110 protein-coding genes, 3 tRNA genes and 2 riboswitches are annotated in these 94,143 nt (G+C 70.3%); of the genes, 70 read left to right on the top strand and 43 right to left on the bottom strand.

Features of this window, described 5'->3' with window-relative positions:
- The 19 genes from ACIBKY_RS52165 to ACIBKY_RS52075 form a co-directional block, all read left to right on the top strand.
- Positions 1–387 (top strand): hypothetical protein (locus tag ACIBKY_RS52165; RefSeq protein ID WP_397109662.1); only part of this gene is annotated, 387 nt, incomplete at its 5' end.
- Positions 388–490: 103 nt separating this feature from the next.
- Complete coding sequence (locus tag ACIBKY_RS52160) at positions 491–889, top strand: DUF6248 family natural product biosynthesis protein (protein WP_397109660.1); 399 nt, start codon at positions 491–493, stop codon at positions 887–889.
- Between the two features lie 21 nt (positions 890–910).
- Positions 911–1,633: a hypothetical protein gene (locus ACIBKY_RS52155; protein ID WP_397109658.1), complete on the top strand. Its 723-nt coding sequence runs from the start codon at positions 911–913 to the stop codon at positions 1,631–1,633.
- Positions 1,630–1,905 (top strand): DUF4873 domain-containing protein, encoded by a 276-nt coding sequence (locus ACIBKY_RS52150; RefSeq protein WP_397109657.1) that lies wholly within the window; start codon positions 1,630–1,632, stop codon positions 1,903–1,905. Before ACIBKY_RS52155 ends, ACIBKY_RS52150 begins: the two co-directional genes overlap by 4 nt.
- Before the next feature lie 114 nt (positions 1,906–2,019).
- Positions 2,020–2,529 carry a helix-turn-helix domain-containing protein gene (locus ACIBKY_RS52145; RefSeq protein WP_397109655.1) on the top strand — a complete coding sequence of 170 codons (510 nt, stop codon included), beginning with the start codon at positions 2,020–2,022 and terminating at the stop codon, positions 2,527–2,529.
- Entirely contained in the window at positions 2,526–3,788 is a 1,263-nt protein-coding gene (locus ACIBKY_RS52140) for a PBSX family phage terminase large subunit (RefSeq protein ID WP_397109653.1), read from the top strand. Before ACIBKY_RS52145 ends, ACIBKY_RS52140 begins: the two co-directional genes overlap by 4 nt.
- Positions 3,789–3,876: 88 nt before the next feature.
- On the top strand, positions 3,877–4,095 hold the full coding sequence (locus tag ACIBKY_RS52135) for a hypothetical protein (protein ID WP_397109651.1): 219 nt from the start codon (positions 3,877–3,879) through the stop codon (positions 4,093–4,095).
- Positions 4,092–4,556 carry a hypothetical protein gene (locus ACIBKY_RS52130; protein WP_397109649.1) on the top strand — a complete coding sequence of 155 codons (465 nt, stop codon included), beginning with the start codon at positions 4,092–4,094 and terminating at the stop codon, positions 4,554–4,556. Before ACIBKY_RS52135 ends, ACIBKY_RS52130 begins: the two co-directional genes overlap by 4 nt.
- 13 nt (positions 4,557–4,569) lie before the next feature.
- Positions 4,570–6,111, top strand: coding sequence for a hypothetical protein (locus tag ACIBKY_RS52125; RefSeq protein WP_397109647.1), 1,542 nt, complete (start codon positions 4,570–4,572; stop codon positions 6,109–6,111).
- 7 nt (positions 6,112–6,118) lie between these two features.
- Positions 6,119–6,433, top strand: a complete 315-nt coding sequence (locus tag ACIBKY_RS52120; protein WP_397109645.1) for a hypothetical protein — start codon at positions 6,119–6,121, stop codon at positions 6,431–6,433.
- Positions 6,434–6,451: 18 nt separating this feature from the next.
- Positions 6,452–7,564, top strand: coding sequence for a phage minor capsid protein (locus ACIBKY_RS52115; protein WP_397109643.1), 1,113 nt, complete (start codon positions 6,452–6,454; stop codon positions 7,562–7,564).
- A gap of 82 nt (positions 7,565–7,646) precedes the next feature.
- Entirely contained in the window at positions 7,647–8,192 is a 546-nt protein-coding gene (locus ACIBKY_RS52110; protein WP_397109641.1) for a hypothetical protein, read from the top strand.
- Between the two features lie 22 nt (positions 8,193–8,214).
- On the top strand, positions 8,215–9,228 hold the full coding sequence (locus ACIBKY_RS52105) for a major capsid protein (RefSeq protein WP_397109639.1): 1,014 nt from the start codon (positions 8,215–8,217) through the stop codon (positions 9,226–9,228).
- A 9-nt stretch (positions 9,229–9,237) separates the two neighbouring features.
- On the top strand, positions 9,238–9,570 hold the full coding sequence (locus ACIBKY_RS52100) for a hypothetical protein (protein ID WP_397109637.1): 333 nt from the start codon (positions 9,238–9,240) through the stop codon (positions 9,568–9,570).
- A gap of 2 nt (positions 9,571–9,572) precedes the next feature.
- A complete protein-coding gene (locus tag ACIBKY_RS52095; protein ID WP_397109635.1) occupies positions 9,573–10,160 on the top strand; it encodes a hypothetical protein in 588 nt (195 codons plus the stop codon).
- 12 nt (positions 10,161–10,172) lie between these two features.
- Positions 10,173–10,526: a hypothetical protein gene (locus tag ACIBKY_RS52090; RefSeq protein WP_397109633.1), complete on the top strand. Its 354-nt coding sequence runs from the start codon at positions 10,173–10,175 to the stop codon at positions 10,524–10,526.
- 65 nt (positions 10,527–10,591) lie between these two features.
- On the top strand, positions 10,592–11,023 hold the full coding sequence (locus ACIBKY_RS52085) for a hypothetical protein (protein ID WP_397109631.1): 432 nt from the start codon (positions 10,592–10,594) through the stop codon (positions 11,021–11,023).
- Entirely contained in the window at positions 11,016–11,330 is a 315-nt protein-coding gene (locus ACIBKY_RS52080; protein ID WP_397109629.1) for a hypothetical protein, read from the top strand. The genes ACIBKY_RS52085 and ACIBKY_RS52080 overlap by 8 nt, the downstream gene beginning before the upstream one ends.
- Positions 11,327–11,674, top strand: a complete 348-nt coding sequence (locus tag ACIBKY_RS52075; protein WP_397109627.1) for a hypothetical protein — start codon at positions 11,327–11,329, stop codon at positions 11,672–11,674. The genes ACIBKY_RS52080 and ACIBKY_RS52075 overlap by 4 nt, the downstream gene beginning before the upstream one ends.
- Here the strand turns inward: ACIBKY_RS52075 and ACIBKY_RS52070 are convergent.
- On the bottom strand, positions 11,671–11,922 hold the full coding sequence (locus ACIBKY_RS52070; RefSeq protein ID WP_397109625.1) for a hypothetical protein: 252 nt from the start codon (positions 11,920–11,922) through the stop codon (positions 11,671–11,673). The two genes, ACIBKY_RS52075 and ACIBKY_RS52070, sit on opposite strands and share 4 nt — an antisense overlap.
- Before the next feature lie 30 nt (positions 11,923–11,952).
- On the opposite strand from ACIBKY_RS52070, the gene ACIBKY_RS52065 reads away from it, so the two are divergent.
- The 16 genes from ACIBKY_RS52065 (at position 11,953) to ACIBKY_RS51990 (ending at position 25,311) form a co-directional block, all read left to right on the top strand.
- Positions 11,953–12,360 carry a minor capsid protein gene (locus ACIBKY_RS52065; protein ID WP_397109664.1) on the top strand — a complete coding sequence of 136 codons (408 nt, stop codon included), beginning with the start codon at positions 11,953–11,955 and terminating at the stop codon, positions 12,358–12,360.
- Positions 12,357–12,815 carry a phage tail tube protein gene (locus ACIBKY_RS52060; protein WP_397109623.1) on the top strand — a complete coding sequence of 153 codons (459 nt, stop codon included), beginning with the start codon at positions 12,357–12,359 and terminating at the stop codon, positions 12,813–12,815. The genes ACIBKY_RS52065 and ACIBKY_RS52060 overlap by 4 nt, the downstream gene beginning before the upstream one ends.
- Positions 12,816–12,817: 2 nt before the next feature.
- Positions 12,818–13,342, top strand: a complete 525-nt coding sequence (locus tag ACIBKY_RS52055) for a hypothetical protein (protein ID WP_397109621.1) — start codon at positions 12,818–12,820, stop codon at positions 13,340–13,342.
- A gap of 159 nt (positions 13,343–13,501) precedes the next feature.
- Positions 13,502–16,366, top strand: a complete 2,865-nt coding sequence (locus ACIBKY_RS52050; RefSeq protein ID WP_397109620.1) for a hypothetical protein — start codon at positions 13,502–13,504, stop codon at positions 16,364–16,366.
- A gap of 9 nt (positions 16,367–16,375) precedes the next feature.
- Positions 16,376–16,642: a hypothetical protein gene (locus ACIBKY_RS52045; RefSeq protein WP_397109618.1), complete on the top strand. Its 267-nt coding sequence runs from the start codon at positions 16,376–16,378 to the stop codon at positions 16,640–16,642.
- Positions 16,639–17,181, top strand: a complete 543-nt coding sequence (locus ACIBKY_RS52040; protein WP_397109616.1) for a hypothetical protein — start codon at positions 16,639–16,641, stop codon at positions 17,179–17,181. The genes ACIBKY_RS52045 and ACIBKY_RS52040 overlap by 4 nt, the downstream gene beginning before the upstream one ends.
- On the top strand, positions 17,181–17,621 hold the full coding sequence (locus tag ACIBKY_RS52035; protein WP_397109614.1) for a hypothetical protein: 441 nt from the start codon (positions 17,181–17,183) through the stop codon (positions 17,619–17,621). Before ACIBKY_RS52040 ends, ACIBKY_RS52035 begins: the two co-directional genes overlap by 1 nt.
- A 47-nt stretch (positions 17,622–17,668) precedes the next feature.
- Positions 17,669–19,525, top strand: coding sequence for a hypothetical protein (locus tag ACIBKY_RS52030; RefSeq protein ID WP_397109612.1), 1,857 nt, complete (start codon positions 17,669–17,671; stop codon positions 19,523–19,525).
- Positions 19,526–19,537: 12 nt separating this feature from the next.
- The gene (locus ACIBKY_RS52025; RefSeq protein ID WP_397109610.1) at positions 19,538–21,358 is read left to right on the top strand and encodes a hypothetical protein; all 1,821 of its coding nucleotides are present in this window, start codon (positions 19,538–19,540) and stop codon (positions 21,356–21,358) included.
- The gene (locus ACIBKY_RS52020) at positions 21,355–21,630 is read left to right on the top strand and encodes a hypothetical protein (protein WP_397109608.1); all 276 of its coding nucleotides are present in this window, start codon (positions 21,355–21,357) and stop codon (positions 21,628–21,630) included. Before ACIBKY_RS52025 ends, ACIBKY_RS52020 begins: the two co-directional genes overlap by 4 nt.
- Positions 21,631–21,642: 12 nt before the next feature.
- On the top strand, positions 21,643–23,148 hold the full coding sequence (locus ACIBKY_RS52015) for a hypothetical protein (RefSeq protein WP_397109606.1): 1,506 nt from the start codon (positions 21,643–21,645) through the stop codon (positions 23,146–23,148).
- A gap of 27 nt (positions 23,149–23,175) precedes the next feature.
- Positions 23,176–23,478 (top strand): hypothetical protein, encoded by a 303-nt coding sequence (locus tag ACIBKY_RS52010; protein ID WP_397109604.1) that lies wholly within the window; start codon positions 23,176–23,178, stop codon positions 23,476–23,478.
- Between the two features lie 2 nt (positions 23,479–23,480).
- Positions 23,481–24,221, top strand: a complete 741-nt coding sequence (locus ACIBKY_RS52005; RefSeq protein ID WP_397109602.1) for a peptidoglycan recognition family protein — start codon at positions 23,481–23,483, stop codon at positions 24,219–24,221.
- Between the two features lie 8 nt (positions 24,222–24,229).
- Positions 24,230–24,610, top strand: a complete 381-nt coding sequence (locus ACIBKY_RS52000; protein WP_397109600.1) for a hypothetical protein — start codon at positions 24,230–24,232, stop codon at positions 24,608–24,610.
- Between the two features lie 11 nt (positions 24,611–24,621).
- Complete coding sequence (locus tag ACIBKY_RS51995; protein WP_397109598.1) at positions 24,622–24,945, top strand: hypothetical protein; 324 nt, start codon at positions 24,622–24,624, stop codon at positions 24,943–24,945.
- A gap of 69 nt (positions 24,946–25,014) precedes the next feature.
- Positions 25,015–25,311 (top strand): hypothetical protein, encoded by a 297-nt coding sequence (locus ACIBKY_RS51990; protein ID WP_397109596.1) that lies wholly within the window; start codon positions 25,015–25,017, stop codon positions 25,309–25,311.
- Between the two features lie 238 nt (positions 25,312–25,549).
- Here ACIBKY_RS51990 and ACIBKY_RS51985 read toward each other — a convergent pair whose 3' ends face one another.
- The 7 genes from ACIBKY_RS51985 to ACIBKY_RS51955 all read right to left on the bottom strand — a co-directional run bounded on the left by ACIBKY_RS51985 (position 25,550) and on the right by ACIBKY_RS51955 (position 30,880).
- Positions 25,550–26,110 carry a DUF4352 domain-containing protein gene (locus tag ACIBKY_RS51985; RefSeq protein WP_397109595.1) on the bottom strand — a complete coding sequence of 187 codons (561 nt, stop codon included), beginning with the start codon at positions 26,108–26,110 and terminating at the stop codon, positions 25,550–25,552.
- 378 nt (positions 26,111–26,488) lie between these two features.
- Positions 26,489–28,492 carry a hypothetical protein gene (locus tag ACIBKY_RS51980; RefSeq protein WP_397109593.1) on the bottom strand — a complete coding sequence of 668 codons (2,004 nt, stop codon included), beginning with the start codon at positions 28,490–28,492 and terminating at the stop codon, positions 26,489–26,491.
- Positions 28,480–28,839 carry a hypothetical protein gene (locus ACIBKY_RS51975; RefSeq protein WP_397109591.1) on the bottom strand — a complete coding sequence of 120 codons (360 nt, stop codon included), beginning with the start codon at positions 28,837–28,839 and terminating at the stop codon, positions 28,480–28,482. The genes ACIBKY_RS51980 and ACIBKY_RS51975 overlap by 13 nt, the downstream gene beginning before the upstream one ends.
- Positions 28,839–29,075 (bottom strand): hypothetical protein, encoded by a 237-nt coding sequence (locus ACIBKY_RS51970; protein WP_397109589.1) that lies wholly within the window; start codon positions 29,073–29,075, stop codon positions 28,839–28,841. Before ACIBKY_RS51970 ends, ACIBKY_RS51975 begins: the two co-directional genes overlap by 1 nt.
- Complete coding sequence (locus ACIBKY_RS51965; protein ID WP_397109587.1) at positions 29,072–29,851, bottom strand: DUF2637 domain-containing protein; 780 nt, start codon at positions 29,849–29,851, stop codon at positions 29,072–29,074. Before ACIBKY_RS51965 ends, ACIBKY_RS51970 begins: the two co-directional genes overlap by 4 nt.
- A gap of 172 nt (positions 29,852–30,023) precedes the next feature.
- Positions 30,024–30,629, bottom strand: a complete 606-nt coding sequence (locus tag ACIBKY_RS51960) for a hypothetical protein (RefSeq protein ID WP_397109585.1) — start codon at positions 30,627–30,629, stop codon at positions 30,024–30,026.
- A complete protein-coding gene (locus ACIBKY_RS51955) occupies positions 30,626–30,880 on the bottom strand; it encodes a hypothetical protein (protein WP_397109583.1) in 255 nt (84 codons plus the stop codon). Before ACIBKY_RS51955 ends, ACIBKY_RS51960 begins: the two co-directional genes overlap by 4 nt.
- 190 nt (positions 30,881–31,070) lie before the next feature.
- Here ACIBKY_RS51955 and ACIBKY_RS51950 point away from each other — a divergent pair, with 190 nt between their 5' ends.
- Together ACIBKY_RS51950 and ACIBKY_RS51945 are read left to right on the top strand one after the other, a co-directional pair.
- Positions 31,071–31,325 (top strand): GntR family transcriptional regulator, encoded by a 255-nt coding sequence (locus ACIBKY_RS51950; protein WP_397109581.1) that lies wholly within the window; start codon positions 31,071–31,073, stop codon positions 31,323–31,325.
- Positions 31,326–31,450: 125 nt separating this feature from the next.
- Positions 31,451–31,717 (top strand): winged helix-turn-helix domain-containing protein, encoded by a 267-nt coding sequence (locus tag ACIBKY_RS51945; RefSeq protein ID WP_397109579.1) that lies wholly within the window; start codon positions 31,451–31,453, stop codon positions 31,715–31,717.
- Positions 31,718–32,278: 561 nt separating this feature from the next.
- Here the strand turns inward: ACIBKY_RS51945 and ACIBKY_RS51940 are convergent.
- Positions 32,279–33,433 carry an acyl-CoA dehydrogenase family protein gene (locus ACIBKY_RS51940; protein WP_397109577.1) on the bottom strand — a complete coding sequence of 385 codons (1,155 nt, stop codon included), beginning with the start codon at positions 33,431–33,433 and terminating at the stop codon, positions 32,279–32,281.
- Between the two features lie 89 nt (positions 33,434–33,522).
- Between ACIBKY_RS51940 and ACIBKY_RS51935 the strand changes: the two genes are divergently transcribed.
- On the top strand, positions 33,523–33,807 hold the full coding sequence (locus tag ACIBKY_RS51935; RefSeq protein WP_397109575.1) for a PspC domain-containing protein: 285 nt from the start codon (positions 33,523–33,525) through the stop codon (positions 33,805–33,807).
- Here ACIBKY_RS51935 and ACIBKY_RS51930 read toward each other — a convergent pair whose 3' ends face one another.
- The gene (locus ACIBKY_RS51930; protein WP_397109573.1) at positions 33,808–35,085 is read right to left on the bottom strand and encodes an MFS transporter; all 1,278 of its coding nucleotides are present in this window, start codon (positions 35,083–35,085) and stop codon (positions 33,808–33,810) included. It abuts the gene before it with no gap.
- Positions 35,086–35,202: 117 nt separating this feature from the next.
- On the bottom strand, positions 35,203–35,553 hold the full coding sequence (locus ACIBKY_RS51925) for a metallopeptidase family protein (protein WP_379609304.1): 351 nt from the start codon (positions 35,551–35,553) through the stop codon (positions 35,203–35,205).
- 33 nt (positions 35,554–35,586) lie between these two features.
- Between ACIBKY_RS51925 and ACIBKY_RS51920 the strand changes: the two genes are divergently transcribed.
- From ACIBKY_RS51920 to ACIBKY_RS51885, 8 genes are all read left to right on the top strand, one after another.
- The gene (locus tag ACIBKY_RS51920) at positions 35,587–37,161 is read left to right on the top strand and encodes a metallophosphoesterase (RefSeq protein ID WP_397109571.1); all 1,575 of its coding nucleotides are present in this window, start codon (positions 35,587–35,589) and stop codon (positions 37,159–37,161) included.
- Positions 37,139–37,211: transfer RNA gene (locus ACIBKY_RS51915), tRNA-Glu, on the top strand. Before ACIBKY_RS51920 ends, ACIBKY_RS51915 begins: the two co-directional genes overlap by 23 nt.
- Positions 37,212–37,290: 79 nt before the next feature.
- A tRNA-Asp gene (locus ACIBKY_RS51910) sits at positions 37,291–37,365 on the top strand.
- 5 nt (positions 37,366–37,370) lie between these two features.
- Positions 37,371–37,444, top strand: a tRNA-Phe gene (locus ACIBKY_RS51905).
- 133 nt (positions 37,445–37,577) lie between these two features.
- A complete protein-coding gene (pafA, locus tag ACIBKY_RS51900) occupies positions 37,578–38,936 on the top strand; it encodes a Pup--protein ligase (protein ID WP_397109569.1) in 1,359 nt (452 codons plus the stop codon).
- A gap of 123 nt (positions 38,937–39,059) precedes the next feature.
- Positions 39,060–40,130 (top strand): serine hydrolase domain-containing protein, encoded by a 1,071-nt coding sequence (locus ACIBKY_RS51895; protein WP_397109567.1) that lies wholly within the window; start codon positions 39,060–39,062, stop codon positions 40,128–40,130.
- Between the two features lie 152 nt (positions 40,131–40,282).
- Complete coding sequence (locus ACIBKY_RS51890) at positions 40,283–41,008, top strand: LuxR C-terminal-related transcriptional regulator (RefSeq protein ID WP_397109565.1); 726 nt, start codon at positions 40,283–40,285, stop codon at positions 41,006–41,008.
- A gap of 79 nt (positions 41,009–41,087) precedes the next feature.
- The gene (locus tag ACIBKY_RS51885; protein WP_397109563.1) at positions 41,088–41,639 is read left to right on the top strand and encodes a hypothetical protein; all 552 of its coding nucleotides are present in this window, start codon (positions 41,088–41,090) and stop codon (positions 41,637–41,639) included.
- Here ACIBKY_RS51885 and ACIBKY_RS51880 read toward each other — a convergent pair.
- On the bottom strand, positions 41,581–42,777 hold the full coding sequence (locus ACIBKY_RS51880; protein ID WP_397109561.1) for a cytochrome P450: 1,197 nt from the start codon (positions 42,775–42,777) through the stop codon (positions 41,581–41,583). The genes ACIBKY_RS51885 and ACIBKY_RS51880 overlap by 59 nt on opposite strands.
- Positions 42,778–42,806: 29 nt before the next feature.
- Positions 42,807–43,724, bottom strand: coding sequence for an AraC family transcriptional regulator (locus ACIBKY_RS51875; protein WP_397109559.1), 918 nt, complete (start codon positions 43,722–43,724; stop codon positions 42,807–42,809).
- Between the two features lie 82 nt (positions 43,725–43,806).
- Here ACIBKY_RS51875 and ACIBKY_RS51870 point away from each other — a divergent pair, with 82 nt between their 5' ends.
- Both ACIBKY_RS51870 and ACIBKY_RS51865 read left to right on the top strand, forming a co-directional pair.
- Entirely contained in the window at positions 43,807–44,628 is an 822-nt protein-coding gene (locus ACIBKY_RS51870) for an NAD(P)H-binding protein (protein WP_397109557.1), read from the top strand.
- An 82-nt stretch (positions 44,629–44,710) separates the two neighbouring features.
- Positions 44,711–45,112: a hypothetical protein gene (locus ACIBKY_RS51865; RefSeq protein ID WP_397109555.1), complete on the top strand. Its 402-nt coding sequence runs from the start codon at positions 44,711–44,713 to the stop codon at positions 45,110–45,112.
- On the opposite strand, the gene ACIBKY_RS51860 is transcribed toward ACIBKY_RS51865, so the two are convergent.
- From ACIBKY_RS51860 to ACIBKY_RS51850, 3 genes are read right to left on the bottom strand one after another with little or no spacing between them, the layout of a single operon-like run.
- The gene (locus ACIBKY_RS51860; RefSeq protein ID WP_397109553.1) at positions 45,043–47,799 is read right to left on the bottom strand and encodes an AAA family ATPase; all 2,757 of its coding nucleotides are present in this window, start codon (positions 47,797–47,799) and stop codon (positions 45,043–45,045) included. The two genes, ACIBKY_RS51865 and ACIBKY_RS51860, sit on opposite strands and share 70 nt — an antisense overlap.
- Positions 47,800–47,802: 3 nt before the next feature.
- A complete protein-coding gene (locus ACIBKY_RS51855; protein WP_397109551.1) occupies positions 47,803–48,108 on the bottom strand; it encodes a winged helix-turn-helix domain-containing protein in 306 nt (101 codons plus the stop codon).
- Complete coding sequence (locus ACIBKY_RS51850) at positions 48,108–48,572, bottom strand: hypothetical protein (RefSeq protein WP_397109549.1); 465 nt, start codon at positions 48,570–48,572, stop codon at positions 48,108–48,110. The genes ACIBKY_RS51855 and ACIBKY_RS51850 overlap by 1 nt, the downstream gene beginning before the upstream one ends.
- Positions 48,573–48,808: 236 nt before the next feature.
- On the opposite strand from ACIBKY_RS51850, the gene ACIBKY_RS51845 reads away from it, so the two are divergent.
- From ACIBKY_RS51845 to ACIBKY_RS51835, 3 genes are all read left to right on the top strand, one after another.
- Positions 48,809–50,356 carry a glycosyl hydrolase family 18 protein gene (locus ACIBKY_RS51845; RefSeq protein ID WP_397109547.1) on the top strand — a complete coding sequence of 516 codons (1,548 nt, stop codon included), beginning with the start codon at positions 48,809–48,811 and terminating at the stop codon, positions 50,354–50,356.
- A 42-nt stretch (positions 50,357–50,398) separates the two neighbouring features.
- Positions 50,399–50,971, top strand: coding sequence for a TetR/AcrR family transcriptional regulator (locus ACIBKY_RS51840; protein WP_397109545.1), 573 nt, complete (start codon positions 50,399–50,401; stop codon positions 50,969–50,971).
- Between the two features lie 91 nt (positions 50,972–51,062).
- Positions 51,063–51,251, top strand: a complete 189-nt coding sequence (locus ACIBKY_RS51835; RefSeq protein WP_397109543.1) for a DUF5708 family protein — start codon at positions 51,063–51,065, stop codon at positions 51,249–51,251.
- Here ACIBKY_RS51835 and ACIBKY_RS51830 read toward each other — a convergent pair.
- Both ACIBKY_RS51830 and ACIBKY_RS51825 read right to left on the bottom strand, forming a co-directional pair.
- On the bottom strand, positions 51,215–51,760 hold the full coding sequence (locus ACIBKY_RS51830) for a dihydrofolate reductase family protein (protein WP_397109541.1): 546 nt from the start codon (positions 51,758–51,760) through the stop codon (positions 51,215–51,217). The two genes, ACIBKY_RS51835 and ACIBKY_RS51830, sit on opposite strands and share 37 nt — an antisense overlap.
- Before the next feature lie 35 nt (positions 51,761–51,795).
- Positions 51,796–52,221, bottom strand: coding sequence for a winged helix-turn-helix domain-containing protein (locus ACIBKY_RS51825; RefSeq protein ID WP_397109539.1), 426 nt, complete (start codon positions 52,219–52,221; stop codon positions 51,796–51,798).
- A 100-nt stretch (positions 52,222–52,321) separates the two neighbouring features.
- Here ACIBKY_RS51825 and ACIBKY_RS51820 point away from each other — a divergent pair, with 100 nt between their 5' ends.
- Positions 52,322–52,705, top strand: coding sequence for an ACT domain-containing protein (locus ACIBKY_RS51820; RefSeq protein WP_397109537.1), 384 nt, complete (start codon positions 52,322–52,324; stop codon positions 52,703–52,705).
- Here ACIBKY_RS51820 and ACIBKY_RS51815 read toward each other — a convergent pair.
- From ACIBKY_RS51815 to ACIBKY_RS51805, 3 genes are read right to left on the bottom strand one after another with little or no spacing between them, the layout of a single operon-like run.
- Positions 52,702–53,511, bottom strand: coding sequence for a YybH family protein (locus ACIBKY_RS51815; RefSeq protein ID WP_397109535.1), 810 nt, complete (start codon positions 53,509–53,511; stop codon positions 52,702–52,704). The genes ACIBKY_RS51820 and ACIBKY_RS51815 overlap by 4 nt on opposite strands.
- Positions 53,512–53,541: 30 nt before the next feature.
- Positions 53,542–54,564, bottom strand: coding sequence for a sigma-70 family RNA polymerase sigma factor (locus ACIBKY_RS51810; protein WP_397109533.1), 1,023 nt, complete (start codon positions 54,562–54,564; stop codon positions 53,542–53,544).
- 10 nt (positions 54,565–54,574) lie between these two features.
- The gene (locus tag ACIBKY_RS51805; protein WP_397109531.1) at positions 54,575–54,961 is read right to left on the bottom strand and encodes a MerR family transcriptional regulator; all 387 of its coding nucleotides are present in this window, start codon (positions 54,959–54,961) and stop codon (positions 54,575–54,577) included.
- A 75-nt stretch (positions 54,962–55,036) separates the two neighbouring features.
- On the opposite strand from ACIBKY_RS51805, the gene ACIBKY_RS51800 reads away from it, so the two are divergent.
- Positions 55,037–55,810: an MBL fold metallo-hydrolase gene (locus ACIBKY_RS51800; protein WP_397109529.1), complete on the top strand. Its 774-nt coding sequence runs from the start codon at positions 55,037–55,039 to the stop codon at positions 55,808–55,810.
- Positions 55,811–55,884: 74 nt separating this feature from the next.
- On the opposite strand, the gene ACIBKY_RS51795 is transcribed toward ACIBKY_RS51800, so the two are convergent.
- The 4 genes from ACIBKY_RS51795 to ACIBKY_RS51780 all read right to left on the bottom strand — a co-directional run bounded on the left by ACIBKY_RS51795 (position 55,885) and on the right by ACIBKY_RS51780 (position 58,412).
- Positions 55,885–57,003: a S1 family peptidase gene (locus ACIBKY_RS51795; RefSeq protein ID WP_397109527.1), complete on the bottom strand. Its 1,119-nt coding sequence runs from the start codon at positions 57,001–57,003 to the stop codon at positions 55,885–55,887.
- A 74-nt stretch (positions 57,004–57,077) separates the two neighbouring features.
- Positions 57,078–57,317 carry a hypothetical protein gene (locus tag ACIBKY_RS51790; RefSeq protein ID WP_397109525.1) on the bottom strand — a complete coding sequence of 80 codons (240 nt, stop codon included), beginning with the start codon at positions 57,315–57,317 and terminating at the stop codon, positions 57,078–57,080.
- Between the two features lie 117 nt (positions 57,318–57,434).
- Complete coding sequence (locus ACIBKY_RS51785; protein WP_397109523.1) at positions 57,435–57,833, bottom strand: RidA family protein; 399 nt, start codon at positions 57,831–57,833, stop codon at positions 57,435–57,437.
- Positions 57,834–57,842: 9 nt separating this feature from the next.
- The gene (locus ACIBKY_RS51780; RefSeq protein ID WP_397109521.1) at positions 57,843–58,412 is read right to left on the bottom strand and encodes a TIGR03086 family metal-binding protein; all 570 of its coding nucleotides are present in this window, start codon (positions 58,410–58,412) and stop codon (positions 57,843–57,845) included.
- A 51-nt stretch (positions 58,413–58,463) separates the two neighbouring features.
- On the opposite strand from ACIBKY_RS51780, the gene ACIBKY_RS51775 reads away from it, so the two are divergent.
- Both ACIBKY_RS51775 and ACIBKY_RS51770 read left to right on the top strand, forming a co-directional pair.
- Positions 58,464–58,886 (top strand): MarR family winged helix-turn-helix transcriptional regulator, encoded by a 423-nt coding sequence (locus tag ACIBKY_RS51775; RefSeq protein ID WP_397109519.1) that lies wholly within the window; start codon positions 58,464–58,466, stop codon positions 58,884–58,886.
- Positions 58,883–59,383, top strand: coding sequence for a MarR family winged helix-turn-helix transcriptional regulator (locus ACIBKY_RS51770; RefSeq protein ID WP_397109517.1), 501 nt, complete (start codon positions 58,883–58,885; stop codon positions 59,381–59,383). The genes ACIBKY_RS51775 and ACIBKY_RS51770 overlap by 4 nt, the downstream gene beginning before the upstream one ends.
- Here ACIBKY_RS51770 and ACIBKY_RS51765 read toward each other — a convergent pair.
- Complete coding sequence (locus ACIBKY_RS51765) at positions 59,367–60,272, bottom strand: LysR family transcriptional regulator (protein WP_397109515.1); 906 nt, start codon at positions 60,270–60,272, stop codon at positions 59,367–59,369. The two genes, ACIBKY_RS51770 and ACIBKY_RS51765, sit on opposite strands and share 17 nt — an antisense overlap.
- A gap of 93 nt (positions 60,273–60,365) precedes the next feature.
- Between ACIBKY_RS51765 and ACIBKY_RS51760 the strand changes: the two genes are divergently transcribed.
- Complete coding sequence (locus ACIBKY_RS51760; protein WP_397109513.1) at positions 60,366–61,724, top strand: MFS transporter; 1,359 nt, start codon at positions 60,366–60,368, stop codon at positions 61,722–61,724.
- On the opposite strand, the gene ACIBKY_RS51755 is transcribed toward ACIBKY_RS51760, so the two are convergent.
- Together ACIBKY_RS51755 and cobF are read right to left on the bottom strand one after the other, a co-directional pair.
- Positions 61,712–62,980, bottom strand: a complete 1,269-nt coding sequence (locus tag ACIBKY_RS51755) for a right-handed parallel beta-helix repeat-containing protein (protein ID WP_397109511.1) — start codon at positions 62,978–62,980, stop codon at positions 61,712–61,714. The two genes, ACIBKY_RS51760 and ACIBKY_RS51755, sit on opposite strands and share 13 nt — an antisense overlap.
- Before the next feature lie 207 nt (positions 62,981–63,187).
- A complete protein-coding gene (cobF, locus tag ACIBKY_RS51750) occupies positions 63,188–63,934 on the bottom strand; it encodes a precorrin-6A synthase (deacetylating) (protein ID WP_397109509.1) in 747 nt (248 codons plus the stop codon).
- A 71-nt stretch (positions 63,935–64,005) separates the two neighbouring features.
- Here cobF and ACIBKY_RS51745 point away from each other — a divergent pair, with 71 nt between their 5' ends.
- The 4 genes from ACIBKY_RS51745 to ACIBKY_RS51730 all read left to right on the top strand — a co-directional run bounded on the left by ACIBKY_RS51745 (position 64,006) and on the right by ACIBKY_RS51730 (position 67,302).
- Complete coding sequence (locus ACIBKY_RS51745) at positions 64,006–64,389, top strand: PPOX class F420-dependent oxidoreductase (RefSeq protein ID WP_397109507.1); 384 nt, start codon at positions 64,006–64,008, stop codon at positions 64,387–64,389.
- Positions 64,386–65,603, top strand: coding sequence for a precorrin-6y C5,15-methyltransferase (decarboxylating) subunit CbiE (gene cbiE / locus ACIBKY_RS51740; protein ID WP_397109505.1), 1,218 nt, complete (start codon positions 64,386–64,388; stop codon positions 65,601–65,603). Before ACIBKY_RS51745 ends, cbiE begins: the two co-directional genes overlap by 4 nt.
- Positions 65,604–65,683: 80 nt before the next feature.
- The gene (gene cobM, locus ACIBKY_RS51735) at positions 65,684–66,427 is read left to right on the top strand and encodes a precorrin-4 C(11)-methyltransferase (protein ID WP_397109503.1); all 744 of its coding nucleotides are present in this window, start codon (positions 65,684–65,686) and stop codon (positions 66,425–66,427) included.
- A gap of 143 nt (positions 66,428–66,570) precedes the next feature.
- Entirely contained in the window at positions 66,571–67,302 is a 732-nt protein-coding gene (locus ACIBKY_RS51730; protein WP_397109501.1) for a cobalt-precorrin-6A reductase, read from the top strand.
- On the opposite strand, the gene ACIBKY_RS51725 is transcribed toward ACIBKY_RS51730, so the two are convergent.
- From ACIBKY_RS51725 to ACIBKY_RS51715, 3 genes are all read right to left on the bottom strand, one after another.
- Positions 67,290–68,777, bottom strand: coding sequence for a precorrin-2 C(20)-methyltransferase (locus ACIBKY_RS51725; protein ID WP_397109499.1), 1,488 nt, complete (start codon positions 68,775–68,777; stop codon positions 67,290–67,292). The two genes, ACIBKY_RS51730 and ACIBKY_RS51725, sit on opposite strands and share 13 nt — an antisense overlap.
- Positions 68,777–69,397, bottom strand: coding sequence for a precorrin-8X methylmutase (locus ACIBKY_RS51720; RefSeq protein ID WP_397109497.1), 621 nt, complete (start codon positions 69,395–69,397; stop codon positions 68,777–68,779). The genes ACIBKY_RS51725 and ACIBKY_RS51720 overlap by 1 nt, the downstream gene beginning before the upstream one ends.
- Positions 69,394–70,563, bottom strand: a complete 1,170-nt coding sequence (locus ACIBKY_RS51715; RefSeq protein ID WP_397109495.1) for a precorrin-3B synthase — start codon at positions 70,561–70,563, stop codon at positions 69,394–69,396. The genes ACIBKY_RS51720 and ACIBKY_RS51715 overlap by 4 nt, the downstream gene beginning before the upstream one ends.
- A riboswitch (cobalamin riboswitch) is annotated at positions 70,555–70,760 on the top strand. It overlaps the preceding gene by 9 nt.
- 30 nt (positions 70,761–70,790) lie before the next feature.
- Here ACIBKY_RS51715 and cobN point away from each other — a divergent pair.
- Positions 70,791–74,351, top strand: coding sequence for a cobaltochelatase subunit CobN (gene cobN / locus ACIBKY_RS51710; RefSeq protein WP_397109493.1), 3,561 nt, complete (start codon positions 70,791–70,793; stop codon positions 74,349–74,351).
- On the opposite strand, the gene ACIBKY_RS51705 is transcribed toward cobN, so the two are convergent.
- The 8 genes from ACIBKY_RS51705 to ACIBKY_RS51670 all read right to left on the bottom strand — a co-directional run bounded on the left by ACIBKY_RS51705 (position 74,306) and on the right by ACIBKY_RS51670 (position 81,823).
- The gene (locus ACIBKY_RS51705) at positions 74,306–75,640 is read right to left on the bottom strand and encodes a cobyrinate a,c-diamide synthase (RefSeq protein ID WP_397109491.1); all 1,335 of its coding nucleotides are present in this window, start codon (positions 75,638–75,640) and stop codon (positions 74,306–74,308) included. The genes cobN and ACIBKY_RS51705 overlap by 46 nt on opposite strands.
- Positions 75,634–76,236: a cob(I)yrinic acid a,c-diamide adenosyltransferase gene (cobO, locus tag ACIBKY_RS51700; protein ID WP_397109489.1), complete on the bottom strand. Its 603-nt coding sequence runs from the start codon at positions 76,234–76,236 to the stop codon at positions 75,634–75,636. The genes ACIBKY_RS51705 and cobO overlap by 7 nt, the downstream gene beginning before the upstream one ends.
- Position 76,237: 1 nt before the next feature.
- Positions 76,238–78,319 carry a putative cobaltochelatase gene (locus ACIBKY_RS51695; RefSeq protein ID WP_397109487.1) on the bottom strand — a complete coding sequence of 694 codons (2,082 nt, stop codon included), beginning with the start codon at positions 78,317–78,319 and terminating at the stop codon, positions 76,238–76,240.
- On the bottom strand, positions 78,316–78,996 hold the full coding sequence (locus ACIBKY_RS51690) for a histidine phosphatase family protein (RefSeq protein WP_397109485.1): 681 nt from the start codon (positions 78,994–78,996) through the stop codon (positions 78,316–78,318). Before ACIBKY_RS51690 ends, ACIBKY_RS51695 begins: the two co-directional genes overlap by 4 nt.
- A 38-nt stretch (positions 78,997–79,034) precedes the next feature.
- Positions 79,035–79,784: a CbtA family protein gene (locus tag ACIBKY_RS51685; protein WP_397109483.1), complete on the bottom strand. Its 750-nt coding sequence runs from the start codon at positions 79,782–79,784 to the stop codon at positions 79,035–79,037.
- 11 nt (positions 79,785–79,795) lie between these two features.
- Positions 79,796–79,915 carry a CbtB-domain containing protein gene (locus ACIBKY_RS51680; protein ID WP_246510127.1) on the bottom strand — a complete coding sequence of 40 codons (120 nt, stop codon included), beginning with the start codon at positions 79,913–79,915 and terminating at the stop codon, positions 79,796–79,798.
- Between the two features lie 98 nt (positions 79,916–80,013).
- A riboswitch (cobalamin riboswitch) is annotated at positions 80,014–80,151 on the bottom strand.
- A gap of 11 nt (positions 80,152–80,162) precedes the next feature.
- Positions 80,163–81,335: a TolB family protein gene (locus tag ACIBKY_RS51675; RefSeq protein WP_397109481.1), complete on the bottom strand. Its 1,173-nt coding sequence runs from the start codon at positions 81,333–81,335 to the stop codon at positions 80,163–80,165.
- Entirely contained in the window at positions 81,332–81,823 is a 492-nt protein-coding gene (locus ACIBKY_RS51670; protein ID WP_397109479.1) for a SigE family RNA polymerase sigma factor, read from the bottom strand. Before ACIBKY_RS51670 ends, ACIBKY_RS51675 begins: the two co-directional genes overlap by 4 nt.
- Positions 81,824–81,952: 129 nt before the next feature.
- Here ACIBKY_RS51670 and ACIBKY_RS51665 point away from each other — a divergent pair, with 129 nt between their 5' ends.
- The 3 genes from ACIBKY_RS51665 to ACIBKY_RS51655 are packed head-to-tail and all read left to right on the top strand — an operon-like array spanning position 81,953 to position 83,531.
- Positions 81,953–82,252: a YbaB/EbfC family nucleoid-associated protein gene (locus ACIBKY_RS51665; protein ID WP_397109477.1), complete on the top strand. Its 300-nt coding sequence runs from the start codon at positions 81,953–81,955 to the stop codon at positions 82,250–82,252.
- On the top strand, positions 82,249–83,154 hold the full coding sequence (locus tag ACIBKY_RS51660; RefSeq protein ID WP_397109475.1) for a hypothetical protein: 906 nt from the start codon (positions 82,249–82,251) through the stop codon (positions 83,152–83,154). The genes ACIBKY_RS51665 and ACIBKY_RS51660 overlap by 4 nt, the downstream gene beginning before the upstream one ends.
- 5 nt (positions 83,155–83,159) lie before the next feature.
- Complete coding sequence (locus ACIBKY_RS51655) at positions 83,160–83,531, top strand: hypothetical protein (RefSeq protein WP_397109473.1); 372 nt, start codon at positions 83,160–83,162, stop codon at positions 83,529–83,531.
- Here the strand turns inward: ACIBKY_RS51655 and ACIBKY_RS51650 are convergent.
- Entirely contained in the window at positions 83,511–84,230 is a 720-nt protein-coding gene (locus ACIBKY_RS51650; RefSeq protein WP_397109471.1) for a hypothetical protein, read from the bottom strand. The two genes, ACIBKY_RS51655 and ACIBKY_RS51650, sit on opposite strands and share 21 nt — an antisense overlap.
- Positions 84,231–84,331: 101 nt before the next feature.
- Here ACIBKY_RS51650 and ACIBKY_RS51645 point away from each other — a divergent pair, with 101 nt between their 5' ends.
- The 4 genes from ACIBKY_RS51645 to ACIBKY_RS51630 all read left to right on the top strand — a co-directional run bounded on the left by ACIBKY_RS51645 (position 84,332) and on the right by ACIBKY_RS51630 (position 87,636).
- Positions 84,332–85,069: a hypothetical protein gene (locus tag ACIBKY_RS51645; RefSeq protein WP_397109469.1), complete on the top strand. Its 738-nt coding sequence runs from the start codon at positions 84,332–84,334 to the stop codon at positions 85,067–85,069.
- Positions 85,070–85,136: 67 nt separating this feature from the next.
- Positions 85,137–86,060: a sigma-70 family RNA polymerase sigma factor gene (locus ACIBKY_RS51640; RefSeq protein WP_397109467.1), complete on the top strand. Its 924-nt coding sequence runs from the start codon at positions 85,137–85,139 to the stop codon at positions 86,058–86,060.
- Positions 86,061–86,210: 150 nt separating this feature from the next.
- Positions 86,211–86,747, top strand: coding sequence for an NUDIX hydrolase family protein (locus ACIBKY_RS51635; protein ID WP_184971135.1), 537 nt, complete (start codon positions 86,211–86,213; stop codon positions 86,745–86,747).
- Between the two features lie 64 nt (positions 86,748–86,811).
- Positions 86,812–87,636 carry a glycerophosphodiester phosphodiesterase gene (locus ACIBKY_RS51630; protein ID WP_397109465.1) on the top strand — a complete coding sequence of 275 codons (825 nt, stop codon included), beginning with the start codon at positions 86,812–86,814 and terminating at the stop codon, positions 87,634–87,636.
- Here ACIBKY_RS51630 and ACIBKY_RS51625 read toward each other — a convergent pair.
- Entirely contained in the window at positions 87,626–88,879 is a 1,254-nt protein-coding gene (locus ACIBKY_RS51625; protein WP_397109463.1) for a hypothetical protein, read from the bottom strand. The genes ACIBKY_RS51630 and ACIBKY_RS51625 overlap by 11 nt on opposite strands.
- A 144-nt stretch (positions 88,880–89,023) precedes the next feature.
- Between ACIBKY_RS51625 and ACIBKY_RS51620 the strand changes: the two genes are divergently transcribed.
- The gene (locus ACIBKY_RS51620; protein WP_397109461.1) at positions 89,024–89,776 is read left to right on the top strand and encodes an endonuclease/exonuclease/phosphatase family protein; all 753 of its coding nucleotides are present in this window, start codon (positions 89,024–89,026) and stop codon (positions 89,774–89,776) included.
- On the opposite strand, the gene ACIBKY_RS51615 is transcribed toward ACIBKY_RS51620, so the two are convergent.
- Positions 89,755–92,487 carry a KGGVGR-motif variant AAA ATPase gene (locus ACIBKY_RS51615; protein ID WP_397109459.1) on the bottom strand — a complete coding sequence of 911 codons (2,733 nt, stop codon included), beginning with the start codon at positions 92,485–92,487 and terminating at the stop codon, positions 89,755–89,757. The two genes, ACIBKY_RS51620 and ACIBKY_RS51615, sit on opposite strands and share 22 nt — an antisense overlap.
- Complete coding sequence (locus ACIBKY_RS51610) at positions 92,484–93,020, bottom strand: hypothetical protein (RefSeq protein ID WP_397109457.1); 537 nt, start codon at positions 93,018–93,020, stop codon at positions 92,484–92,486. The genes ACIBKY_RS51615 and ACIBKY_RS51610 overlap by 4 nt, the downstream gene beginning before the upstream one ends.
- Before the next feature lie 574 nt (positions 93,021–93,594).
- Here ACIBKY_RS51610 and ACIBKY_RS51605 point away from each other — a divergent pair.
- On the top strand, positions 93,595–93,900 hold the full coding sequence (locus ACIBKY_RS51605; RefSeq protein ID WP_397109455.1) for a hypothetical protein: 306 nt from the start codon (positions 93,595–93,597) through the stop codon (positions 93,898–93,900).
- The last annotated feature ends 243 nt before the right edge of the window (positions 93,901–94,143 follow it).

Genomic DNA, 94,143 nt, shown 5'->3' with positions numbered 1-94,143 from the left:
GTGGCTGACACCCTCCGCCAGCGCCTCCACGACGCCCTCGCCGCCGCCCTCGGCCGATGCACAGCCTGCGACACCCTCGCCGACCGCTGCATCTGCGGACCCTTCGGCACCGCCGGCGCCCTCAACCGGCTCGTCGACGCCGCCCTCGACGTACGCGACACCGAGCTGGAGACCGCGCAGCAGGACGTTCTCACGGCCACCGTGGAGGCCGTCCACGCGGAGGCGCAGGCCGCCGAGCAGCTCGCCGCAGCCCAGGCGCGCGCCGAGCGGGCCGAGGCCGCCAACGCCCGCGCTCGCGCCCGCCTCGATGAGCTGATCGAGATGGGGTTCGGCGCGACCACGGACACCCTCCGAACGCTCCGCGCCTCCCTGGGCAGGGAGCCGTGATGCGCCTCTTTCACCGTCACCACTGGGTCACCATCGACGCCGTCGGCCGCGTCCTCACCCAACGCTGCGACATCTGCCACAGAACCCGCGTCCGGATCGCGTCATGACCCCCGACGAGGCGGCATGGGTCCGCGAACACGCCTGGACCGAGCGGATGCGCCACGTCGAAACCACCGCATGGCCCGGCCACTACACCCAATGCGCATGCCAACGCCTCGACTGCCACCCCTGCACCCACAACCAGCACAACCGATGCACGCGCGGCCCCCGCCAATCGCGCGAGGGGATGATCGCCGACCGGACCGGCGTCCACCCCGCATGCTTCGCCCAGCCGTACCAGCACGTCACCATCGACGGCCCACCGCGGCCGACACCAGTCGCCCAGGTGTGGCTCGCGGACCGCGTATGCCGCTGGTCATGCCCCTGCCCCTGCGGCCGGCCCACCGCACCCAAGCCCGCTACGTACGAGCTCGTCCCGCTCTTCGACCTCGCCACCACCTGACCACCCTCTCGGAGCTGCCCCGTGACCAACGTCGTCGAGACCCTCGACTGGCTCATCGCCTACTGGCCCGACTTGCTGGACGCGAGGCTGCCCATGGCCACACCACGCCCCTGGCAGCAGAGCGAGGTGTCCGCCACCATGCGCGCCGAGCGTGACGCACAGGCCCGCGTGGAGCGGATCGAGCGCAGCACCTTCGGCCTCGGCCAATCACCCGCCCCCGTCGACGTCAGCGTCCTCCAGACCACCCTCGACGTCCTCGTACGCGCCGACGACCTCGCCGACGAACTCACCGAATGGTCCGTCTGCCCGCCGCCGGCCCCGCCCGCGCTCGGCGAACTGGACGCCCGGCCGTACCTCCACGCCATCCGCGGCGTGCTGCTGGCCGAGGAGGACGACCTCGACGAGCCTGGCCCGTGGGCAGCGCTCGCCGAACCCACGCTGACCCGCATGTACGAGCAGGTCGCCCGCTGCCTGGCCATGCTGTACACCGGCCAGACCGTGCGTGTGGTGTGCCCGTGGTGCGGAGGCGTCGACGTCGAGCACCCGGCCGGCGGCGCCTGGACATGGCGCGTCGTCGAGCTGCCCGGCGGACAGATCGCCATCGTGTGCATGGGCGTGTGCGAGCCTCCGCTACGCGACGTGGGCACATGGTGGGGTGGTCAGCCGTGCTGGCCGATCGCCCGTTGGGAGTGGCTGGCAAAGCACGTGCACGCCGCTGACCGGGGTGGAAGGATCGCTTCATGAGCTACGAAGGCCCCGCAATCATCATTGGCGAAGGCACGGAGATCGAGGCTGAGATCGAGCTACGCGCCAACCTGTCTGAGCCTCTGAAGTCCTGGGGAGGCTCCGGAACGGCGAGCCTCGCTGGGCCTCCGCCCCTGCTGCTGGACCAGGTCACGATCCGCCTGCCGAACGGCCGCGAGGGCACAGCGCGCGTCGATATGAGCTGGGGCACCGGCGACACTCATACACGCGTGGAGATTCACGGTTCTGGGATGCCGCCGTTCGACGTCTGACCTGGCTTGACACCACCCCTGTGGATAACCCATGATCGAGGCGTCTCCGGCATGCCCGAAGACATGACGAGCCCCGCCACCGCGCGGGGCTTTCGCACGTCCAGGGGGTGAACGATGCCCAACCCCCCGCCCCTCACCGACACCGAACGCCAGCAGATCCGCGACCTCCACCACCAAGGCCTCGGCTGCAACGCCATCGCACGAGAGCTCGGCCGCGACCGATCCACCATCAGCCGCGCCGCCGCCGACATGGGCATCACCTTCGACCGCAAGCAGACCCGGCAGGCCACCGCCGCCCGCGCCGCCGACAACGCCGCCACCCGCGCCCAGCTCGCCTCCGACCTCCTCGCCGACGCCGTACGACTCCGCAAGCAACTCTGGGAGCCGTGCACGATCCACTCCTTCGGCGGCCGGGACAACAGCTACAACTGCATGGACGTCGACGAGCCGCCGTTCCGGGACAAGCGCGACATCATGGGCACGGCAGGCATGGCCATTGACAAGGCGCTCCGCCTCACGGACTACGACGCCAACAGCGGCGCGTCCGAAGCCCGCAGCATGCTCTCCGCGATCGCCGAAGCGCTGGAAGTCGCCGCCCAGCACCTGCCGGACGACGAGGCGTGAACCTCGACGCCCTCGGCCGCGTACTCTCCCCCAAGCAGCTCCGTTCGATCGTGGGCGCGCTGGCCACGCCCCAGATCGCCCTGTGGGCCGGCGCGGTCTCCTCGGGCAAGACCATCGCCAGCCTGCTCGCGTTCCTCATCGCGGTCATCCGCGCACCCGACCACGGGCTGATCGTCATCGTCGGCCGCACCCTGCAGACGATCGAGCGCAACATCATCGACCCCCTCCAGTCCTCGACCCTCTTCGGGTTCCTGGCCGGGCAGATCCACCACACCAAGGGCTCCACCACCGCGGTCATCCTCGGCCGCACCGTCCACCTCGTCGGCGCCTCCGACGCCAAGGCCGAGGGCAGGATCCGCGGCGCCACCATCGCCCTTGCCTACGTCGACGAGGCGACGCTGGTGCCTCAGGGCTTCTGGATGATGCTGCTGTCCCGCCTGCGCGTACCCGGCGCGAAGCTGCTGGCCACGACGAACCCGGACGGGCCGGCGCACTGGCTCCGCACCGACTTCCTCCTGCGCGGCGCCTCGGTCGGTGTGAGGAGCTGGCACTTCACCCTCCGCGACAACCCGTCGTTGGAGCAGTCGTACATTGACCTGCTGATGGCCCAGTACGTCGGCCTGTGGCGGCGCCGGTTCATCGAGGGCGAATGGTGTCTGGCGGCCGGGGCGATCTACGACATGTGGGACCCAGCCCAGCACGTCGTGCGCGAGGTGCCGCCCATCACCCGGTGGATCAGTGCGGCGGCCGACTACGGGACGACGAACCCGTTCCATGCCGGGCGCCTGGGCCTGGGCGCCGATCAGCGACTGTATCTCACGCACGAGTGGCGCTATGACTCCAAGCGCGAGTATCGGCAGCTCACGGACGTCGAGTACAGCGCGCGGTTCCGCGACTTCCTCGATCGGACGGGCGGCCGGCCGCCGTACACCGTCATCGACCCGAGCGCGGCCAGCTTCCGGACACAGCTCCACGAGGACGGGCTGACGTCGACGTCCGGGGACAACGAGGTCGTGCCGGGCATCATGACCGTGGCCTCGCTGCTGGCCACGGACCGGCTGAAGATCGCAGGGTCCTGCCCGGAGATCGCCAACGAGTTCCCGGGCTACTCCTGGGACGAGGACAAGGCCGAGCAGGGCGATGACGTGCCGGTGAAGGTCGCCGATCACGGGCTGGACATGATCCGGTACGGCATCCACACGACGCGGGCGATCTGGCGGCACCAGCTGCGCGCGCCCGTGATCCCTCAGGCCGCGTGAGCGCTGCTCTACTTGTGAGTACCTTGCGGGAACATCTCGTTCCCGCAACCCAGAAAATCAAGATCAAACCGAGCCCTGGAGCACCCTCATGTCTCCCGACATCTTCAACCGTTTCACCTTCCACCCCGCCAAGACGCCCGAGAGGGCCAAGCAGCACGACGACATCCGCGACGCCTGCCGCGCCCTTGCCTCGGTGCTCGACTACGTCCTCCCGCCGGGCCGCGAAAAGGCGTGCGCGATCACCAAGCTGGAGGAGGCCATGTTCTGGGCCAACGCTGCCGTCGCGCGCCAGGGCGACCCGGCGTGACTCCGGAACAGGCGGCCGAGCGCGCTGCCGAGATCGGCATCTACCGCGAGCGCGCCCACCTCATCGCCCACCTCGCCACCCAATACCCGGCCTACTTCGCCTACAGCGACCCGGACGAGCCCGACTGGCCCGTCATCTACATCACCACCCCGCAGGGCCAGCTGTCCTGGCACATCGCGCCCGACGACCTCGACCTCTTCCCGCACGTCCCCAAGCTGGGCGTCGACGAGGCCCCACTCTGGGATGGGCACACGACGGCGGAGAAGTACGAGCGTCTGGCCGCGGTGGTGTGCGGTTGGACACCACCCGGCGTCCGCAGAGTCGTGCGCCTCATCCTCGAACCCACCACCGACGGCTGGTCAGCCTCGTCCCCCGACGTCACCCGCATAGCCGACTCCGCGCCCACTCTGGACGAGCTGAAGTCCAAGGTGAACGCCCGGCTTGACGAATGGCTCGCCTGAAAGGAGCGCCCTCATGCCGCTGCCGAGCGGCGGCGTCTGGCCGCCCCGACACCTCCAACCCATCTACAGCCACTACAGCCTCCTCGACACGTGGTATCGCGGCGTGCCCGAGGAACTGGCCGCGATGTACGGCGGCCAGCAGCCAGCCAACAGGCCGTCCCAGCTGCGTGGCGGTCTGGTCGGCTGGGCGGCGCGCATGTTCTGGGGCCAGCCCACGCCGCAGGGCGAGAAGCTGACCAAGCTGCACATCCCGGTCGCGTCGGATATCGCCACCATGAGCGCGGACCTGATGTTCAGCGAGCCGCCGTCGATCACGTGCGAGAACGAGCAGACCCAGGCCCACCTCGACGACATGCTCCCCCAACTCCAAGCCACCCTCCTGGAGGGCGCCGAGGTCGGGGCCGCGCTCGGCGGCTACTACCTGCGCGCGGTGTGGGACCCGGATGTCGCGCCCGCGCCGTGGCTGTCTGCGGTGCACGCTGACGCTGCCGTACCGGAGTGGCGGTTCGGCCGGCTGCACGCGTGCACGTTCTGGCGGATTCTGGAGTCCGACGACACCACCTGCTGGTGGCACCTGGAGCACCACCAGCCGGGCAGCATCCAGCACGCCCTCTTCAAGGGCGCGCCGGGCCAGCTGGGCGACCAGATGCCACTCACCGCCCACCCCGAGACGGAGAAGCTCAAGCCCGTCGTCACCACCGGCATCGACCGATGCACCGCCATCTACATCCCCAACATGAGGCCCAACCGGACGTGGCGGAACTACCCCGCCGGCGCCAACCTCGGCCGCAGCGACTTCGACGGCCCGGTGCTCGGCCTCATGGACGCCCTCGATGAAACCTGGACCAGCTGGATGCGAGACATCCGCCTCGCGAAGGCCCGGCTGATCGTGCCCTCGTCGTACCTGGAGAACGCCGGTCGAGGGAAGGGCTCCTACTTCGACCTCGATCGCGAGCTGTACGAAGCGGTGAACCCGCTCGTCAACAGCGAACGCCTGGAAATCTCGCCGCAGCAGTTCGCGATCCGGTTCGAGGAGCACCGCGAAACTCAGGCCGAGCAGCTGGCCGCGATCCTGCGCGCCACCGGCTACAGCTCGCAGAGCTTCGGCCTGGGCGACGACGGGGTGGCGATCACGGCGACCGAGGTGTCCGCGAAGGAGCGCAGGTCGCTCACCACGCGGGCGAAGAAGGGCCTCTACACCCTCCCGGCTCTGGGCGACGGCCTGGAGATGCTCCTCCAGCTCACCGCCGAGCAGTTCCCCGGTCTGGGCGTCGTCCCGGAGCGGCCGACCATCGTGCTCGCCGACTCCGTCAGCCCGGACATGCTGCAGCTGGCGCAGGTCGCCGAACTGTGGCGGCGCGCCGAAGCCGCGAGCGACGAGACCCTCGTCCAGATGTTGCATCCGGACTGGGACGACAAGCAGGTGAAGGACGAGGTCAAGCTCATCGGGGACGCGCGGCCGGACCCGCTCGCCGACCTCAGCGCGTTCGGGCAGCCGCCCGGGGTCGAGCCCGGTGAGGAAGGGCAGGACGGGCCGCCCGGCCGCGAGGAATGATGACGGTATGAGCTACGTCGGCCCGGCCATCCTCACCACCTCGCTTCAGAAGATCGACATCGACATCGCACTGGCCACCGATGAGGAACCCCTCCCGAATGGGGGTGTGATCCGGTCCTGGACGGCCGAGTTCACCACCACCGCCTCGCCCGTACCGCTCGCCGGGGAGTGCGCGATCGTGTTGCCGGATGGCCGCCAGGGGCGCGCAGTAATCACGGGATGGCAGGCCGATTCCGGAAGTGCCCACGTGGGCTTGCTGTCCGGGCAGGGTCCGCTCTCCGCTCATCCGGAGCACCGCGAGGAGTGGCGTCCCGCACAGTAGGAGATCGGCGGTGGTTTCGTGGCCGCCCCCACCGTTGACGACCTCGTCACCACGCTGCTCGATCTGTACACCGGGGTCGAGCGCAGGCTGGCCCGCGACATCGCCACCTCGCTGCGCGCGGATATCGACTCCCCGGACTGGGCGCAGGCCAAGCTGCGCGAGCTGACCGCGCTGCGCAGGCGGATCGAGGTCATCCTCGCCAAGCTCGGCCAGGACTCCGACGATCGAGTACGGCAGGCCATCGCGCTCGCGGCACAGCGCGGCGGCCAGCAGGCGCTCCGTGAGCTCCAGATCCAGGCCGACGCGCCGCTGCCCGACCTGGCCAGCGCGCTGGAGGCGCTCCCCGGGATCGGCGCCCTCATCAGGCTCGCACGGGAACTGGCGCTCACCCTCCGCTCGACGCACACCCAGATCCTCCGCTGGAGCCTCGACGTCTACCGCGAGGTGATCGCCCGCGCCGCGCTGCCGGACGTGCTCGTAGGGGTGCAGACCCGACGACAGGCCGCACAGCACGCCTGGGAAAGCTTCCTCGACAAGGGGATCACCGGGTTCACTGACACCGCGGGCCGCCGCTGGGAGCTCGCCTCCTACGTCGAGATGGCCGTGCGCACCGGCACCCACCAGGCCATGCGACAGGGCCACATGGACCGCCTGGTCGATGCCGGTGAGGACCTCGTTATCGTCAGCGACTCGCCACGCGAGTGCGAGCTCTGCAGGCCCTGGGAGCGGCGTGTCCTCTCCCTGTCCGGGCAGACCGGCCGGGTGCTGCGCGAGGACGAGATCGTCGACGACCGCATCATCGCCGTGAACGTCGTCCCCATCGCGGTCGCGCGCGCGGCCGGGCTCTTCCACCCGAACTGCACGCACTCCACGAGCCTCTACCTGCCCGGCGTCACGCGGGTGGACAACGCGGTCCACGACCCGGACGGCTACGAGGCCAAGCAGAGGCAGAGGGCGATCGAACGCCACATCCGGAAGTGGAAGCGCCGCTCCGCGGGCGCCCTCGACCCACTCGCCAAGCGCCGCGCTGACACAAAGGTCCGCGAGTGGCAGACCGCGCTGCGCGCCCACATCGACGAGCACGGCCTCAAGCGGCTCCGCTACCGCGAGCAGATCGGCCGCGCCCGCTAAAGCTCCGCCCTGGCGAGACGCCACGGCGGCACCGAGCACCAGGACGTGAGGTCCCGGCGCCCATCTGAAGGAGAACAGCCGCATGGCTGACGACGACACCACGACCGACGACACCACCCAGGACGACACGACGACCGGCGGCGGGACGTCCCAGTCGAACGACGACCTGGCTGGTCTGAAGTCGGCGCTCGCCGCCGAACGCGAGCAGCGCAAGACCCTGGAGAAGCAGGCCAAGGCCAACTCCAAGGCGGCCGAGGAGCTGGAGAAGCTCAAGGCCGCAGCCATGAGCGACCAGGAGAAGGCCGTCGCCGCGGCCAAGGCCGAAGGCGCGACGGAGGCGTCCAAGACGTTCGGCGCCAAGCTCGCGGCAACCGCGTTCCGGGCCGCGCTGGCCGAGGCCGGGCTCAAGCTCGGCGACGCCGCCGACCTGATCGACACCACGAAGTTCGTCACCGACGACGGCGACGTCGACGAGTCCGCGATCAAGAAGGCCGTGGATCGGCTGGCCAAGCTCGCCCCCAAGACCCCGCCCAGCTCGGGCGGTGATTTCGGCGGCGGCAACGGCTCCGCCGGCACCAGCGAGCGGCCGAAGAACCTACGCGAGGCATACGCCCGCACAAACAAGTAACCACCATCACGGAGTGTGAGTAATGGCCATCACCCTGGCGGACGCCATGCGCAACGCCAGCAGCGACGTCGATTACGCAGTGATCGACGAAACCCGGCGTACGTCGTGGCTGCTGGACCAGATCACGTTCGACGACACCGCGAACCCCACCGGTGGTGGCACGCTCGCCTACACCTACAGCCGCCTCACCCAGACCCGCGGCGGCGCCTTCCGCGCCTACAACACCGAGTACACGCCCGCGCAGGCCGGCCGCGTCCAGATCAGCAGCTCGCTCTACCCGTTCGGCGGCGCCTACAACCTGGACCGCGTCCTGGCCCACCTCGGCCAGGCCCGCACCGACGAGATGGCCTTCCAGACGTCGGAGCTGATCAAGGGCTGCCGTGTCACCTTCGCCGACCAGCTCGTCAACGGCGACCACGCCAGCAACGCGCTCGGGTTCGACGGCCTCGACGTCGCCCTCACCGGCTCGGTGACGGAGCACTTCCAGAACACGTCCACCTACTACGTGGACTGGTCCGCGGCCACCGTCGACACTGCCGAGAAGTCCATCACCGTCTCCGACCAGCTCGACGAGTTCTTGTCGTTGATGAACGACCAGCCGACCGCGCTGCTCGGCAACCGGGTCCTCATGACCCGCATCAAGGCCATCGCCAAGCGCGCAGGCCTCTACACGAAGGAGTCCGACGACCTCGGCCGCGTCATCGAGCGGTACGGCAACGCCGTCCTCGTCGACCTCGGCACGAAGAACGACGACTTCACCGGCAACAGCTACATCGTGCCGATCGAGACTCGGGACCCGGACGGCGGTGGAGGCGGCGGCAACATCACCAACCTGACCGACCTGTACGCGGTCCGGTTCGGGATGGACGCTCTGCACGGCGCCAGCGTGGCGGGCCGTCAGCTGATGCGGACCTGGGACCCGGACTGGGACACGGCCGGCGCGGTCAAGACGGGCGAACTCGAAATGGGTCCGGCGACGCTGGTGCTCAAGCACGCCCGCTCGTGCGGCGTCTTCCGCAACATCAAGGTCAAGTAGGAGGCCACCGTGAGGTACTTCGAGATCCACAGCCCGCGGCCGGACTTCACCGGCCGCGTCGGCGCCATCTCCTTCGCCGACGGCGTCGCCCGCGTGTCCTTCGACGACGCCCGCGACGAGTCCGGCGAGTGCGAGGCCGACTATCCGATGGTGCAGACCGGCCGGTCCGCCGTCCTGTTCGCTCAGCGTCGTCCTGGCTACCAGGTGGTCGAGGTGGACGCGTCCGGCCAGCCGCTGCCCGACCCAGCAGAGAAGCCGAAGTCGCGGCGAGCCCCGGCCAAGCAGACCCCCAAGGAGCCCGAGCAGAAGCAGGGCGACGACACCAAGAAGGAGGGCGAGTAGTCGTGACTGTGCTCGGCCGCTACTACGAGGGCGTCATCGCCGACGCCGCCGCGCTCGACCTGCCGTTCAACGCCCTCCCCGGACAGGACCAGTCCGCGTTCGTGCGTTCCAACATCCCCGCCTGGGCGTGCACGTCCGACCTGGCCGCGACCTCGTCGGGGGTGGCGATCGGCACCCGCATCTGGCTCCGCAAGGGCGACCTGATCACGAACATCGCGTTCGTCGCGGGCAACACCGCGGAGAACACCCCGACGCACAGGGCGCACGCCCTGTATGACCCGGACGGGGCGCTGCTCGCGCAAACCGCGGACACCCTCACCGCGGCGTGGGCGGTCAACACCGCCAAGAAGCTCGCCCTGGCCACGCCGCAGGTCATCAAGAAGGACGGCTTCTACATCGTCGCCACCACCACCACGGCGACCACCACCGTGAACACGCTGATCGGGTGCGCTCCGATCGTCACCGCAGCGGCTGCGGTCGGCGGTAAGTCGCCCGGATTCACCTTCGGCAGCGGGCTGGACGGCGTGTTCCCGGCAACCACCGGCAGCCAGACGGCCGTGGCCAAGTGCCCGATCGCGATCGTGAGCTAGGAGGACGGCGACATGGCACGGACTGCTCTCACCGCCACCAAGCTCACCGAGGCCGGCATCGACCCCGAGGCCGTCGACACCGCGGCCGAGCTGACCGACGGCAACTCGTTCCAGTGGGCGCCGCACCGGCTCTTCGTGGTCCTCAACGGCGACGACGCCGCGCTGACTCCCACGTTCGTCAACCCGAGCGTCGTGGGGCCGTCCTCGCTGGCCGTTGCCGACCTGCCGGGGAACGCGGTCGCCGCGGGCAAGTGGCGGCCGTACGGCCCGTTCGACGCGTCGTACCGGCAGCCGGACGGGTCGGTGTGGGTCAACTACGCCGGGACGACCCCGACCAACGTGACGGTCGCCGTCTTCGACGCCTGATGAGCCCGCGGGCGGGCGATGGCTGAGGGTGCTGCGACCCGCCCGCGACCACCTGGGAGGTGCCCATGGCGTATGCGACCAGCAGCGACTACCAGACGTACACCGGGCAGACGCCGCCCGAGGGTATCGCCCTCCTGCTGACCCGGGCCTCGCGTGAGGTGGACACCGTGCTCCTCAGCAGCGTCTATCCCGTCGACGAGGATGGCCTGCCGACCGAGGCCGCGCACATTACCGCCGTCATGGAGGCGACGTGCGAGCAGGTGGCCGCGTGGGTGGAGGAGGGCGAGACGGGCACCGGCACGTCAGGCAAATGGGACGACGTACGGATCGGCTCGGTACAACTCGCCAGCCGGGGGCGCGGCTCACAGGCCGGGGCGGGCGGTGGAGGCTCGGCCGCCGCCCGCCTCGCACCACAAGCGTGGGAGGTCCTGCAACTGGCCGGCCTGACTGGCCACTCGCCGCGCACGAACCGCTGCGCCGGGGTGGCGGATGGGTAGCATCCCGGCCTGGCTCCTCCGCCACACCGTCGAGGTCGAGCCGCACGAGGGCGAAGGCCCCTTCGGCCCCGAGTACGGCAACGCGGTCACGGTGAAGTGCTTCGTCGACGACAAGCTCCAGAAGATCCTCGACAACACCGGCGAGGAGATCGTGGCCCGCACCGTCATCTACATGCCCCTCGACACCACGTGCCCGGTCGGCTCCCGCGTCACCGTCAACGGCCGCAAGGCGCAGGTCCTCGCCGCGCTCCGCCGGGACGGTGGCGGTCTCCCGACGCCGGATCATCTGGAGGTGGCACTCCAATGACGCGCGCCCGACTCAAGCTCAACACCAAGCAGATCCGCGCACGCCAGCGTGCGGGCGCGGTGCGCGGCCTACACAAGGCCGTCAACCACCTCCACGAACGTTCAACAGCGGTGGCGCCAATCGAGGAGACCACGCTGATCAACAGCGCGGTCGCCAGCGTCGACGAGGGCGCACTCCGCGCCGCGGTGAGCTACGACACCGTCTACGCGGTCCGCCAGCATGAGGAGCTGACCTGGCGGCATGACCCGGGGCGGCAGGCCAAGTATCTGGAGGGCCCGCTCGTCGAGGAGTCCGCGATGATGCTGGAACTGATCCGCGCCCAGATCCGGCGGTCGCTCCGTTAACTCCGTTGGGCCGCGTCGAGCAGGGCGCGCACGTCAGCCACAACGTGCTGCAGGAACGTGGCCACTGCGTCCGCCTCGGCCGCATCTGCTGTTTCCACGTCGCCCACGGGCTGAAAGTCGGCCGGCACCAGCGCCGGGCCGATCTGCCAGAAGTCGCCGTAGCGCTCCTCCAGGAACAGCTTCTTCACGTTGTCCCAGTCGAGGCCTTCAACGGCCTCCAGACGGTGCGCGATCTCGCTCAGGTCCATGCATCCAGTGTCGCAGGGGCGGTGGTGCTGATGACGCTCCTGGAGGAGCTGCTCGCGCTGCTCGGCCAGCTCGACCTCGACCTCGGCCCGGCCTTCTCGCCGAAGATGCCCGCGACCCCGGATCGTTGCGTGGTCCTGGCCCGGTACGGCGGCGCCGAGTCGCGGCTGGCCGACAACTACGACGAGGTCAGGGTCCAGTTCCGGTGCCGCGGCCCGGCCGCCGACCCCCGGATCGCCGAACGCGACGCCGAGCTCATCTACGACCGGCTCAACGGCCTGGCCGGGATCACGCTCGCGGGCGGCACCTGGCTGTCCCAGCTCGTCGCCCTCAACGGCGGCCCCGTCTACATCGGCCAGGACGCCAACAAACGCGACGAGTACGTCATCAACTTCCGCGCCGAGATCTCTCGGCTCAGCACGCACAGGGAGAACCCGTGACCGCAGTCCAGATCCCCGCGCGGGACATCATCCTCGAAGTCGAGTCTCCGACGCCGGACACGTGGCTCCGCGTCGAGAACCTCAAGAACGTCACCATCAACCGGGCCGAGAACGAGGAGACCGCCGACCTCACCAACTACGACTCGGACGGCTCCTACGAGCAGTGGATCATGCAGCGTGGCGCCTCGATGGCCCTCGCCGGCGACGAGCTCAAGGACCACCTCACCGGCGCCCTCCAGCCAGGCCGCGGCCGCGTCGAGCAGATGGCCGGAGAAGACAAGGTCGGCTTCGACTCCATCGGCCGTGTCCGCTTCCGGCACCCGATGGACTCCCAGTGGAAGATCTGGAGCGCGACCTTCAGCGTGGGTGAGACCGGCGGCGAGACCAATCCGGTGTCCGCGTGGGCGGCCACGATCACGAAGTCGGGCAAGACCACCCTGGCGGCGGTGGCCTGACCATGTCGAACTCCGAGCCGATCGACCCCAACGCCGACCTGCATCAAGCCATTGACCAGGCGGTGGCCGAAGCGGACGAGCACCAGGCGTTCGACGACTTCTGGGCCGAGGTCCAACGCGAAGAAGCTGCCGAGCGCAAGGGCCCGCCAACCCAGGTCATCCGTGGCATCACCGTCACAGTGCCCTACGACCTGCCGTTGCTGTTCGAGCGCAAGACCGACCAGATGCGCGAATCCGGTTCCGAGGAGACGTTCAAAGAGCTCCTCGCCGAGTTGTTCGGCGCCGACGTGCTCGACGCGTGGATCGAGGCCGGGATGACCTCCCGGGAGTTCGAAGTCGTCCTCGCCTGGGGGATGGCGAACGGCAAGGGCCGTGAGATGACCTTCCGGGAAGCGTACGAGATGGTCAGGGACAAGCAGCAGGGAAAAGCGAAGAGCTCGACCCGGAAGAGCGGCGGATCCGGAAGTACTGGACGCTCATCGAAGCGGACTTCCGGCGCGAATACCACCTCACGCCGCGGCAGATAGGCCAGCTCACCCGCCGCGAGTTCGCCGCCCTCGTCGTCGGCCTCTCCAAGGACTCGATCTACCGCCTCGTCACCGCCAACGCGCCCCTGGAGCTCCGCGGTGAACAGGCCCAGGCCTACCTGAACACGCTCTGACCTGCGCGAGAGGCGGTGACCTCTCGTGAGCATGACCGTGGGCGAGCTCGTCGGCTACATCGACGTGGAGGACAGGCCATTCCACCGCAGCATCGACAGCGTCGAGCGGAAGTTCCACCGACTCGACTCCGCGGTCAGCTCGACCAGCGGCTCGATCGAGTCCACAGTCGCCTCAGCGTTCGCCCGGGTGGCCGACGCCATCGGCGACGGCATGGACCCAGACGAGGCCCTGGCCGATCTCGCCCAGCTCGTCGACGGCGTCGAGGACGCTCTCAAGGCGACGGAGAGGGAAGCCCGCAGGGGCGGCCGGCGCACTGGGATGGCGCTCACGGACGAGCTTGGCGACGCGCTGGCCGCAGCCGAGGACGTCGCAGGCGTTGCGGGCGAGCGGGCGGGTGACGCGTTCGTGCGCGGCGCGGATGGCAGGCTGCGTGACGGGCGCGGCAGGTTCGTGGCCGAGGGCAAGAACCTCTTCGACGGTCTCGGCGACGGGGCCGAGCGCAACGGCTCCAGGATCACGAGCTCGCTCGGCAGCGCGTTCGACGTAGCCCAAGCGGGGGTCGCCGGGGTGCTCGGCGTCTCCAAGTTCGCCACCGTCGCAGTCGTCGGGCTCGGCGTGGCGGCGCTGGCCACGGCTGCGGCTGTCGCCGCGATCGGCGGCGCTCTCACCCTCGGAGTGGTGGGGCTGGGCGCCTTCCTGGCCGCCAACAAGGAGGTCAAGAAAGAGCTCACCGACCTCGGCAAGTCGGCACTGGAAGTCTTCCAGAAGGCCGCAGCCCCGCTGCGCGGCCCAATCCTCGACGGGCTGGAGCGGCTCCAGGGCAAGATCCTCCCGCTCGGCGACATGCTCGCCGAGGTCTTCCGCAAGAGCGCCCCCCTGATCACGAAGGCTTTCGATGTCGCGCTCGACGTCATCGACAACCTGATCGACAAGTTGCCCGGCATCGTCGAGCGCGGCATGCCGGTCGCCGAGTTCTTCCTGAACACGCTGGGCGGCGCGGTCTCCGGATTCTTCAACTTCATCGCCTGGGGCCTCGTCAAGATCGAGGAGTTCAAGGCCGCGTGGAACGACTCCGGCACCACCCTGGGGGCCTGGGCCGCCCGCGTGGGCGAGATCGTCGCCCAGGTCAAGGCGTTCTTCGGCGACGTCTTCGCCACCGTCCAGCAGTGGATCGGCGACAACCAGGGCAAGATCTCGGAGTGGGGTGCTTCCCTCGAATCCGGGTGGAAGACCGCGTCCGACGCGATCTCCTCCGCCGTCGAGTTGATCTCGCTGCTGTGGGACGAGTTCGGCGACGACATCCTCGACCAGCTCGCCAATCTGGTCGACACCTTCCTCGGCATCTGGAATGGCCTCTGGCAGACCATCGGCGGCATCCTCGAAACCGCCATCGGCCTCTTCACCGGCGACTGGGACCGGGCCGCCAAGGGTCTGGAGAAGATCTGGGATGGCCTCTGGAAGATCGTCGAATCCATCCTCGTCGGTGCGGTCAAGTCCATTGGCAATCAGATGCTGGCCGCCTGGGAGTACGTCACCGGCATCACCAACCTCAGCTGGTCCAAGGTCACCAAGACCATCTCCGACGCCGTCAAGCTGGCGGTCACCTACGTCAAGTCGATCCCCGACAAGATCAAAGCAGGGTTGGGCAACCTGGGCGCTCTGCTCGTCCAAGCGGGCCGTGATCTCATCAATGGCCTGGTCAACGGCATCAAGGCGACGGCGTCACAGGCTGTGGATGCGGCCAAGGGCGTGGTCAAGTCCGCCGTCGACGGGGCCAAGAACCTCCTCGGCATCAGCTCCCCGAGCCGGGTCTTCGCAGAGATCGGCCGCTGGACCGTAGAGGGCTTGATCCAGGGCCTGACCTCGGAAGAAGGCCGGGCCGTCGACACCGTCAAGCGGATGGTCGATCAGATCAAGGCCGCCTTCGCGTCGATGCCGGAGACGAAGGACCACCTGCTCGCGTTCGTGACCAAGGGGAACGACTCGCTGGCCAAGCTGGCCGATCAGCGCGAGGCGTTGGTGAAGCGGCTGGCGGAGGCGAAGGAGTACGCCAAGCAGGTTGCCGGCGACGCGGCCGAGTGGGCGTCGATCACGGGCCTGTCCGAGGAGGAGCTCAACAGCGGCGACTTCTCCGGAGCGTTGAAATCGAGGGCCCAGCAGATCAAGGACTTCGCCAACGACATCAAGCGCTTGGCCGAGCGCGGCCTGAACAAGACCACGTTGAAGCAGATCATTGACGCGGGTGTCGAGGGCGGCGGGTCTCTGGCGGAGATGTTGGTCGGCGCGGACGGGTCGGAGATCAAGGCGATCAACCGAGCGCAAAAGCAGATCGACAACATGTCGAAGCAGCTCGGGAAGAGCGGCGCGGACGCCCTGTACGACGTGGGCAAAAAGGCCGGGGACGGCTATCTGAAGGGCCTCCAGGATTCGCTGAAGAAGATCGACGCCGAGATGACGAAGATCGTCAAGGCTCTGGTGTCGGCGATCAAGCGCGAGCTCAAGATCAAGTCGCCGTCGCAGGTGATGGCCGACGTCGGCCTCGACACCATGGCCGGCCTCGCCCTCGGCATCACCGCCGGTGGGCCGCAGGCGATTTCCGCGATCACCGGCGTCGCCACCCAGATCGCCACTCAGGCGGCCGGGAGTCTCGGCCGCATGGTGTCGGGGATGCAGCCCGGCGGGCCCGTGGACGCGTCCGTCGCGACGGCGGGCGGCCGTGTCGGTGGGTCGGCTGGTACTGGCCTGGACGGCGTCTCCCAGGGTCCGCCGCCCGCGTCCGGGGTGACGGTCAACGTCAACATGGCCGGGGCGAACTTCCCGGAGCTGGCCGACACCTACCGGATCGGCAGCGACATCGGTTTCAACGTCATGGCCCAGGGGCTCGTCTAGGAGGTCAGCGTGAGTGAGCTGCAGGGGTACAGCGAGGCCGACCTACGGCGGCTCCGGTCGGTCGCGGCCCGGCCGCGCGGCTGGTCACACCAGATCCGGCCGGTCGTCCGCGAGTACCGGGACATCGTGACCGGCCACTGGATCAAGGTCACCACGGACCACCACGGCAACAAGATCCGCCTGCGCTGGACGGGGCAGGACGCGCGCGTCGTCCTGCCCCACCTCAACTTCAACCCGTGGACGGGCGTCACGATCAGCAAGGAGTACCGAGGATGAAGAGGATCGTCCGTCACGGCCAGAAGGCCCGGCAGGCGGTGCGCGCCCTGGAAGACGCGCTGGAACCCATCGAGGAAGCGCTGTACGCGGCGAAGGAGGCACATTGGGAAGCCGTCGAGGGCGGCGACCCGGAAGCGATCCGCGCCGCGAAGGCCGCCAAGGTCGAGGCCGCCACCCGCATGGAGGAGACACGCACCTGGCTGCGGCGCGAGGCCGAGATCGACAAACTCCAGACCCGCACGATTCCCCGCCTGGAGGAGATCCTCGCAGGGCCGATGCTGGTCAAGACCGGCAAGAACGACGCCCGGGAGGATCCGCAGGCCCGCGCCGAGGTGGAGCTCACGCTCGTCGCCGCCCACGCCGAGCTGGAGGCGCTGACCGCGCTCGCCGTACCGCTCCGGCAGCAGTTGGCGGCGCTCGGCGGGGTGGTGGTCGGTGATCCGGTGCCGCCGGATCTGCCGCCCGGCAGCGCGGACGTGACCGCCCCCTCGATCACCGTGACGTCGCGCACCCGCGCCACTGCCAGGAAGGACAGCTGATGGCATCCGGTGTGTACCTGCCGACGTTCGAAGACATTTTGGACGCGACCGCGCTGGGCCTCGTCTGGGACGCCGAGGACCACCAGGCCGCCCTCTACAACGCCACCAAGGCGGGCGCGGTCGACTACAACGCCAACACCGCCTACAGCGCGACGAACGAGATCAGCGGCACCGGCTACACGGCGAAGGGCGTCGTGGTGACCAACACCGCCTTCACCCGGCCCGGCGCAGGAGTGAGCAAGTTCAGCTCGAACGCCTTCCAGTGGACCGGCTCAACGCTCAGCGGCGTGCGGTTCATCGACTTCTTCGCCGAGGGGGTCAGCGGTGACCCGCTCATGTTCGGCGTCGACCTGGTCTCGCCCTACAACACCTCGGACGGGACGCTGCTCGTCACCCCGCACAGCAACGGGCTCGTGACGTTCGACCTGACCCCGTCGTAGGTTCCGCGCCCCGCCCGCCCACTCACCCGTAGACGAGGAGGTGGGCAGTGGCGATCGCAATCGATGGCGCGTCTCCGGCGGTGGCCGACGACGACAGCACCACGGTGACCACCGCGAGTTTCACCCGCCCGGCCAGCGGGTTGCTGGTGGCGATGGTGGCCGCCCTCTCGGCGGACGCCCCCGTAGTGTCCGGCGGCGGCCTCACCTGGACCCGGCGTGTCGAGCGGAGCGTCGATGGGCCGTGGGTGGAGATCTGGACGGCTCCGGTCACCGGCTCCGGCGCGATGACCGTCACGCTGACCATCACGAGCTCGCTCGGCGTGGTGGCGGGCGCGATCAAGGTGGACGCCGTCACCGGCCAGCATGCCAGCCCGATCGGGAACAGCGGCAACAACGCCTCCACCGCCAACACCCTGTCCGTCACCGGCTACACCTCCAGCGTGGCGGGTTCGCGCGGGTTCTTCGTCGCCGTCGAGGACAACAGCCTCGGCGCGGTGACCGTGGCCGGCGGCGACAACGGGTTCCCGTTCACCGCCACCCACGCGTTCGGCGACTTCTACGGCATCGCCATCCGCAAGGCCGCCAACACCCCCACCAGCGGCTCGGCGGTGTCGTTCAGTGCGGATGCGACCGGGACCGACCCCGCCGACTGGACGTGGGCGGCGCTGGAGATCAAACCCGCATCCACAGACGCCTCGGTTGAGACGACCACGGTCGCGACAGCCGCCACGGTGCCAGGCGTCGTCGCCACCGCGTCCGCCTCCCCGGTCCCGGCCACCACCGCCACGACTACGACGGTGCCGGACGCGGCCATCTCGGCAGGGTCCACCACCCACCCGGACACCGTCCCGGTCATCACCAGCGTGCCGGATCCGTCGGTGACGACGGAGAACACCGAGGTCGTCGAACCCGCCACCATCGCCGCGACCGCAGACGTCCCGGCCCCGCAGCTGGCTGTCAGCTCCAACGCCACCCTCGCCACCATCGCGGCCGTCCTCCAGCTGTACGCGCCCACCATCCAGGCAGACGCGCACGTCACCCTGTCCCCGGTCGCGGTGGCCGCCGCCGTCCCCGCGATCATGGCGACGGTCCCGGTCCTGCCCGGCGACGCGATCACGCAGCCGGGTCAGATCGAGTGGAACGGCTTCCTGCTCGGCAGCCTGACTCCGTACTCCTGGCAGGAGCTGACCGGGTGGATCGACAGCGCACCGTGGATCAGCGGCAACGTCGACCGGCCCGACAGCTCAGGCTCCTACCCGGGCCAGCCGTACAGCGGCGAACGCGTCATCAACTGGGGCATGCTCATCAAAGCCCCGCGCGACCAGATCGGCCAGGCCGTACACGACCTCATCATGGCCACCGGCCCCGCCCAGACCGAGGATGAGGACTGGCTGGTCATCTGGGACTTCGACGACATCCAACCCCGGCTCGTCCGCGCCTTCCTGTCCGACCGCAAGCCCGGCCCGATCGACCGCCGCGCACGGCTCGGCCTGATGCACGGCGGCCTCCAATGGACGGCCTCCGACCCGCGCCGGTATGACCCAGTCCGCTCCTCGCTCACCATCGCCAAGGACGTGCAGACCAGCATCCTCAACGACGGCAACGACGCCACCCCCGGAGAGCTGCGCTTCCCCGGCCCGGCCACCGGCGTCCAGGTCGAGAACCTGACCAACGACCGGGTGATCGCCTTCGACACCGTCATCGCCGAGGGACAAACCCTGGTCGTCGAGGTGACAGACGGCAGGGTCTTCATCGGCGAGACGGATCACCTCCACGACCTCGTGCAGGGTTCCACCTCGGTCAAGGACTTCGTGTTCGACCCCGGCGCCAACGAACTGCTCTACACCGCAGATACCGGCGGCAGCGCCGGTATGGAGACGTTCTGGCGCCACGCCATCAGCTAAGGGGGTGGACTCGTGCCCGGAACTGCCGCACCGCGCGCCGGGACCGTTACCCCTGTCACGGGGCCGTTCGACCTCGTCGACGCCCCGGCCGGGGTGATGGCCGGCGACACCCTGTACGCCTTCATCACCACCAACGGTGATCTGGCCGACGTCGACATCACCGGCGGCGCCCCGTGGACGCAGCAGGCCGAGTTCGAGGGCACCCGCCTGTACGGGACCGTCGCCGGCCCGGACAACCCGAGCAGCTACAGCGTCGAGCTGGGCGACGGCGACCGTGGCCTCGTCGGGCTGCTGCACCTGCGCGGCGCCACCCTGTCCGGCATCCTGGCCGTCGTCGACTCCGGCGGCATCGCCCCCGAGGCCGGGGTCCCGTGCCCGGCCGCCTCGCCGGGGGTGGCCGCGGGCGTCGAGGTGCGCTACTGCGTCGCGGGCAACCCCATCGTGCCCATCACGTTCGCCCCGGAGGGCATGACGGTCGAGGCGCAGGCCCACGACGGGGCGAGCACCTCAGTATTTCTGGGCGCGCGCACGTCGCTCTCCAGCGCCGCCCTGCCTGTCCGCCACATCGATCCCGGCCTGGCCGTCGTCGCGGCGTGGGAGGCGTGGACGCTCATCGTCGCCCCGGGCGACTACACCCCGGAGCCGCCCCCGGTGCCCGCCTACGCGGTCAAAGGCCGCGCCCTCTACCGCTACACCGCGCACGACCTGCTGACCGGCGAATACATCGACGACCTGTACCCGCGCGACCCCGTCTACTCCAAGCGCATCCGCGAGCCCGGCCGCTTCTCCTGCTCGCTCCCCATCCCGAACACGAGGGTCGCGGCCGCGGTACGGCGGATCATCCCCAAACTCAAGAGCGATCTGACGACCGGCCCCGGCCGGGTCCAGATCCGCGTGTGGCGGGACGGCGAGCTGCGCGGCCGCTACTGGCTGACCGGCGCCCGCCTGTCACGCGGCCAGGACGGGAAGATCGCGATCGAGCTGCGCGCCAGCACCTTGGACGCGGTCTGGTTCTCGTTGCGCGTCACCGAGACCCTCGACGGCAGCGATGACGAGCAGATCGACAACGCAAGGTTCGTGCTCGCCCACGGGCTCACCAAGCTCGGCGGAGATCTCGGCATCGTCTACCAGGAGGGCGGAACCGGCGAGGTCCGCCCGCTGCTGATCAAAGCGGCCGACGCCACCTCCTACGGCCGGGTCGTGGCCGAGTTCTCCAAGACCGGGAACGGTTTCGAATACACGCTGAATGAGACCGTCGACGAGTCCGGCGACGTCGTCTCGACGTGGGTGTGGGGCGCACCCAAGATCAGCACCAGCATCCAGCACGTGTTCTCCACGTCGCCGAACGGTGGCGACATCGACTCCTACGGCCTCGACATGGACGCCCTCCGCGGCGGTACAGACTGGCAGGTCCGCGGCGGCACCCCGCAGGTCGAGGCCCAAGAGACGGCCACGCCGCTCATGTCCGAGCTCGTCACCACCCCGCACCGGGCCGCGGGCTGGCCCCGCATCGACCACCTCGTCGACCACCCCACCCAGTCACTCGACCAGGACGAGCTCGACACGCTCGCCACCTACTACGCATCCGTGGCAGGCGGCGCCCTGTGGGTGCGCACCGTCACCGTCCTGCCCTCCCGCAAGTCGACGCTCACCATGAACTCGCTGGGCGACTACGCGAGGTTGCTGATCACCGACGTGTGGCATGAGCGCGAGAACGGCGGCGCCGGCCTCGACATCTCCGAGCGCATCATCGGCATCGAAGTCCGGCCCACCGGCAAAGGCCGAGGCCGCGAAGAAGTCACCCTCACCCTCGAATCTGTGGAGGTGCCGTGACCGACCAGTACGGGGCCGACCTGGAACGCATCCTGCGCGATATGGAACGGCGCCTGCAGAAGCTGGAAGCCGCCCAGCGGGTGCGGCCCGGCCTGCAGATCGACTTCCCGAGGGGCGCCGCGGTGTCGCAGACGGACTTCGATCTGAGTGACGCACCGGCCTCCTACAACCAGGCGTACGCGCAGGCGCAGTCCACCGGCATCGCCGCGTTGTTTTTTGACCTGAAGGAACTGCTGATCAGCCTGCGCGGCGGCCCCATCATCGACAGCTGAACGGAGGCCGCGATGACGACCGTCCACGGCACCATCCACACCCCGGCCGGAGTCCCCGCCCGCGGCGCCTCCGTAGAAATCACACTCGTGGACCTGGCCGGGCGGCCGACTACCGGCCTCACCGGGGACGTCGAAGTCCTCGGCCACGTCTACCCTGCCGTCTCCGAGGACGGCGAGTGGTCGGCCACGCTCACCCCGAGCGCGGACATCACCAGCTCGACGGGCGACACGCTGTACCGGCTCGTCGAACGGGTATCCACCGGCGCATCCGCGACGTCCTACCTGTCCGTCCCGGCCAGCGGTACGCACTGGGCCGGTGACCTCGTCGTCACCCTGCCCGGGGCGGTCGCCCCCGAGCAGCTGGTCGGCTACCTGCCGCTCTCGGGCGGCACGCTGACCGGTCCGCTCACGCTGGCCGGGGCGCCGGATGAGGAACTGGAGGCCGCCACGCGCGGCTTCGTGCTCTCCAACGGCGGGGCCGGCGGAGGTGGAGGCGGGGGCGCGGTCTCCTCCGTCAACGGGTTCACCGGCGACGTGGAACTCGACTCCGCCGACATCGGCGCTGACCCGGCCGGTACGGCCGCCGCCGCAGTGACCGTGCATGAGGCCGACACCACCGCGGTGCATGGCATCGCCGACACGTCCGCGCTGGAGACCACCTCCGGATCCGCGGCCAAGGTGGCCACCCACACCGGGGCGGCTGATCCGCACGGCGACCGGGCGCACGCCGCCGGACTCGTCTCCACGCATGAGGGCGCGGGCAACCCCCACCCGGTCTACCTCACCGGCGCCGAGGGGGACGCCGCATACTCTGCGCTCGGCCACAACCACGCAGGCGTCTACGAGCCATCCGGTACGGCCAGCGCGGCTGTGACCGCGCACGAGGCGGCCGGAGACCCGCACCCCGGGTATCTGACGGCCAGCGAGGGCAACGCCGCCTACGCCACGCTCAGCCACATCCACCCGCCGAAAGACGTCTACCCGGCCAGCGCGTACGGGCTCCTGGCGATGACCGGCGACCCGATGGCGTTCATGAACAACAGCTCGTTCGGCGTCAACACCGTGATGCTCACCCGCGTCCTCATCCCCGCAGGCGCCGCCATCACCAACGTGTGGGTCGCCGTCCGCACCGCGGGCACGCATGACGCGAGCACCCCCAACAACCAGATCGCCATCTACGACGACACCGGCACCCTGGTCGCGGCGACCGCCGACGCTCCGACGCTGTGGACCGGCTCCGGTTGGCGCGGCGCCGCCCTCGTCGGCGGCCCGATCGCCGCGCAGGCCTCCGACCGCTACGTGTACGTCGCCGCGCTGGCTCGGGGTATCACCGGCTGCGTCCTCCCACACCCGTCCAGCGCGAACGACAACCAGGTCGTCTGGTTCTGTCGGCCCGCCGTCGGCACGGTCAAGCGCCGGGCGCTCTACATCTCCGGCCAGACCTCGCTCCCCGCAAGCTTCGACCCTTCCGCCGGCGGCACCGAGACGACGTTCGCCCTCCTCGCCGGAGTGTCCTAACCCTCAACCCTGGGAGTTGTGTTGAGCATGTCCGCTGAAGATCCCACCCTCGGCGAGGTCGCCCGGACCTTGGAACGCTTCGAGCGGACGACCAACGACCGCTTCGCGAGCCTGGCCACCAGCATCACCCTGATGATCACCCGAGATCTGTACGAGGCTCACCGGACCGCGCTGCTGGAGGACATGGGCCAGCTGCGCGAGGACCTCAAGCAGGAGCGGGACCGGCGGGCGGCCGACCGGCGCATGGTCGTCTCCGCGCTCCTGGCCGCCGGGCTCGCGATCGTCGTCGGCATCCTCAACGTCGCCCTCAAGAACGGGATCGGAGGCTGACCGTGGGCCAGCTCATCTCCCGCGCCGGATGGGGCGCGAAATCCGCCACCCGCCGCCTCGACCGCATCGCCTCCACTCGCGGGGTGAAGGTGCACTACACCGGCGGCTGGGTCGATCCCCGCATCGTGGACGACCACCGCGAATGCCTTCAGCTGATGCTCTCCATCCAGCGCATGCACATGGCCGGGGGCCGCGAGCAGCCCTACAGCGACATTGGCTACAACTTCGGAGCGTGTCCCCACCGGCGCGTGCTGGTCGGCCGGGGCGCCGGGATTCTGCCCGCTGCCAACGGGGCCGGGCTCAACTCGGGCCACTACGCGGTCCTCGCCTTCGTCGGCTCCTCGGGCTTCACCGTCCCGAACGACGACCTCCTGCACGCGATCCTCGACGCCGTCGACTACCTGCGTGCGCACGGTGGCGCCGGGCGGGAGATCAAGGGCCACCGCGACGGCTACGCCACGAGCTGCCCGGGTGACCGGCTCTACGGCTGGATCCGCCGAGGCGCACCCCGGCCCACAACCGCCAGCCCGGCTCCGGTGCGGCTGCCCGAGCTGCGCCCTGGGGACCGGTCCGAGCACGTCGTCACTATCCGGCGCGCGCTGGGCACCGCAGACCAGACCTCACCGCTCTACAGCGACGAGGACCCGGACCTGATGGCCCTGGTCGCGGGCTTCAAGGCCAAGCACAAGCTCGGTTCCGGTCCCGTCTGGACCGCCGAGTGTTGGAAGATCCTCAACTCCTAGGAGCACCCGTGAAGAAGACCCTCGCCATCCTCGCCGCCAGCGCCCTGGTGCTCGTCGGCGGAGGCGCCGGCGCGGTCGCCGCGACGGCCTGGACCGAGCCCGCCAAGAGCTACGGCGGCTGCGTCAGCAAGGCCACCGGCTACCTGCGCGTCCTGGAGCGCAACGCCCTCACGAAGTCGGTGTCCGGCTCGTGCAAGAGCACCGAGCGCAAGATCACCCTCTACAGCCGGTCCGGCGTCGACGCCCTCGTCAAGCCCCTTCGGGGCTTCGAGATCAGCCTCGGAGGCGACATCGCCACCTGCAGGCCCAACGGCAGCAACGCGGCCGGGCTGCCGCGCTACGCGTGCACCAAGGCCACCCCCAGCCCGACGCCCACCCCCACCTCCTGAGAGGCACCTTCGTGACCCCGAGCATCGGCCGCATCGTCCACTACACGCTCTCCGAGCAGGACGCCCAGGCCATCAACCGCCGCCGCGAGGACTTCGACGCCTTCCAGCGCAGCCACGCTCACCCGCACGAGCCCGGTCAGCCCGGCGCGACCGGCCACCAGGCCCACGTCGGCAACCCCGTAGTCGCGGGCCTGACATTCCCGGCGATGATCGTGCGCGTCTTCACCAGCTCGGCCAACCTTCAGGTGTTCCTGGACGGCAACGACACCTACTGGGCCACCTCGCGCTCCGAGGGCGAAGGCGCGTCCCACTGGGCCTGGCCGCCCCGCGTCTGATCCGCCACGCTCAACCCTCGCCCCGAGCCTGCTGGCCGGGGCTTCGTCGTCTCCAAGGAGGAGAGGCACATGTCCCTGTCCGACTGGATCGTCTCCTGGCTGCGCACCAACGTCGCCGCCTGGATCCCCACCCTCGCCGCCTGGCTCGCCGGGTTCGGCATCGAGCTGCCCGTCGAGGCCGGAACCCTCGCCGTCGGCTCCCTGCTCGTGTCCGGCTACTACACGCTCGCCCGCCTGCTGGAATCGGTGTGGCCGGCCGCCGGTGTGCTGCTCGGCTGGCGCGCGGCCCCGTCGTACAGCCGCGGCCAGGTGGCTGCCGGTTACCACCCGGGCGCGCACTCTGACCGCGATCTCCGCGGCATGTAGCCACCCGTCAGCCGCAGGCGTACCTTGGCCGTACAGCTCACGCTGTGGGTGCCTCGGGACGTTCGAGCCCCCGCTCTCCTTCGGGAGGGCGGGGGCTCTTCGTCGCGTCTTGGTGTCCGGCCGCCGGTCTCTGCGCGCCCGGGCGGCCGGACCAGCCCTCGCCACATTTAGGACACCCCAAACCGCGCGCAGGTGCAAGGGTCTTACCGCAACGAGAGGTCTTCGGCGTGCACCCGGGTCAGGAGAGGTCGACCTTCACGCCGCCGGAAAACATACTGTCGTGCAGCTCGATCGCCGCAGGCTTGACGGTCTTCGGGATGTCGAAAAGCACCACGCCACGGACGCTGTTGCCGGGGTTGATCTTCTCGTACAGGCTCTTGGAGTCCTGGAGGTAGATAGCCGCCTCCGAGCTGGCCTCGTACTCCGCGCCCTTGCCGTCGAAGAGCTTCTGCGCAGAACCGCTGAAGGCTTGGGCCTCGTCGCCGATGTTCTTCACCGTGACGTGCACGAGCAGGAACACGCCTTGCGCGTCCTTGTTCAAGAACTCGCCGCCGACCTGGCCGCGCCTTTCCAGTCGAGTGACCTTGAACGAGAACTTGCCGTCCTTCACCACGTCGCCGATGCCCGCGGTCGCAGGCTTCGGCTCCTTCTTCGGCGGCTTCGCGCTCGCCTGCTCGCCGGTGCCCGCGTTCTCCTGGCTGGCGGTCGTCGGCTTCTGGTCGCTGCCGCCGACTGCGGCGACGAGCACGGCGCAGCCACCGAACAGGACGAGGGCGACCACGGCGAGGACGATCAGCACGGTCGGGGCGCTGCTCTTCTTACGGCGCGGTGGGGGTGGCGGGCCGCCGTATCCGTTGTGTGGCGGGTACCCCTGCTGCGAGCTGGCGTGGGTGGGCTGCTGCCCGTACGGATGGGACATGGTGAGCCTCCTGAGGACGCGCGAGGGGTGAGCGTTGGGACGCTCCAGACGCGTACGTGGTTGGCGTTGTATACGTGACCGGTATGGCCAGATGTGGACACGCGTACGGCTGCGCGTGGGATATGCGCGCGACACTTTTTGATCTTGTCGAGGTGTCGGAACGCTGTCGCCGCGAGTGTCGCCGCCTGTCGCGACAGCTGTCGGAGCAGCCCGACCTGTACCTCCCTCGCGATCCACCCCGGCCCCTGTCGCGACACCTCACACCCCCGCGGGCTCACCGAGCAGCACATCCGGCCGGATGATCCGGTAGCAGCGTCGCTCGTCGTCCCGCTCGATCACCCCGTCGTCGGCGAGCAGGTTGAGCTGATCATTCAGCCACCCGCGCGAGGTGTAACCGGTCAACTCCTTCACCGGCCGCAAGTCCTTCGTCGCGAACTCCAGCCGCTCCTCCCGCACCCACACGGCCAGCTGGTCGAGCAGCACCCCGCGCGCCTCCTCAGGCGGCAGCTTGGGCCGCGGCCCGGCCGGGAACTTCCGGTCGTCGCCGGCCTCGATCGGGTCGTCCATCCCCGCCGTCAGATCGGGGCTCGGGTTCTCGGTCTTCACCTTGTCGCCCACGGGCGGCTCCGTCTCCTCCGGAGGATCGCCGTCGAGCCCGGACGCTGCGGCGCCGAAGTTCGCGGCCACGATCCGCGTGAACTCGTCGGCATCCTTCGGCGACGCCGGCCAGTCGGCCGCGTGCTCTCGCATCCGCTGGTTGGCTTCCTGGTCGTCCTCACCCCAGTCCCAGGTGCGCAGCGCCATCGCGATGCGCTCGTCGGGGATGCTGGGCGCGTCGAGGTAGGCCATGCCGGGCTGCTTCTGCGCCCACTGTTCGGGCTTCGCGCCGCGCTCGCGCTGCTCCGCGCTGAGCCCGAACTTGGCGTCCCCCGCGGACTCCACACCGAGGCACATTTTGGCGAGCTGGCCGCGCGCGAGCGTCGGCATCTGGGTCCAGTCGGAGCGCTGCAGCGACATCACCACGGTGCCGCCTGCACTGCGCAGCGCCTTCACCAGGGACAGGAAGTCCTCCATCTCCTTGTCCGGCAGCTTGGACAGGATGTCGGGCGCCTCTTCCAGCCAGATCACCCAGTAGGCGAGGCCGCAGCCCTGCTTCCACTTCTGCAGGCCCTGGGCTGCCAGCCACGCCGTGCGCTCCGCCACCTGCTGGTAGAGCTGGCGCAGCATCGCCCGCGCGCCCGCGAGATCGTACTCGACACGGTGCAGGCCATTCTCCAACGGCCCGAGTGTCTGATCGGCCTTGGTGACGTCGGCGGCGAAGATCGCCACGTCATGCCGAGTCATCAGCTCGCTCAGGATGTTCCACGCCGCGCCGATGCTCTTCCCCGACCCGGACATGCCCATGATCTGCAAGTGGTAGCCGCACAGGACCAGCTCGACCATATCGAGGTCCTGCCACAGCCCGATCCGGATCGGGTCGGCGATGCTCCCGCCCGGCCGGGACGCGCCGGGCCACGGGATGCGCGTGCGAAGTACGCGCGGATCCGAGATGGTCACCTTCGCCTTGGAGGCGTCGTCCGGGTCGACCGCGACCGTGATGGATCCCGGCGGCAGGCCCATGCCCGACTCGATGTACGGCGCCCTCTTCTGCAGGTCCTCGGCGACCGCCTCGCCCTCCTCCAGCTGGACGCTCCCCTCGACCTTGTGCTCACCGGTCTTCGTGGTGGTGGCCTCGGCCGTGATTCCGGCCTTCTCCGCGCCTTGGCCGAAGAGCGCCTTGAGCGGGTCAGCGACCACGGCGGCCGTGTCGACGCCCTTCCGTCGCAGCATGCTGCGGATGTTCCAGGTGAGCGCGACCGTCGTCCCGCAGATGAGCATCAGCCGGCCTGTGCCGACCGCGATGGGGCTGCTGATGGTGGCGGCGCACACCCACAGCCCGGCGAGGGCGGTGGTGAGCACCGAGTGGATCCGGCCGCCGATCGAGCGGGCGTGCGACTGCCACCACGTCACCCCGGCCAGCACCACGGTGCAGACAGAGAGGAGGAACATCGTCCAGGCGATCGTGTCTGGCGGATCATCATCGAGGCTGAGCACCGCCCAGAAGAACGAGCCGATCCCATAGACCAGACCGAGCCCCATCCACGGCGGCAGATAGACGATGACGCGGGACGCCTCCCGGGCCCACAGCCGATCCCAGCTCGTGTCGTGAGCCTCGGGGACGTCCGAGGTTGAGGGGGCGCGGCGCGCCATCACCAGGCCCACTCGCGCTTCGGCTTGTCCTTCTCCGGCTCCACCAGCTCCGAGAACTGGCGCCGATACTCCAGGTTGAGAAGCACGCTCTCGGTGGCGACCCAACCGGCCATCTCCGACATGCGCTCCAGCCGCTTCACGACCCTCTCCGCGCGGCGCTTCACGTCGTGGCCGAACGCCCACCAATGGCCCTCGCCGAACTGGCGCAGGATGCCATACAGGTCATCCGCCGCGGCCTCGTACTCCTGGCAGAGGGCGCGGTTGTGGTCCCGCGACGCGAGCGCGTACTTCGCGACGGACTCGGACCCATCGAACTCGATCACATCCAGCCCGCCCGGCGACTTCCTCGTCTTCGCCATCAGTGACGCCCCCTCACCTTCACGTAACCCAGCCGGTAGGCGGCCCGCGCCACCCACCGCTGCCACCCGACCGTGGCCACGATCCCGGCCGCGAAGCCGATACCCGCGGCGAGCCACACGGGCGTGACCTCCCAGCGGGCGATCCACAGCGCGAACGCACCCAGCGCGAACATGACGGCCGCGGCGGCGACCAGCTCGCGCGCCGAGGAGTCGCGGCGGGTACGGCGGCGGGTCACGGAGCCACCCCCGCACCGACCGGAGTTCCGTTCGCGGGGGCGCTCACGGCAAGCCGCTCATCCACCTCGTCCTGGATTTGCTCCGCCGCACGCTCACTGATCCCCCAGTGGGACGCCAGTGACCGGCGACCAGCGCGGCTCCGCCCTGGCAGGAGGCTCTCCTCGTACTCCCACTGCGCCGCCTCGTACTGATCCTTCGGCAGGAGGCGCACCTCGCGCACCACCTCCACCGTGACCTCTCGGTCCTGGTACACGATCCGCTCGACCGGCTCGGGCTCGGCGGTTTCCTGGCCGGATCGGATGAGCCACATCAGCAGCTCGTACGCGCCGACGAACGCCACCGGCGCGAGGGCGCTGAGCAGGCGCGATCCGGTGCCGCCGTCCCAGCCGTGCGCCACGTTCGCGACCAACGTGACGGCCGCACCCAGCGCGAGCGCCACCCACGCGAGAGCCGGGACAGGAAGATCGCGCCGAGAGCAGTAGACCATCACCAGGGACGCCATGACGATCACTCCGTCGGACATGGCCGGGTAGAGGATCGCCATGTCGTGCCGCTCGCCCAGGTCGATGGCGAGGCCGTAGAAGTGGTGGTACGAGACGTAGGCGGCGGCGCCGGCCACGCCAAGAAGGACGACGATCGCGACGCCTCGGATGATGCCGCCGCCGCGTGCTGCTGTCCCGGCGTGTGGCCGAGCCTTGGCGGCTGGCGGGGTCTGGGGGCGGCGGCGCGGGATGAGGGCGCGGAGGCGGCGGGCGATACGGCGGACGCGTCCCACTGGCGTGTCTCCTGGGACGGATCTAGGGTCGTTCATGGTTCGGGACTCCTGGAAGGTAGGGGTCTTGAGCTGGAAGAACCCCGTCAGCGCTCCAACGCTGGCGGGGCCTTCTTCTGTTGTGGTGTTGGGAGCCCGGCTCCTGTACGCCGCAGCAGCACAGGAACCGGGAGTTCTAGGCCTTCCGGCGGGGCGCGACGTATTCGAGACCGGCCAGGCTGACGATCAGCTGACTGGCAAGCGTCCACTCAAGATCCCGGTACGCGTCGAGGGGGATCTCCAGGCTCGGCTTCACCACCACTACGCCGTCCGAGGCGGGGCTGTAGATCTCGCCGACGACGCCGTACGGCTCGCTGCGCGCCACGGTGCACACCTTCGCCGAGGCGTCCAGGCGGGGGCACAGTCGTAGGGCGAGCGGGATGCAGGTACGGCAGGTGGGCGGCGTATGGGTGAACTGGACGCCGCCGACCTGGCCGGGCGGGTCGGCCAGCAGCCACGAGATGCGGCGTGTTGAGCGGTCACGCGCTGGCCTGCCGCACACCTGGCAGAGCAGGCGCAGCATGCACCGGCGCTGCCGAAGCGTGTTGACGCACTGCCATGCCGGGCGGCCAGCGCGGGTGACCTCCTGGCGGTGCCAGAGCACGCCGAACAGCCAGTCCTCCTGCCGAGGATCGCCGTAGCTGAGCCGGTAGCCGGCGGTTGCGCCGCGGTGCTCGGCGAACCCGAGCGCGTACGGGATGGTCTCGCCGTCGTAGAGGGTGATGTAGGGGACGACGGTCATCGCGGGTCCCGGATCTGGGAGGCCGAGGGTGCGGCGTTCATACCGGTCGCCCAGATCGCCACGCGGATCCTGTTGGCCACCGCGGCTCGGGCCAGTTCCTGGGCGGTGGGCGCGTGCAGCTCCTGGAGGCACTTGTTGGCGAGCGCGTCCTGGGGCAGCTCGGTCACGTAGCGGGCGTGATAGCCGTCGTCGTCACGCCAGGTGGTGTGCGCGAGTAGCTGGGGCGCCTCGGCGCCTCTAGGCTCATCCATAGGTCGCACCTCCGCGTGCGATCAAGGGCCCGGAGCACAGGCGTTGACGCGCCTGCCGGGCCCGACTCAATTTCTGGGGCCTGCCTTCGCAGTGTGCCACGTCAAGGTGTGTTAAACCATCCCTACGTGTGTTACAGGGCGTCTAGGTGTACCTATGTTTGCCCTGGTACGGCACGCAATCTTGACTCTCGTGGTGCATCCGAGTCGGTCGAAGTGGCGTCAGGCATACGCGGCCATCGTGGAGATGATCCGCAGTGGCGAGCTGGCCGCCGGTGACCGGGTGCCGACTGTCCACGAGCTCATGCAGCAGTGGTCCATGAGCAACACGGTCGCCCAGAAGGTCCACCGCGCGTTGCGCGAGGCCGGCCTGGTGGAGACGGAGCCGGGCACCGGCTCGTATGTACTGGAGGGTGCGGCCGAAAAGCTCCGCTCGGGGGAGTCCTAGCAGCCTGCGCCAGTGAGCAGCGAGGCGAAATTCACCACATGACGAGCGTGGGGTATGCCGGGGTACGCCGGGGCATGCCGGGGTCGACCGCGGTAACCCCCGGCATGCCGGACCACGCTGGTCCTGTGACCCAGTTCGAGTTCAAGGGCAACGAGTACCTTTGGGTGCAGGTCTATGAGCTGCTGAAACAGCGTATTGCGGAAGGCGTCTACCGGCCGGACATGCCGTTGCCGTCGGAGCGTCAGCTTGAGCAAGAGCTGGGCGTCGCGCAAAAGACGGTCCGAAAGGCGTTCCACCGCCTCCGGGACGAGAAGATCGTTTACACGAAGCCGCATCTCGGCACATTCGTCGCCGATCACTCTAGAGATGTGGCGGACACGCCAGGCGAGTAGGCATCACACTCGCAGTGTCCGCGAGACCGGGGATCCCGGTGGTATCAGCGCCGGGATCCCCTCCCCCTCGCGGGGCCGCACCGACCCGAGTTTGCGAACGCCTCGGGAAGGCTGACTCGGGCCGGTGCGGCGCTTGCGTTCCCCACGCCCTCGCCCGAGCTGGTGATCTCGGATCGTAGCCGACCCATTGCCGGGTGTCACTAGCTTCGCCTGGGGGGATCACGAATAAGGAGTAGGCCGAAACTGCGTGATACCCCTTACCCGGGAGTCACAAACGGCTACCCACGGCGATCCAATCAAGATCAGCTACACAGCAACGGATTCGCTGCACACATAGAAAAGCTGACCAGCGAAGACGCAGGTCAGCACACATAGAAACAGGTAAAGGATTAAAAGTCCGCAGCTCTGCCAATTGAGCTAACGCCCCTTGCAACATGCAGCGTACCGAGGTTACCCGTCAGTACGCGACCGGCTTCCCGCCGGTCACGATAACGTACGCGTCCCGTCGAAGCAGGTGTGAATCCCGCACCGGCCCACGAACGCCGGTGCGGGCCGGGTGGGTCAGCGGTAGGCGGACAGGCCGGTCAGGGCCTCGCCCAGGACCAGGGTGTGGATTTCCTGCGTCCCCTCGTACGTCAGGACGCTTTCGAGGTTGTTCATGTGGCGGATCACCGGGTATTCGAGGGTGATGCCGTTTCCGCCCAGGATCGAGCGGGCCTGGCGGGCGATGTCCAGGGCGGCGCGGACGTTGGCCAGTTTGCCGAAGCTGACCTGGCGGGGGTTCAGGTCGCCGGAGTCTTTCAGGGCTCCCAGGTGGAAGGCGGTCAGGGAGGCCTGGGCGGTGCCGACGTACATCCAGGCGAGCTTTTCCTGGGTGAGCTGGAACGCGCCGATCGGCTTGCCGAACTGGACTCGGGTCTTGGAGTAGTCGACGGCGGATTCCAGGCAGGCGCGGGCGGCGCCCACCACGCCCCAGAGGATGCCGAAACGGGCTTCGGACAGGCAGGACAAGGGGCCCTTCAGGCCGGAGACCTCGGGGAGGACGGCGCTCGACGGCAGGCGGACGTCGTCGAAGTAGAGGGACGAGGTCACGGATGCCCTCAGGGACAACTTCTTGTGGATCTCAGGGGCGGAGAAGCCGGGCGTGTCGGTCGGGACGACGAAACCCCTGATGCCCTCGTCGGTCTGCGCCCACACCACCGCCACGTCCGCGATCGACCCGTTGGTGATCCACATCTTGGCGCCGTTGAGTATCCAGTCGGAGCCGTCGCGCTTGGCGAAGGTACGCATGTTGGAGGGGTCGGAGCCGTGGTCGGGCTCGGTCAGGCCGAAGCAGCCGATCGCCTCGCCCGCCGCCATGCGCGGGAGCCATTCCTCCTTCTGTTCGGCGGAGCCGTACTTCCAGATGGGGAACATCGCCAGGGAACCCTGAACCGAGACGAACGAGCGCAATCCGGAGTCGCCCGCCTCCAGCTCACGGCAGGCCACGCCGTAGGAGGTGGCGTCGGTGCCGGCGCAGCCGTACCCCTCCAAATGCATGCCGAGCAGGCCCAGCTCCCCCAGAACGGGCGCGAGCTCGCGGGCGGGGAAGGTGCCCTGTTCGAACCAGTCGGCCACGTCGGGGAGGATGCGGTCGGTGACGAAAGACGTGACCGTGTCACGGATCAGGCGCTGGTCAGGGTTGAGCCGATCGTCTATGCGCAGCAGGTCTTCCATGACGGTCCTCTCCTCGCGTAGGGGGCTACCAGGGTTCTACCAGGGGAATCCCGATGTGCGAACGCCGGGTCCCAGGGCAGTCTTGAGGCATGAGCGAATCGAGCTTCAAGCAATCGAACGTCAAGCAGCTGCGTCGGACCAACAAGGGCAAGATCGCCGGCGGCGTTTGCGCCGGTGTCGGCGAGTACGTGGGGATCGACGCCAACCTCATCCGGATCGGCCTCGCGATCGCGACCCTGTTCGGCGGCCTGGGCGTCGGCATCTACGCGATCGGCTGGCTCCTCATCCCCGAAGAGGGCAAGAACGAGTCGATCGTCCAGGACCTGATCGGCAAGCAGCAGGCCAAGAAGAACGACGACGTCTGGCAGCAGTGATCAGGCGGTGGCCCGGGCGCGCACCCGGGCGGCGATGTCACCGCGGGACTCGGTCCAGACCATGGCGAGCACGGCCGCGGAGGTCACTCCCATGACCCCGGCCAGCGCGACCACCGGCTCCGGACCGAGTCTCTCCGCGGCGAATCCGCCGATCAGGATGCCTATGCCCTGTACGGCCATCAGCCCCGACTGCACCAGGCCGAACGCCTGACCCCGGCGTTCGGCCGGAACACACTGTACGAACGCGGCATTGGCCGCGAGCTGATAGGCGCCTCCGATGCCGGACAGGATCCACAGCGCCAGCACGACGGCCAGCGGCGGCCGCATCGCCGACAGAATCAGCGGGGCGCAGCTCAGCATCGCCATCCACCCCATCATGCGCAGGCGCCCTGATGGCGTGACGAACCTGCTGAAAAGGAACCCGCCCAGCACCGTGCCCGTCGGCATCGCCGCCATCAGCAGGCCGGTGACGACGGCGACGGGGAGCTCCGAGCTCAGAGTCGCCGCATACGGTACGGCGATGCCCTCAGGAAGCACGTAGAAGCCGCAGAGCCACGCGAACAGCACCAGCGTCCGCAACTTCTTGTCGCCGAACACGAGCCCGGCTCCAGCCCGGGTCATGGTCCACATGGATGGTTTCGCCCCTTCGCGGGTCGCGGACGCGCGCCGCCGTACCCCGGAGACGAGGATCAGCGCGGAGGCGAGGAAGGTCGCCGCGTCGAGGGCGAGCGCGCGGTACGGCCCGAGCGTCGCGATCAGCGCGCCACCCGCGGCGAACCCGAGCATCTGGACGGCCTGGTTGGTCATGTTCTGCAGCGCCGAGCCGGCGACATAGCGGTCACCGACCAGGATCTCGGGCAGCAGCGCCGCCCGCGCGGCCGAGAACGGCGCGCTGAGCAGCACGACGAAGAACACCAGCCCGCACAGGACGGGGAACGGCATGCCCGGCACGGCCATGCCCGCGACCAGCAGCGCCCGCAGGACGTCACACGTGATCATGACGCCGCGCCTGGCGAACCGGTCGGCGAGCCCGGCGAGCAGCGGCCCGCCGAGGATCGACGGCAGGTAGGTGAGCGCGTAGACGGCCGCGGTGGCGGCCGCGGACTTCGTCCGGTCATAGACCAGTACGGCCAGCGCGACCTGGGCCAGCTGGTCCCCGAGCAGGGACAGACCTTGCGCGTACCAGAGCGCGCGGAATTCACGTATGGCGATGACCTCGCCATACGTCGCCTGTCGCTCGGCGGCACGTCTGTGCCGCCCCGGAAGCCTGGCCCCCATAGGACTCCGCTGCGCCTGACTCAGTGTGTTCGGTATGTCACCTAAGGTGCCCGATCACCTGGCACGCCGCAACCGAAAGCTTCCAAGCACTTGCAAACTGTAATCGCCGAGGCGGGCCTACCAGCCGAGCTCGTGAAGTCTGGCGTCATCAATCCCGAAATGATGAGCGATCTCGTGCACAACGGTGATCTGGACTTCTTCCACCACGTCGTCTTCGGTGTCGCACATCTGGCAGATGGGATTGCGGTAGATCTCGATGCGGTCGGGCAAGACTCCTGCGTACCAGTCGCCACGCTCGGTCAGGGGGATACCGGTGTACAGCCCGAGGAGGTCGGGCTCCGGCGGGTCATCGACCACCACAACCACGACGTTGTCCATGAGCCTGGTCAGCTCCGACGGAATCGTGTCCAATGCCTCGGCCACGAGTTCCTCGAACTTCTCCCGCGGAACCTCGATCACAGTTTCCATTCTGCCCTGTCCGTCAGGTAAGCAAGAAAGCGTATGAAGTACCTGAAGTCCAGATGGGTCACCTCCGTCGCCGTCCTGTTCGTCGCGGCGGTGGGCGCGTGGCTGGGCATCGTCCTCAGCGGTACGGTCCCCGCCCAGATCGGCCCGGTAGAAACAGGAATGTCCCTTCGACCTGCCTGGAAAGGCGAGACGATCGTCGACGCGAGCCCGCTCGGCACGCTCACCTTCCGCACCCACGACGCACCGCTGCGCCTGCGCATCACGCTTGAGAACATCGACCAGGAGCAGGCCAGAGCACTCATCGAGGACCCGCGCCTGGCCGACCGGCTGCCCGGCATCCTCGAACGCGACCTGCGCGAGGGGGTGAGCCTGCTGATCATCCGCTCGCTGCTGTGCGCGGGGGCGGGTGCCCTGGTGGCCACGGTTCTGGTCTTCCGGCGCCCCAGAGTGGCCCTGATGGGGCTTCTGGTGGCCTCCGTGGCTTTGGCGGGCACCGGCACGCTCGCGGCCGCCACGTTCAAACCCAACTCCGTCCTCGAACCCCGCTACTCCGGGATCATCGCCGCCGCGCCCTCCCTGGTGGGCAGCGCCGAGTCGATCGTGACCAAGTTCGAGTCGTACCGCGCCCAGCTCACCAAGCTCGTCACCAACGTCTCCAAGTTGTACGACACCGTGCGCGACCTGCCCGTCTACGACGCCGACCCCACCTCGATCCGGGTCCTGCACGTCTCCGACATCCACCTCAACCCCATCGCCTGGAGCGTCATCCGCTCCATGACCGACCAGTTCAAGGTGGACCTCATCGTGGACACCGGGGACATCTCCGACCATGGCAGCAAGCCGGAGAACAAGTTCGTGGAGGAGATCGGCAAGCTCGGCGTGCCGTACGTCTTCGTGCGCGGCAACCACGACTCGGCCATCACGCAGAAGGCCGTCGCCCAGCAGAAGAACGCCATCGTCCTCGACGACAAGTCCGCCGAGGTGAACGGCCTGCGCATCTACGGCCTCGGCGACCCCCGCTTCACCCCCGACAAATCCGTACCCGTCGACCCGGACCTGTCCCGCCTGGAGCAGTTCGGCCGCTCCCATGCGGTACGGCAGGCCGCCCCACCCGACCTCGTCGCGGTCCACGACCCGACCATCGCCAAGGGATTCTCCGGATACGCCCCGATGATCCTGACCGGCCACTCCCACCAGCGATCGACCACCGTCCTGCCCTCCGGCAGCCGCGTCCTCGTCCAGGGTTCCACCGGCGGAGCCGGTCTGCGCGCCCTCGAACACGCCGAACCGACCCCCGTCCAAGCCTCCGTTCTGTACTTCGACAAGAAGACCAGACGCCTCCAGGCCTGGGACGATGTCACGCTGGGCGGCCTCGGAGAGCAGTCGGTGCACATCCAGCGTCACGTGGAGCAGAACCCTCGACGTATGATTTCTCCAGAGCCAACGAACGCCCCGTCGCCAGCGGGATCGGTCACAGGCACGACGACGCCGGCCGCCGGTCCGCCACTTTGGCATGAGGGGCAATCGTCCCCTATGCTTCAGAGGTCTCCGACGGAAGACGTCAGGAACAGGATGCGAATCCTGAGCCCCCATCGTCTAGCGGCCTAGGACACCGCCCTTTCAAGGCGGCGGCACGGGTTCGAATCCCGTTGGGGGCACGGCTTCACCGGAAACCGGCTGGTCGAAGACCACCGAAACACTGGTAAGCTAAGCGAGGCCGCAAGGCCGAGCGAACAAGGTCCTGTAGAGCAGTTTGGAGTGCTCGCCACCCTGTCAAGGTGGAGGTCGCGGGTTCAAGTCCCGTCAGGACCGCTCTGGGTCAGGTAGCTCAGTTGGTACGAGCGTCCGCCTGAAAAGCGGAAGGTCGGCAGTTCGACCCTGCCCCTGACCACCCTTATTGAACAACCAGAACACCCCGAAGCGAAGATCGCTGCGGGGTGTTTTCGTTGGTCGGCAAGCGATCCGACGAGCGGGAGCAGGCAAGATCTTCCCCACTGCGAGCGTGGGGAGAATAGTCTGAGGAAATGGATCGTCGCATCCTCGGGCTGGAGAACGAGTACGGCACCACGTTCACGTTCCGGGGGCAGCGCCGGCTCTCCCCCGACGAGGTGGCCAGATACCTGTTCCGGCGGGTCGTGTCCTGGGGCCGGTCGAGCAACGTGTTCCTCCGCAACGGCGCGCGTCTGTACCTGGACGTGGGCAGCCATCCCGAGTACGCCACCCCGGAGTGTGACAACGCCGTCGAACTCGTGACGCACGACAAGGCGGGCGAACGCATCCTCGAAGGTCTGCTCGTGGATGCCGAGAGGCGGCTGCGCGAGGAGGGCATCGCCGGCGACATCTACCTGTTCAAGAACAACACCGACTCGGCCGGCAACTCCTACGGCTGCCATGAGAACTACTCGGTGGAACGGCACGGCGAGTTCGGACGGCTGACCGACGTGCTGATCCCGTACCTGGTCACCCGGCAGCTCATCTGCGGCGCCGGGAAGGTGCTGCAGACGCCGCGCGGGGCCGTCTACTGCGTCTCGCAGCGGGCCGAGCACATCTGGGAGAGCATCTCGTCGGCGACCACCCGTTCCAGGCCGATCATCAACACGCGCGACGAGCCGCTCGCCGACGCCGAGCGGTTCCGCCGCCTGCACGTCATCGTGGGCGACTCCAACATGGGCGAGTCCACGACGCTGCTCAAGGTCGGCGCCACCGACCTGGTACTGCGCATGATCGAGGCGGGCACGGTGATGCGCGACCTGTCGCTGGAGAACCCGATCAGGGCCATCCGCGAAATCTCCCACGACTTCACCGGGCGGCGGCGGGTACGGCTGGCCAACGGGCGCGAGGCGTCCGCCTTGGAGATCCAGCAGGAGTACCTGTCCAAGGCCAAGGACTTCGTCGACCGGCGGGGCGGCGACCCGATCGCCCACCGGGTGCTGGAGTTGTGGGAGCGCACGCTGCGCGCGGTCGAGACCGGCAACCTCGATCTGGTGGCCCGTGAGATCGACTGGGTCACGAAATATCAGCTGATCGAGCGGTATCGCAAGAAGTACGATCTGCCGCTGTCCTCGCCGCGCGTGGCCCAGCTCGACCTGGCCTACCACGACGTGCACCGCAAGCGCGGGCTGTTCTACCTGCTGCAGAAGCGGGGCGCGGTGGAGCGGGTGGCCTCCGACGTCAAGATCTTCGAGGCCAAGTCGGTGCCGCCGCAGACGACCAGGGCGCGGCTGAGGGGCGAGTTCATCCGCAGGGCGCAGGAGAAGCGGCGCGACTACACCGTCGACTGGGTCCACCTCAAGCTCAACGACCAGGCCCAGCGCACGGTGCTGTGCAAGGACCCGTTCCGCAGCGTCGACGAGCGGGTGGACAAACTCATCGCCGACATGTGAGCCGGGCGAGGCCACGTGCGCGTAGGGGCAGCCCTACCGGGATCTTGGGTGGTGCCGTGACTGTGGCGCGGGCGGGTGTCGCGGGAAGGTCGAGGTACCTCTTCGACCCCCAAGGAGCACCGGATGTCTCGCCGTTTGCTGGCTCTTGTGATCGCCGTCCCCGTCGCCCTGGCGCCCGTGGCGCCCGCGTTCGCCGTCGCCGCGCCCTCTTTGCAGGCTCGGCTGGATCAGCTGACCGCTTCGCCGGACTTTCCTGGCGCGGTGGCGTACGTAAGGGATCGGGATGGCAAGGCTCGTACCGTCAAGGCGGGTACGGCGGAGCGCGGCACCCGGACGCCGATGCCCGGTGCGGACGGGCGGTTCAGGGTCGCCAGTGTCAGCAAGCCGATCATCGCGGCCACGGTCCTGAAGCTGGCCGATCAGGGGAAGGTCGAGCTGGACGAACCGGTCGAGCGCTATCTGCCCGGTGTCGTTCACGGCAAGGGGATCGACGGGCGGGAGATCACCGTCCGGATGCTTCTGCGGCAGACGAGCGGGCTGGCCGACTTCTCCGCCGCCGCCGACTGGTCGAAGATCGGGAAGCAGGATCTGCTCAAGCTGGCGCTGACCCTTGAGCCCACCCCTCGGGGGACGTTCGCCTACTCCAACACCAACTACCTGGTCCTCGGGATGGTCATCCAGGCGGCCACCGGGCGGGACTTCCGGGCGGTCAGCCGGGAGCTGGTGTTCGAGCCGCTCGGCATGCGCGACACCTACTGGCCCGCCAAGGGCGAGACCAAGATCCGGGGGCCGCACGCGCACGCTTACGGCGTGCATCCCATGCGGCCAAAGGACGGGGTCGTCGATGTGACCCGGCTGCCCGGCTACGAGTTCGGCCCCAGCGGCGGGCTGGTGTCCACGCCACGCGATCTCGACCGGTTCTGGCGGGCCGGGCCGGTGAAGGCGGGCAGGTTCGTGCCGGTGGCGGAGTCCGGCTGGCCCAAGGGTTCGCGCTATGGCCACGGCCTGATGGAGATCCCGCTCAGCTGCGGCCCGATGTGGGGGCACGCCGGTGACATCCTCGGCACCTCCACCTTCAGCGGGTGGAACCGCTCGGGGCGGACGGCGACCGTGTACGTGACGGGGAAGGCCGACGGCAAGCCGCGTGCTCAGCTCATCGCCGCTTTCGACGCCGCCCTCTGCGGCAAAAGCTGATCTCCGGGAACAGCGGCCGCGCACGCGCGGAGACCGGCGAAAGGGCGGCCGCGCACGCGCGGAGACCGGCGAAAGGGCGCCCGGAGATCCGGGAACAGCGGCCGCGTACAGTGAAACGCCCTGTGAGAGGGTCGGAGGGACAAGGGGGGCACGTGGAGGAGCGGGCGTCACTCGGGCGGCTCGCCCGGCAGCTCGAAGAGATCGTCGGTGAGCTGCGCGGCCTCCCCGTCGAGGTCGAGCGGCTTGAGGACAGCGAGCAGGTCAGGCAGCGCATCACCGAGCTGGCGCGGACCTCGCGTGAGCTGCGCGCCATGCAGCCCATCGGCGCCACGGACACCGGGCGGGCCGAGCAGCGCAACCGTCGCGAGGTGCTCGACTCGCTGGAGCGCGGCATGAGGATGCGGACGGTCGTGCACGCCAGTGTCCTGGACGATCCGCGCAAGGCGGCCCGGCTCCGGGAACTGCACGCGGCCGGGGATCAGCATCGTGTCGTCGACGAGCCGATTCAGCAGTTGCTCGTCTTCGACCGCGCGGTGGCCTTTCTCCGGATCACGCCGGTCCACGGGTCGCCCGGTGCGTTGCTGATCAGGCAGCAGAGCATGATCAGCATTCTGATCGCGCTGTTCGAGCAGACCTGGGCCAGGGCGAGGGAGGTCACCGATCCGGTGCCCAAGCTGAGCCCACGTGAGCGCGAGGTGCTCGCGCTGATCGCGGAGGGACGCTCCAACAGTGCCGTGGCCCGTGCGCTGTCGATCTCCGAGGCGGCCGTCGGCAAGCACGTGGCCGGGGTGTTCGCCAAGCTCGGCCTGCCCGCCACCGACGACGTGAACCGGCGCGTACTGGCGGTGCTCGCCTTTGTCCGGGGAGCGGTGAGGTAGGGCGAGCACTACCTCAGCCTCGATCCAGCCCCCTCGCGCGGACCTCGCGGCGAAGCCTTCAATGAAGGTCATGCAGCGTATGTCTGGATTGCTGGTGGGCGCCGTCTTCGGCGCGGTGTTCGTCGTCGTCAACGCGCAGGAACCGCTCGGCGGGGCGGTGGCGGCCGTTCTGCGGGTTCTGGCCGGCCTCGCCGCCGCGAGCGTCGTGGCGATGTGGTTCGTGGCGGTCAGGAGGGAGCGGCCGGTGCGGGAGCGGGGGCCGCGGCCGAACATGTTCGGGAAGGGCTATCTCGTCGTCGTGGCGGCGGAGGCGGTGCTGCTCTTCGGCGGCCTGCGGGTGCTGGCCGCCTGGGGGGTGCCCGCCCAGGCCAACGTGGCCTGGGTGGCGTTCGTCGTCGGCGTGCACTTCGTCGCGCTGGCGCCGATCTGGAAGGACTGGGCCATCGCGGTGCCCGGCGCGGTGCTCACCGTGCTCGGCGTCGCCGGGCTGGTCATGGCCGCCACGGCGGGCCTGGCCTGGGTGCCGTTCGTCAGCGGGGTGCTGTCGGGGGCGGTGCTGCTGGCCGGGAGCGTCACGTTCGGGTGGAAGGCGATCCGGTCCGCACCGGCAGGCGTTCCAGTCCGTGCATGAGCATGCCGGGGCGCCACGTGACCTCGGTTGAGGCGAGTTCGAGGTCGGGGAAGCGCTCCAACAGGTGCCTGAAGGCGATCTCGCCCTCGACGCGGGCCAGCGGCGCGCCCAGGCAGTAGTGGATGCCGTGGCCGAAGGCCAGGTGCTGGCCGGGATCGCGGGTGACGTCGAGTTCGTCGGCCCGCTCGTACTGCCCGGCGTCGCGGTTGGCCGACAGCAGGGAGACCAGGACGAGCGCCCCGGCCGGGATGTCCGTGCCGCCGATCGTCACCGGCTCGGTGGTGAAGCGGTAGGTGGAGGTGCTGATGGGGCCGTCGAAGCGTAAGAACTCCTCGACGGCCTGCGGCACCAGCGCCGGGTCGGCGCGCAGGGCGGCGAACTGGTCGGGACGGCTCAGCAGCGCGAGCATGCCGTTGGCGATCAGGTGCACGGTCGTCTCGTGCCCGGCGACGAGCAGCAGCCACGACGTGCTGACCAGCTCGGACTCGGTCATCCGGGTCTGGACCATGGCGCTGATCAGGTCGTCGCCCGGGTTGTCGCGCTTGGCGGCGCACAGCTCGCCCAGGTAGGCGATGGTGGCCTGGGCGGCTGCCACCACCTCGCCGGGGTCGAGCGCGGAGCCCTCGATCGTGGTGTTGGACCAGCGGATCACCTTGGGCCAGTCGGGCTCGGGGATGCCGAGCAGTTCGCCGACGACCATGGCGGGCAGCTGGACGGCGTACTCCTTGATCAGGTCGAACTCGCCGCCCAGACCGTCGAGGAGGCCGGAGCTGAGCTCCTCGATCCTGGGGCGCATCGCGCGGACACGGCCGGCGGTGAAGGCCTTGACGACCAGGCGGCGCAGGCGTTCGTGGTCGGGCGGGTCGGAGAAGAGCATGTTGTCGGGGACCACGGCGGCGGCGCCGCTGCTGTCGCCGCCCTCCATCTCGTTGGCCTTCATGATGTGGGGGTTGCGATGGAAGTCCTTGCTCAGGCGCGGGTCGTTGAGCGCGGCCCTGACGTCCTCGTACCTGGTCACCAGCCATACCCGGACGCCCTGGGAGGTGATGGTGTGGGCCACGGGCTGCTCTCGCCTGAGCTGGGCGTAGACGCCGTGCGGGTCGCGCAGATACTCCTGATCGAACACTTTGTTGATCACGGTTGCCCCTCCGCGGTAGAGATCTCAGACTATGCCGGATACGCGGCGGCGCGATGCTCGCTCGGGGTGACGCCGCGCAGGCGTTTGAAGGCGACGCTGAGCGTGAAGGCGTCGGAGTAGCCGACCCTCCTGGCGATGGACGTGAGCGTGGCGTCGGAGCCGCGCAGCAGGTCGGCGGCCACCTCGACGCGGCGGCCCGCGAGGTAGGCCATCGGCGGGCTGCCGACCCTGGCGGCGAAGCGGCGGGCCAGGGCGGCGCGGGAGACGCCGGTCGCGGCGGCCAGGTCGGCCACCGTCCACGGGCGGTCGAGCTTGTCGTGCAGCAGGCGCAGGGCGCGGTCCACCACCGGGTCCGCCGCCCGGTCCGCCGCCGTGGCCGCGCCCGGACGGTCGAACCACGCGCGCAGCGCCGCCACGAGGGCCAGGTCGAGGAGGCGGTCGAGTACGGCCTGCTGGCCGGGCCGTACCGCGGCGATCTCCTCGGAGAGCAGGTCGAGGGCCGGGTGGCGGCCGGCGGGCAGCACCAGGGCGGGCGGCAGCGCGCGCAGGAGGCGCTCGCCGATCGGGCCCTCGTAGGCGCCGCTGAGCATCAGGGCGTCGGCGTCGAGCCGAGGTCCGCAGGTGCGCGGGCCCAGGGTGAGCGCGTCGCCGAGTTCGGTGCCGTCCGCGAGCAGGCAGTAGGAGCCGGGTGTCACCATGAACCGCGGCGCGGTGCCCGGCGGGTCGGCGATCGTGTGGGTGCCGCGGACGACGGCCACGTCGCCCTGGCCGACGCGCAGCGGCTCGCCCTCCTCCGGCACGACCCACGCCTGCCCGCGGATCATCGTGGTCAGCGTCAGCGGTGCGCCCGAGGCGAAGCCCACGGCCCACGGCGTGTCCATGACCGACCGGCCGAACGTGGCGCCGCGCGCCCGTACCCCTTCCAGCAGATCAGCAAGCGCGTCCATGCCCTTGACTGTAGACGCTGAGACATTCAAGTGAGCGTCACGGCCATGGAGCGTCTGACAGCGGCCGGATTGACTGGTCCGCATGAGCGAACAGAATCCGATCCTGGTAGTGGGCGGCACGGGTACGACCGGCCGCCGGGTGGTGTCACTCCTGCGCGAGCGCGGGATCGCGGTGCGGGCGGGCTCCCGCTCCGGGCAGACACGCTTCGACTGGAGCGACCGGGCGACGTGGGACGCGGCGCTGGCGGGCGTGCGGGCCGTGTACGTGGTTCCGCTGGACGGGGAGCTGCTCACCCGGCCGTTCGTGGAGCGCGCGGTGGAGCTGGGCGTGCGGCGGATCGTGCTGCTGTCGGGGCGCGGCATCGACGTTCCCGGGTACGGCGACGTGACCAGCGGCGTAGGGGCCACGCACGCCGACGGCGAGAAGGCGGTGCGCGCGTCCGGCGTCGAGTGGACGATCGTGCGGCCAGGCTGGTTCGCGCAGAACTTCAGCGAGGGCTTCTTCCGCGAGGCGGTGGCCACCGGCGAGCTCAGGCTCCCGGCCGGCGACGGCGCCATCTCCTTCGTGGACGCCGCCGACATCGCCGGGGTCGTGGTCGCCGCGCTGACCGGTGCGGGCCACGCCGGGCAGGTGTACGAGCTGTCGGGGCCACGCGCGCTGACGATGGCCGAGGCGGCCGCCGCCTACTCCGCGGCGAGCGGCCTGCCGCTGAGCTACGTGGACGTGGACCCGGAGGCGTTCGTGGCCGAGCTGGTGAAGGAGGGCTGGCCGGTGGCCGACGCCGAGGGGTACGCCGCCGCGATCGCCCCTGCCCGCCTGGGGATGGACGCCCACCTCTCCGACGGCGTCCAGCGGGCACTCGGCCGGCCGCCGACGGACTTCGCCGACATCGTATGGAAGTAGCGGTGTCAATATCGCGTATGCGTTGCGAGGGGATGGCGTATAGATAGCGGACATCGGCTGACCTGCGGTGTTACCTGGATGTATGCGTATCTTGCCGCTCGGTGGGTTGGTCGTCGGCGCCTTCGTCACGGCCGTGTTGTCCTGCGCGGTGGCCGCGCCGCTGTTCCCGGAGGCCGCGGCCCGGACGGCGGTGGTGGCGTTGCTGGTCGGGGCCTACTCCCTGTGGGGGCGGAGCCCGCTCGTGGCGCTGGCCGCCGCCGGGATGGCCTGGTTGTTCGTGACCGGGTTCCTGGTCAACGGCCTGGGAGTGCTGACGTTCGCCGAAGGGGACCTGGTCAGGCTCGGCGTGCTGGTGGCGGCCGGGATCGGCGGGTACGTCACCGGGGCGGCTCCGGCGGTGCGGCGGCTCGTCGTTCAGTCGTGGAGGGGCAGGCCGGCCAGTTCGGCGCGCGAGGCGACACCCAGCTTGGGGAAGGCCTTGTAGAGGTGGTGACCCACCGTGCGCGGGCTGATGAACAGCTGGGCGGCGATGTCCCGGTTGGACAGGCCCTGCGCGGCCAGCCGTACGATCTGCAGCTCTTGCGGGGTCAGCCCGGCGAGGACGCCGGGGGCCGCGCGGCGGATGGTGAGCCCGGTGGCGTGCAGTTCGGCGTCGGCGCGTTCGGCCCACGGCCGGGCGCCGACGCGGTCGAAGCGCTCCAGCGCCGCGGTCAGGTGCGTGCGCGCCTCCGCCTTGCGGCGGGCACGCCGCAGCCACTCGCCGTAGAGCAGTTCGGTGCGCGCGTGCTCGAACGTCCTGCTGTCCTGCTCGTGCAGGTGTAGCGCGGCGCGGTAGTGCTCCTCGGCGCCGGGCTCCAGCAGCGCGGCGCACCGCTCGGCGAGCGCGCCGACCGCGGCCCGCCGCAGCCGCCGCGCGAGCTCGGCGAATCGCCGGTACGGCTCCGCCGCCCGCTCCGGGCTTCCCAGCCGTACCGCCGCCTCCACCAGGTCGGGAGCGCACCGCTGACCGGGAAGCTGGTGGCGGGCGGGGCCGTCGGCCACCCGTTCCAGGTGCTCCAGCGCAGGTTCGGCCCGTCCATGGGCGAGGTCGAGCAGCCCGAGCGCCCAGTCGGCCCGTGGCGCGCCCGGCGAGAAGATCTTCCCGTCGGAGGACGACCTGGTCCGCGCGGCCAGGGCGCGGCAGCGCTCCTCGTCCCCCTCGACGGCCGCCAGATAGGCAAGCACGCCGGCGGACAGGCTGCTCCACTGCCACTGGCCGGTGTCCTCCGCGATCGTGAGCGCCTCGGTGGCGCTGCCCTCGGCGTCGCGGTGCCGGCCGAGCGCGCTCTCCGCGACCGCCAGGTGGTACAGGGCCGGCGGCAGCAGCCCGATCGTCCCCGCCGCCCGGCTCTCCGCGGTGACCTCGGCCGTCAGGTCGTAGGCCTGGTAGTCGAGCCCGGCGATGAGGCCGAGCCCTGCGATGTGCATGAGGTGCAGCGGTTGGGCGTGCCCGCGGCGGGCGGCGGCCACGACCTCGCCCATGGGCGGCAGTCCCTCCGTGGAACGCTCCATGGCCAGCGAGACGATCCAGTCCTGGACCAGGCGGAGCGGCCCCGCTCCCCCGCCGATGGCGTCGAGCTGGTCGGCGGTGCGCGCGACCATGTCGCGGTCCCCGGCGAACCAGGCGTTGCCGACCGCGTCCATGAGCGTGCCGAGCGCGGCGTCGGGGTCGTCGTCCCTACCTGCCGCGACCTGCTCGATGAGCACGCGGTTGGCCTGCCGGAAGGCGCCCTGCCCGGACAGGGCGGCGGCGAGCGCGCGGGCGAGCCTCCGGCTCAGCGGCGCGTCATGCGCCTCAGGACCGGCGCTCGGCGGCGCGTCACGCACCTCGGGGCGAGAGCTCGGCGACGGGTCGCGGAGTTCGGGGCGGGCGCGTTCGGCCAGGGTGCGTGCCCGGTCCAGTTCACCGGCGGCCAGCGCCGCCTCGGCCGCCTGGACGAACAACCTGCCGCGCGCGGGCGGGCTGAGCTCGGCGGCGCGCTCGTAGGCGGCGGCCGCGGCGGCGTGGCCGTTGCGCTCGGCGGCCTGGGCGGCGGCGCGCTCCAGTTCGGCCGCGGCCCGCTCGTCCGTGCCGGTGGCGGCGGCGGCCAGGTGCCAGGCGCGCAGGTCCGCGCGTTCGGTCCCGGCCAGCGCGTCGGCCAGGGCGCGGTGGGCGGCGAGGCGCTGGTCGAGGGTGGCGCCCTGGTAGACGGCGGCGCGGACCAGGGGGTGGCGGAAGGCGAGCCGCCGGTCGGCCTCGTCGAGGCGGACCAGGCCGGCCTCGATCGCGGGCGGCAGGTGCCGTACGTCATGGGGCGCGGCGCGCAGGATCACGGCGAGTTCGCCGCTGTCGTCGGCGGCGGCGAGCAGGAGCAGTTCGCGCGTCGGCGCGGGCAGGCGGGCGACCTGGCCGTGGAAGGCGGCCTGGAGCCGGTCGGTCAGGGGCAGGGGCCCGCACGTGCCCGTGTCGAGGACGAGGGGCAGTTCGATGAGGGCGAGCGGGTTGCCGGCGGCCTCGGCCAGCACGCGGGCGCGCACGTCCGGCGCCAGCGTGGCGTCGCGCTCGTCGACCAGGGCGGCGGCGTCCCGCGGCGCGAGCCCGGTCAGGGAGAGCGAGGGCAGGCCGGGCGCGGCGAAGGCGGGCCGGCCGTCGCGGGCCGCGAAGATCATGGCGGTGGACTCGGCGCCCAGCCGCCTGGCCGCGAACAGCAGCGCTTCCGCGGACGGCCGGTCGAGCCACTGCGCGTCGTCGACCAGGCAGAGCAGCGGCACCTCCGCGGCCAGCTCCGACACCAGCGACAGGACGGCCAGCCCGACGAGCATCCGGTCAGCCGGTACGGCGGGCCCCAGCCCGAACGCGCTCTCCAGCGCCCGCCGCTGCGGCGCCGGCAGGCCCGCCACCCCGTCGAGCACCGGCCGGAGCAGCAGGTGGAGCCCGGCGAAGGGCAGTTCGGCCTCGAACTCGATACCGCAGCCGCGCAGCACCCGCATGCCCTCAGCGGTGTCGGCGGCACTGTCGGCGGCACTGTCGAGCAGTGCGGACTTGCCGATGCCCGGCTCGCCGCGCAGGACCAGGACGCCGCTGCCGCCGGCTCGCGCGGCCCGGACGAGCCGGTCGACGGTGGCCAGTTCCGAGGAGCGTCCGTGCAGCACAGGTCACGCCCCTGCCTGTGTCTGCGCGGCCGCCACGATGCGCTGGAGCGCCGCGGCGTGGCGCTGGAAGGCCTGGCGGCCCTGTGGGGTGAGCCGTACGTGGGTGCGCCTGGCCCGGCTCTCCTGGCCCTTGTGGACTTCGACGTATCCGGCTCCGGCCAGCGCGGACACCTGCTTGGACAGGGCCGAGTCGCTGGTGCCGACCGTGTCGCGGAGGAAGGCGAAGTCCACCCATTCGGCCGGGGCGAGCAGTGCCAGGACCGAGAGCCTCGCGGGCACGTGCAGGAAGTCGTCGAACTCCGGGTCCATCAGCCGTTCCTCCTCATGATCGCAAGGATGGCACGGCGGAGCAGGGGCGTGGTGGCCAGGTAGACCACGGCGACGGCGGCGGCGCCCACGGTGGCCTGCGACCACTGCCCCTCGGCCGGGATCCCGAACAGGAAGAAGGCGGCCATCCGCCCGATGACGAAGATCACGAAGAGGGCGGCGATCCACCCGGCGTGCAGCAGGAAGTCGAGGCCGGTCGACTTCCCGCGCGCGGTGGCCCGGTGCTCCCGCACGATGCCCGTCGCCGCGTAGAGCCCCATGCCGAGGACGAGGGCGACGAGGTTCCAGGGATTGGGGAGGTCGGTGCCGGCCAGGGCGGCGAAGAGGCCGAGCGCGGCGAGGAACACGTAGGGGCGGGCGGTGGCCTGGCGGGCGATCTCCCGGCGCGTGGTGTCCTCGCCGCGCCGGATGTCGTCGAGGGCGGATCGGGCGTCGTACTCGTTCATGGCATCCCCGTTGGTCGGACTACTTTCCTGACAGGAAAGTATCATCTACTTTCCTCCAAGGAAAGTCGTCGAGGTTCCGGATGATCCTCGTCGTAGACATCGCGGTGATTTATCTCGATAATTCGGGTTAACCCGGCGCGAGCCCCCAGCCTCGCAACCCTGTTTTTCCGTCATGTCCTGTGACCTGCCGCGCACAGAAGCGGCAGAAGGGTTGTCCGCCAATGAAGCGAACGTCAATGAGGCGAGCATCGTCGCGCCTCCTCGTGCTGGCCGCATCCTTAGTCCTGGCGCTGGCCGGCGTCCTGGTCGTCCAGACCTCGGCCCAGGCAGCCAACCTCCTCGTGAACCCGGGCTTCGAGTCAGGAGCCCTGTCCCCCTGGTCGTGTACCGGCGGCCTCGGGTCGGCGGTCACGACCCCCGTGCACTCCGGCTCACAGGCGCTGGCGGGCGCCGCGAGCGGATCCGACAACGCCAAGTGCACCCAGTCGGTGAGCGTACGGCCGAGCACCGCGTACACGCTGACCGCCTGGGTGCGCGGCAGCTACGTCTACCTCGGCGTGACCGGAGGCAGCGCCCGCTGGGCCTCCTCCACCACCTACACGCAGTTGTCGGTCTCCTTCACGACCGGCGCGAACCAGAACACCGCCGAGGTCTACCTGCACGGCTGGTACGGCCAAGGCACCTACTACGCCGACGACATCAGCTTCGACGGCCCCGGCGGCCCGAGCCCGACCCCGACCATCACCCCGACCGTCACCCCGACGCCCACGATCAGCCCCACCCCGACCATCTCCCCCACCGTGACGCCCACGCCGACGCCGACCGACACCACCTGCGCGGTGAAGTCGCGGCCCACCGGCAAGGTTCTGCAGGGCTACTGGGAGAACTGGGACGGCGCGATCAACGGCGTGCACCCGCCCTTCGGCTGGACCCCGATCACGGACCCGCGCATGAAGGCGCACGGCTACAACGTGATCAACGCCGCCTTCCCCGTGATCCGCTCCGACGGCACCGTGCTGTGGGAGGACGGCATGGACGTGACCGTCAAGGTCTCCACCCCGGCCGAGATGTGCCAGGCCAAGGCGGCGGGCGCGACCATCCTGATGTCCATCGGCGGCGCCGCCGCCGGCATCGACCTCAGCTCCAGCACCGTCGCCGACCGGTTCGTCGCGACCGTCGTGCCGATTCTCAAGCGCTACAACTTCGACGGCATCGACATCGACATCGAGACCGGCCTGACCGGTAGCGGCAACATCAACACGCTGTCGGCCTCGCAGTCGAACCTCATCCGCATCATCGACGGCGTGCTCGCCCAGATGCCGTCGAACTTCGGCCTGACCATGGCGCCGGAGACCGCGTACGTGACCGGCGGCAGCGTCACCTACGGCTCGATCTGGGGCGCCTACCTGCCGATCATCAAGAAGTACGCCGACAACGGCCGCCTGTGGTGGCTGAACATGCAGTACTACAACGGCAGCATGTACGGCTGCGCCGGCGACTCCTACTCGGCCGGGACCGTCCAGGGCTTCGTCGCCCAGACGACGTGCCTGAACAACGGCCTGGTCATCCAGGGGACGACGATCCGCGTGCCGTACGACAAGCAGGTGCCGGGACTGCCCGCACAGCCCGGCGCAGGTGGCGGCTACATGTCGCCCTCGCTCGTCTCCCAGAGCTGGAACAGCTTCAGCGGCCAGCTCAAGGGCCTGATGACCTGGTCCATCAACTGGGACGGCTCCAAGAACTGGACGTTCGGCGACAACGTCAAGGCCTTGCAAGGGAGATAATTAACAGAGACGGACCGTCTCGTCTCTGATAACGTCGATCTCGTGACCCGCCGCAACGAGGCCTCCAGGCAGGCCATTCTCACGGCTGCCTTCGACCTCGTGGGCGAGATCGGCTATAGCAAGCTGAGCGTCGAGGGCATCGCTTCCCGGGCCGGGGTGGGAAAGCAGACCATCTACCGCTGGTGGCCGTCCAAGGGGGCGGTGCTCCTCGACGCTTTGCTGATGACCATGGGCGGGCCGCTCGGCGACCTGCCCGACACCGGCGATCTGGAAGCCGACCTGCGCACGATCCTGTTCGCGACCGTCGAGGAGTTCCGCGATCCCCGGCTCGACGGCGTCATGCGGGCACTCATCGGCGAGATCGCGCACGACGCCGGCCTCGCCGCGATCTACGCCGAGCGCGTCGACGGGCCGGTGCGCGAGCTCAAGCGCCGCCGCCTGCGCGCGGCCCAGGAGGCCGGTCAGCTCGACCGCGATCTCGACCTCGACGCCGCCCTCGACCTGCTGTGGGGGCCGCTGCTCAGCCGCTGGCTGCAGCGCACCGGCCCCCTGGACCACGACTTCGCGGCCAGGACGATCACCATGGCTCTGTCCGGCATGAGCAGAAAGATGTAGTCCGGAATCGTCAACCGGCAGGAAGATGCACGGCGTCCTGGTCACTACCGTTCTGTCCAGACAGTCGTTTGCTGGAACAGAAGAGGTTCACATGACATCCGCCCGCAAGACCATCATCACCGGCCTGGTCACCTTCGCCGCCGGACTGGCGCTGTGGCTGTGGGGACTGGACGTCGAGATCGTGGTCTTCACCCCGTCGAAGTTCGGCGTCGTCCTCATGGTGATCGGCGGCCTTGAGCTCCTCTACGGCGTCTTCAAGGCCGTCCGCTCGACCGCGTAGGTCGTCTGGACCATCCCCGCGTCCAGCGTCCTCGTGGCCAGGTGCCGCAGCGAGATGTCCGCCTCCAGCGGCCCGAACAGCGGGATGCCGGTGCCGATCAGCACCGGCACCGTGCTGATCGTCAGCTCGTCGATCAGCCCGGCGCGCAGGAACGACTGGATGACCTGGCCGCCGTCGATGTAGGCGGACTTGACGCCCCGCGCGTTGAGACCCTCGACCACCTCGTCGAGGCTTCGGTAGATCGTGATCCGCGGATCGTCGGTCTCCAGAGTGGTGCTGAGCACCACGACGTTCAGTCCGTTGTACGGCCAGTTCTCCTCGCCGAACCCGATACCCGCCTCGTACGTGCCGCGGCCCATCACGATCGTGTCGATGTCGGCGATGAAGTCGTCGTAGCCGTACTCGCCGGTCGCCTCACCCCTGCTGGTCAGCCATTCGAGGTCGCCGTCGAGCCGGGCGATGAAGCCGTCGACGCTGACGCCGATGAAGACACAAGACTTGAAACCCATGCCTGCGACCTTACGGAAGGCGACCTGGGCGGGAATCAGTCGCGGTATAGGTATCTCGGCTGGACCGGCATCACGTAGCCGACGCCGCGCAGCGTGCGGATGTAGGTGGTGTTCAGGTCGGCCTGGCTCAGCCGGGAGCGCAGGCGGTAGACGGCCGACTTCACCATGTCCCTGCCGCCGGGCACGTCGCCGGTGCCCCACCCGGCCATCAGCAGCCGGCCCATCGACTGGGGCACGCCCTGGTGGGCGGCCAGCTGGGCGAGGAGCTTGAACTCGACGAACGGCAGGTCGAGGCGGTGTCCGGTGACGTACGCGGCGTGCTCGCCCATGTCGAGGACGAGCTTGCCGGCCCGGATGACCTGGGGGGCGGGGCGGGGCCGTACCGGGGGCTGGGGCTGCGGCGGCTGGGGAGCGGCCGCCGGCTCGGGCGGGGCCGAGCGGCTGCGGATCTTCTGAAACATCGATCAGCCCGTCCATGGTCGGCATGAGCACGTCGATTGTGTCAGTTACCAGGCTATTCCGGAAAGCCGCCTCCCGCCCAGGAGCCCTAGGGTGAGCCTCATGAGCTCACCCACTGCCCAGCGCCTGGGCGTCGTGCCGTCCGTGTTCGCGGTGGAGCACCTGCCCCACGCGACCTTCCCCGAGGACGACGAGTGGATCGCGCTGGTGCGCGCTCCCGAGGGCCTGACCGTGGTGCGCGAGACCTGGCCGACCGGCTCCGGCGAGCGCTGGATCGGCCTGTACGGCGGCGCCACCGCCCACGGCCCGGACACCCCCGGCATGCTGGCGGCGGTCGTGAGCCCGCTGGCCGAGGCGTCGATCCCGGTGTTCGTGGCCTCGACCTTCCACGCGGACCTGGTCCTGGTGCCCGAGCACCGCGTCAGGGAGGCCGTCGAGGTCCTGGAGCGGGCCGGGCACCGGGTGGACGCCAAGAACCTCGGCTAGGCCCGTGGCCGCAGGTCGGTGCGGGCCTGGCCGGTCTCCGGGTCGCGGGGGTAGGACAGGTGCTGGTGGACCATCAGCCACCGGCCGCCCGCGCGCCGGAAGATCCGGGTCGCGCGCGACCACGTCTCGAAGCCCTCGCCGCGTACGACGTTGACGCACCAGGCCACCGCGAGGTCGTCTCTGGTCAGCACCGTCAGGCCGGGGTTGTCCAGGGTGACGCCGGGTGTGTCGAGGCCACGCGCGCAGACCTCCCGCACGGCCTCGACGCCCCGGTACTCCAGCGGCGTCTCGTGCTCGTAGGAGACCACGTCGCCGGCGATGGTCGCCATCATGCCGTCGAGGTCTCCGGCGGCGGTCTGGCGCGACCAGGTCTCGTGCAGTTCGCGGATCTCCCGCTCGGCGCCGGCCGGCACGGTGAGCGGGAAGGAGTGGTGCTCGTGGGTGACGACCCACCGGCCTTCCTCCTTGCGCAGGCCGATCGTGAGCCGCAGCCGGTTGCCCGGGTCTTCGGCGAACTCCCGCACGGTGCCGCAGCGCAGCAGCGCGTGGGCGAAGGCCACGTCGTCGCCGGCCGTGACCTCCAGCGACTCGATCTCGAACACCGCCCCCGAGGCCTGCCACTCGAAGAAGGGCGGCCAGGTCTCGCGGTAGGCGTCGATGCCGCGCACGCCCTGGTTGGGCGGCGGCACGTCGTACATCACGATGTCCTCGGCATGGTCGGCCAGCACGCCTTCCAGGTCGCCGCGGTGCACCGCCTCGGCCCAGTTCTCGATCAGGGTGCGGATCCGCTGCTCGTCGGTCTTCATGGTCGGTCCCTTCGGTTGGTGCCTTCGGGACTACAACCCGGGTGGTGGCGAGAACTCATCGCGGGGCAGCGAGGTCGGCAGGCCGTACTCGGAGAAGTCGGCCCGGAGGAAGGAGACGACCTCGGCGATCCGGGCGCCGCGCAGGCGGAGCAGGTCGAGGCCGGTGGGGACGTAGGCGTCGCGTTCCGCGTCCCACATGTAGGTGGCGAAGGTGATCTGGCCGTTGGCGTGGGCGGGCAGGATGCGCCAGCGGTAGGTCAGCGGGCCGTCCTCCAGGAAGCCGCGGATGCCTTCGTGGCCCTGGTACCAGACGGTCAGCGGCGGCATGGAGTACTTGGCGTCGTCGGTGAGCATGGCCACGATCGAGGCGACGTCGCGGGCTTCCCAGGCGGCCATGTAGCGCTGGGCCAGCTCCCGCTGCGCGGCCTCGCCCAGCGTGTCGAGCGTCTGGCGCTGGCTGGTCTCGGGCAGAAGCTCGGTCAGGACCTTCCTGGCCCGCTGCAGGGCGCTGTTGACCGCGGCTACCGTGGTGCCGAGCTGGTCGGCGGCCTCGCGTGCCGCGTAGCCGAGCACGTCGCGCAGCAGGAGCACCGCCCGCTGCAGGGGCGACAGGTGCTGCAGGGCCGCCACGAACGCCAGCTCCACGCTCTCGCGGGCCAGCGCCCTGGCCTCGGGCCCGAGCTCGGCCGTCCAGGTCATCAGCCGGTCGGGGTACGGCTCCAGCCACTCCTTCTCCGCCAGCGGCACGCCGTCAGGACTCAGGTCGGTCGGCAGCTCACGGCGCCCGCGGCGCTCGATCAGCGTGAGCGACCGGTTCGTGGCGATCTTGTACAGCCAGGGCCGGATGCCGCCCCGGTCCTCGAAGCGGGGCAGGGCCCGCCAGGCCCGGTCGAGCGCCTCCTGCACCGCGTCTTCCGCGTCGTGGAGCGAGCCCAGCATGCGGTAGCAGTGGGCGCGCAGCTCGTCGCGCAGCGGGCCGACCAGCTTGCCGAAGGCGTCGTCGTCTCCGGCGCGCGCGGCGGCCAGGAGGTCTTCGGCCGTGGTGTCGTCCATGCCCCCATCTTCACCTGCGGGCCCGCCGTACCGCCTGCTTGAATTCCGGGCACTCCACGAGCGGGTCGTGATCGCAGACGGCGGCGTGGCGCAGGCTGTCGCGCAGGCGGGTGAGCTGCTCGACGCGCTCGTCCACCTCGCGCTCCTTGGCGGCGAGGTGGGCGCGCAGGACCTCGTCACCGGGCCGGGCGCTCAGGAAGCGGGCGATCTCGGCGAGCGTGAATCCGGCGTCGCGGGCGCAGGTGATGAGCGCGAGGCGGTCGAGGATGCCGGGGTGGTAGGCGCGGCGCAGGCCGTTGCGGCCGTCGGCCGCGATGAGGCCCTTGCGCTCGTAGAAGCGCAGCGCCGACGGGGCCAGCCCGGAGCGGCGCGCCACTTCGCCGATGTCGAGTTCCATCTGACTCCTTGACTTGAAGCGTGGTTCAAGTAGGAGCCTAACGGCATGAGAGTTCATCACCTCAATCTCGCTTCCATGCGGACCATCGACGCCACCGACGACTCCCTGCCGGCCGCCGCGGCCGTCTGCCACGCCCTGCTGGTCGAGACCCCCGCCTCCGGGCTGGTGCTGGTCGAGGCCGGGCTCGGGCAGGACGACGTGGCCAGGCCCGGCGAACTGCTCGACCCCGAATGGACCCAAGCCGTCGAGCCCGCCCTGCGCCCGGCGGAGACGGCCGTGCGGCAGGTCGCCGCGCTGGGGTACGACCCGGCCGACGTGCGGCACGTCGTGCTCACCCACCTCGACGTGGACCACAGCGGCGGCCTGCCCGACTTCCCGCGGGCGCGGGTCCACGTGATGGCGGCCGAGCTGGAGGCGGCGCTTGAGGAGGCGCCCAGCCGCCGCTACCGGCCCGGCCACTGGGCGCACGGCCCGCTCTGGGAGACCTACCGCCCCTCGGGCGAGACCTGGTACGGCATGGCGGGCGCCGTGCCCCTGACCGGACTGCCGCCCGAGTTTCTGCTGGTCCCGCTGGGCGGGCACACACGCGGGCACGCGGGGGTCGCGGTGCGGAACGGCACGGGCTGGCTGCTGCACGCCGGCGACGCCTACTTCTACCACCGCGAGCTGGACGAGAAGGAGCCCGAGGTCCACCCGCTCATGGACATCCTGCAGAACTCCTCCCAGGTGGACGCCGAACTGCGCCTGGCCAACCGGGACCGGCTGCGCGTACTGCGGCACGAGCACGGCGTGGAGGTGATCTCCGCGCACGACCCGTGGGAGTTCGCCCGGCACGCGCCCCTGACATGAGCGTGCCCGGCGCGAATCGCGCCGGGCACGCCGTGGGACCCGGGTCAGGCGGGGGAATCCACCCGGGTCTGGGTTCAGCCGACCACGAGCCTCAAGCTGTAGGCCCCGAGGATCTCGTTGACCGGCTGGTGATAGGTCGTCCCTCCGCTGGAGCAGTTGCCAGAACCGCCAGAGGTGACGCCCTGGGCCTGGCTGCCGGAGATGAACGAGCCACCGGAGTCACCGGGCTGCGCGCACGCGCTGGTGCGGGTCAGGCCGTTGACGGTGCCCTGCGGGTAGCGCACCGTGGCGTTGTGCTGCTGGATGGTTCCGCAGCGCCATCCGGTGGTGGAACCGGAGCGGCAGATCGAGGCTCCGACGGAGGCCTGGGTCGAGCCGCGGACGATGACGTTCTGGCCACCGGAGCCGCGTACCCACGGACGGACCGTGTTGCCGGGAGCCGCGACCCACGCGTAGTCGTTGCCGGGGAACGACGAGCCGCGGAACGTGCCCGTCGGGTTGGTCGTGCGCGAGCCGACGCGGCCGCAGTGACCTGCGGTCACGAAGCCGGGGGTCGTGCCCTGGGTCACGGAGAAGCCCACGCTGCATCGGCTGGAGCCGATGTAGTAGGGGGCGCCGCCGATGATGTCGATGAACGGCTGGGGGTTCTCGGTCGTGACCGAGATCTGCACGGCGGCGCGGTCCACGCCCGCGGCGGCCACGAGGGCCTCCCCGGCTTCCGGCGTGCCGGCCTGGACGGCGACGGTGTTGGTGGTCACGTCGACGAACCACAGCGCGCCCGAGCCCTTGGCGGCGGCCGCGTCAAGCTGGTCCTTGACGGCGGTGAGCTGGGCAAGCGTACGTGAGACGACGACGGGCTGAGCGCCCTGGGCTTCGATCGACGCGGTGGCGGCCTTGTCGGTCGTGGCGACGTTCAGCTTGGAGGCGTCGGCGTTCAGCCAGGCGCCCGCGTACGAGGCGCCGAGCTGGGTGGTGAGCTTGGCTTCCGCGGCGGCGGCGCGCTGCTCGTTGGCGAGGCGGGTGTGCACCTGCTGTTCGGTGAGACCGAGGTCCCGCTCCATGGCGTCGACCATGGCCGGGGGTGCCTGCTCGGGGGCGGCGGACGGGGGATCTGCGTGGGCGGCGGTAACCGGGCCCGCTAAGCAGAGCGCCACGATCGTGGCGGTGACGAGTGCGGAGCGTTGACTCGACATATGCACTCCTTTTCGGGGGGTGCTGTCAAATTAACGTTTGCCGTACCGGCCTTTCCATCCCAAAGGGGTCCTTATCAGGGCGTTATGCAAGCGCGTTCCACGGCCTCTACCACGGGCGCGGCACCGTCCTCGGCCGCGATCCGGCCCGCGATTTCCTCCGCCCGGGTACGGCAGAGCACCGCCTCGGCCACCGCCGAAGCCAGCCGTCCGGCGGTGATCCGCCCGGTGAGCGGAGCCGGGGCCACCCCCAGCCACCCCAGCCAGAGCGGGGTCGCCCCCAGACCTGCCTCGTCACCGCCGAGCGGCCCTGTCACGCCGGTCTGCACGATGCCGCGCATCCCGGCCAGGCGCAGTGCGGCCAGGGCCAGTTCGGTGAAGCGCCCGGCCGCGGCGCCGCGGGCGGTGGAGGCGATCCTGGACCGCTACCTGGACTAGAGCGGGAGGACGGCCACCGCCTCCACCTCGACGAGCTGGTCGTCGTAGCCGAGCGCGGCCACGCCGAGCAGGGTGCTGGGGGCCTCGTGGCCGCCCATGTACTCGCGGTAGACGTTCCACGCGGCGACCAGGTCGGCCCGGCTGGTGGAGGCGACGTAGACGGTGGTCTTGGTGATGTCGGTCAGCTTGGCGCCCACCTCCTCCAGGGAGATCACGAGGTTGCGCATCACCTGGCCGGCCTGCCCGGCCACGTCGCCCACCGCGACGGTCCTGCCCTCGCGGTCGAGGGGGCAGGCGCCGGCCACCCAGATGTTGCGCACCGGGGCGTCGGCCACCGCGGCGTAGGCGTATTCGACCCGCGCCAGGCGGTCGCTGTACTCAAGACGAACACTCATGATCTCTCCTTAGTCCGGCCAGACAGGGGAACGGCCCAGCATCGCGACGATCCGGTCAAGCCGTGTACCCCCGGGCCACGCTACCTCCGGGGCGAAGGCGGCGCCGGGAGCCGTACGGGCCTGACCTCCGGGTACGGCCTGCGCCACGGGGAGCGCGGCGTCGAGCAGGTCGGTCTCGAACTCCAGGGCCACGCCCAGCGTCCTGGCGACGTCCCAGGCGTGGACGACGTAGTCGATGAAGTGGAAGCCGATCGCCCGTTCCGCGGGCACGACCACGCCCAGCTCCGGCAGCGGGAACTCGGCCACGACGTCGCCGGCGAAGGCGGTCAGCACGCGGCCGGCGGCCGCGCGGTAGGTGCCCGCAGGGTCCTCGCCCAGGTCGCGCGGCCGCCACGCGTCGAGCCCCTCCTCACCTCGCGAGGCGGCGGCGAAGCCGTTGTGCTGGGCGGTCATGTGCGCGAGCAGGTCACGCAGGGCCCACCCGGCGCACGGGGTCGGCCTGGCGAGGTCGGCCGCGCGCACCCGGTCCACGAGCGCGACGCTCGCCCGGACGGCGCGTGCGTCCAGTTCGATAAGCATGTGCACATCATCTACATGGGCTTATCGTAAGTCAATCGATATCGTGGCGGGGTGACCGAACGCCGCGACCTCGCCGCGATGCTCCATCCGCTGGTGAAGGCCCTGATCGCCGCGGAGATCAGGGTGCTGGAGCCGCATGGGATCTCCATGTGGGCCTATGTGGTGCTCAGCGCGCTGGACGACGGTCCGGTGCGTACCCAGGCCGCGCTCGCGGAGGCGGTCGGCGCGGACAAGACGCGCATCATCGGGACCCTCGACCGGCTCCAAGAGGCCGGGCTGATCACCCGTGAGCCGGATCCCGGCGACCGCAGGGCCCGGCTCCTGGCGATCACCGACGAGGGCCGGCGCAGGCGGCGGGCGGCGCGGGCCGACATCCAGGAGGGCGAGGAACGTCTGCTCGCGGCCCTGCCCCCCGGTGACCGCGCGGCATTTCTCCGAGGGGCCGAGACGCTGGCCAATAATGTGGCCCCGTGACCCAGGACCCCACCGAGATCAGCCACTGGCGGGCCCTCCGTCTCCTCCAGGCCCGCATGGACGAGGACATCGCCCGGCTCTACACCGAGGCGCGCATCGACGGGCTCAAGCCCAGCTATGTGATGGAGCTGATCAAGCTGCATCTGCGGGGGCCGATGAGCATCAAGGAACTGGCCGAGGCCGTGCAGCGCACGCACTCGGCGCTCAGCCAGAAGGTCGCCGCCATGCGGCGGGCGGGGCTGGTCGAGACCGTCACCGGCGCCGACGCGCGCAGCAAGCAGGTCATGCTGACCGAGCGGGCCACCGGCATGATCGACCGGCTGATGGCCGAGTGGCGGGCCACCGAGAGCGCCCTGGCCGAGCTTGAGTCCGAGATCCCCTACCCGCTCGGGCAGGTGGTCCTGGACGTCGAGCGGGCGTTGGAGCGGCGGAGCTTCCACGACCGCATCGCGGAGAAGCTCGCCACGGACCCCGCGTGGATCAACCCGGAGGGCTGAAGACGGCACGCATGCGGGCGCGCAGCCAGGCGTGAGCCGGATCGGCGTCGTGTCGGGGATGCCAAGCCTGCGAGAGCTCGATCGGGGGCAGATCCACCGGGATCGGGAAGGTCACCAGGCCCAGGAGTTCCACCGCCGACCTGACCTGCCACTCGCCCGCCATGCCGACCAGGTCGGTCTCCCGCGCCAGGAGGAGGGAGGCGGTGAACGTCGGAACCGTCCCCCGCACCCTGCGGGACAGGCCCAGGGCGGCCAGCGCGTCGTCGATCGGCCCGCGGGTACGCCCTCTGCGCGAGGCGATGACATGCTCGGCGGCGGCGAAACGCTCCGGGGTGATCGGGCCGTCCAGCAGCGGGTGCCCGGCCCGCACCACCCCCACGGGACGGTCGCGGACCAGCGGCTCCACCAGGGTCTCCGGCTCCGGGTCGGTGATGACGGTGACCTCCAGGTCGGCCAGGCCCTCGCGCAGCACACGCTGGTCGCCCGGCCCCTCGGGGATGAAGCGCAGCCGCACACCCGGCGCCGAGACGGCCAGCTCGGTCAGCAGGGGCGCCGCCGCGGCCTGGATCACCGCGTCGGAGGCCTGCACCACGAAGTCGCGCACGAGCGTCGCCGGATCCGGCTCGCCCGGCGGCGTGAACACCCGCCGCGCCGCCTCAACGACCGCGCGCACCTCCGCCCGCACGGCCAGCGCCCGCGGCGTCGGCACCATCCGCTGACCCGACCTGACCAGGATCGGATCGTCCATGGCCACCCGGATACGGCCGAGCGTCCTGCTCATCGCCGGCTCGGACAGGTGCAGCCGCCGCGCGGCCCCGGAGACGCTGCCCTCGTCGAGCAGCACGTCCAGCGCGATCAGCAGGTCGAGGCTCGGTTGCGTTTGACGCATATATCACCTGCCAAAGTTGCATTTGAGGTTAGGCCGGGCTCCACCCTACGGTGAATCCGCGGAAACCATCCACCTCATGCCAAGGGGACACCCATGCCCGTCACCAGGCCCGGCCCGGTTCTCGCCGTCATGTCGGCCGCCGTGGTCGCGGCGATCGCCCTGGTCGCCGCCGTCAACCTCGCCCTGCCCACGCTCGCCGCGAGCGGCCTGCACCCGTCGCCGTCACAGCTCGTCTGGATCGTCGACTCCTACGTACTGGTCTTCGCCTGCCTGCTCATTCCCGCGGGCGCGGCGGGAGACCGCTTCGGCCGTAAGGGCGTGCTGCTGGCCGGGCTCGGCGTGTTCGCGGCCGGTTGCCTGGCCGCCGCGCTCGCTTCGGACGTGGCCGTCCTGATCGCCGCCCGCGCGCTCAGCGGCGCGGGCGCCGCGATGATCATGCCCGCCTCACTCGCCCTGTCCGTCCACGCCTACCCACCGGAACGACGCGGTCACGCCGTAGCCGTCTGGACCGCCGCCACCGGCGTCGCCGGAGTGGCCGGCAACGTCGGCGGCGGGCTGATCATGCAGTTTCTGCCGTGGCAGGCGCTCTTCGCGGTCATGGTGCCGATCGCCGCGGTCCTCGCGGTGCTCGCCGCCCGCCTGGCGCCCCGCGTCACCCGGCACGAAGCCGCACTCGACCTGCTGGGCGCGGCGCTGCTGACCGCCGCCTCCTTCGCGCTCGTCGGCGGCATCATCGAGGGGCCCGAGGCGGGCTGGACCAGCCCGGGGGTGCTCGCCGCCTTCGCCGGCGCGCTGCTGCTGTTCGCCTGGTTCGCCGTCCACCAGACCCGTACGGCCCTGCCGCTCCTCGACCCGAGGCTGTTTCGCGCGGCCGGGCTGCGCGCCGGCATCCTGGGCGTGGCGGTGACGTTCTTCGGGATGTTCGCCCTGTTCTTCGTCAACGCCCGCTACCTCCAGGAGGTCAAGGGCTTCTCCCCCTTGCTGACCGGGCTGGCAATCCTGCCGATGACGGTCCCGATGATCGTGCTCTCGCGGATGTCGGGCCGCCTGCCACGGATGCCCGCGGTGGCCGCCGGGCTCGCCGGGAACGTGGCCGGGCTGGTCCTGCTGTCGTTCGCCGACGCGGCGATGCCGTACCCGGTCTATGCGGCGGGGCTCGTGGTGATGGGCGCGGCCATGGGGTTGTGCCTGCCCGTGCTCTCCCACGAGATCATGGCGGCGCTGCCGTCCGAGCGGGCCGGACTCGGCTCGGGGCTCAACAGCGCCGCCCGCGAACTGGGCAGCGCCGTCGGCGTGGCGGTCATGGGAACGGTCGCCGCCGCGAGTGGCACCGGCGCCGCCTACCTGGTGGTGGCCGCCGTCGTCCTGGTGGGCGGCGCGGTCTCGCTGGGGTGGCTCGCGAGCCGGGCGGCGAGACCGCGCTCGGGTGATCCCGTGGGTCAGTACTCGTAGGCGCCGGCCTCGATGGCGCCGTCCTTGCCCACGGCGACTCCGGCCAGGTCGAGGTCGTTGAACTTGGTGGTGCCCAGGCCGATGGCCGGACTGCCGGCGCGCAGGCGCAGCGGATTGGCGGGGTCGAAGCGCGGGTCGGCGTACTTGCTGTCCGGGCTGTGCGGCATCTGGTACTGGCCGCCGTGGAAGACGTTGCGGTGGTTGTCGGTGAAGCCGGACTCGGAGTACGCGCTCTTCCTGGCCGCGAAGACGATGTTCTGCGACATCGACAGGTGCCGGTTGGTGCAGCCGGCGTCGCAGACCACGCCCTCGGCCGCCGGGTTGGTCAGGTGGATGGAGTTGTTGTTGAAGGCGGTGGCGAAGACCGGTCCGTTGGGCTCGGGACGGCCGTCCTCGTGGACGGGGCCCCGGGTGACCAGGCCGCCGCGGCCCTTGGCGCCGTAGATGGCGTTGTACTCGAAGACGTTGCCGGTGGAGACGCCGTCCTGGTCGTCGCTGTAGGTGCCGAGTTCGGTGAAGGTGTCGTTGTCGATCGAGATGTTGTGGTGGACGCGGTTGCGGGAGCCGTAGAAGATCTCGACGGCGGCGCCGTCCCACACGTAGTCGTGGCTTGGGGCGATCGAGCCCTTCATCGTGTTCCAGCCGATGTTGGAGTCGTCGCCGTGCACGAGGATCGCGAACGCGCCGGAGTCGTCGTTGTCCGGTACCGGCGAGTTCTCGCTCATGTGGTTGTTGTTGACGAACTCGTTGGCGGTCACCGCCGCGTACTTCGTACCCTCTTCGATGAAGACGCCCGCGGCGGCGCCGGTGATGTAGTTGCGCTCGACCACGTTGTCATCGCCGCCCACCTTGACGCCCGCCCAGGTGCAGCGGCCTTCGTCGCCGTCCACGCCCACCTGGAGGTTGTGGATCTCCAGGTGGTCGCCGGCGAGATCCACGCAGGCCTCGCCGTCGCCCTTCACCACGGGCCTGGCGCCGGTGCCGTAGGCGTCGATCACGATGGGGGCGGCGGCGGTGCCCGACTCGGTGACGGCCAGTTGACCCGTCCAGGAGCCGCCGCGGCGCAGCAGCAGTCTGGCGCCCGCGGGCAGGTTGGCCGCCGAGGCCTTGGCCAGGGTCTTCCAGGCCGTGGCGGGCGTGGTGCCGGCGCCGGAGTCGTCGGCCGCGGCGCTGTCGAGGTAGTAGACGGGGGCGGCGGACGCAGAGGCGGAACTTGCTCCGAGGCCGGCGCTCGCCAGCGCGAGAGCGACGGTCACGCAGATCCTTAACACGGAAGGCCTCACCTTCTCGACAAAGATCGGTCAGCCGCCACGATACGACAAATTGGGAGCGCTCCCAAGGATTTTCGCGTCCGCCTCGAAGAACGCCAGGATCACCGCGGCCACCGCCAGGTGGACGCCGGGCACCGGCCATCAGGTGATCTTCGGCCTCCTGCTCGCGGTCCCGGCCGCACTGGTCCTCCGCTACAGCCTGCGGAGCAGGTAGGTGTCCATGATCCAGCCCTTGCGCTCACGGGCCTCCGCGCGGAGCCGCCGGATCTCGTCGGCGACCTCGGGCACCGGCCCCTCGACCCGGATCTCGTCCGGCGTGCCCAGGTAGGCGCCCCAGTAGATGTGCCAGTCCGCCCCCAGCCCGCCGAAGGAGCAGTGCGCGTCGAGCATGACCAGGACGTCGTCGGCCGGTGGCCCCTCCGCCGCCAGGCGGCGGCCGGTGGTGATCTGGACCGGACGTCCCACGCGGGTGAGGCTCGCGCGGTGGGTGGCGGTCAGCGCGGAGACGCTGGTGATGCCGGGCACCACCGCGTACTCGAAGGCCACCCGGCCCGCCGCGAGGATCTCCTCGACGATGGCCAGCGTGCTGTCGTACAGGCCCGGATCGCCCCACACCAGGAAGGCCCCGGTCTGCCCGTCGGACAGTTCCTCGGCGATCAGCCGCTCGCAGACGGCGGCCCGGCGCGAGCGCCAGTCCTCGACCGCACCGGTGTAGGCGGGCGTGGTGCGGTCCCGCTCCGGATCCTCCGCCTCCACGATCCGGTACGGCTGCCGCCCATGCTCCTCGATCATCCGCTGCCGGAGATCGACCAGGTCGTGCTTGGCCGCGCCCTTGTCCAGGACGAAGAAGACCTGCGCGGCGGCGATGGCCTTGACGCCCTGGAGCGTGAGGTGGTCGGGGTCACCGGCGCCGATGCCGATGATGAGGATGCGTTTCACCGGAGAGAGTCTGCCTTCGGAGGAGATGTCGGGCGCGATTACGATATCCCCGGTCGGCCAGAAGGAGACGTGTGAACCTGTTCGAGCAAGGTGACGGCTTTGCAGCGTTCTGGGAAGAACGTCACCTCTGTACGCTCACCACGGTCCGGCCCGACGGCACCCCGCACGTGGTGCCCGTCGGGGTCACGCTCGACCTCGCGGAAGGCATAGCCCGGGTGATCGCCTCGGGAACGTCGCAGAAGGCCAGGTACGCCGCCCGGGGAGCCCAGGTCGCGGTCTGCCAGGTGGACGGGCGGCGCTGGTCGACGCTCGAAGGCCGGGCCGTACTCAGAGACGAGCCCGAGCAGGTCGCCGACGCCGAGCGGCGCTACACCGCCCGCTACAAGCCGCCGCGCGTCAATCCCGCCCGCGTGGTCGTCGAGATCCACGTCACGCGCGTGCTGGGCAACGTGTGATCACCGTCGTCGGCATCGGCGCGGACGGCTGGACGGGGCTGGCGCCCGGCTCGCGGACCGCGCTCGAACGAGCCGAAGTGATCATGGGCAGCGCCCGGCAGCTCGGCACGCTGCCGCCGTCCGGGGCCGAGCGCGTCGCCTGGCCCTCGCCGCTGCTGCCCGCGCTCGAAGCCCTCGTCGAGTCCTACCGCGACCGCGTGGTCTGCGTGCTGGCCAGCGGGGATCCGATGTTCTTCGGGATCGGCTCGACGCTGGTCAGGCTGCTCGGCGCCGGACGGCTCACCGTGCTCCCCCACGTCTCCTCGCTGTCGCTGGCGTGCGCGCGGCTCGGCTGGCCGGTCGAGGGCGTCGAGGTGATCAGCCTGGTGGGCCGGCCGGTGGCCGCGCTCAACGCCGCGTTCTCTCCGGGGCGGCGCCTGGCCGTGCTCGGATCGGAGCGCACCTCCCCCGCCGACGTCGCGGCCCTGCTCACCGCGCGCGGATACGGCCGCAGCACGCTCACGGTCCTGTCCGACCTCGGCTCCGCCACCGAGACCCGCCTGAACGGCACCGCCGCCACCTGGGCCGGCGAGCCGGGCTCCGCCCTGAACGTCATCGCCGTCACCTGCCGCCCCGATCCCGGCCTGGAGCCGCTGGCCCGCGTACCCGGCCTGCCCGACACCGCCTTCGAGCACGACGGCCAGCTCACCAAGCGCGAGGTCCGCGCGGTCACCCTGTCGCGGCTGGCCCCGCTGCCCGGCGAGCACCTCTGGGACGTCGGCGCCGGAGCGGGCAGCATCGCGATCGAGTGGATGCGCTCCCACCCCTCCTGTACGGCCAGCGCCGTCGAGAGCCACCCCGCCAGAGCCGCCGCCATCCGCAGGAACGCCGGCACCCTGGGCGTACCCGGCCTGGAGATCGTCGAGGCCCGCGCGCCCGAGGGGCTGTCCGGGCTGCCCGAGCCGGACGCGGTCTTCGTCGGCGGCGGGCTCACGGTGCCCGGGATGCTGGAGACGTGCTGGTCCGCGCTGCGCCCCGGCGGACGGCTGGTGGCGAACGCGGTCACGCTGGAATCGGAGGCCCTCACCGTCCGCTGGCAGGCGGAGCGTGGCGGCGACCTGGTGCGGTTGTCGGTGCAGCGGGCCGGGCCCGTGGGCGGATTCACCGCGTGGCGCCCGATGATGCCGGTGACCGTGTGGTCGGTCACCAAGCCCGACGAAACAGATGCGCCGTGACGTGTGGTCGGCCGTGAAACCTGACGAAGTGGATGCGCCGTGACCGTTCAGCCGGTTGTGAAGCCCGAGGAGGATGCGCCGTGACCGTGTATTTCATCGGAGCCGGGCCGGGGGCGGCCGACCTGGTCACCGTACGCGGGCTGCGGGTGCTGGAGCGGGCGCCGGTGTGTCTCTACGCCGGGTCGCTGGTGCCGCGGGAACTGCTGGAGTCCTGCCCGGCCGGGGCCCGGCTGGTGGACACCGCGAACCTGACGCTCGACCAGATCGTCGCCGAGTTCGCGGCCGCGCACGCCGCCGGGCACGACGTGGCCAGGCTGCACTCGGGTGACCCGTCGGTGTTCAGCGCCGTGGCCGAGCAGATGCGGCGGCTGGACACGATCGGCGTGCCGTACGAGGTGGTGCCGGGGGTGCCCGCGTTCGCCGCCGCCGCGGCGGCGCTGGGCAGGGAGCTGACCGTACCCGGCGTCGGGCAGACCGTGGTGCTGACCCGCGTGTCCGGGCGGGCCACGCCGATGCCGCCGGGCGAGGACCTGGCCACGCTGGGCGCGAGCGGCGCCACGATGGTGCTGCACCTGGCCGTGCAGCGCATCGACCAGGTCGTCGAGGAACTGCTGCCGTCCTACGGCGCCGGATGCCCGGTGGCCGTGGTGGCGCGGGCCAGCAGGGACGATGAGCTGATCCTGCGCGGAACCCTCTCCGACATCGCCGCCCGGGTGCGGGAGGCCGGGGTGAAGCGGACGGCGGTGATCGTGGTGGGCCGGGTGCTGTCGGCCTCGGAGTTCCCCGACAGCCACCTGTACAGCGCCGCCCGAGCCCGCCCATGACCCCTCCCGATCACCCACCCGCAGGTTCGCCCACACCCCCGCCCGCGAGCCAGCCCGATCACCCGTCCGCGGGCCCGCCCTCGGACTCGCGTGGGGGCCCGCCCTCGGACTCGCGTGGGGGGCCGCCCTCGCGTGGGGGCGGTGTGCTGATCCTCGGGGGTACGGCCGAGGCCAGGGCGTTGGCCGCCGAGCTGGTGCCCTCCGGCATGCGGGTGGTGTCGTCGCTGGCCGGGCGGGTCACCAATCCGCGGCTGCCGGTGGGCGAGGTGCGCGAGGGCGGGTTCGGCGGCGCTGACGGGCTGGCCCGGTGGATCGCGGCCGAGGGGGTCGAGAGGCTCGTGGACGCCACCCACCCGTTCGCCGAGCGGATGACCGCCTCAGCCGCCGAGGCCGCCGCGCTGGCCGGGGTGCCGTTGCTGGTGCTGCGCCGTCCGGGCTGGCACGAGGGGCCGGACGACCGGTGGCACCGCGTGCCCTCCCTGGCCGCGGCGGCCGCGGAGCTGGGCCGTTCGTTTCCCGGCGGGCGGGTGTTCCTGACGACGGGGCGGCGGAGTCTGCCGGTGTTCGCCGGGCTCACCTCGATGTGGTTCCTGGCCAGGTCGGTGGATCCGCCCGAGCCGCCGGTGCCCGCCAACGCGCACGTGGTGCTGGATCGCGGGCCGTACACCGTGGAGGGTGAGCGCGCGCTCATCGGCGGGCACCGTCTCGACGTGCTGGTGACCAAGGACAGCGGCGGTGCCATGACGAGCGCGAAGCTGGTCGCGGCCCGGGAGACCGGGCTCCCGGTGATCATGGTGGATCGGCCGCCGCTGCCCTCGGGGGTGCGGCTGGTGGAGAGTCCGGGCGAGGCGGCGGCCTGGGTTCAGGCCGGGTAGCGGCGCGGGGTGTAGACGGCGCCGCTCTCGCTCACCCGGGTGGTCGAGGAGCCGATGATCAGCAGGCAGCGCATGTCCACGTCGGCCGGGTCGAGGCCGGCCAGCGTGGTGACGGTGATCGACTCCCGCGGCCCGCCGACGTCACGGCCGATCACCACCGGCGTGCCGGGCTCGCGGTGCTCAAGCAGCAGGTCACGCGCGGCGCCCACCTGCCAGGTACGGCTGCGCGAGGCCGGGTTGTACAACGCCAGCACCAGATCGGCCCGCGCCGCGGCGCGCAGCCGGTCGGCCACCACCTCCCACGGCTTGAGCAGATCCGACAGGGAGAGAACGCAGTAGTCGTGCCCCAGCGGCGCCCCCACCCGCCCGGCCACGGCCTGCGCGGCGGTCAGACCCGGCACCACCCGCACCGGCACGTCCGGAAAGTCGGACGCCGCCTCCAGCACCGCGCTGGCCATCGCGAACACGCCCGGGTCGCCGGAGGAGACGACCGCCACCCGGGCGCCGTCGCGCGCCATCTCCAGCGCGTGCCTGGCACGCTCGGCCTCGACCCGGTTGTCGGTACGGTGGCGCCGCTGGCGCGGGTTCGGCTGGACGCGGTCCACGTAGGGGCCGTAGCCGACCAGGTCGGTGGCGGCGGCCAGCGCGTCCTGCGCCTCCGGCGTGAGCCACGGCCGCCCGGCGGGCCCGAGCCCGACCACGACGACCTCGCCCGGCCCCTGCCCGGCGGGCTTCTCGGGCACGAACGTGTGCTCGGCCGGGCTCGGCAGCAGCGCCAGCGAGAAGTACGGCACGCCCTCGGGATCCACGTCCTTCAGCGGCGCGACCCGCTGGGCGTCCATGGTGGCGCGTTCCACGTACCAGGCGTCGTCCAGCCGTCCGGCCTCGGCCAGCGCGTCGCGTACCTTCTCGAAGGTACGGCCCAGCTTCAGCACCGCCGCCGAGTCGGTGGCGCGCAGCTTCTCGGCCAGCACCTCGCCGGGCAGGGTTCCGGGCAGCACGGTCAGCGTCTCGTCCCGCTCGACCAGCGGACGTCCGAGCACCGCCGACGCCCCGCTGATCGAGGTGACGCCCGGCACCACCTCGGTCGGGTAGCGGTGGGCCAGCCGCTTGTGCATGTGCATGTAGGAGCCGTAGAAGAGCGGGTCGCCCTCGCTCAGCACCACGACCGTCCGCCCGGCGTCGAGATGGGCGGCGAGCCTGGCGGCGCACTCGACGTAGAAGTCGTCCAGCGCGCCCTGGTAGCCGCCCGGGTGGTCGGTGGTCTCCGTGGTCAGCGGGTAGAGCAGCAGCTCTTCGATCTGCCCTTCCCGCAGGTACGGCCGCGCGATCGAGCGGGCGATGCTGCGTCCGTGCCGCGCGGCGTGGTAGGCGATGACGTCGGCCTCGCCGATCAGTCTGGCCGCCTTCACCGTGATCAGCTCCGGATCGCCCGGCCCCAGCCCCACCCCGTACAGGCGCCCTGTGTTCTCCATCACTCCACCTCGCTCGCGATGGCGTTGACCGCCGCCGCCGTCATCGCGCTGCCGCCGCGCCTGCCGCGCACCACGAGGTGCTCGAGCCCGCTCTCGGCCAGCGCCTGCTTGGACTCGGCCGCGCCGATGAACCCCACGGGAATCCCCAGCACCGCCGCCGGTCTTGGCCCGCCCTCCGCGACGATCTCCAGGAGCCGGAACAGTGCCGTGGGCGCGTTGCCGATCGCCACGACGGCGCCGTCCAGCCGGTCGAGCCAGAACTCCAGCGCCGCCGCGCTGCGCGTGGTGCCCAGCTTCTCCGCCAGCTCGGCCACGCCGGGCGCGCCGAGCGTGCAGATCACCTCGTTGCCGGCGGGCAGTCTGCGCCTGGTCACGCCGGAGGCCACCATCATGGCGTCGCACAGGATCGGCGCCCCCGCCCTAAGCGCCGTGCGCGCGTCACCGACCACGCGCGGCGACCAGGCGAGGTCGCCAACCAGGTCGGTCATCCCGCACGAGTGGATCATCCGCACCGCCACCTGGGCGACGTCGGCCGGGAGCCCGGACAGGTCCGTCTCGGCGCGGATGGTGGCGAACGAACGCCGGTAGATCTCGGCGCCGTCGCGTATGTAGTCGCTCACTTCTGCCTTTCTTGGTATCCGTCGCCGGTCGCGACCATCTCGATGACCCGGCCCTTGGGCAGGCCACAGCGGCGCTCGCAGCCCACCCAGTGCACGGGCAGGTCCGGGCGGCGCTCACGGGTGGCCACCCACTGGGCGGCGTCGTGCTGGACGTCGGCCAGGGACTTGGCGCAGCCGGGGCTTCCGGTGCACGCGCTCACCCCTGTCCAGGGCGAGTCCGGGTCGGTGACCAGGCCGGATCCGGTCAGGTCGGGTGCTTCGGCGAGGTCGAGGAGCACGACGGTACGCCAGGGCGTGAGCCGTACCGGGACGTCGAGGGCGGCGAGCAGGCGCGCCTGGGCCGCGGTGAGCCGCCCGAGCGGGACCACGGCCTCCACCGCCACCCGCCCGTCCGGCAGCGCGACCACCCCGGCCCCGCGCGCCCGCACCGGGGCCGCGCCCACGGCAGCGCGGGCGCGCTCGGGCCCGAAGCCGGTCGAGCCGAGACCGGTCGAGCCGAGACCGGTGGCGGGGAGGTGGGCGGCGGGGAGACCGGTGGCGGTGAGGCGGTTGGCGACGCGGGCGGGGCCGTCGGGGAGTTCGGCGATGCGCCAGGCGCCGCCGTCTCCGCGCTCGGCCAGGAAGGCTCGCGCGGCGGCCAGGAGGATGTCCACTCCGGCGCCGGGTATCGCGAAGGGCGTACCGGCCAGCAGGATGCCGTCCTCGACCAGGGTGACGTCGGCGCCCAGCGAGGCGACGTCGCCGGTGCCGTCGTCCAGGGCGAACAGGAAGCGGCCCGGCAGCCCGGCCAGGGCGGGGTCGCCGCACAGGGCGCGGTCCAGCTCCTCCACGAGAGGGTGGGTGGCGAAGCCGGTCAGCCGCCCGCCGAGCGGCGAGGCGACGATGTTGCGCACCCGCTCGTGCGTCGGCGAGGGCAGCAGGCCCACCTCGGCCATCCGGCCGGCGAAGGCCGCCGGAGATTCCACCGCGCGCACCTGGACGTTGGCGCGCGAGGTCAGCTCGATCCCGCTCGTGCAGAAGGCGGCCAGCTCACGTAGCTGAGCTGGGGTGATGGCACCGCCGGGCAGGCGGATCCTGGCCAGCGGGCCGTCCGCGGCGGCGTGCGTCTGTAGCGCTCCCGGACAGGCATCTGGGCGGAGACGTCCGGAAAAGTCGGCTATGGACACGATGAGGATGGTAACGCCAGTAGGCTCACCCTTAGGCGACGGCAATGGGAGGAAGCCGGTGAGAAACCGGCGCGGTCCCGCCACTGTGACCGGGAAGCGAACCCCACTACAGGCCACTGTCCAGCGATGGACGGGAAGGCCGGGGTGAGCATCGATCCGGGAGCCAGGAGACTCCTGCCGTCGCGACACCTGCGAACGGGGCGAGGACCCCGAGGGAGGACTGCGGCGTGCCTGGCGTTCTGCTGCTCTCTACATCCGACACCGACCTGCTGAGCGCGCGCGCCAGCGGCGCGGACTACCGCCTGGGCAACCCCGCCAGGTTGCTCACCGACGACCTGCCCGCGCTCGTGGACGGCGTCGACCTGATCGTGGTCCGGCTGCTCGGCGGCCGCCGAGCGTGGGAGGAGGGCCTCGACGCGCTGCTCGCCGGCCCACGCCCGGTCGTCGTGCTCGGCGGCGAGCAGGCCCCCGACGCCGAGCTGATGGAACTGTCCACGGTGAGCGCGGGCGTCGTCGCCGAGGCGCACGCCTACCTCGCGCACGGCGGCCCCGCCAACCTCGCCGAGCTGCACGGCTTCCTGTCCGACACGGTCCTCCTGACCGGGTACGGCTTCGCCCCACCGGCGCCCATGCCCTCCTGGGGCCCGCTGGAGCGCGACTCCAAGGCCACCGAGGGCCCCGTGATCGGCGTCCTGTACTACCGGGCCCACCACGTGGCCGGCAACACCGCGTTCGTGGAGTCCCTGTGCCGGGCGATCGAGGAGTCGGGCGGCCGGCCGCTGCCGGTGTACTGCTCCTCGCTCAGAACGGCCGAGCCCGCACTCCTCGACGTCCTGCGCACCGCCGACGCCCTGGTCGTGACCGTCCTGGCGGCGGGCGGCTCCCGTCCGGCCACGGCGGGCGCGGGCGGCGACGACGAGGCGTGGGACGTCGGCGCGCTGGCCACCCTGGACGTCCCGATCCTGCAAGGACTCTGCCTGACCAGCGGCAAGAAGGAGTGGGAGGACAACGACGACGGCCTGTCCCCGCTCGACGCCGCCTCGCAGGTGGCCATCCCCGAGTTCGACGGCCGGATCATCACGGTGCCGTTCTCGTTCAAGGAGATCGACGAGGACGGCCTGACCGTCTACACGGCCGACCCGGAGCGGGCCCGCCGCGTGGCCGGGATCGCGGTGCGCCACGGCCTGCTCAGGCACACGCCTCCGGCCGAGCGGCGGCTCGTGGTCATGCTGTCGGCGTACCCGACCAAGCACTCCCGGGTCGGCAACGCGGTCGGCCTGGACACGCCCGCGAGCACGGTCAGGCTGCTGGCCAGGCTGGCCGAGGCCGGCTACGACCTCGGCGAAGGCTTCCCCGGGGTCGCCGAACAGGACGGCGACGCGCTCATCCACGCGCTGATCGCCGCCGGCGGCCAGGACCAGGACTGGCTGACCGAGGAGCACCTGGCGGGGAACCCGGTGCGCATCCCCGCCGCCGACTACGAGCGCTGGTACCGCACGCTGCCCGCGGACCTGCGCGCCGGCATGGAGCGGCACTGGGGTACGCCGCCCGGCGAGCTGTTCGTGCACGAGGGCGACATCGTGCTGGCGGCCCTGCGCGCGGGCAACGTGGTGGTCATGGTCCAGCCGCCGCGCGGCTTCGGCGAGAACCCGATCGCCATCTACCACGACCCCGACCTGCCGCCCAGCCACCACTACCTGGCCGCCTACCGCTGGCTCTCCGCGGACTTCGGCGCGCACGCGATGGTGCACGTGGGCAAGCACGGCAACCTGGAATGGCTGCCCGGCAAGTCGGCCGGGATGTCGGCCTCCTGCGGCACCGACGCCGCGATCGGCGACCTGCCGCTCATCTACCCGTTCCTGGTCAACGACCCGGGCGAGGGTACGCAGGCCAAGCGGCGGGCGCACGCGGTGCTGGTCGATCACATGGTGCCGCCGATGGCCAGGGCCGAGTCCTACGGCGACATCGCCCGCCTGGAACAACTCCTGGACGAGCACGCCTCCATCGCCGCCATGGACCCGGCCAAGCTGCCCGCGATCAGGGCGCAGATCTGGACGCTGATCCAGGCCGCCCGGCTCGACCACGACCTGGGCATGGCCGACCGGCCGCACGACACCGAGTTCGACGACTTCATCCTGCACGTGGACGGCTGGCTGTGCGAGGTGAAGGACGCGCAGATCCGCGACGGCCTGCACGTGCTCGGCCAGGCGCCGGAGGGGCCGGCCCGGGTGGGGCTGGTGCTGGCGATCCTGCAGGCCAGGCAGATGTGGGCGGGCAAGGAGGCGCTGCCGGGTCTGCGCCAGGCGCTCGGGCTGACCGAGGACGGCAGCGCGTCGCTGAAGGACGTGGACCGGGTCGAGGCCACCGCCCGCGCGCTGGTCGAGGCGATGGAGGAGCGCGGCTGGACGGTGGAGGCCGCCGCGGCCGTGGCGCCCACTCCCGAGGTGGAGCGCATCCTCCGCTTCGCCGCCACGGAGGTGGTGCCCAGGCTGGCGCGTACCACCGACGAGATCGACCACGTCCTGCACGCCCTGAACGGCGGCTACGTCCCCGCAGGCCCGAGCGGTTCGCCGCTGCGCGGGCTGGTCAACGTCCTGCCGACCGGCCGCAACTTCTACTCGGTCGACCCGCGGGCGGTCCCGAGCCGGCTGGCGTGGGAGACCGGCCAGGCCATGGCCGACTCGCTCCTGGAGCGCTACCGCACCGACACCGGCGACTGGCCGCGCTCGGTGGGCCTGTCGGTCTGGGGCACCAGCGCCATGCGGACCGCGGGCGACGACGTGGCCGAGGTTCTGGCGCTGCTGGGCATCCGCCCGGAATGGGATGAGGCCTCCCGCCGCGTGGCGGGCCTCGCGCCGATCCCGCTGGAGGAGCTCGGCCGCCCCCGCATCGACGTGACCGTCCGCATCAGCGGCTTCTTCCGCGACGCCTTCCCGCACGTCGTGGCGATGCTCGATGACGCGGTACGGCTCGCCGCCGGCCTGGACGAGGACGACGCGGACAACTACGTACGCGCCCACGTCAAGGAGGAGACGCACGGCGACGAGCGCCGGGCCACGATGCGCATCTTCGGCTCTGCCCCCGGCGCCTACGGGGCGGGCATCCTGCCGCTCATCGACAGCCGCAACTGGCGCGACGACGCCGACCTGGCCGAGGTGTACGCGGTGTGGGGCGGCTACGCCTACGGCCGCGACCTGGAGGGCGTGCCCGCGCGCGCCGACATGGAGAGCGCCTACCGCAGGATCGCCGTCGCCGCCAAGAACGTCGACACCCGCGAGCACGACATCGCCGACTCCGACGACTATTTCCAGTACCACGGCGGCATGGTCGCCACCGTCCGCGCCCTGACCGGCAAGGCCCCGGCCGCCTACGTCGGCGACAGCACCCGCCCGGACGCCGTCCGCACCCGCACCCTGTCGGAGGAGACCTCCCGGATCTTCCGCGCCCGCGTCGTCAACCCGAACTGGCTGGCCGCGATGCGCAGGCACGGCTACAAGGGCGCGTTCGAGCTGGCCGCGACCGTCGACTACCTGTTCGGCTACGACGCTACCACCGGCGTCATGGCCGACTGGATGTACGACAAGCTCGCCGCCGCGTACGTGCTGGATCCCGAGAACCAGGCTTTCATGGCCAAGTCCAACCCGTGGGCGCTGCACGGCATCGCCGAACGGCTGCTGGAGGCGGCGGAGCGGGACATGTGGGAGCACCCGGACCCGGAGATCCTGCGGGGCGTGCAGGAGGTCTACCTCAAGACCGAGGGCGACCTGGAGGACGACACCAGCCGCTGAGCCAGCACCGGGCTGCCCGCCCAGTGCAGGTGCAGGTAGGAGGCGGTGAGCAGGGCGTCGCCGTAGCCGTCGGCGCCGCCCTCCCACCGGTACAGCGCCCAGCCGCCCAGGTCGGCGGCGGTCCGGTGGAACTCGTGGCCCCTGAACCGCTCGCCCGGCCGGGTGAGCAGCGACCGGCTGACCGCCGTGGCCTCCCGGTAGCCCAGCGTCAGCTTGCCCGTCATCCGGGCCTTGCCGGGGACCCTGCCGCACATGCGCCGGCCGTCGAGCTCCTCACACAGGTACAGCAGCCCGGCGCACTCGGCGGCGATCGGCCCGCCGAACGCGGCGACCCGGGCGCGCAACGGCTCGTTGGCGGCCAGCTCGGCGGCGTAGACCTCGGGGAAGCCGCCGCCGATGATCACCGCGCCGGTGCCGGCGGGGAGCTTCTCGTCGTGCAGGGGGTCGAAGACCGCGATCTCGGCTCCGGCCGCGCGCAGCAGCTCGACGTGCTCGGTGTAGCCGAACGTGAACGCCGCGCCGCCCGCGACCGCCACGACCGGCCCGGCCGGTCCGGCGGTCACCTCGGCCGCCGGGTTCCAGGGGGTGCCGGGGAGGGCGGGGGCGGTGGCGGCGAGCCGTACCAGAGCGTCGAGGTCGCAGGAGCGGGACACCAGCTCGCCCAGGCGCGCCACCGCGGAGACCGCTTCCGCCTCGCGTTCGGCGGCCGGGATCAGGCCCAGGTGGCGGGAGGGGGTGGCCACGGCGTCGTCGCGGCGGATGGCGCCCAGGACCGGGACGCCGGCCGCGTCCAGGGCGGCGCGGCACAACTCCTCGTGCCGGTCGGAGCCGACGCGGTTGAGCACCACGCCGCCGACGCGTACGCGCGGGTCGAACGTGGCGAAGCCGTGCGCCACCGCGGCCACGGAACGGCTCTGCCTGGCCGCGTCCACGACCAGCACGACCGGCGCGTCCAGCAGCCTGGCCACGTGCGCGGTGGAGGCGAAGTCGGTCTCCCCCTTGCCGTCGAACAGCCCCATCACGCCCTCGACCACCGCCACGTCGCACCCCGCCGCGCCGTGCAGGAACAACGGCGCCACCCGCTCCTCCCCGGCGAGCCACGGATCGAGGTTCCGCCCGGGGCGGCCGGTGGCCAGGGCGTGGTAGCCGGGGTCGATGTAGTCGGGCCCGACCTTGTGCGGCGACACCCGGAGCCCGCGCGCCCGCAGCGCCGCCATGAGCCCCGTGGCCACCGTCGTCTTCCCGCTGCCCGACGACGGCGCCGCGACGACCAGCCGCGGGATCACCATTCGATGCCTTTCTGCCCCTTCTGCCCGGCATCCATGGGATGGCGCACCTTGCCCATCTCCGTGACCAGATCCGACACCTCCAGCAGCCGCTCCGGCGCGTCCCTGCCGGTGATCACCACGTGCTGGTTGCCCGGCCGCCCCGCCAGCGTGGCGAGCACGTCGTCCAGATCCAGCCAGCCCCACTTCAGCGGGTACGTGAACTCGTCCAGCACGTAGAAACGGTAGGTCTCGGCGGCCAGATCGCGCTTGATCTGCTCCCAGCCCTCGCGGGCGTCGGCCGCGTGGTCCTCCTCGGTGCCGGGACGCTGGATCCACGACCAGCCCTCGCCCATCTTGTGCCAGCTCACCGAGCCGCCCTCGCCCGACTCGCCCAGCACCAGCAGCGCCCGCTCCTCGCCGATGCGCCACTTCGCCGACTTCACGAACTGGAACACCCCGATCGGCCAGCCCTGGTTCCACGCCCGCAGCGCCATCCCGAACGCCGCCGTGGACTTGCCCTTCCCCGGGCCCGTGTGCACCATCAGCAACGGCCGCGTACGCCGCTGGCGCGTGGTCAGCCCGTCCTCCGGCACGACGCTCGGCTTGCCCTGCGGCATCTCAGCTCGCCTTCCTGTGCTCGCGGACCACCGTTCCCAGGTCATCCAGCGTGACCACCTCGGCGCCCAGCCGGGCCGCCAGCCGTACGGCGAGGCCCAGCCGGACCGGACCGCTCTCACAGTCGACGACCACGCACGCCACCCCCTTGAGCAGCCCGGCCGCCGCGTCCACGTCACCGCCGGCGGTCGCCCGCCCGTCGGTCACCACCACGACCAGCGGACGCCGGTCGGGATCGCGCATCCGCTCCACCCGCAGCACCTCCGCCGCCCTGGCCAGCCCCTCGGCCAGCGGCGTACGCCCGCCGGTCGGCAACGACCGCAACCGCGCCGCCCCCGCCTCCACCGACGACGTCGGCGGCAACGCCACCTCCGCGCCCCTCCCCCTGAACGTCACCAGCCCCACCTTGTCCCTGCGCTGGTAGGCGTCGAGCAGCAGGCTGAGCACCGCCGTCTTCACCGCGGTCATCCGCCTGCGCGCGGCCATCGAGCCGCTCGCGTCGACCACGAACAGCACGAGGTTGCTCTCCCTGCCCTCCCGCACGACCTCGCGCAGATCGCCGCCGCGCAGCAGCAGCCCGGCTCCGGTCCGCCCCCGCTCCTTCTGGTACGGCGCCGCCGCCAGCAGGGTCGCCGGCAGGTGCAGATCCTTCACCTTGCCGTGCGGCACCCGCGCCCCGGTCGCCCTGCCACGCGGCGTACGCGCCCGCGACCTCCGCCCCGAAGCACCGGCCCCGAGCCCGGGTACCTTCAGCACCGGCACCCGATACGGCGCCGCCACCCCGGCCACCGCCGTGACACCGGCCTCCTGACCGCCCGGGGAGTCGCGCTCGGCCTCCCTCTGGTCAGGCCGGGAGTCGTGCCCGGCTTCCCCCTGGTCAAGCTGGGAGTCGTGCCCGGTCTCCCCCCGGCCTCGCGCTTCCCCCTGGTCCGCCTGGGAGTTGTGCCCGGGATCCGATGTGGGTCCCGCCTCCCCCTGGTCCGCCGCCTCGCCCTGGTCGGGCTCGGAGCCGGGGCCGTCCGGGTCGGGCGGGGTGTCGGGGGCGCCGCCGCCGTCGGGGTCGTCGTCGCCCCGGTGGCGGTCCAGGAGTTCCTCCAGCAGTTCCTCGTCCAGCCCCGGCGCGTCGAACGGGTCACGGCGCCGCCGGTGCGGCAGGGACAGCCGGGCCGCCACCCGCACGTCCTCCTCCGTCACCCGGTCCCGCCCCTGCCAGGCCGCGTGCGCCATGGCCGCGTTCGCCGTGACCAGGTCGGCGCGCAGGCCGTCCACCTCGAACCCCGCGCACACCGCCGCGATCTGCAGCAGCCGCGCGTCGGGCAGCGCGACCCCGCCGCGCAGCAGCGCCCTGGCCCGCAGGATCCGCTCGCCGAGTGCCGACTCCTGGGCGGTCCATCGCGCCACGAACTCCTCGGGTGACGCGTCGTAGGCCATGCGCCGCCGTACCACCTCGGCCCGCTCGCCGGGGTCGCGCGACGCCTTCACCTCGACGGTCAGTCCGAACCGGTCGAGGAGCTGGGGGCGCAGCTCGCCTTCCTCCGGGTTCATGGTGCCGACCAGGAGGAAGCGGGCGGCGTGCCGTACCGACACACCTTCGCGCTCGACGTAGCAGGTGCCGAGCGCGGCGGCGTCGAGCAGGAGGTCCACGAGGTGGTCGTGCAGGAGGTTGACCTCGTCCACGTACAGGACGCCGCGGTGCGCGCCGGCCAGCAGCCCCGGCTCGAACGCCTTCACGCCTTCGGTCAGCGCGCGTTCGACGTCGAGTGAACCGACGAGCCGGTCCTCGGAGGCGCCGACCGGCAGTTCGACCAGGGAGGCCGGCCGCCGGTGGCGCTGTTCGCCGGGGTCGTGCGGCCCGTCGGGGCAGTCCGGGTCCGGCGCGGCCGGGTCGCAGGCGAACCGGCAACCGGCCACCACGTCCACCGACGGCAGCTGGGCGGCCAGCGCGCGGACGATCGTCGACTTCGCGGTGCCCTTCTCCCCGCGGACGAGCACGCCGCCCACCCGGGGTGAGACGGCGTTGAGCACCAGCGCCAGCTTCAGGTCGTCGAGCCCGACGACCGCGCTGAACGGGTAGGTGGCGATCAAGAGGTGACCTTCCGGTGTTCGAGGGCGTCCCGGTTGACGTGGGCGACCCGCCAGCCGCCGCGGGTGACGGCCAGCTCGGTGGTGGATAGTGGCGCGAGGTCGAAACGGGCGGCATGCAGCGGGGACAGGCCGAGCGCGTGCCCGAGCGCGGCGCGGATGGCTCCCGAATCGCAGATGACCAGGAACGGCCGCCCGCGCCGGCCGTCGAACCTGGCCCGCGTCTCGTCGAGCCACCCCGTGACGCGCGCCGTCATCCGGTCGAGGCTCTCGCCGCCGTGGGGCGCCGCGCCGGGGTCGGCGAGCCAGCTCGCCAGTGCCTCCGGCTCCTCCTGGGCGACCCGCGTGTACGGCAGGCCGCCCCACCGGCCGTGATCCGCCTCGGCCAGCGCGTCGACCACGATGGGCGCGAGCCCCATGGCCGAGGCCGTCTGCAACGCGGCCACCGACGGCGCGACGAACGCCGCCCCCGCCTGCCCGGCCGTCAGCATCTCCCCGAGCTCCCCGAGCTCCGCGAGCTCCGCGGGCTCCGTGTCACCGGGCTCGTCCCGGTCGGGCCGGGTGCCGGGTCCCGCGTATGACGCCGTCCTGGCCAGGTCGGCGGTCCCGGCCAGAAGGGCGGCCTTCGCCAGGCTGGCGCGATCGGCCTGCTCCGGCGCCGGGAAGCAGGCTGTGCGCATGCCTGGTGTGCTGGCATGCCGTACGAAGAGCACTCCGCTCAGCTCGGTGCGGCGGCCGGGACGGCGGCGGCGGCCCGGCGGGCGGCGCGCTCGCCCGCCCAGGCGAACAGCGCCCCGAACGCCGCCCAGAACACCAGTTGTGTGCCCAGCGACGCGAGCCGGAACTCCCACAGCAAGGTGGCGGGAAAGCCCGGGGGCACCTCGTCGACCCGGGGCAGCAGCGCCAGGGCGGCGACCACCGGCACGAGGAAGGTCACCACGGTGACGCTCCAGCGTGCCCACGGACCGCCGGTGACCCGGCGCCCGCCGGCGACCGCGATGGCGACGGCGGCCAGGCCCACCAGCACCATGACCACGTAGAGCAGGGTCCGGCTGCCGATCGTGTGGGGATCGCCGACGGCGGGCGGGTTGGCGGGATATTTTAGGAACGGCAGCAGGACGATCGCCAGATAGGCCGTGCCCGCCGCGGCGAACGCGAGCGCGGGGTCCGACCGGGGGCCGACCCGTCCGCGCAGCCCGGCCACGACCAGGCCGAAGATGCCGCCGACGGCGAGGCCGTACAGGCCCGTCGCGAGGAACAGCCCGGCCTTCTGCGCCGGCCTGCTGACCTCGGCCTCCTCACCGTGATGATCGTCAGCGGGCGCCGCGGGCGCGGCCGCCGCCGCGGCCTCTTCCAAAGCGATCGCGCTGTCCACGTGAGGCTCCCCCGCCAGGAAGGCGAAGGCGCCCGCGACCAATCCGGCCAGCAGGCCCAGGAGCAGCCCTCTGACCACAAGTGTGCGCACCATCGTGCCCGTCCCTAGTGGCAGGGCACGCCGAGCAGGTGACGCCCGTCGTGCATCAGCTCGTGCAGGAAGGTACCGGTCTGCGAGACCGCGCCGTTGTCCATCAGGACCAGGTACGCGATCAACAGGAACAACGGAACACTCAGCAACCAGGGCCGCAAACGGGGAAAGGGCACGGACGTCGAAGTGGTCCCACCACTCATCAAGGCCTCCTCAGGGATGACGCGTCCCAACAGGTGAGGTCACGGCCGTTAGGTGACCTGGCTCCCGGGATCTGGGTCCCGGATACAGTGGCGCGTCCGCACCGGCATCTCACCGGATTTCCCCTGACAGCCGTGAAATCTACCGGAACGTATCCTTTCCTCCGGTTCTCGTCAACAGTCACGTGATCTTCGAGAGATCGATGATCACGTGGTCGCCGTTGAGCGGATAGTCCACGAACCGGCCGTCGCCGGGGCCCAGCTGGATCACGGGCATCCCGCCATCGTCGCCGGGTCGCATGCCGATGTCTCCGGTCCGCCCCGTGGCCAGGTCGAGCAACGCCTGACCGCCGCCGGCCCGGTCGAATTGCACCGTCATGAACCGGTCGTCGGCGAGTCCGAGCAGAGGGGCCTCGGGCAGGTCGCGTTCCTGAGTGCCGTCGCGCAGCCGCATGAAGGCGGTCCGGTCCGGCCTGACGCCGACACAGGTGAGCACGCCGCACCGCACCTGGGTCTCGCCCGCGCGCACGACCGCCCTGCTCGTCTCGCCGGTCTCGGCGTTGACGATCTCCTCGTAGCTGGTCTCGCCGTTGGGTGTGTACTCGCTCGGCGTTCCCACCCACGGCCAGCTCAGGATGTGGTGCCGCTCGGCCCCCCGCACCGCCTCCACCTTCCCGCCCCCGAAGGGGATGGTGGAGACGCCGCCGCCGTCCATCACGGAGAACGCCAGCCGGTCACCGGCCACCGCCATCGCGTCGACCCGGCCGGGCACCGTGGCCAGGCGCTCCGTGCCCCCGCCTGCGAGCGGGACCGACCAGAGTCCGGTGCCGCCGTCCTCGATCGTGCTCCAGAAGACCCGGTCCGTGCTGATCGTCCAGGTGTCGGCGTAGACGCCCTTCGGCGTGCGGATGTCGGTGATCTTCCGGCTCGTCCGCGCCTCCAGGTCGTAGGCGTAGATCGCGTTGGCCTTCTCGTGGCTCTCCCACGTCTCGAACAGCACGGACCGGCCGTCGATCAGCTTCAGCGGGCGGATCTTCGCACCGCCGCGCAGCTTGCCGGGGATCTTCGTGACAGCCGCCGGCCACACCTTCTCCACCGGCTCGGCCTCGGTGATCCGCGACGGGGTGGGGGTCGGGCGGACCGCGGGGATCGGGTGCTGCCGGGGTTCGCCGCGCAGCGCCACCGCGGCCCCTCCGGCGATCACCACGACCGCGACCGCCGCCATCAGCGCGTTCGCGCGGATCCTGCGGCGCCTGGACCGGTTCGCGATGTGCGCGGGCAGTCCTTGCGGGGCGTGGGGCGCGCGCTCGGCGGCGTGTCCGAGGGCGCTGCGCAGCTCCTCTTCCAGAGTCATCGGGCGCTCCCGTTCGTGGCGGAGGGGCGGTCGATCGCCGAGCGGAGCTTGCTCAGCCCGAGCGAGGCATGGCTGCGGACCGTCCCCTGGGAGATGCCGAGCACCCCGGCGATCTCGGCGTCGGTCAGCTGCTCGTAGTAGCGCAGGACGAGCACGGCGCGCTGTTTCTTGGGCAGCCCTTCGAGCGCCCGCCAGAGTCCCTGCTCGGACTCCGAGGGCAGAACGTCCTCGTGCGAGGTCTCCGGCAGGTCCCAGCCGAGCCGTTCGCGCCGCCGTAACCGCCAGGCGCTGATGTGCAGCCTCGCCATGGTCACCCGCACGTAGCTCTCCGGGTCGCGTTTGCCGCGCACCCGCGACCAGGCCCGGTGCAGCCTGATCAGCGCCTCCTGGGTCAGGTCGGCCGCGTCGTGCGGGTTGCCGCTGAGCACGTATCCATAACGCAGGAGCGCGTCGGCGCGCTCGGCGACGAACGCCGCGAAGTCGTCCACCCTGGCTCACCCTTCCTCGGTCCATCACATCCCAGACGCACGGAGGCCGGATTCTGTTGAATGTGAGGTGAAACGCTTTACCTACTAGTTCAGTTGCCATTGCCGGTGTCACGATCTACGTTGGGCCGAATGACAGACGAGCTGGACCGGATGTTCGCCGAGTTCCACGGGGAGATCGCCCAACTCCAGGGACTCCAGCAAGAGATCGAGCAGGTACGCGGCCGGGGTGAGGCCGCCGAGGGCCGGGTCGTCGCCGAGGCCACCATGACCGGCGCCCTGGCCGGGCTCACCATCGACCCCCGCGCCATGCGGCTCGGCTCCGACGAACTGGCCGCCGCCGTCCTCCAGGCCGCCGCCGCTGCCGCCCGCGACGCCGGCGACCAGGCCAGGGCGCTGGCCGAGCCGTTCACTCCCGACGTGCTGCGATGAAGATCAACCCCACCCGCGCCTCCATCTACGGCTTCGGCGCCCTCGGCATCACCGCCTTCGTCTTCCAGATGCTCGCGGTCGACTACCCGGAAGGCGATCCCGACCGCGCCCGCCAGGCCCGCGACACCTGGCTACGGCTGGCCGAACGCGTGGAGCGGAGCTCCGGCAACACCTACCCCGCCGCCGAGTCGGTCTGGCGGCGCAACAGCGGCGAAGGAGTGGACGCGTTCAAGCGGACCGTCACCGCCGGCCTGTACCCGATGCCGCCGGCCCTCGGCTACCCGGGCAAGCTGGCCGCCGCCTGCCGCGCGAACGCAGAGGCCTGCGACGACTTCGCGGAGATCGTCGAGACCATACGGCACGCCTACTGGACCATGGCGCTGGCCAACCTCGCCAGCTTCATCTTCATCACCACGTTCCCGTGGCAGGCGGGGGCGGCGTACCAGATCACGCAGTTCCTCATGCGCAGGGCGCAGGCGAAGCTGCTGTCGAAGCTCCTGGAGCACGCGGTCGCGCGGGTCGTGCTGGCCAAGCTGACCGAGTACTCGATCGGCAGCGCCTTCTTCGCCATCGGCGACGTGAGCGTGGTCGCCGGGGTCAAGGCGGCGCGCGGCGAGGACCCGGGCTCGCTCGGCGACAACGCCCGGCAGGCGCTCAAGGAGTTCGCCGCCTCGGTGGCCTTCTACGGCGCCTTCGACGCGGCCATGCCCGCGGCCAGGGCCGCGACCAAGAACCTCGACCTGCAGTACTTCATCGGCCGCATGGCCGGCGGCTCCGTCGGCTACGGCCCCAGCTACGACGCCATGAACGGCCAGGGCGGCGAGGACCTGATCCCGACCTGGAAGGAAACGCTGGGCAGGATGCTCCTCTACTTCACGATGGCCCACAAACCCGCGGGGTGAGCAGGATGGAGATCGACCGCGCCCGGCTGCGCGCCGTCGCCGAGGCTTACGACACCGAGCGCCGCGACCTGGCCGACCACGTACGGCGGGCCGCCGCGGAACTGACCGCCATCGGCGCCTTCTGGGGCGGCACCCAGGAGGGCGTCACGTTCTTCAAGGGCGAGGGCGGCGCCCGCGGCTACGAGGCCCACACCGACCAGATCGCCAAGGGCCTCGTCCACCTGGACGAGGCCCACGAACAGCTCGCCGAGCGCCTGCGCCTCATGGGCGACCTCGTCCGGGTCGCCAACTGGGACAGCATCGCCGACCTCCTGTCCAAGCTCCCCGAGCCGGACGAGAACCCCGAGATCTGGGGCTCACCCACTGAGCCCGAGTAGGAACGCCGCCGGGACGGCCGCGACGGTGAGCGCCACCGCCCACCACCGCGGCGCCGGGCCGGCCTGCCTCAGCACGCTCACCCCGAGCGGCGCCATGGCCACGACCAGGCCGGCGACGGCGAGCAGGGAGGGCAGGTCCGTGCTGCCCTTGAGCACGCCGAGCGGAAGCCCGGTGGCCAGCGCGAGCGCGACGCAGCGGGCCACGCCGGCCGCGCCGGGGCCGAACGCCTTGGCGCGGAAGGCACCGATCGCCAGCACGATCCAGCCCGCCATGATGACGACGTTGACCGCCTTGAAGACGTGGAAGGCCCCGTAGGTGTCTGCCACGGCCGTCCGCGCGGCCTCCAGCCCGAGCGCGTCGACCATCCGGAACGCCAGGTGGCTGACCCCGGCATGGAAGACCCGTCCGAACAGTCCGAGCACCACCAGCGTCACGCCCCACCGCCCCCAGCCGGGATGCGTGGCGGAGATCCGCCGGGCCAGCGCGACCGCGGCCGGCCACAGGAGCACGAGCCCGGCGGCGAACAGGCTGTAGGACAGGAGCATCGTGCCCGGCTGCCGGGCATAGGCGGCGAGCTGGCCGGGGAAGAAGTCGTCCTGGCCGATCCGGGTCAGCAACCCGGCGAGGAGCAGGAGCGGGCCGAGCAGCAGCCCGGCCGCCTCGACCCAGGGACCGGGGAGAGAGTGTGTCCGCGTCATGTCGATCATTCAATCGGCGCAGGTCAGCGGGCACATTGGCACAGAGGCGAGTATTGCGGGTACACCTAGCACTACCCCCCTGGCCGGTCGTTGGGGGGTAGATGGGGCACTGGTTCGCCCGGGAGATCGTCGACGCGGGGAAGCTCCGGCTGTTCTGCTTCTTCGTGCTGTTCCTGCTCACGTTCCTGTTCATCAGGTTCAGCGTCCGGATGATCAGGAAGCAGGTGCGGTGGTGGCCGGGGAACGTCACCCCGGGCGGGACGCACATCCACCACGTGGTGTTCGGGCTGGTGTTCATGTGCCTCGGCGGGATCGGCGGGCTGGCCGTACAGGATGGGAGCTCTCCGCCCGCGGGGGTGACCGCGGCGGTGTTCGGCGTGGGGGCGGCGCTCGTGCTCGACGAGTTCGCGCTGGTACTGCATCTGCAGGACGTCTACTGGACCGAACAGGGGCGGCTGTCGGTGGACACGGTGTTCATGGCGCTGGCGTTGTGCGGGCTCGGACTGCTCGGGATCAGCCCGCTGGAGGTCGACGAACTGTTCACCGGCGAGGACCTGATCAACGGCGGGCTCGTCGTGGCGGCGAACATCCTGTTCGCGGTGCTCAGCCTGAGCAAGGGCAAGATCTGGACTGGGCTGATCGGGGTCTACCTCACCCCGCTCGCGCTGGTCGGCGCCATCCGGCTGGCCAGGCCGGGCTCGCCGTGGGCGCGCTGGCGATACCGGGAGGGATCGCGCAAACTGCGGCGGGCCGAGTGGCGCGAGCACAGGATCCGGGAGCCGATCGAACGCTTCAAACACACGGTCCAGGACGCGATCGCCGGCCGCCCCACCCCGTAGCTGAGCTCGTACGGCTCCGCCGTACATTGGACGTCGCCCCTGATGACGGACCGCGAAAGAGTGACCGATGAACGACGATGACCTGCTCGCGGCCCGGTTCGAGTCGCATCGCCCGCACCTGCGGGCCGTGGCCTACCGCATGCTGGGCTCGCTCGGCGAGGCCGAGGACGCGGTCCAGGAGGCGTGGTTCCGGCTCAGCCGGACCGACGTGAGCGACGTTGGGAACCTCGCCGGCTGGCTCACCACCGTCACCGGGCGAATCTGCCTCGACATGCTGCGCTCACGCGAGTCCCGGCGCGAGGATCCCATCGGCGAACGGTTGCCCGACCCGATCGTGAGCGTCGGCGACCACGTGGACCCGGAGCACGAGGCCCTGCTGGCCGATTCGGTCGGGCTGGCGCTGCTCGTGGTGCTCGACACGCTGGCACCCGCGGAGCGGCTGGCGTTCGTGCTGCATGACATGTTCAGCGTGCCGTTCGAGGAGATCGCGACGATCGTCGAACGCTCCCCCGCCACCACCAGGCAACTCGCCAGCCGGGCCCGCCGCCGGGTCCAGGGCGCCCGTGTCGCTCCCGACCCCGACCTGGCCCGGCAGCGCGAGGTCGTCGCCGCGTTCCTTTCCGCCGCGCGCGACGGCGACTTCGGGGCGCTGGTCTCCGTGCTCGACCCGGACGTGGTGCTGCGCGTCGAGGGCGCCGACGTGCCGATCGGCACGCTGCGGGTGATCCGCGGGGCCGCCGAGGTGGCCGGCCAGGCGATGACGTTCCGCACGATGGCGGACCGCTACGTGCCGGTGCTGGTCAACGGGGCCGTGGGCATGATGTCCGCGCCGAACGGCAAGCCCAAGATCGTCGCCGCGGTCACCGTCTCCGGCGGGAAGATCGTGGCCATGGACATCCTCGCCAGCCCCGAGCGCCTGCGCCGGCTCGCCTTTTCGCCCGCGCCGTCCCGCGACCCCGCCTCGTCGCCCGGCGGCCAGGGCCAGGGCTGACCGAGGCTGTGGTCGCGACCAGGACCGACGTTGACCCCGGCTCTTCGCCCGGCGGCCAGGGCCGGGGTTGACTGAGGCTGTGGTCGCGACCAGGGCCGACGTTGACCCCGGCTGCCAGCCTCGCGGCCGGGGAGGACGTACGATCAGCGGGTGACCGAAAAGACCGAAACCGTACCTGGCTGGCTGGCTCCCGAAGAGCTGGAGTCGATTCGCGGACGCATGCCGATCCTCTACATCGACGCCGTCCCCGTGCGAGTCGACGAGACCGGTGTCGTGACCCACGTCGGCCTCCTGCTGCGCATCAGCTCCGACGGCGAGGTCAGCCGGGCGCTGGTCTCCGGCCGGGTCCGGCACCACGAGCGGGTCCGCGACGCGCTGATGCGGCACCTGGAAAAGGATCTCGGGCCGGTGGCGCTGCCGAACATCCCGATCTCGCCACAGCCGTTCACGGTCGCGGAGTACTTCCCGACGCCGGGCGTCACGCCGTACCACGACCCGAGGCAGCACGCGGTCTCGCTGGCCTACATCGTCCCGGTGTCCGGTGACTGCCGCCCGCGACAGGACGCGCTCGACCTCGTCTGGTTCACCCCCGAGGAGGCGTCGTCCCCGATGGTGCAGCAGGAGATGGCCGGCGGGCAGGGCGTGCTGCTCAAGCAGGCACTAGCACATGTGGGACGCTTGACCTGATTTGTAAGCGACGCGTCACTCTGTGCTCAACTCGGAGTCACGTTCGCCTGTCAAGCTCGGTCACATGCGACGACTGGGCTTCATCATCGTGACCGCGTTGACGACCCTGACGACCCTGACGCCGGCGGTCTCCGCCGCCGTCGCCGCCGACCCCACCAACGTCGCCCACCGGGGCGCCTCGGCGGACGCCCCAGAAAACACCCTCGCCGCCTTCAAGCTCGCCGGCCGGCAGGGCGCCGACATGTTCGAGCTCGACGTCCGCGAGACCAAGGACCATCAGCTCGTCCTCCTGCACGACCCCACGCTCACCAGGACCACCGACGTCGAAAGCGTCTTCCCCGACCGCGCGCCGTGGCCGCTGAGCGCCTTCACCCTGGATGAGATCCGCAGACTCGACGCGGGCTCGTGGTTCGGCTCCGGTCACTCCGGCGAACGCGTCCCGACCCTGGGCGAGACCCTGAGCGTCATGAAGGGCCGCGGCATGGGCCTGCTCCTGGAGATCAAGGACCCGGACCAGTACCCCGGCATCGAGCGCCGGGTCGCCGCCGAACTCCGCAAGAACTCCTGGTGGCTGCGGCCCGGCCGCCTGGTCGTCCAGTCCTTCGACTGGCGCTCGATGCGTACCTTCCACCACAGAATGCCGCGCATCCCGGTAGGTCTCCTCGGCGCCCCCGAGGTAAGCCAGCTCCGCACCCTGTCGCGCTACGCCACCCAGATCAACCCGCCCTACCAGTACGTCACCCGGGCCTACGTCAACCGCATCCACAGGCTGGGGATGAAGGTCTTCACCTGGACCGTCAACGACCGCGCCGAGTGGCGCCGCCTGGCCTCCCAAGGCGTCGACGGCATCATCACCGACCGGCCCGGCATGGCGTCACTCACTCCTTGACCGGAATCCGCCGCGCCCGCATGATCTCCGCGCCCTCTCTCCGCCACACCTCCCCTTCCTCGGTACGGCCCAGCCGCCGATAGACCTGCCCGAGCACGATGGCGATCCCGCCCCGGGTGAGCTCGTCATCGTGCGCCTGGCCGGCGGCCGCCTCCAGCGCCTGAGCCGCCTCCTGGTTCCGCCCGGCGGCGGCCAGCGCCCGTCCTCGCTGATAGGTCAGCAGGGCCTTGCCCCGTGCGTCCCCCAGCACTTCAAAGGCCTGAACGCCCTCGTCGAAACGCTCGGCCGCGGCGTCGGGGTTGCCCCGGGCCAGTTCGAGCAGCCCCCGCGTCTCGATCATCACCGCCCGCACCTCAGCCGCCTTCCGCGCGCCACCCCCACCCTCACTCCCAACACCCCCGGCGCTCCCGGCGCTCCCGGCGCTCCTGAGGGTCGCGGCGTTTTCTGTGCTTTTGTCCCCAGAGCCTTCGCCCTCTCCGCTCCCGAGCCTCCCGCCTTCCGCGCTTGCTGGCCCGGGGTTCTCCGTTCCGGTGCGCGTCGGCTCAGGCGCCTTGGCCGCCTCGACGGCCCGCTCCACCCCGGCAGCCGCCTTGTCCAGTTCGGCCTCGGCGGCCGAGAAGTCCGACAGCTCGATCAACGCCCTGGCCGTCTGATCACGCATGCGCGCCTCAGCCGCCCAGTCACCGAGCCGGTGCGCGGACAGGGTCCCGAGTCTGCTGGTCTCCAGCCAGTCGGCGTAGTGCTTGCGGTTGGCATAGAGCGCCCACATGGCTTCGGCGCTCCGCCGTACCAGCTCATCCCACCCCGCGGTGGAGGCCTGCCGCAGCAACGCCAGCAGATTCCCCCGCTCACTCTCCAGCCAGTCCAGCGCCTCACCGGGACCGTCGAACACCCCCGGCTCCCCGGGGCGATCCAGCACCAGGCAGTGAGCCGCGGTGACCATGCGCGAATACCAGGCCACCGCCCGCCGCAAAGCCTCATCCCGCTCGGCCGCCGGCTCCCCTTCGGCAGCGTGCGCCGCATGCCCCCGAACCAGCTCATGCAGCCGATACCGCTCCGGCAGCGTCTCCACCACCAGGTACGTCTCCAGCAGCGCCCCGATCAACGGCCGCACCTCACCACCCGCGAGCGCGCCGGCCAGAGCAGCGGTGAAATCGCTCCCAGGCAACAGCCCCAGCAGCCGGTAAAGGCGCGCCGCGTCGGGCGGCAGTCCGCGATACGCGGTCTCGAACACCGCTTCCACAACGGGTTCCCTTCCGCGGCGAACCGGCCGGGGCGTTGCGGACCCCGATGGTCGCCACGGAAGAAGTCTCGCGTTCACCCACAGCAAGAGCAAGACCGCTTGAATAGACCATGAATTCCCACCCCGGATCGAGAGGTCAACGCCATGATCCGCGTCGCCACCCTGAACGTCTGGGGCAGACAGGGCCCCTGGCCGTCCCGCCTGGCCCTGATCCGCCGGGAACTGACCGACCTCAGCCCCGACGTCATAGGCCTCCAGGAAGTCTGGCGTCACGAGGGCCGCTGTCAGGCAGAAGAAATAGCCGGCGACCTGGGCTACGAAATCGCCTACGCCCCCGCCTTCACCGCCGAAGACGGCCGCGTCCAGGGCAACGCCATCCTGACCCGCCTCCCCATCCGCGACCAGCACCACGTCCCCCTCCCCGTGGCCGGCCACGAACCACGAGCCCTCCTCTACGTCCAGGCCGGCGACCTCCCCGTCTACGTCACCCACCTGAACTGGCAGCCCGGCCACAGCGCCATCCGGCAGGAGCAGGCCCGCTTCATCACCGCCCACATGACCGGTTCCCCCGCGGTCCTGCTGGGCGACTTCAACGCCACCCCGGACTCCCCGGAAATCCAATACCTGAGCGAGTGTTTCACCGACGCGTGGACCACCACCGGCGACGGCACCGCCGGTGACACGTTCTCCCGCACCAACGCCTTCGTCAGCCAGTACGACGACGAGCCCACGAGACGCCTGGACTACATCTTCACCAGCGCTCACCCGATCCGGACCTGGCTGACCTTCACCACCCCGCAAGACAACATCTGGCCCTCAGACCACTACGGCCTGGCCTGCGACCTGACCCTCCCGGAACCCGACCCCTTAGGACCTCAGTCGAGGTTGTTGCGCTGACGAACTAGGTTCGCGATGGCCAAAATCTTCGGCCGCCCAGTTGCCTTGAAGGAGAGCCCGTGCCGGAATATCTCAGGGATCCAGTATTGATCTTCCTCGCGGAAAACGACGCCATTGGCGGCAAGAATCTCCAGGTTCTCATTGGACAGTCCCACCGCTTCAGGGCTGAATGGAATTCGCTTTTGCTCCACACCTAGAGCGTCAAGGTGCTTGAGAAGCTCTCCGACCTGCGGACTTTCATCGCCAATTGCCTGGATCTTCTCCCGACTGCATTGCACCAGGGCTTTCCTCATCGCGGCGGGCGCGAGCAAGCGGTCTGTCGAGCGAGTGTCTGCAACCGACAAGGCAGCCGACTCTTTGAGGAAGGTAACAATATCGCGGGCCTGAATCTGACCATTGAAATCTGACAGCGCAGCAAGGAACCAGCCGTCCGATCGCGCTTCACGCGAGCGCAGTGATCCCATTTTCTCTCCCCACACGGGAAGAAGCCATTCACTGAGCCGCTGATCTTTGGCCGAGACCACCTCGTCTGAGGTCAACCCCGGGAGAGCGTTCGAGCGTTGCGTCACCCAGAGGGCAAGCCTGAGAGCTTCGGCCGGGTTCCACTTGAGTTCATACTCGCTGTATCGAGCGAAAAACTGTCCATAATTCTGCTTGATAGCCGCCTGAACCAGATCACGCCGAACAAAGATCACCAGTCCGAGTGGCCGACCACGCAGACTCCTCAACCAGTCAATGCAGTCGATCAATAGAACTCGGAGTGCCTGGACCTGGGCACTGTCATCGGAGAAATCTTGAAGGAGATCCTCGAGTCCGTCTATGAGAAAGATTCTCCTGTTAAAACGACCGAATTCAGCCAGCTTCTCCTCAACGTCTATGGGGCTGGTCCTGATCCCTATGGCGCGCGCCATGCACGTGAGCCAAACCTGCCTCCATTGTAGATCTGTCAGCTCCGAACGGAGAGACTCATCGATGACATCACGGAGGTCAAGCTGGCTATATGATTCCGAGTCAGTTGACACTGAAGCGCTGTGTTGAATTTCTTCAACTCGTTGCCTGGTGGCGTCATTGAGGTTCTTGGAGACGAAGACTGGCGCCAACAAGGCGTCTAGAGCTACTTTTTCAACGCCCACGTCACGTGCGTACGTCCGCCAGGTTCTACGGAAACACATCTGTATCTGGGTAAAGGTTTTCCCGGAACCTTTCGCGCCTGCCACCACACACAGCGGCGGCTCCGTCCGATGTGACGTCAGCAGATTTCGGAGCGACTCCGTTGGCAGAAAGGCAGTATCATCCGCTGTCTCGGCATAAACCAGTCGTCGAGCGAAATCACTCAGGGCCTCACGGAGAGGCACGAGGTTATCCTGCAGGTTGACACGGAGCGACTCTACAGCATGCGATTCATCGGAAAGAGTCGAACTCTTCGAAGGAGCAAGGCCTTCAGCCAATGACGCAAGCATCCCTTCAAGTTGATGACGTCGAGTAAGCTCCACAACTTCCTCCCAAGAGGACGGCAGAGCTAGAAGCCCGTCTTGAAAGGCGCTAAAGATTGGCTCCAGTTTGAGGTCGCCATCGACGGTCCGGTCCTCATTGTCCTCTGGACGCGGTTCGAGTGTCTCTGCGATGGCATCTCGAAGCATTGCAGCAGCCTTGGCTGCCTGGTCGCGGTGTCCCTGTTCTCTGAACTGAGTTACGATAGCAATGCTCGATGGATCGTCAGCTCGGCTCGGGGCTCTTCGGCCGAGCTCCTGAATAGTGCGAATCGAACCATATAGCGATTGGTTGCTAATGGTGGTGACGAAGATGCGCTGAACTCGCGGATCCAGCAACACCGGAGCCGCAAGTTCGCTGCTTCCCGCACGGAGATCGATCAGAACCGACCGCGCATCCAGATGGCATGCAAGTTCGGCAATGGATTCTGTTAGAAAGTAGATAGACCGGTCGGGGGTTAGGAGATCGGTGGGCTCAAGTCGAGACGGTGCTATGTCGTGCAGGGAACGACGGGTAGGCATGATGATCACGTTGTCCAGCGTCTGGTTCAACAGATAGGTCGCACCCAATGACACTGCATCTGACGGACGGCCATCCTCGGAGGAGTGCAGAAGTGCGAGGAAGTCTTCGTAGCTGAAGTCAACGCGCCGGCCCCGAGATGCGAACATCCAGGTGATTCCCGGCGCTTCGAGGTCAGCGTCAATAAGAAGCACTCGCTCACCACGCCGCGCAATGGCGTCTGCAAGAGCCACACCGTGCAGGGTACGTCCCACCCCACCTTTGAAAGAGTGCAGCGCGGCGATCCGCACGTTGCCGGGGAACGACAGATCGGGAGGAGGCAAGGGTTGACCGAGGGCACGAACGATGCGCCGCTCACGCCACCGGGGCTCCCGCCGTGGAATATCGGGGTCTCGGTGAGAAACCATGATCGGGAGTAGTCTTGTGGCAGCGCGTCCAGGGACATCGTCGAGACGAAGCGCATTGATCTGCTCATGGAGCACAACCGAGCCGACACCAAACCGCTCGCTCAGCCAAGACAAGGCGGCTTCCGATGATGCCTGCGGATCAATCCTGAGTTCGAGGCCGTCCCAGAAGGCATCGCACTCGTGGAGCCAAGCAGGCCATTGGTTCTGCGTCGCGAGCATCGCCAAGTGGGCGTCCACGTCCATCCAGGTGTAGAGACGCTCCGGTACTTTGGTCCACAGGTCTGGCATGATCATGCCCTCAATTCTTGCCGACACCAGTCCAGCAGGTCACGTAGCACCGCGAGAGCCTCTTGCTCGTGCTCCTTGCGAAGGGTGTGCCCGTAACGCCACGCCTGATGCAGGTCGCGGAACTCGACCTGTACCTTTGCCATGTTGTGGCTCGCACAGTGTTGCATTCGTGCGCATAGATGGGGAGGCAGCCGCAACTCCTTAGCAAGTTTCTGCAAGTCATGGCTTCTGAGATGTTCGGGAAGCTGAGCCGTCGAGCGTAGGTTGAGACGACCTAGGAGAGCCGCCTTTAGGCCGCACTCAGCGCCATAGAAAAGAAGCACTGCTGCTGGAGAGCCTTCTGAAAGAAGTTCAGCCGCCTGCTGGTGGGCGCAGGAACTCGCAAAAAGTTGGCGTCTGCCGACATCCACGGGCACGTTGCGTAATCTATCGAGACTGGCCGTGTCCAGCAGGCGCTCCACTGAAGATGCAGCAACTGATCTGCCGAGACTGACCGCTTTAGCACTCCATATGAGTCCAAACATAGCCAAATCGGCCACCGGCGGGCACCTTCCCCTGGCGTTGGCCTGTGATGACCGCCTTCCAACTGCCGATCCCCGGTCGATGAGAAGGCGAACGGTTCAAGTTCGCTGAACGCCTGCCATCGGCGATGGCTAGCGCGATCACGATAGGCGGAGCACTGTTGCCCCGGGCGGGCTCCAACCGGCCAACCACCCAACTGGGCCTCAGGCACCGCCCCCCGCCTGTCCGCTTTTACCTGACCCGCCAAAGAGCTCACCAGCCTCGCACATCCGCAGTTCTTTGAAGCACCTTGATGCGTGCGGCCTCGTGTGCGCGAGAAGCGGTGTTCGCGGAGCTTGCAGATTCAACTGCCTTGCGTACGGCTCACTGAGCAGAAGTCCCCGCTCCGCCAAGGCTGGCGTAGAGGACGGTCGGATCCTGACCGCCCTGGCTGAGCGGTAGAACCCTCGTCCACCTCAGAGTCGAAAGAGCTCGGGTGGGCTTGGCATACGTACCGTTTGGCCAGCGCAGCGTGACATTACGGAGAGTGGTGGATCTGCTGCGAAGGGTGAAGTCTGGTGAGGTCCATCCCCACGACAGAAGGGAAACCTCATGCGCCAGATCCCCCTCATGCTGGTGGCCGCCGCCGCGACGCTCGCGTTCGTCGGCACCGGGCCCGCCTTCGCCGCACCAGGCGTCGTGTTCCTCCACTCGCCGAGCGGCGAGCAAAAGGCCGTCGAGAACCCTCAGCCCCACGAGTGTCACGTAGGTACCGGTCCCGGCTCACTGGTGCGCAATGCCACCGAGGGCACCATCCTGGTCTTCCCCGACTCCGCGTGCCGGACCAGGATCTTCAATCCGGTCGCGCCCGGCGAGGTCCGGGTGGACAACGTCGGCAGCTTCATGGCACTTGACTGACCGATGACACCGGATCAGGCGGCCACGGTGAGGGCGGCCGCCTGATTCGAGTGGGATCCAACCACCCGACCGGGCAACGAGCAGCCCCGGGCAGAGCGCGTGGAGCGGAGCACCCTGGCTCCGGGCGCGACCCCAACCGTCCAACCACCTAGATCGTTGATGTGAAATCAGTGATCGTAGGAGGTTAGGGATCGCTTTACCGGAGCGCCGGTGTTCCAGTTGTGCCAGATGGCGGCGTTGAGT

The organism is Nonomuraea sp. NPDC050394, from assembly GCF_044459065.1.
In the GTDB taxonomy this organism is placed as follows: domain Bacteria; phylum Actinomycetota; class Actinomycetes; order Streptosporangiales; family Streptosporangiaceae; genus Nonomuraea.
This window is presented reverse-complemented; position numbering and strand designations above follow the sequence as displayed.

Excerpts from the sequence above, each read along its gene's own strand:
- ACIBKY_RS52160 (WP_397109660.1), top strand. The coding sequence starts at position 491 with ATGACCCCCGACGAGGCGGCATGGGTCCGCGAACACGCCTGGACCGAG.
- ACIBKY_RS52150 (WP_397109657.1), top strand. The coding sequence starts at position 1,630 with ATGAGCTACGAAGGCCCCGCAATCATCATTGGCGAAGGCACGGAGATC.
- ACIBKY_RS52145 (WP_397109655.1), top strand. The coding sequence starts at position 2,020 with ATGCCCAACCCCCCGCCCCTCACCGACACCGAACGCCAGCAGATCCGC.
- ACIBKY_RS52135 (WP_397109651.1), top strand. The coding sequence starts at position 3,877 with ATGTCTCCCGACATCTTCAACCGTTTCACCTTCCACCCCGCCAAGACG.
- ACIBKY_RS52125 (WP_397109647.1), top strand. The coding sequence starts at position 4,570 with ATGCCGCTGCCGAGCGGCGGCGTCTGGCCGCCCCGACACCTCCAACCC.
- ACIBKY_RS52120 (WP_397109645.1), top strand. The coding sequence starts at position 6,119 with ATGAGCTACGTCGGCCCGGCCATCCTCACCACCTCGCTTCAGAAGATC.
- ACIBKY_RS52110 (WP_397109641.1), top strand. The coding sequence starts at position 7,647 with ATGGCTGACGACGACACCACGACCGACGACACCACCCAGGACGACACG.
- ACIBKY_RS52105 (WP_397109639.1), top strand. The coding sequence starts at position 8,215 with ATGGCCATCACCCTGGCGGACGCCATGCGCAACGCCAGCAGCGACGTC.
- ACIBKY_RS52090 (WP_397109633.1), top strand. The coding sequence starts at position 10,173 with ATGGCACGGACTGCTCTCACCGCCACCAAGCTCACCGAGGCCGGCATC.
- ACIBKY_RS52085 (WP_397109631.1), top strand. The coding sequence starts at position 10,592 with ATGGCGTATGCGACCAGCAGCGACTACCAGACGTACACCGGGCAGACG.
- ACIBKY_RS52080 (WP_397109629.1), top strand. The coding sequence starts at position 11,016 with ATGGGTAGCATCCCGGCCTGGCTCCTCCGCCACACCGTCGAGGTCGAG.
- ACIBKY_RS52075 (WP_397109627.1), top strand. The coding sequence starts at position 11,327 with ATGACGCGCGCCCGACTCAAGCTCAACACCAAGCAGATCCGCGCACGC.
- ACIBKY_RS52070 (WP_397109625.1), bottom strand. The coding sequence starts at position 11,922 with ATGGACCTGAGCGAGATCGCGCACCGTCTGGAGGCCGTTGAAGGCCTC.
- ACIBKY_RS52065 (WP_397109664.1), top strand. The coding sequence starts at position 11,953 with ATGACGCTCCTGGAGGAGCTGCTCGCGCTGCTCGGCCAGCTCGACCTC.
- ACIBKY_RS52055 (WP_397109621.1), top strand. The coding sequence starts at position 12,818 with ATGTCGAACTCCGAGCCGATCGACCCCAACGCCGACCTGCATCAAGCC.
- ACIBKY_RS52040 (WP_397109616.1), top strand. The coding sequence starts at position 16,639 with ATGAAGAGGATCGTCCGTCACGGCCAGAAGGCCCGGCAGGCGGTGCGC.
- ACIBKY_RS52035 (WP_397109614.1), top strand. The coding sequence starts at position 17,181 with ATGGCATCCGGTGTGTACCTGCCGACGTTCGAAGACATTTTGGACGCG.
- ACIBKY_RS52015 (WP_397109606.1), top strand. The coding sequence starts at position 21,643 with ATGACGACCGTCCACGGCACCATCCACACCCCGGCCGGAGTCCCCGCC.
- ACIBKY_RS52010 (WP_397109604.1), top strand. The coding sequence starts at position 23,176 with ATGTCCGCTGAAGATCCCACCCTCGGCGAGGTCGCCCGGACCTTGGAA.
- ACIBKY_RS51990 (WP_397109596.1), top strand. The coding sequence starts at position 25,015 with ATGTCCCTGTCCGACTGGATCGTCTCCTGGCTGCGCACCAACGTCGCC.
- ACIBKY_RS51975 (WP_397109591.1), bottom strand. The coding sequence starts at position 28,839 with ATGGCGAAGACGAGGAAGTCGCCGGGCGGGCTGGATGTGATCGAGTTC.
- ACIBKY_RS51960 (WP_397109585.1), bottom strand. The coding sequence starts at position 30,629 with ATGACCGTCGTCCCCTACATCACCCTCTACGACGGCGAGACCATCCCG.
- ACIBKY_RS51955 (WP_397109583.1), bottom strand. The coding sequence starts at position 30,880 with ATGGATGAGCCTAGAGGCGCCGAGGCGCCCCAGCTACTCGCGCACACC.
- ACIBKY_RS51940 (WP_397109577.1), bottom strand. The coding sequence starts at position 33,433 with ATGGAAGACCTGCTGCGCATAGACGATCGGCTCAACCCTGACCAGCGC.
- ACIBKY_RS51935 (WP_397109575.1), top strand. The coding sequence starts at position 33,523 with ATGAGCGAATCGAGCTTCAAGCAATCGAACGTCAAGCAGCTGCGTCGG.
- ACIBKY_RS51930 (WP_397109573.1), bottom strand. The coding sequence starts at position 35,085 with ATGGGGGCCAGGCTTCCGGGGCGGCACAGACGTGCCGCCGAGCGACAG.
- ACIBKY_RS51925 (WP_379609304.1), bottom strand. The coding sequence starts at position 35,553 with ATGGAAACTGTGATCGAGGTTCCGCGGGAGAAGTTCGAGGAACTCGTG.
- ACIBKY_RS51920 (WP_397109571.1), top strand. The coding sequence starts at position 35,587 with ATGAAGTACCTGAAGTCCAGATGGGTCACCTCCGTCGCCGTCCTGTTC.
- pafA (WP_397109569.1), top strand. The coding sequence starts at position 37,578 with ATGGATCGTCGCATCCTCGGGCTGGAGAACGAGTACGGCACCACGTTC.
- ACIBKY_RS51895 (WP_397109567.1), top strand. The coding sequence starts at position 39,060 with ATGTCTCGCCGTTTGCTGGCTCTTGTGATCGCCGTCCCCGTCGCCCTG.
- ACIBKY_RS51885 (WP_397109563.1), top strand. The coding sequence starts at position 41,088 with ATGTCTGGATTGCTGGTGGGCGCCGTCTTCGGCGCGGTGTTCGTCGTC.
- ACIBKY_RS51875 (WP_397109559.1), bottom strand. The coding sequence starts at position 43,724 with ATGGACGCGCTTGCTGATCTGCTGGAAGGGGTACGGGCGCGCGGCGCC.
- ACIBKY_RS51870 (WP_397109557.1), top strand. The coding sequence starts at position 43,807 with ATGAGCGAACAGAATCCGATCCTGGTAGTGGGCGGCACGGGTACGACC.
- ACIBKY_RS51865 (WP_397109555.1), top strand. The coding sequence starts at position 44,711 with ATGCGTATCTTGCCGCTCGGTGGGTTGGTCGTCGGCGCCTTCGTCACG.
- ACIBKY_RS51855 (WP_397109551.1), bottom strand. The coding sequence starts at position 48,108 with ATGGACCCGGAGTTCGACGACTTCCTGCACGTGCCCGCGAGGCTCTCG.
- ACIBKY_RS51850 (WP_397109549.1), bottom strand. The coding sequence starts at position 48,572 with ATGAACGAGTACGACGCCCGATCCGCCCTCGACGACATCCGGCGCGGC.
- ACIBKY_RS51845 (WP_397109547.1), top strand. The coding sequence starts at position 48,809 with ATGAGGCGAGCATCGTCGCGCCTCCTCGTGCTGGCCGCATCCTTAGTC.
- ACIBKY_RS51835 (WP_397109543.1), top strand. The coding sequence starts at position 51,063 with ATGACATCCGCCCGCAAGACCATCATCACCGGCCTGGTCACCTTCGCC.
- ACIBKY_RS51830 (WP_397109541.1), bottom strand. The coding sequence starts at position 51,760 with ATGGGTTTCAAGTCTTGTGTCTTCATCGGCGTCAGCGTCGACGGCTTC.
- ACIBKY_RS51825 (WP_397109539.1), bottom strand. The coding sequence starts at position 52,221 with ATGTTTCAGAAGATCCGCAGCCGCTCGGCCCCGCCCGAGCCGGCGGCC.
- ACIBKY_RS51820 (WP_397109537.1), top strand. The coding sequence starts at position 52,322 with ATGAGCTCACCCACTGCCCAGCGCCTGGGCGTCGTGCCGTCCGTGTTC.
- ACIBKY_RS51815 (WP_397109535.1), bottom strand. The coding sequence starts at position 53,511 with ATGAAGACCGACGAGCAGCGGATCCGCACCCTGATCGAGAACTGGGCC.
- ACIBKY_RS51810 (WP_397109533.1), bottom strand. The coding sequence starts at position 54,564 with ATGGACGACACCACGGCCGAAGACCTCCTGGCCGCCGCGCGCGCCGGA.
- ACIBKY_RS51805 (WP_397109531.1), bottom strand. The coding sequence starts at position 54,961 with ATGGAACTCGACATCGGCGAAGTGGCGCGCCGCTCCGGGCTGGCCCCG.
- ACIBKY_RS51800 (WP_397109529.1), top strand. The coding sequence starts at position 55,037 with ATGCGGACCATCGACGCCACCGACGACTCCCTGCCGGCCGCCGCGGCC.
- ACIBKY_RS51795 (WP_397109527.1), bottom strand. The coding sequence starts at position 57,003 with ATGTCGAGTCAACGCTCCGCACTCGTCACCGCCACGATCGTGGCGCTC.
- ACIBKY_RS51785 (WP_397109523.1), bottom strand. The coding sequence starts at position 57,833 with ATGAGTGTTCGTCTTGAGTACAGCGACCGCCTGGCGCGGGTCGAATAC.
- ACIBKY_RS51780 (WP_397109521.1), bottom strand. The coding sequence starts at position 58,412 with ATGCTTATCGAACTGGACGCACGCGCCGTCCGGGCGAGCGTCGCGCTC.
- ACIBKY_RS51765 (WP_397109515.1), bottom strand. The coding sequence starts at position 60,272 with ATGCGTCAAACGCAACCGAGCCTCGACCTGCTGATCGCGCTGGACGTG.
- ACIBKY_RS51760 (WP_397109513.1), top strand. The coding sequence starts at position 60,366 with ATGCCCGTCACCAGGCCCGGCCCGGTTCTCGCCGTCATGTCGGCCGCC.
- ACIBKY_RS51725 (WP_397109499.1), bottom strand. The coding sequence starts at position 68,777 with ATGGAGAACACAGGGCGCCTGTACGGGGTGGGGCTGGGGCCGGGCGAT.
- ACIBKY_RS51705 (WP_397109491.1), bottom strand. The coding sequence starts at position 75,640 with ATGGTGATCCCGCGGCTGGTCGTCGCGGCGCCGTCGTCGGGCAGCGGG.
- cobO (WP_397109489.1), bottom strand. The coding sequence starts at position 76,236 with ATGCCGCAGGGCAAGCCGAGCGTCGTGCCGGAGGACGGGCTGACCACG.
- ACIBKY_RS51690 (WP_397109485.1), bottom strand. The coding sequence starts at position 78,996 with ATGCGCACAGCCTGCTTCCCGGCGCCGGAGCAGGCCGATCGCGCCAGC.
- ACIBKY_RS51685 (WP_397109483.1), bottom strand. The coding sequence starts at position 79,784 with ATGGTGCGCACACTTGTGGTCAGAGGGCTGCTCCTGGGCCTGCTGGCC.
- ACIBKY_RS51675 (WP_397109481.1), bottom strand. The coding sequence starts at position 81,335 with ATGACTCTGGAAGAGGAGCTGCGCAGCGCCCTCGGACACGCCGCCGAG.
- ACIBKY_RS51665 (WP_397109477.1), top strand. The coding sequence starts at position 81,953 with ATGACAGACGAGCTGGACCGGATGTTCGCCGAGTTCCACGGGGAGATC.
- ACIBKY_RS51660 (WP_397109475.1), top strand. The coding sequence starts at position 82,249 with ATGAAGATCAACCCCACCCGCGCCTCCATCTACGGCTTCGGCGCCCTC.
- ACIBKY_RS51655 (WP_397109473.1), top strand. The coding sequence starts at position 83,160 with ATGGAGATCGACCGCGCCCGGCTGCGCGCCGTCGCCGAGGCTTACGAC.
- ACIBKY_RS51650 (WP_397109471.1), bottom strand. The coding sequence starts at position 84,230 with ATGACGCGGACACACTCTCTCCCCGGTCCCTGGGTCGAGGCGGCCGGG.
- ACIBKY_RS51645 (WP_397109469.1), top strand. The coding sequence starts at position 84,332 with ATGGGGCACTGGTTCGCCCGGGAGATCGTCGACGCGGGGAAGCTCCGG.
- ACIBKY_RS51640 (WP_397109467.1), top strand. The coding sequence starts at position 85,137 with ATGAACGACGATGACCTGCTCGCGGCCCGGTTCGAGTCGCATCGCCCG.
- ACIBKY_RS51630 (WP_397109465.1), top strand. The coding sequence starts at position 86,812 with ATGCGACGACTGGGCTTCATCATCGTGACCGCGTTGACGACCCTGACG.
- ACIBKY_RS51620 (WP_397109461.1), top strand. The coding sequence starts at position 89,024 with ATGATCCGCGTCGCCACCCTGAACGTCTGGGGCAGACAGGGCCCCTGG.
- ACIBKY_RS51615 (WP_397109459.1), bottom strand. The coding sequence starts at position 92,487 with ATGATCATGCCAGACCTGTGGACCAAAGTACCGGAGCGTCTCTACACC.
- ACIBKY_RS51605 (WP_397109455.1), top strand. The coding sequence starts at position 93,595 with ATGCGCCAGATCCCCCTCATGCTGGTGGCCGCCGCCGCGACGCTCGCG.